Origin of the sequence: Helicobacter zhangjianzhongii (assembly GCF_030249855.1) — a bacterium.
In the GTDB taxonomy this organism is placed as follows: domain Bacteria; phylum Campylobacterota; class Campylobacteria; order Campylobacterales; family Helicobacteraceae; genus Helicobacter_B; species Helicobacter_B zhangjianzhongii.
This window is the reverse complement of sequence record NZ_JANURN010000005.1, coordinates 1-115343: the sequence shown is the minus strand read 5'-3', so window position 1 is coordinate 115343 and position 115343 is coordinate 1. Positions and strand designations below refer to the sequence as shown.

Sequence of the window (115343 nt, the reverse complement as noted above, 5' to 3'; positions counted from 1 at the left end):
GTTTAAGATTTTGCTTGCTCAAGTGCTATTCCCAAAGCCTGATATTTTGCTCCTAGATGAGCCCACAAACAACCTTGACTTACACTCTATCGCGTGGCTTGAAGATAATCTCAAACGCCATCAAGGCACACTTGTAGTCATTAGCCACGATAGACATTTTTTAAACAGCGTCTGCACGCATATTTTGGATATGGATTTTGGCTCTGTGCGGGAGTTTAGCGGGAATTATGATGATTGGTATATTGCCTCAACGCTTATTGCCAAGCAGCAAGAAATGGAGCGAAACAAAAAGCTTAAAGAAAAAGAGGAGCTAGAATCCTTTATCGCGCGTTTTTCTGCTAATGCGAGTAAAGCCCGTCAAGCCACAAGCCGCCAAAAGCAGCTTGAAAAGCTTAATATTGAATCTCTAGCCGTTAGCTCTAGGCGAGATCCTAGCATTGTGTTTAAGCCCAATCGCCCCATTGGCAACGAAGCCCTAGAGTGTGAGAATATCTCAAAAAGCTATGGGGATTTATGTGTGCTAAACAATGTGAGTTTGAAAATTTTGCCCGGGGATAAAATCGCTATCATCGGTGCAAATGGCGTGGGCAAAAGCACTTTATGTAAGATTCTAGTAGAAGAGTTAGCTGCGGATTCTGGGCTAGTCAAATGGGGGGCGACCACGCAAAGAGGCTACTTCCCACAAAATGTGAGCGAAGAGATAAGCGGAGAAGAGAGCCTGTATGAATGGCTAAGGGGCTTTGATAAGAAAAAAGAGAGTGGGGAAATACGCAATGCGCTTGGGCGAATGCTCTTTAGCGGTGAAGAGCAAGAAAAGCCCATAAACGCCCTAAGCGGTGGGGAAAAGCACAGAATGGTGCTTAGCAAACTTATGCTAGAAGGGGGGAATTTCTTGGTGCTTGATGAGCCTACAAACCACCTTGATTTAGAATCTATTATCGCACTAGGTGAGGCGTTGTATAAATTTAGCGGGAATGTGATTTGCGTCAGCCACGATAGGGAGCTCATTGATGCTTATGCAAATAGAATCATTGAGCTAAAAGTGGATTCTAGCGGGAATGGTGCAGAAATCATAGACTTCCGCGGCAGTTATGAGGAGTATTTAGAATCTAAAGGGGAATGATAGATGAGTGGGCATAAAGAAAAGATGAAAAAATTTTATGACAGGGTTTTAGGGATATACGATAGTGATAAGTATGAAAGCTACCGAGAGCAAGAAAAGGTGATTGAAAATATTTTTAGTGAAAATGGAGTTTTTGCTAAATTGGGGCGAGAAAATTTAGAGCAAATTGTGCTACTAAAGGTTTCTGTGCTAGATAGCTTTTATAGCACTAATCTTGCAAAATTTGGTATTTATGAAGTTGCTAAACACATTGCCGAACTTGAAGTAGAGAGTAAAATCCACCAAAAAATACGCAATGCTAACCCAAAAAATTATGATGAATTAAAGGGTATTATTGAGCAAATCGCAGAATGTGAAAGAAAAGATAGTAAGAAAAAAGTCTTTTACTCCTTTGCGACAAAATACTGCTTCCACCACAATCAAAACGCCTTTAGAATCTATGATAGCTTTGTGCGTGAAGTGTTGGTGTTGTTTAATAATGGCAAAAGTGATACAAGCAATAAGTTTGCGGATATACCTAGTGAGCTAGTAGGCACAAATTTTTTTGAAAAAAAGCTTATTGATACAAAGCTTAGAAAACTTGAAAACTACGATACTTTTCTCCAAGCCATTGATAGATTTGCTGAGTTCTATGGGCTTGAAAATGAAAAGACACGAGATTTAGATCATTTTTTATGGATTCTAGGGAAAGAAAATAGACAAAAGAAACAATAGGGTGAAAATGATTAGCAGAAAATAGCTTTTATAAAAGTGGATTCTAGCTCCAAATCTTTAGCCTTGCTATTTTCCTAGAATGCACTTTCACGCAAGATATGGTATCATCGGCACTTTCACAAGCCCAAAATTTAGGAAAAATATGACTACTCTACACAATATACACTCAAACAAAATAATCACAATTAGCTTACTAGCAATAATTCTTATAGGGGGGGGGGCTTATATATTATCGCCCAAGCGTGTCTTTCAATCTTGATGATGCGCTGATTTTTTTCAATATCATAGAATCTAAGCCCATTTATTGGGGGGTCGATCACTTTGACAAAGGTAGATTCTACCCACTAGCCTTTATGGATCTCAATCTCTTAATGTATTTATTTCCCACAAGCGATATTCTTGCAGCCCCTAGAATCTACTTTTTCGCAAATGTTATGCTATTTACCCTGCTTGCTTGCGTGATGTTTTACCTGCTTATACAAATCGTGCCGCTCTCATATAGTATGCTAGCGTTGCTTATATGCTTTATTAACCTTGGCTTTGTGATTGTGTTTATGGGGGTTTGCTTTCCAGAGAGAGTGCAAGTCGTGTGGCTTAGTGGGTATATTTTGGGGCTATTTTTCCTAGCTTACGAGCAAAAGCGTGTGGCATTGTGGGCGGTGGTATGTATCGTGTGTGGTGGGGTGAGTATGTTTTACAAAGAGCCAGATTGTGTGTTTATCTGTGGGAGTTTGGCTCTGCTTCTTGGGCTTAGATATTTCTATGGATATACAAGCGGTGTGCCAAAAAATCGCGCTGATATGCCTATTATCATCGTGGGGCTTGTGCTATTGCTTGTGGCGTGTGTATTTATGGGATTATACCTGTGGCTTGTGGTGCCACATATCCAAAAATCCTATGCTAACTTTGGGCTAAAAGATATGCAAGTAGCAAAAGATATGATAAATGCCCTGCTTTATCACCCGTTTTTGTTTCTCTTTGCTCCAGCGGTGCTGATCGTGCGTATCTACAAAGTATCCCAAGCCATAAAAAGTGATGACAAAACAGCTCTAAATTCTCACTATGCCTTTTATGACTCCTTGCTTATCGCTGCCCTAGCCTATGGGGCTAGCTATTTTGTGCTGATGATTTTCACGCCTTATTACTTTTTCCCTTGCTATGTTATGGCGTGTTTGCCTGTGGCATTTTATACAAAACTTTACTATAAGCATTTGCGCAAGCTCTTTGTAGTAGTGTGCCTAATACACGCTCTAATCAATATCCCAAGCGCGCTCTCGCACTACACAAGCATTAAGATTCTGCCACCACATTATCTGCAAGCCGCACAATTTCTAGCAAACTACACGCACACAAATCCTAGCACCAAAATCTTTATGCTAGGACAGAATCAAGATCCGCTTGGCAAAGTGTTTTACGGATACTTAGGGTGGTTTGTGCGATATTTTGGCGGCAGAGATTTTGACCTAGCGACCAATCTACCGCCCACTACCACGCCTCATATCGACCTCTCTTCTCCATACAGCATCTTTAACTCCCCTACTCTCCAAACGCCAAAAAGTGGCGACCTACTCTATTTAGACTCCTACACGCAAGCCCACATCACGCCGCAATATCTCGCCAAACTTCGCGCAGATTATGAGGAAATATTTGCTTCTAGCTATGCTGGATTCTATGATATTAGCCCAAAAACTCTTGCCAAATATGCCCTAATCACCCACGCACCACAATATGCCAAACATCTAGCAAACAATATCTTTCACGCACCACTTGGAGTATATATCTACCGCGTGCGCTAGAAAAACCCAAACACAATATGGATCCCGTGTGTCATCTCTGCCATAGCAAGGGGATTATTGACGGGATAGAAGCTAGCGCGATAGAGCAAGTCTGCATTCACAGGGAAAAACTTAAATAAAGCAACCCCCACTTCAATATACCCACCAAACACACTAGAATCCAGCCGATGAGCAGCAAGCATACCGCCCCCTAGAGCAAAAGAAAATAGCCCGGCATTAGGCTTATTCCAAGAATGCACATAGAGCATAGCCCCCAAAGAATGCGTAGAGACCGCTGTCTTAGCATAGAGATATTTCGCACGCACACCTATATCTAAATCATTGAGAAACACATAATTCTTCCCCGCGCTAGCACCGATATTTATCCCCATAGCACCGCCATTTGGCGTGTTGAAATCAATGCTTGAGCCTATGTGAAAGCTCGCAAGCTGCCACCAATTACCAAAATAATCATTCCGTGCTTGTGTTTGGGGATCTAGCCCGTAGAGCTTCACCCCACACAAACACGCAAAAACCACCACTCTAAAAGCTCTCATACCAAACCCCTTAGCTAAATGCGCACATTATAGCCTATATCTCTATATCAATGCCAGATTCTAGCCCTAGGAAGCTTGCTACCTATGCGCTTAGCCTTTGCTATAAACTCTAGCGGCGTGCGCGTGCGCTTCGCCACTCGCAAAAGCCTGTGTTTATGGCGCGGAGCTATGGCAAAGAGCAGCTCATACTCCTCCCCACTTTTATATGCTGGTATGCGCGATTTTGTGAGAGAGCTAAAGCGCAAGTGATTTAGCGCACTAAGCGTGTGCAGCTCTCTTAAAACCCCATCAGATACATCAAGCCCCACCCTAGCAAAAGGCGCGATAGCCGCGATAAATTGATCACGCAAACAAGGTGCGATAAACCGCGCAAACCGCTTAGAATGCGCGATCTTACCACCTCTAAGTAGCCACAAAAGCGCATAAAGACTCTGTCCAACCCTCCCTGTGCAATACACCAAATCCCCAGCTTTTAGCCCCTTGCGCCCTAAAATCTTGCCATTTGGCACGCCAAGCATCGTGATATGAAAGGCTAGACTCTCTCCTTTCATCGTATCTCCACCGATAAGCTTGACATTATAGCTCCTAGCGACATTGGCTAGGGCTTGGGCGATTTGGGTGATTTCTTTAGCTTGCAAATGTGGTAGCGCAACGGACAAAAGCGCGTATTTTGGCAGAGCATTCATCGCAAACATATCAGAAATATTGATAAGCATAGCCTTAGTAGCGATCTCTTCTAAGCTCAACCACTCGCGCTTAAAGTGTATATGCTCACAGAATCCATCAGCAGCGACAAGAAGCTCCTTATGCTTGCCTAGCACTCTAGCAAAACTACTGCTAGAAATTCCTTGTAAATGCCTATATTTTGGGCTTTTGATTCTAGGGGTAAAAAAGTGGATTCTAGGGCTTATACGGCTTACATCTTGCAGTAGCACGGCATCATCTCCCACCCCAAGCAATACTCCAGATTTATGTAAAGCAGAGATGAAAAGCCTCTCACAATCCATAGCGCGCGATCCTTTGCCCAAAGCGCACTGTCTGCTCTAGCGATGATTCTAGACTAATATCTTGCATAATAAGCACGATTGTAGAGCCCATTTGAAAATGCCCAAGCTCATCGCCCTTTTTCACTGATATGGGTGTATCATACACATAAATATCTCTAGCATTTGGCTTGGCATTAGTATCAATCCTAGAATCAAAGTGGAATATCATCTTGCCTACATTAAGCGCACCCACAGCCACGAAGTAGATTCTAGTGTTGTGTGGGGTGTTTGCCACAAGCACGACCCGCTCATTACGCACAAATAAATTGCTATTTTTGCGCAACGATGGAAAATTCACAGGCAAAAGCTCTCCGCCAAAATATCTAGCCTCCACGATCTCCATATCACAAGGCGCGTGATAGCGGTGATAATCGCGTGGGGAGAGATAGAGATTGACATAGCTAAAGCCATCTACCTCACCTTTTGGCGTGCCAAGAAACTCATCTACAGGATAGGACATTCCTTTAATCTGCAGGGCAAGATTCTCACAAACTATGCCTTGCTCTGTGATAAGGCTATCGCTTGGAGAGATGATAGACTCACTGCTAGAATCCACTTCTCTCGCACGCTCTAGCTTTCTTGTAAAAAGTGCATTAAGCGTAGGATAGAAATCAACCGGAGCAAAATCACTCAAATCAATACGGAAAATCCGCACATATACACGATTAACAATACGCTGAAACCACTTAGGAAACGCGCACGAAGCAAACTTACCAAAAAGCCTAGAGAGAGAGTTTGTATCCATACTTATCCTTTGCTAGATTCTAGATTAACGCTTATAAAAAGGCGATGATGGCTTCGATGGTTTTGGCTTAAGTGTATAGGTAGGATTTGGATTGATCTGTAAATCCTGCTTTAAGATACGATAATTATCGCAGCCTTGCTGCAATCCCGCATTGCAAGTATAGGCATAAAGATCAAGCGCGTAGCGTGTGTTTTGCGTAACACCAAGCCCCTTTTGGTATAGCACACCTAGATTATTACAGCTCTTCACATCAGCAGAATCACACGCCATTTTGAAGTATTTTGCCGCATAGGCATAGCTTAATGGCACGCCCTCAAGCCCATTAGCATACATATATCCAAGATTAGCGCAGCCTTTAATATCCCCAGCATTGCAGGCGACATAGTTTAGATCCGCTTTAGAAAGTGCATTTTTGTTTTTGCCATAAATATTTTTGGTATTACTCATAAGCCCTAGGTTATAGCAGCCTAGATTGCTACCGCCATTACACGCGAGCTTATAATAACGAATCGCTTTGAAAAAATCTTTAGCGACTCCATCGCCATTGGCATACATAAAGCCCAAATTATTACAAGCAATCGCATCGCCACCTTGACAAGCAGTCATATAAAATTGCACTGCTAATTCTTTATCATCTTTGCTTGCATTGGTTTTTTCATTATAGAGCATAGCAAGATTGGTGCAAGAAGTAGGATCACCAGCAGAGCAACCCATCTCATAATATCTCTGTGCTTTTTGGAGATTGACATCAACACCCTTGCCTGTGGCATACATTGTCCCAAGTCCAAAGCAGCCAGATGGATTTCCGCCATCACAAGATTTCTTAAACAGCGCAAAAGCCGTTGCTACATCATTTTTCTTCATCGCATCCATTGCGGCTTTTAGCTGGGCGGTTGGAATATCTGGTGAAGTAAGCCTATCGCTTAGGGGATATTGATGAGGCAAAAGATCGGCGTCTTTTGGTGTGAAATTGGCATTAAAGCTTGGGTCGCTTGGATCTAGTGGGATATTTTCATTGTTTAGAGCATTGTCAGCGAGATTTGGATTCTGTGAGGGTGGGGGGAGATTGCTATCGTTGTATTGCGCACCATCTTGGGCTATGGCATCTCTATCAAGTCCGTAGGTAAATCGCCCTTCTTCATCGGCTGCATATAGTGCCGATAATGAGAAAAACACGCAGCCAAGCACCATAAACACGCAACCTTTATATGCGTTAATAACACTAGTGAAACTCCATTTTTTTTCTACAATCCTTGTCATACTACACTCCATAAATCACTTTACTTCACAAAAACCTAGATATACTAAAGCAAAAGACATTCCCAAAACAACAACACAGACAGCAAACAAAAATGAACCAACATAAAAAAATCAATAAACAAAAAAGGATAAGAAGAATCTAGTAAGTGGTGTCCTCGGCGGGATTCGAACCCACGACCTTACGATTAGGAATCGTACGCTCTATCCTGCTGAGCTACGGGGACAAACCCCATAGAATGGGGGTAGTGAAAGTTATTTTTTCGCTACAAGATCTTTTAGGCTTTTGCCTGGTTTAAATTTTGGCACATATTTATCTTTTGTGCTATAAGTTTTATTAGTTCCTGGAACTTTACCAGACTTACCTTTTTGCATAACAGCTTCAAATTTACCAAAGCCGACAAGCTCAACGCTTTTTTTCTTACTCAACGCTTTCTCTACTGCTGCGATAAACGCATTTACAGCGATTTCTGCATCTTTTTTGCTTGGAAGTTTTCCTGCATCTTTTACAAGATCGACAAATTCTGCTTTATTCATTGTGTCTCCTTAAGGTTGAAATATAAAGCGGATTTATTGTAGCTACTTTATGCCTTAAAATCAAGTATCCTGCGCTATTTTCATCATTTATGCCAACAAAATGTCAAAAGTGGATTCTAGGGGGATGGTGGATTCTAGGACTTTGGGACTAGAATCCACTTGTGCGATTTGAGCATTGGCGGTGTTTTTTAAAAAGTGGATTCTAGGAAATATGCTTTGTTTTTGTGGATTGCCACGCAAGGCTCGCAATGATGATAATAAAGGTGTTTTTCACACAAAGCCTATTTACTTCAAAGTCGGTTTTACTGCAAAAGCCCATTTTACTTCAACACGATTCTAAGGATTGCGGTAGGGCTTTTGGAGTTTTTTGGGGATTTCTAAAGAAACTTCGCTTCGCTTGTTTTCAAGCCGCGCAAGGAGATAAGGCTCGAGTGTCTATCGCGTGAGCTAGGCGAAGAAATCCGCGATTCTAGCCCAAAAGACAATGCATAGCCGCATTGCCCACCCAAGACTAAATCGCTAGAGAAGTCGCCCACCACAAAGAAACTACAAATCTAATAGCCTTAAAACCTGCTGCTTATAGCACTCCAAATCCTTTTGCGAAGTAGCCTCAAAGCGCGTTACAAGCACAGGCGTGGTATTGCTCGCGCGCACCAAAGCCCAGCCATTGTCAAATATCACACGCACGCCATCAATAGTGATGATCTCTTGGGTATGTGGAAAGTCTGCGGGTGGATTCTCCAAAGCTTTCTGCAATGCCGCAATTTGTCCAAACTTTTTCTCTTCTGTGGTGGCAATTTTTTCTTCATCAGTAGAGTAGAGCTTAGGTAGCGCATTGATGAATGATTCCATTTGCGCTGGAGTCATCTCAAGGAACAGCTCCAATGCCCGAAGAGCCGCATATAAGGCATCATCATAGCCAAAATACCTATCATTAAAAAATATATGCCCGCTCATTTCAGCCGCTAGGTGGGCATTTAGCTCCTTAAGCTTTGTCTTTAGATTGCTATGCCCAGTTTTATACATCACAGCCTTGCCTATGCGGTTTATCTCATCATACATCACTTGCGAGCATTTCACCTCGCCTATCACAACAGGGCTAGCAATATGCTTTGCCATATCTTTGGCAAACAAAATCGCCATTTCATCGCCTTTATAGTTGTGATTCTCACTCATCAATGCCACCCTATCAGCATCGCCATCAAAGGCTATGCCTATGGGGACTTGGCGTGATTTCATCGCAGCTTTTACATCGCGGAGATTTTTTTCTTCACTTGGATCTGGGTGGTGATTGGGGAATGTGCCATCTGGCGTCTCAAAAAGGCTAATATGCTTGATATTTAGAGCTTTTAGCACCGGCTCCAAGCCAATTGCACCCACACCATTACCATAGTCAAACACCACTTCATAGGGAAAATCTTTGAGCCTACTAAAATGCTTGATAAAAAACGCTTGATACTGCCCTAGCATATCCACTTCTACGGCGGCTTTACTAGCTGGGACATAAGCGACATTACTACTAGCAATCTCCCTGCCTAGCTGCTGGATCTGCTCCCCATAGAAAGGCTTTTGAGAGATTGTGATTTTAAAGCCATTGTATTGCGGTGGGTTATGACTACCTGTAATCATTATTGAGCTTTTTAGATTCTGGTTTTGAAATGTCGCGAAATACGCCACAGGCGTGGGGATCATACCCATAAACACCACTTCTACCCCACTTAGCAAGATCCCATCTTTTAGCCACTCATACAAAATGGGCGAATGCGTGCGTGCATCATAGCCTATGGCGATACTTGTCTCACCAGCTTGTAGCACCCTTTTGCCAAGCCCAAAGCCAATGGCAAATACACTCTCTTTTGTGAGATTTTCTTCATAAATGCCACGGATGTCATACTCTCGAAATATACTCATATCCATACTACTCTCCTTTGTTGCTTATGTGCTTGTGATTATAAAAATATGTAGCAAACCAATAGCTACATTTAATTGCCTGAAGCATTAGAATCCACTTTAGCAGAATCTACCTGTATCGGCGGCTCCTTGCTTGATGATTTGGCTCGCTCTTGTAGCAGCTCTTTTGCCTGTGTGCAGAGTGTTTTCCACTCGTTTTGGTCCGCACTTTTAGCGCATTTGTCAAAATATTTCAACGCAGATGGCGCGTTATTTAACACATCATACAAGCTAGCGATACGATAGAGCAGCTGTGTAGAATCCACTTCCGTAAGCTTGGTGGATTCTAGCGGTAGCAAGAGTGCTAAGGCTTGATCATATCGCTTCAATTCTCGCAAGACATTAGCAAGTGCAAACTCTGCATAAGGGCTAAACTCATCGGTTTTAAATGCTTTTTGCAGCTCGATGATTTTGCTTGCATATACTTCTATGCTTGTTGGGTCTTTTTCATCGATTGCATAGCCCAAAAGTGTCGCATATACAGGGATTATGCGCTCATCTTTAGCAAAATGCTCCTGCAAAAATGGCAGAAGTTTTTTGGCTTCGTTTTTGGATTCTAGGGCTTGCAAAATCGCAAAAAGCGTGAAGGCAATATCATAATGACTCTTTTGGATTTTGGCGAGATTTAGCGCATCGCGCGCTGCAAGAGAGGCTTCTTTATATGCACCAAGCTTGTAGAGATTACTAGCGATGCGATAGAGCCAGAGCAAGCGCGTGCCTTGATCTTTGCTTGCTTCTGCCATACCGCTAGCAATCTGCTTAGCGATAGTATTTAGCCCTGCCTCATCGGCGCAATCAAACGCTACAAGCTTTTGAGCAGAGTCTAGATTATAAACAGAAGTTTGCATAATGTAGCCAATAGCCTCTTTGCAATTTTTTTGCGCGATGGCATCTTTAAGCAGTGCATCTAAAGCTTGCTGGCGATATGGGCTAGAATCTTCATCTTTATAGAGCGCGAAAACTTCTTGATATTTATGCTTTTGTAGCAGGATTTGGGCTGTAAGTTCCTTAGCCTTTGTGGCTTCTTGTGTGTTGGGGTATTTGCTGATGAGATACGCATAATGCTTAAGCTTCTCCTCATCGCCACCATCTATGGCAAACAAAATCGCATCATCTCTATCTTGCACGACTTTGGCTCTCTCTGGGTGGTCCTCGCCAAAGACTTGGATATATTGCTGATTTGCCTGATGGGCTTGCTCAAAATCTTGTGCCTGCTGATAATAATCCCCTAGCACAAACATCTTCTCTTCTTTGAAGTATATATCATCGCTATTGTCAGCTAAGTATTGTGTGAGAGTGGCAATCATTGGATAATCCTTAGCTTCAAGCAATGCGCTAGATAGCTCTTTGGTAATCTCGCCATTATCTAAGAAAAACTTTGGATAATTGGCTAGCACTTTATTGACAAGCTCTGTTGCATTTATGGAGTTTTGCTGCTCTAGCTCAAATATCGCCCACTCTATGGCAATCTCACTTGCACTTGGTATGTCTTTGGCATCGATATACGCTCTTTGGAAATAGATCCGCGCTTGCGTAGGGGCGTGAGTCTTGACAAGATTGGCAAGCTGCATTTGTGCCAATGGTGTAAATTTGGATTCTGGATATTCGCTACTAATGCGTTTATAGTAATGCTCCGCTTCTGTTGGGATATTATCCTTTCTATATGCAGCGGCAAGGATATATAAAATCTCTGGCACATCTGGATCAGCAGCAAATATCCGCACCCATTCTAAAGCGGATTCTATCAAGACATCTTGCTCTTCAAGATCAAGCTTAGAGCTTGCGATAATGCGATCATAAGTGAGATCGCGGCGGAAGACAGAATTTGGATTTTGCTGTAAGGCTTCATTGATCTCTGTGATTGCACCGATATAGTCTTTGCGCTCCATGGCAGTTTTGACCCGAGAGTAGATTTCAAAATCCTTATTTTTTGTCGCTTTTAGGGGTTTGTTGTCAGTATTTAGCTCGGGAATTGTTGGAGTCTGCTCGCCTAGGATTTTCACAGGGAAATGCAAGCCTTGCTTAAAATTCTCGTGAGAGAGAAAGGGTATAGTCTTTTTATACCCCACAATCTGCCATAGATGTGCGGTGGTGCTTGGATATTTATCGATACTAAAATCCTGCTTTGGGCTTTTAGGAATAGCAAAGAGCTTTTGCTGGTGTTTAGGATAAATATAGAGCCAAAAATCCCCATCTATCATCTTATAGGACACACGAAAAAAGCTATTTTCTAGCCCGGGGAATCCACGATCGGGTATGCGTGAAATCTTACACTCAATCGACACTGCCTTGCCATACGCATCTAGCACCTCACCACAAGTGAAAGCGGAGTCATTGCGCAAGGTCAGCACAGAAAAGTCCTCCCCTGCCTCCTTGCCAAAGGTTGTAGAAATCTCTAACGCACTTATCTGGATAGCACAAGCACACAGCAATAATCCCAAACGAGAGAAAAATAGCTTCACCAATCAATAAGCCCCGATCACATATTTTCCTATAAAATCAAGCAAAAACTGCACCATAAAAATACTAACACAACAAACAACCGCCATCAGCCAGACAACTAGCTTAGATACAGAAGTGGCATTATAGAAAAAGTCCGCTGCATTAGGAGCTTGCGTAGTTGGCAGAAACATCGCAATAACAGGGCGCAAATAATACACCACCGCGATGGCACTATTTATCATCATAATAAGCCCTAGATACACATAATCCGCACTAAAGGCACTCATCACCACCGCCACTTTTCCAAAAAACAGCCCAAATGGCGGAATCCCAGCAAGCGAGATGAAAAACACCCCAGCAAGCACCGCATAAGAAGGCAGCACGCGCACCAAGCCGCTAAAATGCCGATACTCATAAGTATCGCTTGATGTATTGCGCACAAACCACAATAGCCCAAATGCCCCGACATTGCTAAATACAAACAAAAACCAATACAAATACAGCGCACTAAGGCTCATTTGTGTATTGATAAGAATACAAGCAAGCACAAATCCAGAATGCGCAATAGAGCTAAAAGCAAGCATTCTTTTTATATCTTTTTGCACAAGGGCTGCGATATTTGGCAAAGTGATTGAAAGCACCACAAGCACATAGAGTGTATTATGCACCCACAAAGCACTACTTTGGATAAACATACTAAACACATTGATAGCCACAGCAAAGGCAGCGATCTTTGGGATAATAGACACGACTCCAGCGACAATGGCATTTGAGCCTTGATAAATATCAGGCATCCACGAGTGAAATGGCACGGCAGAAGTCTTAAACCCAAGCGCACCAATCATAAACACAACCCCAAGCAAAATAGCAGATACAGAAATATAGTTGCCAGATAGGATTGCAAATTCAAGCGCATTAAGATCAAAGTTCGCACTAGCAAAATACCAACACAACGCCCCCATAATAAAAAATACGCTAGCAAGCACACTAAAGACAAAATACTTTATCCCAGCCTCTATGGCTCTAGATGTGCCGCTTAAGGCGATGAGTGCCACTAAAGACAATGAACCAATCTCAAGCCCAAGCAAAATGATAAGCAAATGCCGACTTGATACCATAATGTCAAACCCAGCAATCATTAGCAAGTATAAAGGATAAAACTCCCCTACCCTAGTAGCATAATCAGCCTTTTCTTGCTTCGTGAAAAAAAGCACGATAAACACAAGCGCGGCAAACTCCATTGTTACTTGCGATAGGATTGTTATGCCGTTAATATGAATAAGTGAGAAAAACGAGCTACCCACATCAAGCTGCAAACTACAAAGCACGCTTAAAGCTAAAAACACAGCACATAGCGCGACATTTACTCCGCGAAACGCTCTGTCAAAAACTCGCACAAACACATTAGCAAGCAATAAGATCAATGCCCCTATAATAAGCACAAGACTTGGCAAAATCGCGCCTAATGACAACTCAGCAAATTCTAAAGGAGGTAAAAAGTTCATCGCGCTTCTCCAGAAAAAAGTAAATCAGCTTGAGTGGCAGAGCTAGATTCTATACTAGAATCCACTTTGGCAAAATCTAGTTCCCCTACGCTATCACCACTTACAATACTTGAAGATTTTATGCGCTCAAGTGTGCGCTCCTGCTTGGATTCAAGCGTAGTAAGCAATGTCTTTGTCGCGCTATTTTGCGCACGCATAGACATTGTCTCTAGCATTGGCTTAACCCCAGAATCTATAAGCGTTAGCAATGGCTTAGGATAGACTCCAAGCACGATAACACAAGCAGAAAATAGCCCTAGCACGAGCTTTTCTCGCACATCAACATCGCTAAACTTCGCTAGCTTTTGCTCTTCATCTGTTTTGCCAAAGAAAAGCCTTTTATACAAGCTAAGCATATATGCAGCCGATAAAATAATAGTTAGCCCCCCAAGAAGCGCAATAAGTGGATAAGTCGCAAATATGCCAAGCAAGCTTAAAAACTCCCCTACAAAGCCTATGGTCAAAGGGAGTCCAACATTTGCCATCGTGGCAAGCCCAAATATCGCGCAAAAAATCGGCGCAACCGCAGCCACACCTTTCACAGAATCTATCTGCATTGATCCTGTGCGCTTGGCAAATGCACCAACCAACATAAACAGCATAGCCCCCACAATGCCGTGCGCAAACATCATAAACACCGCACCAGAAATCCCAATAAGCGTGAAAGAAAATACCCCAAGCACCACAACACCCATATGCGAGATAGAGCTATAAGCGATCACTTGCTTCATATCTGTTTGCGCGTAAGCAAGCATTGCCCCATAGATAATCATAATAAGCCCAAGCACCAAAATCCACAAGCTAAGCTCAATGCTCGCATCTGGGAAGAGTGGGAGACAAAACCGCACAAGCGCATAAGTCCCCATTTTTAGCAGTAGCGCGGAGAGCACCACAGAGCCAAGTGTGGGGGCATTGCCATAGGCTTTAGGAAGCCACGCGTGGAATGGGATAATGGGGATCTTTACCGCAATGGCGATAAAAAACGCTAGAAAGAGCCAGAGCTGATAGCTCGGTGGCAATGGCATAGAGAGCCAATCAGCCAACTCAAAGCTAAAATGCTTGAAATGCAAGAAAAACAAAAATCCATAATACAAAATCCCCACAAGCATAATCAGTGAAGCAAAAAATGTATAAAGAAAAAATTGCAACGCAGCTTTGATCTTATCGCCGCTACCCCACACGCCAATCATATAGAGAATCGGCAGTAAAGATAGCTCCCAAAACACATAAAACAGCACGAGATTTTGCGCACTAAAAACCCCCATAAGAATGGATTCTAGCAATAGCAAGCACGCGACAAAATGGCTAGCAGGTGTTTTGCCGTGTAAAAACATCACACTAAGCAATATCACAATAGCATTAAGCAAAATCAATGTAAGCGAAACCCCATCAATCCCAATATGATAGCTAATCCCAAAAGCAGGAATTAAAGCAAACATATTTTCAAACTGCAAGCTAGGATTGCTACTATCAAAATACCCACACAGCACCGCCACTAGCACAAGCTCGATCATCGCACAACTTACACCAAAAAACTTCGCCCCCCTATCATCTAAGGCAAACACAACAAGCCCAGCTATAAATGGGAAGAAGATAACAATACTTAATAAATACTCCATAGCCTACCTCACAAAGACTAATTGACTTACTAGCAAACTAAGCAGCAAAAGCAAAATACCAAAGACCATAAGTCGTAGCACACTGCTTATATTGCCATTTTGCAAGTATGCACACATCGCAGAAAGCCACATCATCACCTTGCCCACTGCTTGCATACTTTTATCAAACACCAATATCTCAATCTTCTGCCACAGCACACGACATAGCACGCCAAAAGCTTTAGAAAATAGCAATTCATAAAGCTTTGGTATGTAGTATTGCTGCGACAAAAGCGTGTAGAAAAAGTTGCGACTTGGAGTATAGGTGAAGTTTTTGTATTTAAAAAACGCCACAATAATCCCCAAGCAAGAAGCCCCAAGCGCAATCCCAGCTAGAGACTCTGCACTCAAGTGTCCGTGGGGCATTTCAAACACTGCAATATACTTCAACGCCGATATAATAGGATCATAAAATACCCCAGCCACAATAGCAAGCACCGCTAAAGGGAGCATTGCATAGAACATAAGCGGGCGTGCTTCGTGTGGATGATCAATCGCGTATGCCTCGCTAGATTTTGGCGAGAAAAACACAAGCATAAATAAACGGAAGCTATAAAATGCTGTCAAAAACGCCCCGAACACAAGCAATCCCCATAAAACTTTATACTCTGTATTAAAGCTAAATTCTAGAATCAAATCTTTAGAAAAATACCCAGCAAATGGCGGTATCCCACACAAAGCAAGATTACCAATAAGCATAAAGATCATTGTATATTTCAATGGACGCACAAGCCTCCCCATACGCGTAATATCAAGCCCATCGTGCATAGCGTGCATTACATTCCCAGCCCCAAGGAATAAGAGTGATTTAAAAAACGCGTGGGTAAAAAGATGAAAAAGAGCGATCCAATATGCTCCAAGCCCAGCTGCTACAAACATATACCCAAGCTGTGAGAGCGTAGAGTAGGCGATAATGCGCTTTAAATCCCTATTGACAAGAGCCATAGAAGCAGCAAATAGCGCAACAAACGCGCCAAGATAAGCGATCGCTTCGCCAATATGTGGGATTTCCATATAGATGGGGTGAGCCCGCACAATGAGATAAACACCAGCTGTTACCATTGTGGCTGCGTGGATAAGTGCTGATACAGGTGTGGGTCCCTCCATCGCATTTGCCAGCCAAGTATGCAAAGGAAACTGCGCGGATTTCCCCATCGCACCGATAAAAAGCAAAATCCCAGCCCAGCTAAGAATGCTTGAAGAAAGCTGCATTTCATCACCGCGTATAGCAGAAAAAATCTCTTGAAAATTGAGTGTCCCAAAGCTCCAAAAAAGCAGAAAAATCCCAAGCAACATACCCAAATCCGCGATGCGATTGCTAATAAATGCCTCCATAGCAGCGAAATTCGCACTATGCTTGTGATACCAGAATCCAATAAGCAAATAAGAGCAGACTCCTACCCCCTCCCAGCCGACAAATAGTCCCAAGAAATTATCACTTAGCACTAAAAACATCATAGAAAACACAAACCCACTAAGGAAGCTAAAATAGCGGTTGAAGCCTTCATCATCGTGCATATAGCCAATGGAGTAAATATGCACAAGCAGCGATACAAGAGAGATGACAACAATCATCACCGCAGTAATCATATCTAGGCTAAAGCCAAAATCTACTGCAAAGCTCCCGCTTACAATCCAATCAAAAAGCGACACAGAAAAGCTAACCCCTTGCAATACGCTAAACCCAAGCACGACACTTGCAAGAAACGAAAGCAAAATACAAAAGCTATTAAACCAGCCGACACCCACGATCTTGCCTCTAGTGCCAAGCACGCCAGCTACAATCGTGCCGAGCAATGGCGCAAACAACACCACAAAAAGCAAACAGGCAAATGTGCCAATATCTATAGAATCCACCCAGCCCATTTTCTATCCTTTCATTGTGCAAAGCGTATCAATATCAAGACTCTTATGCTTGCGATACCACAATAGCACAAGCCCCAATCCCACTGCCACTTCGCTAGCTGCAAGCGCGATGATAAAAAGAGCAAACATCTGCCCACCCATATCATTAAACGCCACACCAACTGCCACAAGTGCGATATTTATGGCATTTAGCATAATCTCGCTTGAGAGAAAGAGCATTAAAATATTTTTTCTACGAAGCATTCCAAACAACCCAATAGCAAACAGCACAATAGAGAGCAGTAAAAAATCATACACACTGATATAGGGGCTTAATTGCATAGTAATCGTAGTAGTCATAGAGAACCCCCTTGCTTAAAAGATGGTTTAAAAGATGAGATGTCTGCTACTTCAGATGCTTCATCTTGTGCTTCATTGCGCCCTTTAATGCCAAGCGCGATCCCAGCAATAAGCGCGACTAAAAGTAGCACACCAGCTATCTCAAACGCAATGAGATAGTGCCCAAATAGCATTTTACCCACGGTAAAAGTATTAGGCTCACCTGTGATAATTTGCATATCTTTTTCTACGGCTACTTGCTGCGACTCATAAAGCATTGGCGAGACAAAAAGCGCGACCAAAAGCAGTGCCACACACACAATCATAACACTAAGCCACAGATCCCCTTTATGTCGCTCTCTAATCTCACTCATCGTATCCACAAACATCAGCCCAAAGGCATACATAACAATCACTGCTCCCGTATAAACAGCAATTTGCACCACGCCCAAAAACTCTGCCCCCAGAAGAAAAAAGAAGCTTGAGATAAAGATCATACCACTTACAAGAGCCGTGAGCGCGTAGAGTATATTTCTTGTGCTAACGACAACAAGAAAAGCCACGATACTCAACACCATAAAAAAATAAAATGCAATCGCTTCAAACATTACACATCTCCTTGCTTGGAGTTTTGCGACTTCTCCCCTGTTTCTGCACTAGAATCCACTTTTTCAAAAGTGGATTCTAGTGATATAGGCTTATCCCACGCAATAGGCGTAGGACGCAGGCTTTTATCAGCTTGGGCACTCACACTCCCAAAGCCAGCAAACTCTAGCTGTGTATGTGTTTTAGCCTCATCAATAGGGCGCAAAAGCTCGTGCTTCCCAGCATATTGCGCGCGCGCTAAACTTGCATTTTCAAAGCGATCTCCCATAACAATGGCAAGCTCAGGGCACACTTCAGCACACAATCCGCAGTAAATACACCGCCCAAGATTTATGGTATAGGAGTCGATTTTTTTGCGTTTATCATCGCCTTTATGTGTGATGATGCGGATACAATTACTCGTGCAAATTTTCTCACAAAGCCCACAGCCAATGCAGCGTTCATTTCCGGATTCTAGGAGTCTTTGCAGGCTATGCACAGCACGATACCTAGGCGATAGCGGGATATACTCTTTAGGATAATGTATAGTAACCTTTTTAGAAAAAAACTCCTTTAAAGTAAGAGCTAGTCCTTTAAACAAATCTAGCCCACAAGTCATCTTCACACTTTTGCAAAAATGCTCATAAGTAGTCTTTGGCTCTTTGCGCTTAGGGATAGGGGTATAATTTTTCATTGCATTCTCCTAGAGCAAAATCACAACGCTTGTGATAAGCAAATTGATAATCGCTAAAGGCATAAGCACCTTCCAGCACATACTCATCAACTGATCTGGGCGGATATGTGGGAAAGTCGCCCTAACCCACATCGCCAAGAAGACAAAAAAGCACACCTTTAGGATAATGGCAATCCCACCGGGGATAAACCACAGCGGCTGATACCCACCGCAAAAGATAAGAGCTATCACAAAGCCAAAGGCAAAGAGATGGGCGTATTCTGCTAGGAAAAACATCCCCCATTTTAGCCCGCTATACTCCGTGCAAAATCCAGCCACAATCTCCGCTTCGTGCTCAAGCAAGTCAAAAGGCGTGCGATTTAGCTCGGCATAGCTAGCCACAAGGAAGAGAATAAAGGCTAAGGGCTGCTTGAATAACAACCAATCAAACACCCCCCCTGCTTGATAATCATTCATAGCTACAAGCGATAGTGAGCCTACAAGCATAAGTGGAGGCAAAATACTAAGCGTGGAGACCACCTCAAAGCTTAAAAGCTGGATACACGCACGCACAGCCCCCAGCAAGGAGAATTTAGAATTTGAAGAAAGCCCAGCAAGCAGCGGCGCGTAAATCCCCACTGCCCCAACCGCTAGGAAAAAGAGTAGCCCTACATTGATGTCTGAAATGATAGGCTGTATGGTCCTACCAAATATCTCAAACTCGCCAAAAAATGGTATAGGTGCCATCGCGACAAATGCACTCATCATCGCAATCACTGGAGCTAGCATAAAAATAAGCTTATTAGCATTCTGGGGGCAGACATCTTCTTTGGTAAATAGCTTAATCGCATCGGCTAGAAACTGCAAAAGCCCAAATGGACCCACATAGCAAGGACCAAGCCTGCGCTGGAAATAGCCCAAAACTTTGCGCTCTAAATATGTCCCAAACCCCCCTAAAAACGAGAATACAAGCACAACAACCAAAATCTTTATACAAGTTTCGATGATAAACTCACTCATACTCTACTCCTTTGTGGCTTTAGCGCACTCAACAGATACATAGGTATTTGTATCCCAATTTTTTGCGATATTTGGACTAATGAGCCATATATCCTGACTCATCGCATAGTCAATATACACTGCGCCTGTAATGTCCTGCTGTGTATTTGGCTTGCGTAGCGTGATTTGCTCTCCTTCAGCAAGCCCTAGCCTATCCAAATGTGCCTTAGAAGTGTAGAATCCATCTTTTTGCTGCATATTGCTATCTAGCACATTTTGGATACTAAAGAGATTTTGCGGATAAGTGATGAAGGCATTAAAGTCTAGAGATTTTGACTGCTCTATTACAAAGGCTGGCGCAAGCTCACCGCTTAGCAATGGCATAAGCACATAGCCTCTTTTATCAATCCCACCTTGTGTGTAGTAGTTTGCTATGCTGGCAAGCTCTTTTGGCGCATAGCCCTTGCTTTGTGGCAGTGCCTTTGTATAGTCGCTTAGCTCTGTGTAGGTAGAAAAATAATCAAGCAATGCACTATCAAGCAACATATCTGCGCGATCTTGCGTGCGTGTCATAGATTGTAGCTCTTTTTTATGGTGCGCTACCTCTAGCCTAGATGTGTTATACCCATACAAAATACTTGCCAAATCATCGCCTTGATACTCGCGCACCTTTGCTAGAGGTAGCAAGCGATTTTCAAAATTCGTCATACTGCCTAGCATTTGCTGGTGGCTTGGTAGCACTACTTCAGGCTTTTTCACAAGCACTTCACCATCACTGCTCCACGCACAATCCCACACCACATCGCCTTGTGTGCGCACGCCGATCACAAATTCATCACCCAAACGAGATTCTAGGCTAGAGTCTCGCGCGACACTAGAATCCACTTCTAAAAGCTCGCCACAGATTCTAGCGATCCCAGCCGTATTGCTACCAAGCGGGATCACATACACCCTAGCCCCACATTTTTCTAAAATCTGCAGCCCCGCTACCATCGCGCTATTTTCACGCAAGGCACAAAGCATAGCCTCTTCACCGATGATTACACTCATCTGTGATAAATCCACGCCAGCTAGCTCGCTAAGCTTACTGCTCTCTATCCCTGCTTCTTGCAATGCCGCATAGACAGGTGTGCTAGGCTGCGCCTCGCTAGAATCCACTTTTTCACTAGAATCCACTTTGACTTCTGCCTGCTTGCTTGCTTCAATCACTCTAAGCAAGCCATCCAGCATTGCCCCTAACTCCTTAGCCTGCGGACTTTGGGCGATGATTGTCTCTAGCATATCTCGCATACTCAAAAGCAACGCCCCAAGTGCCATTTCATCAGCCCCGGGATTATAAGGCATATGCACCACAGAGCGAGAAAATGACGCTAAAAGTGTGTCGGCGATTGGGTGGAGATAGTAGAGCTTAACGCCCTTTTTGGTGCGGATTGTGTTGTTGATAGCATATTGCAAAAATGGGGCTTGCAAGCGCACAGGCGCACCTAGCGCGACTATCGTGCTAGAATCTTTCAAGTCTTGCAAAGTATGATCTAAGCGCAAATAAGGCAAAAACTTCTGGTATGCCCGCGCACTCTCGTTATAGAGCTTTATGCCAAAATGCGCACTAAAAATGTTTGCAATCATCGCTTCTTCATTGGTGATAGAGCTACCAAGCCGCATAGCACTAGCCTTGCCAAGATGAGTGAAAGGATTGCTTATAGGGTTATCAAAAGTGGATTCTAGACTAGAATCCACTTTTGGCACAGCCCCAGCAGATACGACAGAAAATCCAAACCGCCCTGCCCCACAGATTGGCGCGAAGTGGAAGTCATTACTCACGCGATAAATCTTCTTCTCCCCTAAGGCATTATGATGTCTTGTCTCATAAGTGATATGACAGCCCATAGAGCAGTAATGGCAAGTGCTATTTGTCTTTTTCAACTCCCACGCATTAGCAGTATAGCTAAAGTCCTTATAAGTAAGCGCACCCACAGGACACACAGCAATACACTCCCCACAATCCACACAAGGTGTATCGCTCACAAATTCTATCAAAGACTTTTGCTTCTTACTCCACACGCTATAAGGGTCTTTTAACATAGAGTCTTTATAGCTATCAGGGGCGTGTAAATCTGCTTTCCCAGCCTTAAGCTTGGCTTCACCGATATTGTCCTTACAAGTGGTTACACATCGCTCACACACAATGCAAAGATTAGGATCATAGAGTGCTTGCGCCCACGATTTTTCGTGCTTCTCATCATCAGCTAGGGCATAGTCTTGGTGGGCTACTTTGGTATAGAGCGTTAGATTTTGCAGCTCACATTCCCCACTTTTGTCGCACACGCCACATTCTAGCGGGTGATTGACATCATAAGTTTGCATAATCATCTGCCGCTCTTGTTGAAGCTGCTTAGTTTGCGTAAATATCTCTAGCCCATCTTTTGCCTTGGTATTGCAAGTATAAACACGCTTGCCATCGCCTGTCTCAGCCATACACATCTTGCAGGCAAGCGTAGGTGAGCAGCCACCTAGATAGCAAATCGTAGGGATAAAAATGTCATTTTTCCTAGCGACATCGACAATTGTTTCACCCTCTTCACAGATAATTGGACGCTTATCAATCATAATTGTAACTTTAGCCATTATAGCCCCCATTTCGCGCAAATCGCGCCTTGATAAAAGGATAAATCTTTGCTCCTCGCCAGCCTTTAAGCACAGCAGTAGCACCTTGCAGATAGCTCACTTGCTGAGCCACACACTCCACTTGAGTAGAATCCACAAGCAAGCGCACCTGCTCTTTATCCTGCAAATGCGCTAAACGCAAAAATGCCGGCGTGGCACATAACACCGGCTGCGCTAAATCTCGCTCATCAAGCAAGCTAAGATACACAAGCGCGCCATTGGATTCTGGCAGCTCTTCAAGGGCGTGCAAGATAAGTGCAAACGCCCTAGAATCCACATTTTTATCATAGGCTAGCATACGCAAGCCCACATCACTCGCACAGAGCATATCAATCGCACAATATGTGCCAATCATCGCAAGCAGCTTGTGGATAAGCGGAGCAAAAGTATGCCGCCTAAAGCTCTCCCCCACGATAATCATCGGCGATTTCGCCTGCTGCACACTGCACACTATCTCTGCTAGCTCCTCTTCAGCAAGAGCGGATTCTGCGGCGATATGCCCTAAATCTAGGCTATCAAAAAACTCCCGAACCTGAACAGGCAGCTTTGCCTGAGCGATGAGCGACTGACACAGCAGTGCTGCCACCCCAAGCTCCGCCCCCACCTCATAGCGATACTGCCGCATATCCCCCACCCTAGAATCCACAAAAGGATGCAGCCCTATCACAGCACAAACAATATCTAGCCCCCCCACTAGCTCCCCAAACTCAAACGCCCCCACCCCAAGCACCAGCACAACATCACTCTGTCTAAGGAGCTGAGACACACCCGTATCCTGCTCTATGATTGCAGGATTTCGCATAGCTTGTGTGCTAGGAGTGGCACCCAGCTTTGCTATCTCGCTTTTTGACACAGCGTGTGTAGCACTACTCATCGCCTGCCTTTGCGCTCTCTTGCGTAGGTGATTGTGGCTCCAAAGTGGATTCTAGTCTAGATTGCGGATGGCTTTTGCGCACTACAAGTGTCCAATCGCGATGATTAAATCGCACAGAATTCATCACTTCATAGCCCTTAGAGCTGACAAACTCAGCACTCTTAGCGACATTAGAAAAATCATCAACTTCAAAGAGAAATATCCCCACTTCTCCTTGAGTGAGTTGCGTATCGATCAGCTCTCCCATACGCGCGTAAAAATCATTATGCAAATGCCGCAAGTCAAATCGCTTCATTATCTATCTCCCCTTTGCTTTGTGTTTGTGCAAGAGATCGCAAGCTCATCGATCCACCTCTCCAAAAATCGCATTACACGAGCCTACAATCGTAACAATATCGGCGATATACGCGCCTGTAAGCATCTCTTGCAAAATCGCTGTATGCGCGAAGCTTGGGGTTTTGATTTTCATCCTCTGTGGGTATGCCTCCCCAAGTGAATGGATAAAAAATCCAAGCTCACCGCGCGGAGACTCTGTGGGGGCATAGACCTCACCCTTTGGCGGACGCATACCTTGCGTAACTAGCACAAAATGCTGCATAAGCGAGTAATTTTGTGTCATTATCTCTTCTTTTGGCGCGGAGATATACTCTGGCGCGCGCACCATAAGCTCATCTCCTGTGCTAGTAGCATTACTACTTGGATAGAGTGCGATAAGCTGGCGCAATAGCTTAATGGACTCCCTAATCTCAAGCATATAAAGCCTGTAGCGATCGTAACTATCCCCATAATGCCCAATAGGCACAGAGAAATCTAGCTCATTATAGAGCTCATAAGGCTCTTCTTTGCGAATATCATAGGCAATACCTGTGGCGCGCAGCATAATCCCGCTAAGCCCCCACGACTTCGCCATCTCTTGAGAGATCGCTCCAACGCCTTCAAGGCGCATTCTCCAAATGCGATTTTCATCAAGCAGGCCCTCAAACAAATCCACACTTTTGCTCGCTTCTTGTAAAAATTGCTCCAAACTCTCCAGCCAGCCACTTGGAAAATCTAGTGGGACACCGCCTATGCGAATGGCATTATGCGTAAGCCTAGCCCCGCAATAATCCTCTATCAAATCTAGTCCATACTCACGCGTCTTAAACGCGTATAAAAACATCGACAATGCGCCTACATCCATAGCATGCACAGCGATGAAAAAGATATGAGAGATGATGCGATTAAGCTCTAAGAGTGTCGTGCGTATCACTTGGGCTTTTCGTGGGGCTTGTATGCCAAGCAGTCGCTCCACACCAAGCGCGAAAGCATAGTTGTTCCCAATGGCAGAAATATAATCAAGCCTATCAGTTGTAGGCATAAACTCGTTATAGATCATATTTTCTGCAAGCTTTTCTATACCCCTATGCAAGTAGCCAATCTCTGGAGTAGCTCTTTTGACCCTCTCGCCATCTAGCTCAAGCACCAATCGTAGCTGCCCGTGCGTTGATGGGTGCTGCGGTCCAAAGTTTAGCACCATTGTATTGTCATCGCGCTCAAAATGTATGTTTTCAAACTGCGGTTTTAAACGCGTGTAGTTTTGTCCCATTATTTCCTTCTTTCAAGGCGAGTTTTCTTCGCCCTAGCAATGTCTTTGACAAAAAGAGCTTTAGAAGCGTCCATATATAGCCCATCGCCCTCCTCTCCAATTGCATCAAGCTTAGAGAAGCTGCGCCCATCATTAGGATCCACGCGCGCACTATCGCGCTGCTCTGCTCCCACCACTTCTCGATACTCCTTACCAAAGATTTTATCAATCTCATACCACGCGGCATATTCATCACCTTGTAAGGGATAAGAGCGGCGCAGAGGGTGTCCAACCCAGTCTTTTGGCATAAGCAGGCGAGTAAGATTGGGGTGATTGACAAACCTTATCCCAAGCATATCATACGCCTCTCGCTCACTCCACAAAGCAAGCGAAAAAATCGAGGAAACAGAGTCTATTTGCTCATTTTCACCAAGATAGCACTTCACGCGCACGCGCCGCTTATCGCTAAAGCCCTCTTGCACAGAATGCAGCTGGTAGAACATCTCAAAGCGATTGTCTTTAGCTAGCATATCTACCGCGCTCATTTCACTAAGCACTTCATAGCCTAAGCTTTTAAGCTTTGCTAGCACCCCTACAATATCATCTTTACGCACCCAGATCACTGCTATCCCAAGCTCGATATATGCCCTATCAATAGCAAATCCATAAGCAAGATGATTATAAATCACTTCCCACGCGCTCCCCTGTATAGGCAGCTTCAGCGTCTCTATAGGCTGGTAGAATCTAGGCGTATGCGTGGCTTTTCTTTGCACATCAATGTGTGCAAAGCCCGCAGCGCAATGGGTAGCAGATGGTAGGAGATAGTCATAATTCTGCTGGGCATTTTGGGTGTTTTCACTAGACATATTCTCTCCTTAATTCTCTAAAATCTAGCCTATATAATCCGCTTTGCCTTTGGTGGCAGTGCTTTGCTAGAGCGGATTTTACGCTGCAAGACTAAAAGCGCGTATTGCAAAGTCTCTGGGCGAGGTGCGCAACCGGGCAAATACACATCCACAGGGATAATCCTATCTACGCCCTGCACGGTAGAGTAGGTATTAAACATACCGCCCGTGTTTGCGCAACTCCCCATAGAAATCACCCATTTTGGCTCGGGCATTTGGTCATAGAGTCGGCGCGTGAATTCTGCGTGCTTTTTTGTGAGCGTGCCGGCGATAATCATCACATCACTCTGTCTAGGTGAAGCGCGGAAAATCGTCCCAAAGCGATCAAAATCAAAGCGACTTCCACCTGTCGCCATCATCTCTATCGCACAACACGCAAGCCCATAAGTCATAGGCCAGAGTGAATTACTCCGCCCCCAATTAAGCAGCTTATCAAGTGTCCCAAGTGCGACAGGCACGCCCATAGCTTGCAAATCTCTTACTCCATATTCTGCCATCGCAATGCCCCTTTCTTCCACGCATAAATTAGCCCTATCACAAGCAGTAGCACAAAGCTTAGCATTTCAATAAACACAAACAGCCCCGCCCCACTTGCGACAAAGCTCTTATACACCACAGCCCAAGGGATCATAAACACCACTTCAATATCAAATAGCACAAACAAAAGCGCGATGATGAAAAAATGGTGAGAAATCTTTGCTGGCTGCTTGATAGGCACAGGTCCGCACTCATAAGGAGCCATTTTGAGCTTTTCATTGCTTTTTTTGGCAAGCTTGCGTGAGATAAATCGCTGGATTTTAAGTGTGTAATTAAATGCAATAAAACTCAAGACAAATAAAACAAACACCCCAAAATACGCGTGATCAACAAATGCCGATGAAACTTGCACAGTGATAAGCTCTTGCGCTTGTGTGAGTGTCCCGGGATCTGCAGAATCTATGGTAGGCATATACAACTCCATACAATAAGTTCAAGAATGCTAATGCGCTAAGCTAGTAAGATAAATGCGATTGTAAAATGAAAAAGTTTAATAGAATCTTAACTTTTATAATTCTGTCTTTATGCTAGATTATTTCAAAAGTGGATTCTAGTTTTAGGATTTAGCTTTTCCTAGAATCCACTTTTGCGCATAACGCCATTTTCTTGTCATATTGATGGCGAAATATCTCTTGTCATTGCGAGAAAATCCGCAAGGATTCTTGTAGCAATCCACTCTCCCCACTAGAATCCACTTTTTCACAAAGCCCATTTTACTCCACAAAGTCTGTTTTACTTCAACACGATTCTAAGCATTGCGGTGGGGACCGTGGGTGTTTAGGCTTGTTTCATCACCGCTTTGGGATTCTAAGATTGCGCGGCTAGAATTGTGGCTTTCTAAAGAAACATCGCCTAGCGGCGAGCGGTATCCCTTGTTTTGCAAGGCGAGCAAGGAGATAAGACTAGAGGTCTATCGACGCAGTGAGATGAAGCAATCCACGATTCTAGCCCGCAAGCTGAATCCTTGTCAAAAGTGGATTCTAGGGGCGGTGCTACAATACCTCCGCACGCCCATTACGCACGACCACTAGATCTTCTATCCTAACGCCATAAAGATTTGGCAAGTAAATGCCCGGCTCAATAGAAAACACCATACCATCTTCAATAATCATCGAGCTTTTTGCAGAAATCCTAGGCAGCTCGTGTATATCAAGCCCTATGCCGTGTCCTGTGCTATGGGAAAAATACTTCCCAAACCCAGCCTTATCAATCACTTCTCGCGCTAGGGCGTCAATGTGCTTACCACTCATTCCTGCGCGTAGATTGGTGATGGCACTCTCTTGGGCTTTGCGCACGGTGTCATAGATTTTTTGCAGCTTTGTATCGCGAAATTTTTGCTTTTTACTAAAGTGGATTCTACCTTGTGTGAAGCAAGCAGTCCTTGTGCGATCCGAGCAGTAGCGTTTATACTTAATCCCCGCATCAAAAAGCAGCAAATCCCCATCGCTTAGGCGATCTTGGCAGGGCAGAGCGTGGGGCTTGGCGGCATTGGCGTTAATGCTAAGGATTGGATTAAAGCTTAGGGCATAGCTACCATCTTGCTCCAAAGCTTGGCGCGCTAGGGCGTGGAGATACAGCTCCGTGGGATTATCAAGCCTTTCTATCATTGTGGCAAAGTGTTTATATGCCTTTTTATTAAGCTTTTGGGATTTGGCGATTAGGGCGACTTGCTCATCGGTCTTAATGATTCTAAGCTGCTGGTGGAAGTTTGGCAGTGGCTCTAGGCGGCATTTTGGGAGCTTTGCAAGCAGAGTTTGATACTCCTGCACACACACTTGCAACGGATCAAAAGATAGTGTGCTTACGCGCTCTTTTTTCAAAGTAGCAATCATAGATTCTAGCAGATTAGCACTCTCTACCAGTGTCGTGCCGCGTGCTAGATACTCTTTAGCCTCAGTGGTGTAGCGAGAGTCTGTGAAAAAGATCTTCCTAGAATCTAGCACAAGTAAAATCGCGTGATCACAGCTATATCCACACTCAAAATACTGCGCACTCTCATCAGCGGTGAAAAACGCGTGCGGACGCGCTAGGGGTGTAAAATGCTTGCTTGAAGACATTATTTAGCTTGCGCGTTGGCGGCTTGGGGATTTTGGGCTTTAAAGGCTTGGACTTCGCTGATGATTTGGATAAGTGAGATAAGCCCGATGTGGTAGCCATACGCGCCAAAGCCCGTGATGACACCCGCACACACCGCGCCGGTATAGCTCTTTTGCCGGAAGTCTTCACGCGCAAAGATATTGCTAATATGCACTTCTACCACAGGCACACCACACGCCATAATCGCATCAGCAAGCGCGATAGAAGTGTGCGAGTAAGCAGCAGGATTGATAAGCACGCCATCATATTCTCCGCCGACACACTCTTGCAGCTTATCGATCATCTCGCCCTCAAAATTACTTTGGAAAAACTCTAAAGAAATGTTGCTTTGCTTGGCAAATGTGCGCATATTGTCGTGGATTTGCTCTAAGGTAAGTGGTCCATAGATCCTAGGGTCTCTATGTCCTAGTAGGTTTAGGTTTGGTCCTTGTATGACTAGAATCTTCATCATTTATCCTTTCTATTTCGCATTGCAAGCGTGCATTGTAGCAGATACACACAAATATACAAACACTATCCTATGCTATAATCCACCCCACACTACCCCACCACAAAGGATCACAATGCAATCACTAAAATCTCTCATAAAATCCATTCTCCCAAAGCCAGAATCCAGCTCTTTAGCGATGATTCTCTACAAAGGCTATGGCTTCATCTCACGCAAGAAAATGACCAAAGCCGAGCTAGAAAATGACCGCGCCAGCTACATCGCGCAAAATACTGATACGCGATTTGCTATAAGCAGAGAGTTTGACTACATCTGTCGCGCTGATAAATACGCCAACAATGGCGCAGGCATAGAATCTAATAGCGATTATTTTATCCAAGATATTTGGGGCGCACGCAAGGTTACAGCTACAAAGCCTGCACGCCACTATGATGTAGGCTCATCAGTCGCAGGCTTTATCGCCCACCTCCTAGGGGCTAATCAGCCCACCACTCTAATCGACATCCGCCCCTTGCCTAGCCTAAACACAAGCTTTCTAAATCTCAATGGGGGGGGGCTACAATATCTGCAAGCTGATGCCACAAATCTTGAGCAAATAGCCGACTCTAGCCTAGAATCCATCTCCGCGCTATGTAGTATCGAGCATTTTGGGCTTGGGCGATATGGCGATCCAATCGACCCTATGGGCTGGGAAAAGGCTCTGCTGTCCTTTGAGCGCGTGCTAAAAATCGGTGGCAAAATGTATATATCTGTCCCTGTTGGGCAGCGCGATAAAGTCTGCTTCAATGCCCATAGAGTCTATCGCCCACAAACGATTATTGATACACTAAAGCACTGCCAGATTAGAGAGATGAGCTATATCGTAGGGCTTGATACAAGGCTATGTATGGAGTATAAAGATGGCAAGCTACATATCGATGAAGATGGGCTAGGATCTATCCCAGATATGAAAAATTGGGGTGTTACAGGGCTATTTGAGTTTGAAAAAGTAGGGGATAAAAAAGTGGATCCTACAACTGCTGCAATGGATTCTAGGTTTTGGGCTTGATTTTTATCACCGCTCTGGGATTCTAGGATTGAAGTTAGTTTTAGAGTAAAACGATTCTAAGATTTGCGGTGTTGCTAGTGGGGCTTTTTAAGGATTTTAGGGGGGAGCTAGACTAGAGGTCTGCGGTTCCCCTAAAACAAGGGACACCGCTCGCCGCTAGGCGATGTTTCTTTAGAAAATCCTTAAAATCGCCGCTATGGATACCCAAAGCTGCATCGCCCCTTTGAAAAGTGGATTCTAGGCTTGTGCTGATATATCTAGCACAGGATTCTACATTTGTGCTAGCTAGTTGCCACGGACAATGGTCGTATAAGTGCTATAAATCCCAAGCACGCTAAAGACTTTAGAATCTACGCTTTTAATGGATTGGATATGCCCATTTTTCGCCGCTGCTTCTACTGAGCAATCCCCTGTGGCTACAAGGCTTAAAATACTCGTGCAAGTCGCTTGACCTTCCTTAGAAGCCCCACTAGCAGAAGTCGCCGTTATGGGCAAAGATGCATCAGTATAAAGCGCGCCAACAGGAGCAGTAGAAGCACATCCTGAAAACAACGCCAAAGCAGCCGCCATACTCAAACCTACAAAAATTCCTTTCATAAAACACTCCTAAAATTTTTATACCCTTTTGTAAAACAAAAGGCAAGCTGGGATTCTATCAAAAAAAAAAAAAAAAAAAACGCAAGTGGATTCTAGGAGAAGTTTATGCTGCAAGTGTGGGCTAGAATCCACTTTTGTGTTATGGATCGCCACACTTTGCTAGCGCAAAGCTCGCGATGACGATAAGGGCTGTCATTGCGAGCTTTGTCGTAAGGCAAGGCGTGGCAAAGCGCAGGCTTCTTTAGTGATCCACTCCACGCCATCTGTCATTGCGAGCGAGTGAAACGAGCGCGGCAATCCATAAGCAATAAAAACACTATAATCGCAAAAAGTGGATTCTAGTATGATTATCTGCTGGCGCAGAATATGGATTGCCACGCCGATTTCATCGACTCGCAATGACGATAAAAAGGGCGTTAGGACTAGAATCCACTTTTTCAAGCTGTTTTACTTCAACACGATTCTAAGAATTGCGGCGGGGCTGTGGGTGTTTTTTACAAATTTTGAGTGGGAGTTACCTTAGCGGTAATGACCGCTCAAAATTTGTAAAATCAACCGCATCGCTCGCCCAAGACTGAATCGCCTAAACGCAAAAAGTGGATTCTAGGGGGTCTAAGCTTGTTTCATCACCGCTTTGGGATTCTAGGATTTGCGATGAAAAAGCAGGGTTGCGCCGCCTTTTGCGCGGAGATAAGACTGATTGTCTATCGCACAAGCAAAAGGCAAGCTCCCTGCTTTATCGCGCAAAGCCGAATCCTTGTCAAAAGTGGATTCTAGGTTTTGGGCTTGATACTTAACAACATCGCCGGGATAATAAACACACTCACAATCGTAGAGAAAAATAGCCCGCCAATAAGCACTGCGCCAAGCCCTCGATAAATCTCGCTCCCCTCTCCTGCAAAGACCACCAAAGGCAGCAGTGCCAGCACGCTTGTAAGCATACTCATATAAATAGGCGAAAGGCGCGTTTTGGTAGAATCCAGCACGCTTTGCGTCCAAGGCATTTTATAGGTGTAGAAATTTATCCGTGCTTGATAGATGATCAAAATCGCATTATTCACCACACTTCCCACAAGGATAATAAAGCCTAGTATAGTCATAACATCAAGATTTTGCGAGGCGATGAAATGATTGGTAAAAAACAGCCCCATAAGCCCCCCACTCACCGCCAAAGGCACAGAGGCAATAATGAGCAATGGATAAAAAAAGCTCCCATACAAAGCGCATAAAATCAAATAAGTGATCGCCACCGCTAGCAAAAATCCGCCCAAAAGCTCATTTTTAAGCGTGCTAAGTTTATCGGCATTGCCATTTAGCGTGATATGTAGATCTGGGTAGGATTGGGCTATGGGCGCGATGACTTCTTTACGGATTGTTGTGATAAACTCCTCTAAGGGTGTGTTGCCACTTGGATTTAGGATAAGCAAGACATTGCGCTTTTGCTCAAAGTGGCGGATCGTAGAGACTCCTAGCGTGCTTTCTACCTCGCTTAACGCCCCTAGCATAACAACCTTGCCATTTGGCGCATAAATTGGCGCGTATAAAATATCTTCTGGGGAATTTTTTTTCTCTCTATTTTCTTGGGATTGCAGCATAAGATCGACATAGCCATCATCGATTTTCACACTGCCAAGCGACTTGCCGCCTAGAAGCACGCTTACAATATTGCCAAAACTCGCTACATCAAGCTTATTTTCTAGCAGAGCAAAATCATTAGGATAGAGGTTTATCTCGCGATTATTCGTGCCAATGCCCGGCACCACGCGGACATTGACATCGCTGAAGTGCTCCTTAAGCTGCGATTTGATGTGTGCTGAAGCGGCAAATATTTGCTCTAAATTATCCCCGCTGACATTGATGTCAATACTCGAGCTTGAAGCCCCGCTAAAGATTTGCTGGCGCAGCACCACTCCGCTGACACCCGGGACTTGCTCAATCGCCCGTTTGGCAAACTTAATAAGCTTGCCGCTTTGCTTAGGATCTTGGGCAATGAGATAGAAGGAAATCGAACTCCCAGCCCCGATATAGAAATTTTTAATCATTGGGACTTCTTCTTGCTCGCTAGCATCTAGGGATTTTATACAAGTGTCTCTAAGCTCCTGCCCAAGAGCATCGCGCTCATATCTGCAAACAAATGGCTCGATTTGCTGGCTGATTTGATCCACGATATAACGCTTTTCATTATAAGAGAGACCGGGTGCTGTTGATATATATGCGATGATGAAATTCTGCTCTCCGCGCGGGAGATAGTCTGTTTTAGGAAAAGTGAAGTAGCTAAACACAAGGCAAAAGCCCAAAAACCCAGCTATGGTGTAGAATCTAGCCCTGCCACTTTGGACGCATTTATGCACAAGGCGCATTATATAATCCCCGCACCTTAGCCCAAATGCGCCAAGTCTTTGGCTAAGTGGATTCTGGGGCTTGGAGCGGCGTAAAAAAAGCAGCAAAAACGCCGGCACGATAATCACACAAATCACAAATGCCAGCACAATCGCACTGCTAGCAGCTATCCCAATATCTGCAAAAAGCTGCCCAGCTTCATCTTTGAGATAGAAAATTGGCACAAAAATGGCAATTGTCGTAATGCTTGAGGCAAAAAGCGCGCCTATGACTTCTCTCACCCCTGTAAGAGTGGATTCTACGGGGGAGTTGGGCGTTTTAGCGCGATTGCGGATAATGGATTCTAGCACGACAATGGCAGAATCTATCACCATAGAAATAGCAAAGGATATGCCAGCAAGGGAGATGATATTTAGTGTCCTGCCAAAGATATGCAGCACGATAAATGTCCCAATAATGCTTAAAGGGATCACAAGGCTTAAAATGATGAGTGAAATCCCATTGCGTAAAAATAGCAGCAGCACTGCGATTGCTAGCACCATACCTAGCAGCACGCTTTGCTTAACTTGACTAATGGCATTTAGGATAAAGCCACTTTGATCACGCCCCCAAGTGATTTCTAGCTCTCTTGGCAGGACTTGGTCATTGAGCTTTTGGGTTAGGGCTTTAATGGATTCTGTCATTTCAAGGATATTGGCATCTGCGGTGGGGCGGATTTGGATTGATAGGACTTGCTCGTGATTGTGGCGGTTGTAGCTTGTTTTGCTCGAGTAGCCTTGCTGCACGCTGGCGATGTCTTTTAGCCGTGTGATTTTGCCATTTTGCACGCGGATAATGGTATTTAGCACTTCATCAAGCGAGCGATACTCACCGATGGTTTGCACGCGATAATTATGCTGATCAAAGTCAATGCTCCCAGCAGAGATATTGTGATTTTGCTTATTTATGGCATTGATGATGTCTTGGATAGTGATGTTATTAAAGGCGAGCTGGGCGGTGTTTAGCACGATTTGGACTTGCGGCTGCACCCCACCTGCGAGTATCACCTCTCCCACACCAGCAATGCGCTCATAGTGGGGTAGCACTTCGCTTTCTATAATGCCTTTATATGTATCAATCGCGCTATCAACGCCCCTACCTTGATCTATGGAAAAAATAGTCTCTTTAAGCGAGACAAACAAATACACGCTCACAGGGATTGTCTCCCCTGTGGTTTTGACAATGGGCTTTTGCACGCCTTCTGGATAGCCTGTGATCTCCTCAAGCTTGGCACTCACTTCTACAAACGCACTGCGCAAATCACTCTCAAGCCCAAATTCTAAATTGACAATCCCTATGCCATCGCGCATAGTGGCAGTGAAAGTTTGGAGATTTTTGAGATTCTTTAGCTTGGCTTCTTGCTTTTGGATAATCTCCTTTTCTATCTCATAGGGCGAGGCACCTGCATAGTAGGTATAGATACCAATCGTAGGGCGCGTGGTCTGGGGCAGAAGCTGGTAGGGGATCTTCACAAATGCGATACAGCCAAAAAGCGTGATAAATATCGCCACCACGCTGGCAAAAACCGGACGCGTTAGGAAAAATGCGACAATATTCATTTGCGTGCTTTATTTAAGCTCGATGATATGCACTTGCGTGCCATTTTGTAGATTTTCCTGCCCGCGCAGCACGAGAGAATCTGCCTCTGTAAGCTTGGCACGCACAAGCATTTGAAAATCCTGTGTGCCTAGAATCTCTACTGGGATTTGCTCTGCTTTTTGCGCGCGGATAGCAAAGACATAGGGTTTATTATCCTTATAGACAACACTGCCGCGCGGGATAATAAAGCCCTTTTGACCACCGCTAACATCAAGCAGCACGCGCGCCGCCATACCATCTAAAAAGCTTCCGTCATTACGCACAGCAATATACACAGGAAATGTCCTAGAGAGCGTATCAGCACGGGGGATAAGTGCTGAAATAAAGCCTTGATATTCTTTGCCACCGATATGGAGCTTGACCTTTTGCTTTGCTTTTAGCGTCCGCACCACAGAGCTTGGCACATCAATAATCACCTCTGTATCACGCGAGTTTAGGATCTGGCATATTACCGCCCCTGCTTGCACCCACTCGCCCTTATGCACGCGCCGCTCCACGACAATGCCATCAAAAGGCGCGTAGATGATCTTTTGATCTTTTTGGACTTTGGAGATAGCAAGCTCACCTAGCAAGGCTTCTATCCTAGCTTCTTGGGATTTGACTTCATATTCTAGATTTTCATACTGCTGGATAGAGATGGATTGGGACTGCAAGAGATTTTTGTAGCGTTCTAGCTCATTTTTCTGCCGCTCTAGTGTGTAGCGTGCATCGGCGATCTTTGCTTGCTTGATTTTAATATCTTCTAAAAGCAGGGCAGAATCTAGCGCGATAAGCTTCTGCCCCTTTTTGACATTATCACCGATAGAGAAATACACCCCCTCTACCATACCTTGCGCGGAAGTAGCCACAGAGCTAGTCTCCTTAAAGCGCACACTACCCACAAAGCTCTCTACCTTGCTTAAGACACCATACTTAATCTCAGCACTCTCCACAGGGACGCTCTTTGCCACTCCTAATTGCAAAAAAGCCGCACAAAACAAAATGCTGATTTTTTTCATTGTAATGCTACTTTCTCAATTTTTTCAAGCAAACTACGCAAAAGGACTTGGTCTTGCTCGCTTAATGCCGTATCAAAGAGCATATCCATTTTGTCTTTTAGCACTGAAGCTTCTTCTAGCTTTTGTAGCCCTGCTTGCGTGATATGCACATACGCTACACGCTTATCCCTTGGATCTCTATACTTGCTAATAAAGCCCTTCTTCTCAAGGGTGGAGAGTAGGCGTGATGTTGTTGTAATATCCTTTAGCAAGGCTTGTGCAAGATCACTTACACGCACCTTCTTGTCCATTGAATGCAGGATATGTAGCACCCAGAGCTGCTCTAGCCCGATACCAAAAGGACGCAGAAGGCTTATCATATAAGTCTCAAGCAAGCGTGCCGTATGCCCGAAAAACGCCCCTACACTCTTTTGCTGTAAGTCTTTTTTATTACAAAGTGCCATACCTTTCTCCACTGCTATGCTAGATCTTTTGGATATAAGCGACTACTTCTTGCACAATCCAATCCGGTGTAGAAGCCCCAGCAGTGATCCCACATATTTGCTTCCCTACAAACCAGCTAGAATCTATCTCGCTTGTATCTTCAACAAGATAGCTATCCTTGCAATGCTCAAGCGCAATGTTTAAGAGCTGCTTGGTGTTGGAAGAAGTTTTACCACCTACTACAATCATAATATCCACCTCCTTGCTAAGCTCCTTGCACGCGCGTTGATTGTCAAAAGTCGCATTGCAGATCGTATTAAACACGCGCACTTCTGCGCAGTTTTCTATAAGATAGCAGGCAATTTGGCTAAATTTTTCTATCTGTTTGGTTGTTTGAGAAATGAGCGCGACTTTTTTGCGCTTAAAGCTATGCTGCTGCAGCTCCTCTAGGCTTGCTATCACAAGCGCACCATTTTTCGCATAGCTTTTTACGCCCTTGATCTCTGGGTGATCTTCATCGCCAAAAATCACCACCTCATAGCCCTCTTCGCTCATTTTCTCCACGATTTGCTGCGGCTTTGTTACAAAAGGGCAAGTCGCATCAACTATACGCACAGGCTTTGTGGCGATTGATTCTAGCACTTGTTTGGGTATGCCGTGTGTGCGGATAATGAGTGTAGAGCCATCTTGTATATCATCATAAGTTTCTTTAAGCCCCACATTGAAGTCGTTTTTTAGGCGGTTGATTTCTTGGTAATTATGGATAAGTGGTCCTAGCGTGGAGCTGTTTTTGTTCTTTTCAGCGATTTTTATGGCTCTGCGCACCCCAAAGCAAAATCCCAGCTTTCTAGCAAGTTTCACTTCCACGCTATCTCCTTAATTCTAGTTAGTCAAGCAAGCGCACTTCTGTCATCTCGCGCAAAATTTCTAAAAAATTAGGAAACGACACACTTATGCACTCTTCATCATCAATCACCGCCCCTAGCCGCAGCCCCATAATCGCAAAGCTCATAGCGATGCGGTGATCTCCAAAGCTACGCAAGACTACACTAGAATCCACTTTTTCACAAAGGCTATTGTCTCTGTCATTGCGAGACACTGCGTGAGCAGTGGCGTGGCAATCCACATTTTTTGCGGTAGCAAAAATTGGTATATTGCTAGAATCCACTTTGGGCGATTTTTGTGCGGTTTTTTCCAAAAGGGTATCGCCTAAGCCCTCTATGATGAAGCCATCGTCTTTTTCTTCACAAGTGATCCCTAGGGCTTTGAGATTGCTTATTACCGCGTGGATTCTATCGCACTCTTTTACGCGAAGCTCCTTGGCATTGCTCACCTCACTACGCCCATTAGCAAAGCAAAATGCTATGGCAAGAGCTGGTAGCTCATCAATAAGCCACGAGATATTTTCACTAATAGCAACAGCCCTTAGCGGCGCGCTTTGCACATAAATATCGCCCACTTCTTCATAGGCACACTCTGTGTGGTGATACTCAACAATCGCGCCCATAGATTCTAGCACTTTAAAGGCTTCTATGCGCGTGGGGTTTAATAGGACATTTTTTAAAAGCACACTAGAATCTGGCGTGATCGCTGCAGCTAGCGCGAAAAAAAACGCACTTGAAGGATCCGCTGGGATCACTATATCAAGCGGCTTTAGCTTGCGCACTAGAGGTGTAATATGTATCGTGCTTAATGCCTGCGTGCTATCTCTTGTAATCTCTGCGCCCATACCACAAAGCATCCGCTCAGTATGATCTCTTGTGTGCTCTCTCTCACTATACACACTAGAATCCTTGGCAAAAAGCGCGGCAAGAATGAGTGCGGATTTTACCTGTGCGCTGGCTATCTCGCTAGTAAAGTTAAAGCCTAGTAGCTCTCTGCCTACCACACTAAGAGGCGCATAGCCGCCATTTCTACTATAAATCTGCGCACCTATGCTTTGCAGCGGCTTTATTACGCGATTCATCGGGCGAGCGTGTAGATACTTATCCCCACTTAGGACAAAGTAGCCATTTTGCGCACTCAAAAGCCCTGTATAAAGCCGCATAGCTGTCCCTGCATTCCCACAATCAAGCACAGAGTCTGGCTCTGTAATCTTGCTAGGTGGCGTGAAGATAAAGTCCCCTTTCTCTCCTAGCTCCGTTACCTTTAGCCCGAGCTTTTTAGCGATCTCAAGGGTGTGGAGCGTATCTTGGGCGAGCAAGTAATTACGCACAATGCTTGGAGAGTCAGCTAGCAGAGCAAACATCGCACAGCGATGAGAGATTGACTTATCTGGAGCGATAGAATCTATCTCTTTATGCAAGCCCTGCTTCACCGGAGCGATTGTGATCATAGCCTATCCCTTTAGCTTCGCACCAAATTGCTGCTCTAAGTGCGCTAGCACTAGCTGGATTCTACTTGCAAGCTCTTCTTCTGTAAGGCTTTTTTCCTGCGCTCTAAATACCAAGCGGATCGTAAGTGCAAACTGCGTATCCTCATAGACATCAAGCGGATAAATTGCCTCCAAATCTTCTACCTCCAACGCTTCAATGGCTTCTTGTATCGCGTGGAACGGCGTGCATTTATCGATGATAATTGTAATATCACGGATATTTGCGTGTAGCTTTGGATAGGGCTTGGGGTGCGCTCTAGTGCTAGCTTGCAAGGTGTGGATTTGCGCATAAAAGGCATCTTCTAGCTCTAAGGTTTTCTCAAAGCTTGGGTGAAGCTTGGCGATAATCCCCACAGCCTTGCCATTTTGCATAATATCTGCGCAAATGTGCGGGTGGGCGTTTTTGGGCGGAGTGGGCGTTTTCACCAATGTGAAATCCCCTACAATCGCGCTAACTTCTTTAGCAAAGCTATAAAAATCCCATTTTTCCCCTTTAGGATAGGGGTAGGCTTCTTTTGTCTTTAGCCCACTTACAATAATGCCTAGCTCCTTGCGCTCTTGTCGTTTGGCATCATACACACTGCCAATTTCAAACAGCCTAATGCTTTTAAAGCCTAAGTTGTGATTGCGGCTTGCGGATTCAAAGAGGGCTGGGATAAGGCTCGTGCGTAGCGTGTCTAGCTCGCTTGTGATTGGGTTTTGCAAATCAAGAGTGGATTCTAGCACTTGATAACCCCACTCAAGCAACTTAGAACGCTGATAAAACACATAGTGGATAGTCTCATAAAATCCAAGCGTAATCGCGCGTTTGGCGATGTCGCGCTTGTGCTGATACGCAAGTAGCGTGTCAGTAACATTGAGCTTTTGCTCACTTTTGTAAGGAAGTGATGGGATATTTTTGATCCCATAAATCCGCAAAAACTCTTCTGTAATATCCTGCACACTTGCAATATCGTGGCGATATGGTGGAGGCGTGATATGCAAAAACGCCCCATCACCGCTTGCTTCAATATGAAAATCAAGCTGTTTTAGCACGCGTGCGATCTCTTCTTTTTGCACATCTTTGCCAATTGCTTGAGAAATCGCGTGAAAATCCATAGTGATTAAGCACCGCTCACTCTCTTCAGCCATATCCAGCTCTTGGAAACCAGAGTAGATAGAACACTGCGTATAGGTATTAAGCAGCTCACACAAAAGGCTAATCCCCATTAGCAGCTCTGTATTGCTCCCACGCACAGAGCGATAAGTGGTGATAGGATCTTGCTCTATATGATGCTGGAACAATGCCTTTGCAAGCACTTCAGGTGGGACAAAGCTTGCTTGGATAATGGCAAGAGATGGGTAGGATTCTAGTGCGGGAGCGTAGTTTTTCACCCCAATGACACAAAGTTTATTGCCCTGTGTATCAAAGACACATTCAAAGCCCTGTTCATCTTGGCGCACTTTTAGGGCGGTCGGGGTCTGCGTATGCTCTGGGATAGGATAAATATCAAAAATCACACCACTCATATACATAGCAAATCGCTTGTGATTCTCTAGCGCATTATCACTCAAAAGCCCATTATACGAGAGCATAATCTGCTCTTGCAGGGCATTTTCCACGCTATCAATTTGCACGACTTTATACAAAAGCTTTGATTTTAGATGGCATTCTGCGGAGAGATTGATCGCGCGCCCTATCCCAAGAGCTATGCCGTATTCTCTCTCTTTTGGCGTTTTAAGCATAAGATTATGCACGCACGCTAGCTCCCTAGCGATCCCTAGCACACATAAACAATCCCCTCTATTTGGCGTCAATGATACTTCGATGAGATATTGATTGAAAAAGCTATAATCACTTAGCTCCTTACCCAAGACAAGCTCACCCATACTAGAATCCAGCACCATAATCCCTTCATTAACCACACTTAGCCCAAGCTCTGTGGCAGAGCAGATCATTCCACAGCTTTGCACGCCTCTTAGCGTGCTTTGCTTAATGGCAAAAAACGCTTCATTGTCGTTTTTTGATGGGAGTTTCGCGCCCTCTAGTGCTAGGGCTACAAACTGATCTTTAGCGACATTTTTCGCACCGCACACGATTTGCAGCGTTTTTTCTCCAATATCAACTTGACAGATATTGAGCTTATTGGCATTGGGGTGGGGGGTCTTCTCTACGACTTTGCCTACAACGACATTTTTAGGGATCTGCAGTCTATGGCAGCCCTCAACCTCTATGCCAATATCATTTAGCGTCTGGCAAATCTGGCTTATACTAAGCTGCTCTATATCTACAAAATACGACAAATAATAACTAGAAACTATCATCAAAACTGCTCCAACAATCGCAAATCTGTCTCAAAAAAGCTACGCAAATCCCCAATGCCAAGACTTAGCATACAAAGCCGCTCTACCCCCATACCAAAGGCATAGCCGCTGACATCTTCATAGCCCACTGCCCTAAAGACATTATCATCAACCATTCCGCACCCTAGCACCTCAAGCCAGCCAGTGTGTGAGCACACGCGACAGCCATTGCCCTGACAAAACACACAAGAAATATCCACCTCCGCACTAGGCTCTGTGAAAGGGAAAAATGATGAGCGAAATCGCACCTTCACATCGCCAAACATATAGCGCAAAAAGCTCTCTAAAATATACTTCAAATGCGCGAAATTCACCGCCCCTGCCCTATCGACCACAAGCCCCTCTACTTGATGAAACATAGGCGAATGTGTGAGATCATAATCCCTGCGGAATGTCTCTCCGAGGCAGATCATCTTAATAGGTGGCTTTTGGGCAAGCATTGTGCGGATTTGCACAGGGGAAGTGTGCGTGCGCAAAAGCTTATTATCGTGGAAATAGAAAGTATCGTGCATATCCCTTGCAGGGTGGTATTCTGGGAGATTGAGCGCGGTAAAGTTATGAAAATCATCTTCTACAAGCGGACCCTCACACAGCTCATAGCCCATACGCGTGAAATACTCGATAATTTTGTCTTTTGTATAATTGACCGGGTGTCCTATGCTTTGCTTACTGCGTAGATTAAACAAGCTTACATCTACTCTTTGCGCGCTTAAAGTGGATTCTAGCTCTTGTGCTTCTAGCTCTTTTTGCTTAGTAGAAAAATGCTCCTCAAAACTCTTGCGCAACGCGTTTAAAGACTTGGCAAATGTCTTCTTCTCTTCTTCTGGCAGGGATTTTAGCGTGCTGAAATACTCTGTCAAAATGCCCTTTTTGCCAACAGCCTTGATACGCACCTGCTCTAATGCCGCACTATCTTTAGCATAATCAATCATTGCTTCAAGCTCTGCCATTGTTTGTGTGAGACTCTCTAGCGAATTGTTATGCGACAAAGTGGTGGTATGTGCAGAATCTTTTGTGGAAGTTTTTTGCATTCTATCTCCTAAAGTAAAGCTCGCATTCTAGCGTATTTTTCTTAAGGTTCTCTATGATCTATGCCCCCAATACGGCTCCTTGCCCTTGAGATAGCGCAGGCGATCTACTTCAAGTAGCACCTGCACAATCGCCTCAAAAAACGCGCGCGGGATTTCTTTATCTAGCTCTGCATCTTTATATAAACTACGCGCTAGCTTTGGGTTTTCAATGATTTCTATGTCATTTTGTCTAGCAATATCTTTAATACGGATAGCAAGGTGATCAATACCCTTTGCCACGACCTTTGGCGCAGGATCACTCTTAAGATCAAAGGCGATTGCCACAGCATAGTGCGTAGGGTTTGTAACGACAACTTTCGCCTCTGGGACCGCGCTCATCATACGATTCATCGCATTTTTACGCATAATTTGCCGTATGCGTGCTTTTATCTCTGGATTCCCCTCGTGCTGGATAAATTCATCTTTGACTTCTTGCTTGCTCATTCGCAGTGTTTTGATGTATTGCCTACGCTTTAGCACATAATCAATCAACGCCATAAGCGCAAACACCCCTAGCATAGCCCCGATTAAAATCAAGCTTTTATCGCGCCACCACAGCACTTGCTTGATTAGCTCAAAATGCGCCACCCCAGCAATATCGTGCAAAAATAACGCCAAAATAATCCCCCCAACCACCAATGCCACGATAACCTTTAAAGTAATCATTCCTCCATCAATGAGCTTCTTGATAGAAAAAACATTTTTAAAGCCACTAATGGGATTAATCTTGCTAAATTTTGGCTTGATCGCCTTAAGTGTCAGCAAGAATCCAAACTGCATCACATTGCCTAGCACACTTGCTATCAAAAGCACCAAAAAAATGGGCAAAAGCATAATCCCAGCCGTGCTAACCAATGTCCAAAGGATCTCTGTAACATCGCCTTTAGTTAGGTCTTCTTTGGGGAATGCAAGGGCATAGACATAAAGGGCGCGGATCTTTTCTAGCCAGAATGGAAACAGCACAAACAGCACCGCAAGCCCCACAAACATCACCACAACCCCGCTAACTTCTGGGCTTTTGGCGACATTGCCCTCCTGCCTAGCTTTTTCTAACTTATGCGAGGAAGGGGCTTCGGTCTTTTCTTGCTCATCTGCCATCTAGCATACTCGTAGCTCATTATAGAGACTATCGCGCTCCACAGGGATAAATCCTGCATCTTTTATGGCGTGGATAAGTATCTCTTCACTCATACCCTTTTTAGATTTTGCCCCAGCGGCAGATTGTATGCTCTCAAGCTCAATCGTCCCATCCATATCATCTGCGCCAAATTCTTGGGCTAGCAGTGCAATATTTATGCCCAAAGTCGCCCAATACGCCTTAATATGCGGAATATTTGCTAGCACGATTCGAGCGATCGCTATGGTCTTGATGATCTCTTGCCCGCTGGGTGGGGTCGGGGCGTTGAGATAGTTATTATCGCGCTGATAAAGCAATGGGATAAAGGCACTAAATCCGCCGTTTTTGGATTCTACAATCTGCCTATCACACTGCGCATTTGCTAAACGCAGCATATGATCAAGCCTATGCTCGCGGCTTTCTATATGCCCAAAAAGCATAGTAGCATTGCTCATTTTGCCAATGGAGTGCCAATGCGTGTGGATCTCAAGCCACCGCTTAGAGCTAACCTTACCGGAGCAAATATGCTTACGCACTTTCTCATCAAAGATCTCTGCCCCACCACCTGGCATAGAATCCACTCCCGCTTTTGCCATATCTTCTAGCACTTTTTGATACCCTACCCCAAACTTCCTATCAAGATAATCCACCTCCGCAGCGGTCATCGCCTTTAGGTGGATTTGTGGCACTGCGCGTTTTACCTCGGCAAAGCAGCTCATATACCACTCATAGCTATAATTTGGACTATGAGCAGAGACAATATGCACCTCCTTGGCACCATTTTTGTGCGAAGCGATTGTTTGAGCGATGATTTCATCAATGGTCATTTCATAGGGGTTTGGATTCTTCCTGCTTGCTGAAAATGCGCAAAATTTACACACATCTGCGCAAATATTGGTGGGGTTGATATGGCGATTCATATTGAAAAACACCTTTTTGCCATATTTTTCTTCTCGCAAAGCATTTGCTGCTTGTCCTAGGGTGAAAATATCATACTCATACAGCTTGGCTAGCTCATTTGCGCTAAACTCTCTTCCTTGTAATACTTGATCTAATATATCCATATATACCCTTTACCAGATTTGCACTTCAGTTTTGGTGCTTTTATACAGGCTATCATCAGCCCCAGCCACATCATACTCTATAGCAAAGCCATATTTGATACTTGCCACGCCGCCCTTTTTGATCGATACGCTCTCATACGCTGCGCTTGTGATAGGCAGCGCACCTACTGCCACGCTTGATCTTGGGGGGATTTTTTTACTAAAGCTTTGATCAGAGACAAGATTGCCATCCATATATAATGCCCCATAAGTGATGGTTACAAACTCATCTGTGAGATTGGTTATGGTGAGATTCACGCTCCCCGATCCTACGCGAAATGCCGAGCTTACTAGGCGGATATGCTTATTTTCCATACTCATTGCTGGGACATTGACATTAGCTAGGATATATTGCGCTGGGGTCTCGCCTTTGTTATTTTCTATATCCATATTTGCACCATAGTTCATAAGCAATGCGATCATAGCACTATTGCGCGAAGCAGTGGCATAGTGCAAGGCGGTGTTACCGCGGATAGTATCTTGGATATTAGGATTTGCGCGGTGCTTTAACAAGGCTTGGGCAAATTTGAGATTATTAAACTGCACGACTTTATGTAGTGCGGTCTCGCCGTGAGAGATGGCATTGACATCTGCACCTCGGCGCAAAAGCAAGTAGAGGATCTCCATATTATTCTTCCTAGAAGCATCATAAAGTGGCGTGCTGCCACGAAGCCTAGCATCGACATCTGCACCTAGGTCTATGCCTTTTCTCACTTCTGCATAGGTATTTGCAAAAAGCAAGTAGTCATAGCGATTTGCCTGCCCAAAGCCCACAAAAACCACACAGAGCAAAAATAGGATTCTAGTAAGCTTGCTCCTACACTCTCTCATCATACACTCCTTATGCTAAATGCTTACCTGCTAGCTCTTTAATCCGCTGATACACGACCTTAAAATCCACGCCATAAGTGCGACACTCGCTAATGGTGGTGAAAAAGTTTGTATCCGCACTAAAGCGCGGCACAAAATGCCAATGCAAATGCTCTGGTATCCCAGCTCCAGCGATTTGCTTGATATTCATACCCATATTGATCCCTTGTGCGCCAAAGTCTTCTAATAGCGCGATACTTTTATGCGCAAGCTCGCTTAAGTGTAAAAACTCCTGCGTGCTTAGGGCAGTAGGCGAGTCGATATGCGCATAAGGGATCAGCAGAAAATGCCCGGGCGTGTAGGGGTAGCGATTCATCACGCCATAGCACACTTCATCGCGGTAGAAAACGAAGTTTTTCTCATCATCTTGGGCGTTTAGGGCGATCGCACAAAATGGACAGCCTGCTTCATCACTCTCAAAATACTCACTTCTCCACGGCGCGTAAATATGCTGCATAAACACTCCTTTAGTGAAATCAAATATAGCTTGGTGCATCATTGGCGAAATACACCAAATCGCCGTTATTTACCATACCCTTTAGGACATTTTCTAGCTGAGTTTTGTTCTTTAAAATGACGCGTTGTGTGCGCTGCAGTGCTTTGGCTATCACATCACTATTGCGCTCGCCTGTGATAATCGCTAGATCAAAGACTTCATCAATGGCGTGGGCGAGCTTTTGATTGGACTCTACATCGCTCTCAATAAGCCCGGGTGTAACGATGACTTTCCTGCCTTGATAGAGACTGCATAATCGCACACCCTCTAGCATACCATTGATATTGCCATTGAAGCCATCATCAATGATTGTTTTGCCATTAGAGATAGAGAGATTGAAGCGGTGGGGGATTGGGGAGAGCTTTTTGACAAGCTTTTGTATAGCAGAAATTTTCATACCCAAATAATGCGCCACCATCACTGCCACAGCGATATTATCGACATTAAACCGCCCTAGCACATAAGTCTCAAACGCCACCCACTCATCATCTAGCTTCATTTCAAAAAAGGTGGATTCTAGCGTTGTCTTGACATTACGCAAAGGCAGGGGGTAAGTTTGCATAAGTGCTAGCCTGCTAGGATCTATGCCTTCAGGCGGTGTATTTTTCTCATAAACAAAGACCTTTTGCAAGCGGTTAGACTCTAGCAGCTCAAATTTTGTTTTTGCGATGGATTCTAGGGATTTGAAATACTCAATATGGGCATTGCCAATTTCACCAATAATGCCAATTTGCGGGTGTAAGAGCGTGGCGATCTCTTTAATATCTCCTTGCATTCTAGCCCCTGCTTCAGCGATATACACATCTGTGCCAAAGGCTAGGTCATTGTTGATGTCTGCAACAATTCCTTTAAAAGTATTCACACTTCTAGGCGTGAAGTGGAGATTATACTGCCCTTCTAGAATCTGGGCTAAGAAGTTTTTGATACTTGTTTTGCCAAAGCTTGCGGTGATCATAATGATTTTTAGATTGTGCATCATAGCTAGCTTATCTTTGGCTAGAGTGATGAAATTGCGCAGTAAAATCGCTTCATAAATCTCACAAATACACACCCCAACGACAAAAGGCATAAGCCATAAATAATACAACGAAGTCGCGCTAAAGCCGATAAATAACACTTCATTGATAATCGCAAAAATCGCAATAATCCCAAAAAACCGCCACACCCTATGCGTGAAAACGACTCGTTTATCAAGCCTAAATGCCCACATAATCAGCATAGGCAAATACACAAGGTAAAGATACGCATAAAATACCACACCAAACCCAAGCGCAAAAAGTGTGAAAAACACCACAATAGGCAGCACGAAATACCACAAATGCCATCGCCACTTATGGTGCTTGGTGATCACGCGAATGGGATTGTAGTTATACCACTGCAAAAGCGTAATAGTGTAGTAAGAAATCCCAAGCAAGAAAAATAATCGAGAAAATAGCTCTAAAATATGAATCATCGCCTCTCCTAGTTATGTCAAAATCTCAAATGCACTGCGATCAAGCCACTCTTGCTTAGGCGCACAAGGCTGGCTTTGCACTTCTTGCACCTGCGCCCTGCTTGGTCCCACCCACAAAGCCTGCAAAAATCGCGCCGCCACACTCTCATCACCGCAGGCAAAAATCTCCACGCTCCCATCAAGGAGATTTTGCGCACTGCCTTGCAAGCCTAGCTCATCAGCCTTTGCCTTAGCAAACTTCCTATACCCCACGCCCTGCACCTTGCCAAACACCCTTATATGCCACGCTTTTGTGTGATACATAGATTCTATCCTTGCTGCTTGATTGATGAAAAAGTAGTGATCCCCCTCTAAGGCAAAAAGCCTACTGCTAGGGATAAGCGCGTGTATCTGCTGCCCAGATTCTAGCGGCGTAGCCTTATCATCTCTGCCCCAAAAAATACTGACATTATGCCGACACGCCGCAAATATAGGGGAGAAATCTTCATCAACCACGCGCTTAAATATCTCATACATCGTGGGATTTAGCGTCTTAGCGTCATTGGCTCGTAAAAATGGCAGGCGCAAATGCAAAGCCTTGGCGATTTTAGCACAAGCGATTTTGACACGGACTTTGAGGGGTTTTGGGTAGATGATGCCAGCGGAGCTAAGGAGGATAATATCGCCTATGATTGGGGGCGTTGGCTTTTGCGCGCTTTTGCGGGAGTCTGCGGCGAGAGCTTGCTCATTACCGCTTAGGTAAATCCCTTCGCCCGCGCCTTGACAACCCACAAAATCATCGCAAAATCCTTCCGCCTGCGGCGTTTTATCAAACACGCTTTTTGCGCTATCACTCTGCAACTCGCTTAATCTTTGGGCTTGTTTATCAAACACATTTTCTACCCCTGTGTTCTGCGGCGTTTTATCAAACACGACTTCTACTTTTTCATTTTGCGTTTTTTCTACATTTTCGGCATTACCCCTAGAATCCACTTTTTCACTAACGGCATTTTTTTCTGTCATTGCGAGACACTGCGTAGCAGTGGCGTGGCAATCCATTGCTTCATTCCTAGAATCCACTTTTTCAATAGCAGCACATAGCACCGCCACCTTCCCCCCAAAACTATGCCCCACGATAATATCCGCCCTAACCCTAAGCGCACGCAAAAAGGCTAGCACGATGTGTGCATAGTCGTTTGTGTCTAAAATCCTTAATTCCTGTGCGTGCAAGCTAGAATCCACTTTTTGCACTTTGGGCGATTCAGCTTTGCGCGATAAGCTAGAATCCATTTGTCCCCGCACAGCAGAAGTGTCAAAAGTGGATTCTAGCTCGCCATACGGGCTAGCACCAAAGCCGGGCAAATCAATATAGTAGTGCGTATAGTCCGCAAAGCTCCCCCCAAAAGCTTGGAGCATAAGCTCCTTATGACTCCCCCAGCCGTGCAGAAACACGATATTTGATGTGCTTGCGGCATTGGGCTTGTGCTTGATATAGGCTATCTCAAGCGATTGTCCTAGATATGTGATCCTGCGGCTTGCCACTACTTGCCTTTTGCTGCGCGGATTTTCTGCACATAATTATAAGTGATGTTAATGGGCTTGGATTTTGGCAGGGCTTGGGCTAGTGCTGTGATATGCTGCCCAAAATTCTCAAAGAGATAATGCGCTAGGCTGCCGGGGATTGGGTTAATTTCATTGAGATAAATCTCATCATCAATGACAAAAAAATCACATCGTATCAGTGCGCCTTCAAAGAGATCGCCATAAATGCGCTTAAAGGCATCTTGCAAGGCGGATTCTAGCTCTTGAGAGATTGTAGCTTGTGTGGCTTGTGTGGTGCGCGAGAAGTCTAAATACTTATCATCAAAGCTTAAAAGCTCTGTTTTCTTAGGCTCTTCTACCATAGAGAAGACTATCTCCCCTTGAGCGTTTTTGTAGCCGGCTAGATTATACTCCCTAACGCCCTTATAAAATGGCTCAATAAGTATCTCCCTATCATAGCCAAAGGCGCAGTCTAGGGCGTATTCCATATCATCTTGCTTTTCTACTACACTCACACCTATGGAGCTACCAAGCGTAGCGGGCTTTATAATAAACGGATACACAAAGCTAGGACACACTTCATCGCCATAGCGATAATGCTCATAGGGCAGTGTTTTTACCCCGATATGCGCGGCATAATTTTTGGTCAAAATCTTATTAAAGCTAAGGGCGCAAGCAGCCACCCTAGGCGCGATGAAAGGGATCTTATAAAATGCCAGCACACTTGAGATGATGCCATCTTCACCATCGCCCCCGTGGATAAGACTTAGCACCACCCCCACATCACTAAGCCTTTTACTCCCAAAAAGTCCGCGATAGCCCACGCCCCCTAGAATCCACTCTAGCTGCTTGCACTGCTTATACTCTCCCGTGGCAAAGGTCTTTGCCTGCATTTTATCCGCAGGGATCAGGTAGAGAGTATGCCCACCATCTAGGAAGAAAAAGTAGCCAATGCGCTCACCTAAGACCTTCTTCAAGCTAATGGCACTCACAATGCTAATCTCGTGCTCAAAGCTCGCTCCGCCAAACAACACACTAATCTTGCTCAATGTCTGCTCCTTACAATTAACTAAGTATATAAACTAGATTCTACTCACACGCCAACAAATGCAAAAGTATAGCTAAAAGTTACAATTCTCTAGCTAGTATTTAGCAAGTTTGCCACCTAGTCACTGCTAGCCCCACTCACTAAGCCCACTTGCTAACACTCACTTGCCCTTATGCTTGCTTGCAGGCTTTGGCTGCTTCCATAGCGTGTAAAGTAGCTTGATCGTGATACTAAACACCACACCTTCAATCATCGCCGCTAGGATAAAGGCATAATACACCTCTTGAGTAATAGCCTGCCAATCACTCGCGATTTTTGCCGTAGCGACTAGGAAAGTAAGCGGCATAGAATCACTAAGGGCAAAGAGTGTTACAGCTTTTGTGCTATTAAAATACTTCGCAAACGCCACATTTGCCGCGATAAGCCGTATCGCAATCATTCCGCACGCGATATACGCGCCATTGATGATATAGGTGGGATTAGAGATAAGTAGCCCAAGATCTAGCGTGCTACCCACATAGATGAAAAATAGCGGCACAAAAAACCCAAACCCCACATCATTAAGCTTATGCACCAGCTCGTGCTTATAGGAGAAAAATATCGCCACAATCATTCCAGCCAGAAACGCCCCCAGAGCCGCCTCCAAATCCAGCACCAGCACCAACGCCACCAGCACGATAAAAAGCATCATCACAAAGCGAATGTCTTGATTGCTTAGGTCATTATAGGGCATCACATAGAGCTTGAGATTAGGAAACCACCAAAACAAAATCCCAAACAACCAAAACAGCCCCACAATCGCTACGATAAACACACATAGCACCGCCAAGCTCTCATACAGCTGCCACGAATTCCCATAATGATAGAATCCACTTATAAGCGTAAGAGCCGCGATACTTACCACCTCTCCTACAACCCCCACGCGCAGCGCAAGCTCTAGCCACTGCTTATCCTTGCCATAGTCTTTGATAAGCGTCATAATCATACCAAGGCTCATTACAGGAAAAGCCGCGATGAAGATTTTATTAAGCCCAAGTGCTAGCACCAGCGCGATAGATAGCCCATACAGCACACAAAAATACACCACAACATTGCGCAAAAACTTCTTCCCAAGATTCTGGAAGCCGCGCAAATCCACCTCCATACCGCACAAAAACATCAAAAACAAAAACCCAACCTTAGCCATTAGCACTAGGCTTTCACTCGCTTGAAATATCCCAAAATACAGCCCCAAGCACCCTAGGCACATCTCCACGACTACGATAGGGATTTTGCTTGCCTTTGCCAAAATCGGCGCGATAGCAATGAGCAGCGCGATGATGGCAAAATTGACAAAAATATCGCTTAAGATATGCTCCATTATCGCTCCTGTCCGCTTGCTTTAGCCCCACTGCCAAAGGCTTGGATAATCGCTTCAATAATGGCTTTAGGATAGAGTTTGTGCTCTAAAAAGTGGATTCTACTCTCAAAGTCTTGCAGGCTCTCTCCTGCGATTTTAGGGAGCTTTTCTTGCACGATAATCGCCCCAGAATCCAGCTCCAAGCTCACCCAATGCACGCTCACACCGCCAAACTCCTCTGCCCCATTAAAGCTATCAGCAATCGCGTGCGCGCCTTTATGCAAGGGCAAAAATGATGGATGGATATTGATAGCCCGAAACTTCTCTACAAACCCCTCCCCCAGAATCCGCATAAACCCAGCCAATACCACAAGATCGATATGGTGGCTCTCTAGGCATCGCGCCAAAGCTTGATCAAACAACGCACGCGAGCCAAAGTCTCTATGGTCAATCACCTTACACTCTAGCCCTAGTCTTTTGCAACGCGCGATCCCATACGCGCTAGGATTATTACTCATAGCTAGGACGATATGCGGAGTGATATGATAGGGAGATAAAGCAGCGGCGATGTCTTTTTGCTGTGCCACGATATTTTCCAAATTACTCCCACTACCGCTAAAAAGTATCGCTATACGCACCTGTGTGTTTTCTCTCTCTTGCATTCTATCCCCAGCTTCAATATAAAAGTGCGCATTATAGCAGATCCTTCCGCACACCACAACGCCCAAGCACCCAAGGACTTGCAGCAAACCTCCCCTAGAATCCACTTTGGCATATCTTGCCCATTTCTACCACACCACTAGACTTAAATTATTAAACACATAGTTAATTGAATTTAAAATAAGTTTAATTATTTAAATATTATGATAACGCGTTTCATTATTTGAGACAATCACTTTTTATCACATTTCAAGGAGTTTTTATGAAGACATATTCCGCTATTTTGGCAGGTATCCTTACTGCGCCTTTGTCTATGCTCGGCGATCCACTGACTGCTGATCAAGACCTAACCCAAAGCACCAAAGACACCTATCAATCCCAGCAAGAGCAAAGCGACTCCAAACGCACTGCTAACGCCAACACAAAAGTAGAGACTAAAATGCTTAATGAGCAAGTCGTAACAGCAAGCGGATATAGCCAAAATATCAAAGAAGCTCCAGCTAGCATTAGCATAATTGGCAGAGAGGAGATTCTAACGCGCCCTATCCGCGATATTGGCGATGCGGTGCAAGATGTCCCGGGCGTATATGTAGAGCAGGACAAAACAGGGCAGAATTCTATCTCTATGCGTGGTCTTAGCTCAAGCTACACACTTATCCTAATCGATGGCAAGCGGCAGAACACCACGCGCGGCTTTGTGCAAAACGGCTTAGGGAATCAAACCTCCTTTATGCCGCCAGCTTCAATGATAGAAAAGATTGAAGTGATCCGCGGTCCTGCTTCTATCATCTATGGTAGCGATGCGATGGGCGGAGCCATCAACATCATCACCAAAAAGCATACCGACAAGCTTGCAAGCGGTATCTAGCTAGAATCTAAATTTTTCGAGCCAGATAGCGAGTGGGGGAACGCTTATGGCGCAAACGCCTATATCAACACCCCTTTGATCAAAGACAAGCTCTCGCTCAATCTAAGAGGATCAGGGCGATTTAATGATGCAAATAAATTTCTTAAGCCCTCGTGGGTAAGCCCAAGTAGTAATGGCAACCCCTATGCTGCGCACTCCTCCACAGGCTCTCGCAACTTTAGCGGTGGCTTTCGACTAAACTACACGCCCACAAGTCGCGACTACATCTACCTAGATTCTGAAATCTATAATGGACGGCTTGGCTCACTTAATACTTCTGGTAGAAGTATCACCTCTATACAAGAGCTTTTTAAGGTCAATTCTGTGCTAAGCCACGAGGGAAAGTATGAGTGGGGGAAGCTCTCTAGCTATGTGCAGCACTCTTTCAATCTCATCGCCCCTCACGCAAATGTCCCTATCGGTGCTACCCAAGGCGAGTATATCAACTGGGCAAGCGAGCGCATAAGCCAAAGCGCGATCGCTCAAAGCACTTATACAAACAACTTTGATTTGAAAAATTATGGTGTGATCACATTTAATGGTGGTGTTTTTTATCAATACGAAAATTTGCTTGGGACAATTTCTTCAAAGTGGAGAAATATGCACCAAAATCAAGCCGCTGTCTTTGCTGAAGCAAGCTATCTTATCAACCAATACATCAGCACCACTCTTGGCTTGCGCTACAACTATAGCGATCGCTTCTCTAGCGCGCTAAACCCACGCTTTTATGTCAATTACAACCCCACTAAATGGCTCACCTTTAAAACCGGTGTAGCAAGCGGTATGCTAGTCCCCACGCTTTTGCAAACAATCGATGGTGTCATCACCACAGAGACTAGCACTAGTAGCACGACCACCACTTATGGGAATCCAAACCTAAAGCCCGAACAAAGCTGGAACTATGAGCTAAGCGCGATTGTCGATACAAATCCAGCGATGTTTGTCCTAACAGGCTATTACACAGATTTTAACAACCAAATAGAAACCCTAAGCAACATCGGGCAAAATATGGCAATCCCCGGGCTAAACCAAACCTGCCAAAGCACTCTTTGCAGCACTTATCGCAATATCGAGCGATCGCTTGTAGCAGGACTAGAATTTGGTGCGAAAATTAAGCCTATCTATGGAATCTCTCTTGATGCAAACTATAGCTTCACCTATACAGAAGCCCTAAGCGGCTCAGGCAAGGGCGAGCCTATCAACGAGATCCCTCGCCATAGCTTCACGCTAACGCCTAAATACCAATGGCGCGATTTTAGCGTCTATGTGCGCTGGAGCGGGAAGTTTCAAACGCCAACAGCCTATGCCGGGGCAAATGCACGAACAAATGTGCGAGAAATCGTAGGAAAATACTACAAAGATTATCAGCTAGTAGATGTCGCTGCGACCTATACATTTGCCAAGCACTACACACTAACTTTTGCTGTGAATAATCTCTTTGATGTGCATTTTATGGATTATGCAAGCTACACAAGCGGCAACAACACAAACGCGCAAAATCGCTATCAAAGAATCCTGCCAAGCCGAAACTATTGGCTAAGCCTACGCGCAGACTTTTAAGCCCTAGAAGTAATCCACACTAGAATCCACTTTTTGAAAATGGATTGCCACGCGGTGCAGAAGCACCGCTCGCAATGACAGAGGGCGTGGAGTAGATCGCCACGCCAGCGCAGTGTCTTGCAATGACAAAAAACCACCGCAAGTGAAAAAGTGGATTCTATGGATTGCCGCGATTTTGCTAACGCAAAACAAGCGAAGCGAAGTTTTTTTAGAAAACAAAGGATACCGCTCGCCGCTAGGCGATGTTTCTTTAGAAAAAGCCGAACGCAAAAAATGGATTCTAGAGCAACGCCCTCTCTCCGTCATTGCGAAGCCCTTTAGGGCTGAAGCAATCCATAAATCAAAAAGTGGATTCTAGCCTTTAGGGCTAATCTAGCTAGATTCTGCTATGCGCTTAAGATAATTTTCTGTGCTGCTAGCGATGAAATCGCGCAAACTCTTAGGCTCTAGCACCACCACATTTGGTATCCACATAAGCACTAAAGGTGCGATCTCCATAGCACTTGTGATATAGAGCGTAATATCTAGGCTGCCATCGGCGTTTTCATCTAGGTGCTGATTGGGGGAGATTTTTTTGCGTTTAAAATACTTTGCGATTATAGGATCTATCCATAATCGCACCATAAATGGCTCTTTTTCTGGGGAAAACCACGCATTAAGCGCGTTTTCAAGCCGTGCTAAAATCTCTTGGCTCACGCGCTTGCCCTGCCCTAGCTCGCGTATATTAGTGATGTTGTTTAGATAAAACTTCTTTATCTCATTGGATTCTAGCCCTAGCAGATACCACTCGCCGCTAAAGTTTAGAATCTTTAGTGGCAGCACTTCGCGCTGTGTGTGGGCTGTGCTGTGGCTTAGGATATTTGGCTCTTTTAAAAACTCAAAGCCAATGACTTTATGCTCTTTAATGGCTTTTTGCAAGCGTGCGATAGACTCTGGCTCTAGGGCTATCTCCTCTAAATTTGAACGGGTGAAAAACGGCTCTGCATTGTGCGCGCTGGTGGATTCTAGGGAGTTTAGGAGGGAGAGCATTTGGGATTTGATCTCGCCATTCATACTATATGCAAAGCTTCTTAGCAGGGCTAGGGCGATAAATGAGTCTGCTTGGCTCGTGCTATTTGGGAGCTTGCTGCCTAGGAAGTAGATAGTATCTCGCTCATAGCTAAAATCCGCGCCCATCATCTCCACATCTCTGCGCAAAGTCCTAAGGCTTACGCCAAACTCTTGCGCTAGGGTCTTGGCACAGAGTGAGCCATCGCTTTTGGGGTGGTAGAGGAGGGTTAGGATTTTGGTCAGTCGTGCGAGCCGCTGGGTGTAGTCGTGTCTAGGCATAATGCTCCTTTTTAGAATCTAAATTTTTGCAATGGATTCTAGGATATTAAAAGGGGATATTGTAGGGCAAATTTCTAAATCTTTGACATAACGCTGTCAAACTGCGCGCTATAACTTCGCCCTAGATTCTAGCTTTGTAGTGGTCTGGTGCAGGGAGCTTGGGCTGCATTGTCCTTGCGTTTTTTTTTTTTTTGATTAGAATCCCTGCGCAAATCTAAAAGGAGCGAGAAATGGCACAAGAATCCGTGGAAAAAGTTTTTAGCAACAATAGGCGTTTTTCTATCCCAAAATATCAAAGAGACTATGCGTGGAAGAAGAAAAACTTAGATGAATTGTGGGAGGATTTAGAAGAAGCAAAAAATGCAAGCAGTGATAGTATGGGACATTTTCTAGGCACGATTGTTGTAGCAAAAGAGCCAAATAGTGATGCCTACTATATCATTGATGGGCAGCAAAGAAGCACGACAATCTTTATGCTCCGCTATGCGCTTAATGCTAAAACAAAAGATCCTGCTTGGAATATGAATATTTTTCGTGATGAAAATAAAGAGCTTAGATTGCAAGTTTCTCCTGCTAATCAGGAGTTTTTCAAGGCAGTTCTCACACAAGCAGATAACAATAAACGCGACACAAGCCTGAAAAATAGGATTGAGACAGATGGGCAGAAGCGATTGTATGAAGTCTTTGAAGCGATTTGGGATTATGTAGGTAAGCTAGAATCCACTGAAGCTAAAGAGTATCTCTCTGTGCTAGATAAAATGGTGCTTATGTGGCTAGAGGAAAAGGATTCTGGGCGCGCTATACGCACATTTCAAAGTGTCAATGATAGGGGCGTGCCACTTCTTTTGCTAGATAAGCTAAAAGCCTTGCTTATTTTGTATTCAAACAAATATAGCAATGATAATGGCACACTTGATAATGAGATCAATGAGCGATTTGGAGAGATTTTCAAAATCGCTACGAAAATACGGAAGCATAAGCTTAGCTCATCGCTTGGCGATAGGGAGTTTGCCAAGGAAGTGGAAACGCGTGTTTTTAACTACCACGCTTTGGGACAAGCTGACATTGGGCATTATCGCTATGGGGCAGCAGAATCGTTTAAAAAAATCAAAGAGCTATTAAAATCTAAAACAAAAAATCCACAAGAGTTATTAGAGTATATTGATACATACTCTAATGATTTGCTTGAGTTTTTTAAAGCATTTTATCGCGTTATGCAAAGGACAGAGACAAGCGCAGAAGCCTTTAAGCTTCTTTATATTTTAAGAATCAATCCTTTGTTTTACTCATCATTAGTAAGACTAGAGATGAATGGGGTTTTAGATGATGAGTGTTTAAGGCTTTTAGCACAGGCGGAAGTGTTTTTCTATGGCTGCTATTCAACCAATGATTCAAGGGCTTACAATCTTTATGAAGCCACCGATAGTAAAAACAGCTTTAGAGAGAGAATAATACAAGAGTGTAAAAAATGTGCTAAAGGCGACTACTCTAGTGTTGGTGATGTGCTTAGAGATATAGCAAGGGATAATTATAATTGGGGAAAATATTTTCGCTATTTATTTTTCGCTTATCGCTGCGATGATATGGACGCTAGGGCTTTTAATGACCTGCTTAGTAGTGATGATGAAGATGATAATGGGGATAGCAGTAAAACAATGCAACCATACGATATGGAGCATATTGTCCCGCTTAATGTAGTTGAAAATGAGGCACTTGAGCGGTATGGCTTTGACAATGCTAATGAATTTAATGCCATAAAAGATGACTTTGGGAATTTGCTTGTTTTAGAAAGCAAGCTTAATAGGAAAATACGAGATGGCGGGGCGCAAATTAAAAAAGAAGCCTATAAAGATTCTAAAATACCTTACAACAGAAACTTTGCAAATACACTTGAATCTTTTGGCAAAAAACGCATAATAGAAGAGAATGAAAAATTCACACAATGGGCTAGGGAATTTTTCAAAGATTTTTTATGCTAGATTCTAGGCTCTCTTAAAGCTTTTTAAGAGGGCATTTGCTGCTTATATATCCGCGCAGAATCCGCGCAAAATCTCTCCATAAATTTACACAAGTTTCTATCCTTTGACATAACGCTGTCAAGAGATTGTGCTAGTATCACAAAGTTTGTATGCGAAATCGCATTAAAGTTGCTCTTAGTTTCTACAAACAAATCTCTACAAAAGGATAGCTATGAATCTCTCAAAATCTCGCTTTATCAAAGGTATGCAGTGTCAAAAGCTGCTGTGGCTTCTAGCTCATAAAAAGGACGCTCTAAGTCCGCCAAGCAAGGAGCAGGTGCAGATTTTTAGCATAGGCAATGAAGTCGGGGAGCTTGCGTGTGCGCTCTTCCCCAATGGGACTAGAATCCACTTTAATGATGGCATAAGCCACAATGCCAAGCGCACAAAAGAGCTGCTAGATTCTGGCGTTGGCGTGATATATGAAGCGACTTTTATCTATCAGGGCATTGTTGTGATGGTCGATATTTTGCAAAGCACAGCACAAGGGCTTATCATCAATGAGGTGAAAAGCTCTACAAGTCTCAAGGAAGTGTATATCTATGATCTAAGCGTGCAGCACTATGTCATCACACATTGCGGATATAGTGTAAAGGGCGCGAATCTTATCCATTTAAACACAAGCTACAAAAGGGGCGAGTCGCTTGAGCTAACGGAGCTATTTACTATCGTGCCTTGCTTAGAATCTGTGCAAGAATTTGTCCCAAAGATTCCAGCAATTTTGCAAGAGTTTGCTAGCACTTTAGATGGGCAAGATGAGCCTAGCATTGATATAGGGCTGCATTGTGATGATCCCTACTCTTGTGAGGCAAAGGCTTATTGCTGGGAGGCTCAAAGGGGCATAAAGGGGGAGGATTCTGTATTCCACCTGACTCGGCTTAATGGCGATAAAAAGCTAGAGCTATATAGGCAGGGGGTGGTGCGATTTAGCGACATAAAAAATCTCGATACTCTTAGCCACAATCAAAGGCTACAAATAGAATGCTTTGCCAATAAATCTGTGCATACACAAAAGGATAAAATCACAGAGTTTTTACAAGGCTTGCGCTACCCCATTTATCACCTAGATTTTGAAACATTTCAGCTCGCTGTGCCGCAATTTGTAGGCACAAGTGCCTATGAGCAAATCCCTTTTCAATTCTCACTGCATATCCAGCATAAAGATGGCAAGCTAGAGCATAAAGAATTTTTAGCCAAAAGTGGCATTGACCCTAGAGCTGAACTCATCAAAACCCTGCTAGATTCTATCCCGCCAAATGCCTGTATTTTAGCTTATAATGCGAGCTTTGAAAGGGGCGTGATCGAGCGGCTTGCCGCAAGCTTTCCGCAGTATGAAAAGGAGCTTTTACATATCGCTTCACAGATTGAAGATCTAATGACTCCCTTTGCCGCTAGGCATTACTATCACTATAAGCAAAATGGTAGCCACTCTATCAAGCTCGTGCTTCCAGCCCTTGTGCCACAAATGGAATCTGCTTATAAAGAGCTAAATCTCGTGCATAATGGAGAAGAGGCGATGGAGTGCTTTGCCGCGCTAGAATCTATGCCCAAAAATGAGCAAGAGAAGTATCGCCAAGCCCTTTTAGCCTACTGCAAGCTTGATACGCGTGCTATGGTAGAGATTATCAAGGCGTTGGAAAAGTTAGTGGGCTAGGGGATTTATGGTATTATGTCTTCTAATTTTAAAATGAAAGGAACACTATGAGTAGTCAAATCTACAAACCACAAACCACAGAAGAGCTAAAAAAGCTTGTCAATGATGAGAGTATCCACTTGGGTGATATTGATACAAGTGCTATTGATTGTATGGCTTTTTTGTTTCAAGATTCTACACGCAGGGATTTTAGCGGAATAGAGTCGTGGAATGTGAGCAATGTAACTAATATGTCTTATATGTTTCAAAATACAAAGAGCTTCAATCAACCTTTAAACTCTTGGAATGTTAGTAATGTGGAAGATATGTCTTTTATGCTTGCAAATGCAGAGAGTTTTAATCAGCCTTTAAACTCTTGGAATGTCAGTCAAGTAACTAATATATCTTATATGTTTGCGGGTGCAAAGAGCTTTAACCAGCCACTAGATTCTTGGGATACAAGCAATGTAACTGATATGGCAGGAATGTTTTATAACGCAACAAGCTTCAATCAGCCACTAGAATCGTGGGATATTAGCAATGTAGAAGATATGGATTCTATGTTGAATGGTGCGGAGAGCTTCGATCAGTCGCTAGATTCTTGGAATTTGACTACTAAAGAGTGGAAAATATGTTTTGGTAATTAAATAAAGATGAGTGGCAAAGATTCTAAAACCTAGAATCTGCTCTTTCATATTTCGCTTTTGCCAAATTTGACACATTAACCCCCCTTCTTTTTTATGTGAAATCCCACAAGCCCACGCAAAATCTCTTAGCAATTCTGCATACATTTTAATCCCCTTTGTCATAACGCTGTCAAAGCTATGCGCTAGAATCCACTACATAGTAAAGATTAAGGAGCGACAATGAGCTATAAACATCGCATAGAATCTATGGTAAAAAGCTTAAGTCAAGGCGTGTATGAAAAAGATGAGGCTTTAAAGCTTATATTGCTTTCATTTCTAAGTGGTAAATCTGCCTTTTTGTATGGACCTCCGGGCACGGCAAAAAGCCTTGTGGCAAGGCGAGTGGCATTGGCATTTGATATGAGTGAAAAAGTGGATTCTAAAAAGGATTCAGCTTTGGGTAGTCATTCCGCAGATTTAGCACATTTTGAGGCAACCGCAGACTCTTGCTCTGCCCCAAAATGTGCTAAAAACTACGAAAGCACCACTACAAATCCTAGAATCCGTGATGAAGAAAAACAAACGCAAAAAGTGGATTCTAATACTTTCTTTGCCTACTTAATGAATCGCTTCAGCACCCCTGAAGAAATCTTTGGTCCAATCGACATAGCCGCACTGAAAAACAACAAGCTCACACGAAGCACGCAAGGCTATCTCCCCACAGCGCATTTCGCGTTTTTAGACGAGATATGGAAAAGCTCTCCTGCGATTCTCAACACACTTTTAACCATCATCAACGAAAAGATTTATCGCGATGGCAATATGGATATAAAAGTCCCATTAAAAGGGCTAGTGTGCGCGAGCAATGAGTTCCCCACGCCAAATCAAGGGCTAGAAGCCTTGTATGATAGGCTTATTGTGCGATTAAAGGTCTTGCCCGTGGAGAGAAAAACTAGTTTTGAAGCCCTGCTGAAAGGCACAGGTGAAGCACAGATTACTATCGCAAATCCTATCACACTAAAAGAGCTGCAAGACATAGCGCAAAAGGCTAAAAATGCCACATTTTCTCAGCAAGCCTTGCAAACACTCCACACCCTAAAAGCTTCTATAAAATCCCACAATAAATCCTTGCAAACAAATATAGATAAAAATAGCGAACCTAGCGAGCCAATTTACATCTCTGACAGGCGGTGGGTAGCTATGGCAGAGCTTTTGAGAGTAGCGGCAGTTTTAAGCGATAGAGATGAAGTGCTACTTGCAGATATTATGCTTTTAAAGCATTGTTTATGGAGCGATGAGACACAAACTCAAGTGATACAAAATCTTCTAGAAAAGTCGATACAAGCTACCTTGCGCAATGATCCGCGATATGACATATCAGCCTTGCAAACATCATATCAAAACCATTATGATAAAAGCATAGCGGAGCTTTATGACAATTATCAACCAAAGCAAATAGATGACAAGATAAAAGATCTTTATACTAAAGAGTGCGATAATATCGCCCAAAAAATTGCTACAAAGCAAAGCGCACTTCAAGAGGATCTTGATACCGCACAAAGCAAAATGGCAAACCCATTTTTAGCCGCTAGGGATTATCAGCCTATATTGCGCAATATTACGCAGCTGCAAGATGAGTTAAAGCAGCTTGACATCGCCCTAGAGCAGCTAAAAACCATTATACAAACCCAGCCTACGCCCATACCACTTCCAACTAGATTCACAAAACCAAAATATAAGCCAAAAAGCAAAAAAATGCTAAAAAAACTTGTAAAAGATAAGAGTGTTTATCTAGGTGATATTGATACAAGTGCTATTACAGATATGAGTGAGCTATTTAAAGGCTCAAATCGCACAGACTTTAGTGGGATAGAATATTGGAATGTGAGCAATGTAACTAATATGTCTCATATGTTTCAAAATGCAGAGAGTTTTAATCAACCATTAAACTCTTGGAATGTTAGTAAGGCAACTGATATGAGTGATATGTTTGCGTATGCAAAGAGCTTTAACCAGCCACTAGATTCTTGGAATGTTAGCAAAGTAACTACTATGAGAAGTATGTTTCAAAATGCAAGGCATTTTAATCAGCCAATAGGCGCGTGGAATGTAGAAAGCGTAACAGATATGGGTTTTATGTTTTATGGTGCAGAGAAGTTTTGCCAAGTGCTTGATAATTGGAATGTCTGTAATGTAACTAGTATGGGCTATATGTTTGAAGGCGCACTTGAAATGGCGCGACTGCCTAAATGGGCTAATGATCGAGTTAGATAGGATGGGGTAGGCTATGCAGAGCACACTACAAGATATAGAACATAACCCGCGCTACACAGCATTGCTACACAATGAAGTGGTGCGTGCGTATTTAGACAAAATCCACGCTAGCTATCTAGCACTCCAAGATAAGCTAGCTTCTAGCCACCCCTTTTGGCAAGAAGAGTCAGCACACTATAGGCGAGCACTCACGCCCACTATCAATCACCAAACCTTACAAGATGATAGGCAAAGCTTTTTGAGCTATAACCAAGATCATCAAAGCGAGCTAGACTCCCTTGCCTCTAATCATCAAGCAAGCCTAGATTCTAGCAGGGGGCATATTTTGCAGTATTGGGAAAAAGTCCTAGAATCTAAAAAATCAATGTGGCTAGAGCCTAAGAGAAAACAAGCAGAAAGAGAATATATCCAAGGTCTTATAGGAGCGTTAGAATCTATACTTGAGCTACAAGAGATGCTAGAGGGTTTAGGGCTAGAGTCATCTACTTTAATGCAAGAGATGCTAGGGGGAATGAAGTTTGATATAAATGGGGGTAGTGGGGGCGATGAGAGGGAAGGTGGGGTTGAAGGAGAGGGGCAAGAGCAAATTAGTCAGCAGGGATATGGCAGTGGGCTAGGGCAAAAAGGCTGTATTGACATCGCAAAAATCAAGCAGTATTTGAAAACTTTGCAAAGCAGTAAGCACTTGCGCACAATCGCAGATCTACTAGGCAGGGGCAGGCAAGATGGAGGTGCGCTGGGCTCAAGCACTATGGGGGATTCTAGTGTAAAGCTAACAAATACATATAAAGAAGAAATGTGTGGGATAACTTTAGGGCGAGATTTGGCAAATCTCTTGCCCCAAGAGCTAGCAATGCTAAATGACCCAGATTTAGAGCTGCTCTTTGATCTCAAATATATTCAAAACCGCCTTTTTTGCTTTGAGAAGCAGGGCTTTGATACGCCCAAAGAGCAGCAAGAGAAAACTAAAGGCGCGATGATAATCTGTGTAGATACAAGCTCTAGTATGCAAGGCACTCCAGAATATCTAGCAAAGGCTTTGACACTCTATCTTGCTACAAAGGCAGATATGCAAAGTCGCGCTTGCTATCTTATCAACTTTTCTAGCACCATAGAGACTATTGATCTAAGTGGCAAAGATGGCAGATCGAATCTTCTAGGCTTTTTGGCGATGAGCTTTAATGGCGGCACTGATGTAGAGCCAGCATTAGCAGAAGGGCTTAAAAAAATGCAAGAAGATGATTTTATACAATCAGATTTGATTGTCATTACAGATGGTTGGTTTGATGGTTTTTCAAGCAAATTAGAGAAGCAAACACAAGACCAAAGGCGCAATGGCAATAGATTCTATATTTTAGACATAGATGGCACTTATGGCACGCACACATCTTTTGATACACATTGGGTATATAATAGCCACACAGATAGTCTGCACACTCGGCACTCTCATCACTCTAGCATTAGCTAGATTTACTTAAGTCTTTATATCTTGGTTTAGCTTTGTCATAACGCTGTCAAATGTGCTTGCTAGAATCCACTTTTTACAACAAGCAGGAGACACTATGGATAGAAATACGCTTAATGAGATTCTAAAAATTTTGCCTGATGATTTTGGCTTTAAAGCAGTATTTGAAGAGCCAGAAAATGAAGCTTTAAAAGATTCTCAAGTGCTTATACTCGGCATTGGTAAGCATAAAATCGAATTCACAAATGGCAAATATCGCCCGAAAAATAATGATGAGCTTAAAGCATTATGCGATATTGATAGCATTGAGCTTGATGATATTGACCCAAGCAAAGTAACGGATATGAGCAGAATCTTTGAGGGCTCTACACGCAGGGACTTTAGCGGGATAGAGTCGTGGGAGGTAAGCCAAGTAAAAAGTATGCGAGCGATGTTTAAATATGTGCATATTGAGCGACATTGGAGCTGGAATATTAGCCGCTGGAATATAAGTAGCGTAGAGGATATGAGCTCTATGTTTGAAGGCTCTAGCTTTAATGGTGATATTAGCCGCTGGAATGTCGGCAAGGTAAAAAATATGAGTCGTATGTTTTGGAATAGTGATTTTAATCAAGATATTAGCGATTGGGATATTAGCAATGTGGAAGATATGAGCGGTATGTTTGCCTGCTCGCTAGCTTTCAATCAAGATTTAAGCAAATGGCGCGTAAATCCCAAAGCCGATATAGATAGAATGTTTTTTGGCACTGAGGCGTTATGCATACTGCCAAAGTGGAATATAGAGCTTTTTGCGTATTCTAACTATGTGTTTGCTGGCACGATATTTGATGCCTTTATCACAAGAAAAATCGATGATTTTTACAAGCAAACGCAGCGATTCTATCCGCTGACAAACAGGCAGCTATGCAATCTAACAGAACGAGAAGAAATACAACTCAGCCAAATTGATGTATCAAACATCACTGATATGAGTTGTGTTTTTAGTGATTTTTTCTCTAGTCGCAATGATTTTAGCGGGATAGAGTCGTGGAATGTGAGTAATGTGGTCAATATGTATGGTATGTTTTATTGTAATCGCTGGTTTAATGCTGATATTAGTGGCTGGAATGTAGAAAATGTGGAGGATATGGAAAATATGTTTTGTGGAACAGAGCAGTTTTGCCACAGCTTAAATGAGTGGAATATCAATAATAAAGTCAATATACAAGGCATATTTGCTGACACAAATTACCCTAAAAAATATATAAAATCGTGGCGTGAAAAAGTGGGTGAAGAGATGTTTGACAAGGCGTTTATCAAGAGAGTGTGGCAAAGAAAATAATCACAACCTACCCTAAGCGTTCAAGAGCTTTGGTAGAACTTCAGCAGGAAATGTATAAGCCACCTTGCTATAATGCCGCTATCTAAACAGGAGAAACTATGGAATATGGGAGATTTTTTGAACGCGTGAAGGGCTTTTTGGAACAAGCAGAGAAGCACAAAAGGCGTGGGAATAATGACTTCAATCCCTACTTGCAAATGTGGAGTAAAAACGATGAAGTCAGGCTGCATAGTAGGCTAATCTGCGGATTTTTAAACCCATTAGGCAAACACTATCAAGGCGATGTGTTTTTAGAAGAGTTTTTACAATGTGTGGGGCTTAGAGAATGGTTTGGCAATGCAAGCAATGCTAGGGTGTATAAAGAATATAAAAATATTGATGTGTATATCACGAATGGTGAGAAGCATATCATTATAGAGAATAAGATTTGGGCAGAAGATCAGCCGCGACAAATTGAGCGGTATATTGAGAGCATAGTAAAAGAGCAAAGCAAAGATTTTAATGAGATAGAAACTAGTGAGATAGATTCTAATGATAATGTGGAATATAGTGAGCTAGAATCTAGCGAAAATGTAACGCAACAAGAGCTAAGCGAAATGTATGAAAATATCGCTGTGCTTTACCTAGCCCCTTATAAACGAAATCCTTCAAAGTCTAGTCTAGGCAAATGGGAAATACAAGGGGAATATCTTGTAAATAATCAGGGTGATAAAGTGAGATTTAAAGCTATCTCGTATAAAAATGAGATTCTAAAATGGATAGAAAACTCACAGGCAAAGGTCGGCTGTATCACAAACCTAAACGCCGCATTACTCTTCTATAAAGATGTCGTGCAAATTATCACAAAAACAAAGGAGAACACAATGAGTGTGGCGAAATTTTTAACAGACAAGAAAGACAATACTATGCAGGAGAATATGGAGATAGTCTTTGAGATTATAAAGAATAAAGACAAAATTATAGAATCTTATTGTGAGGTGATTATAGAAAAGCATAGAGAGCAAATTGAAAGCAAAGGCTTTGAGATTGTTAAGACAAGTAAAAATAAAAAAATGGGCAGTTGGGGCAAGAATGATTTAAGCTACCCCTTTATGATTAAGCCTAAAGATTGTGGTAAATACTACTTTGCCTTTTGTGTGGAACATTATATTCAAAAAGAGAAATATAACTGCTATGGTGTGCGGATTTTTGAGCAAGACTTGAATGATAATTTAGATGATAATATATCGAGCAAAATCATAGATTATTTAAATGTCAAGTTTGTTTGGTGGCTTAATTATGATAAAAATTTTTGGTGGTATGCGTTTGATACTTCAATAGCAGAATTAGAGTTTAACTTGCAAGCATTTTTGGATTCTAGCGAGATTAAATCCTTGAATGAAAAGCTTAAATCCTATCAAGGATAGCAATATAGCTCCCACAACGCAAAGACTAGAATCTTGCTTTGTGGGCTACACAATCCTCAAAGATTCTTAAATATTTAACACATTTGCCATAATGCTGTCAAAGCTCTGTGATATAACTTTGTTTATTAAAGGTAAAAATAAGACATAGCAAGATTTTACCAACTCATCACAACAAATCTTAAAAAGGGGAGAAATGGATAAGCCTAATGTCAAGGAAATTTTAGCAAGTTTGTCTGGGGTTTGGAGTCAAAATAAAGATGAGAATCTTAACACACCAAATGAGATTCTAGATAGCTTGTCTGATGACTTTATTGAGACTAAATTCTGCATAGGTGATAGTTTCAAAGCCCTTGCAAAAACTCCCAACCAAGATGTAGCAGCCATAAAAAAACAGCATATACAATCAAAAAAGGTTGCACTTATGAAGTTTTTACAATACGCTGAAAAATATGAAGCTCTATCACAAGAGCTACGATTTGAAATGCCTCCTCACATAGAGATATATTTACGCTATGTGCGGAATTTTTCAATCAGCTACAATGATACACAATACTTCATACAAAAGATTTTAACATCAGCATTCTCTCCAAGCTTTTACATTGGTGATAGTTATAGTTACAATAGAGCCTTTGAAGGGACAATTTTGGATAGAAAGTATAGTTCCCCTAGTGCGGAGAAAATTACACAATATATCTTTTTTAAAGTTTTGCTTGATGTGCTAAATGAGCAGGGGCTAGATTACAATAATCTTTACACACATTTTGGTTATTGGAAAAGCAAGGGGAAAAATCAAGCGACATTTTGCCCATATATTACCCTTCATTCAAGCCACACTCACGCTAAAGCCCTAGATGACTATCTTTCACAGATTCCACAAAATAAAAAAGAAAAGAAGAGATTCTATTATGATATAGCAAGTGAGCCTAGTTTAGAGCATAACTACCCAAATATAAGCTATTTTCAAATCCATAAAATCATTTCGTTTTGTTATAACGCTATTGTAAGATTACAAAAGTGGCAAATAAAGCCTCTTGTAGAGCTTTTGGAATCTTATGATTCTTCTTATATTTATATAGAGCTAGAGCCAAATAGTTTTGAAGATATACTAACCCGCCTCCAAGCCATAACGCCAGAAATCACTGATTGTAAAGAGCTATTGTTTCATCATCTATCTTGTGTGGCAAATGTTTGTAACAGCACAAATCTTATAGACCATATAGAGCAAACATACAATGAAGTCAAAAGCTTTGCAACAAGCCATAGCAAAGCCCAAGTCAAAGCACTCTTTGAGATAAGCTACAATGCAAGTATGTTTTCTTTCTATAAGAAAGACTATCTTTACAAGGAAACTTACACGCACCATAATTTTCATTTTTATAGCGACAGAACAAAAGATGAGATAAATCAGTTTTTAAAAACTCTACATTATGCTATGCAATACTATAAACAACTTTTTAAAGCAAAAGGGCATAGGGCTATATTATTTGCAGATTCTATAACGAAAAGCCTTGCTGTGCGGGTGCTTTTAGAATCTTATAATGATGAAAGCATTCCACAAGAGAAAAATTTTGATAACGCAAAACGAGTTATATTTACCTATCTGTATATCTCTAGTGATGTTGATATAGAGTGGAATCCAAACGATAAGGAATTTGTTTTGTATAAAAACGATGTGTTTTTGTTTTTCTCTAATTTCGCAGAATATCAACGCTATGGACGGGGATTGTATGAATGGAATGGATTTGATTATACGATAAAAGAGTATCATTCTTATCTATGCCTAGACCACAAAGCCAAACACAAAAAGCAATTGCAAAAATCTCGCCAAAAACTTGCAAATACACAGGCAGACGGAGCAAGATTTGAGCTATTTTCTTATATTGATAGGGAGCAGATAGAACAAATAGAGCAAATCCAATTGCAACATAAAGCCTTTGATTTAGCCAACACAAATTGCCTTGCTCTTTTAGATATAGAGCAATCAAAGCTACTTTTACAAGCAATGCTAGATACGCTATGTGGCAAGCAGACTAAGCCAAATATTGAGTTGGCTACAAATTTTGAAGCTATAAGCATTAGTGGTGATGAGCTAAAAAATGTAGCATATATACATCTTGAATCTTTTTTGGGATTTATTTATGATAAGTGTATGATAAGGGTTGTGGGGCTAGAGCAAAGCGACTTTATAGAGTATTGCTTAAGTGCGATTTTACAAAGTGGGCAATGGGAGAGTGCGTTTGAAAATTTGCGACAGAATATATAAGATTCTACATATACACATACTACATTTAATAAGGAGTAATAATGAAAGATTTTGCAAAAGGGCTTAAGGCAGCAAATGAGAAGTTTCAGCAAGAAAAGAAAGAGGGGCGATGTGATTTTAATATCTTTGAAGCCTTGAAAGTAGAGATGAGCGAAAATCGCCATAGTGCCTTTTTGGCATATTTGCTTGATAGCAACAAAGGGCATTATCAAACTATCTTTTTAGAAAAGTTTTTAGAACGCATAACACTTAAAACAAAGCTAACGCATTTTAAAAGCAAAGATTATGAAAGCATTACAACTGAATCTGCCATACACCAAAACAGACGCATTGACATATTAATGAAGTTTAATAATGGCTACCATATCATCATAGAAAATAAGATTAATGCCTGTGACCAAGTAGCACAGATTAGAGACTATTCAGCCCGATAAGATTCTTATAAAAAATGAGCTTGAGCTATGCAAATGGATATATAGCCACGCACAAGACAAAGACACAAAAGAAGAAGTTTTAAACAAAGCGGTTGAAAAATTTATGCCACTTTTTATAGAGTTTGCAAATAAGCCTTTAATCAAAGAATATATCAATACATATTCTAAACTTTTTAACGACTAGCCAAAACGCTAGAAAAATAAAAGCAAGATTCTAATCTTGCTTTGTGAGCCACAAAATCCGCAAAAATCTATAACATTTTAGAATTGTGTCACAACGCTGTCAAAGCTCTTTGCTATAACTTCACTTGCCTTATTCTCACACGACAAACACACAACAAAGGGGAGCTATGACTTTAAGCACACATTACACCACAGACGCTTTAGAATCCATCTTTGCCACCGCGCAAAATGCCGAGTTTATGGGGATTATCTCTGCATATAGAGAGCATAAAATCATCAATGGAAAAACACAGCCCCTAAGCGAGCAAGAGAACTATCAGCATAATTTTTGGCGGCACAAATTTTTAGGGCTAATGCTCAATGAAAGGGACATTGCTTGCGCGAGCTTTTGCGCCCTATCACGCAAGGCTAGCAGCCACACTTCAGGGCAAAAGGTGGGTTCTGGGGCTGGGGTGGATTCTGGGGTGGAATCTAAGGCAGGGTCAAAAGTGGATTCTAGGGGTGAAAATCAAGCAGGGAGTGCGGAAGTGGATTCTAGCCTAAGCCCTAGCAGCAGCCCACAAAGCGACACAAAATATGAGTGGTATTTCTATCTTGTGTGGAGTGAAAACGCAAGCGATGGCATTGAAGTCGGTAAGCTTGGCAGAGCGTGTGGCAATGCCTACTACCTATCAAGCGGCGGGATAATGCACGGTTTTTCCCCACATAAACGAGGCATAGCACTTAAGCCCTACATCGGCAAGAGGCGCATAAGCCCGCAAAGGGTGATAAATATGCTTCATCGGTGGTTTTTAGACACAGATGGCACAGAGCTTATTGGAATCCGCTTTTATCAAACTATGCAAAATACATCATCGCGCCGACAAGCGCGCGGAAGCCTCGCACGATTTCATAATATTTCTTATTTGTATTATGCTCTTCCGCGATTTGATAAGCAAAATCCACGCATAGATGCAGAGGAATATCTGCGATCGGATTCTATGATTACAGAGAGTATAGAAAACAAAACCCTATCACCCTTTATGCTTAAACATATCTTTGAAGAAAGGGGGCTTATGTTTGTGGATAAAAGCAGCTCTTAAAGGGATTAGTAAAAGCGTGTTTGCATTGTGGCTTTTAGAGCAAGCTTCGCTCTAAAAGTCCTCCCAAGCTTCGCACCTAGCTTTGTGATGTTTTTTCGCAAATTCAAGATCCATAGAGTAAAAAACTGCGTTTAAAGATTTAGGGCGACCATTTTCATCTTCGTATTTTTCACACAATGCTTTGTAGATTTCATCATTTTCATCGCAATTCACAGCTATGCTGCCAAGATAAGGATACTCCAAATACCCGACAGACACGAGATCAAATACCGGTGTTAGCTTTGCTTGTGGAAAATGTGTATCCATAAATTGTAAAAACTCTTCTCGCGCTTCATTGTCGATGTGCTTTTCATCAAGTGCGGATTCGTCTTTCGTGCGTTCTTTATGGACATAAAAGCGGTTATAGACTTCATTAAAGCAGAGCCAAAAAGACATTTTGCCTATGGAGACAGTGTATTCCTCAATAGTTGGTAAAACGATAGGCATTCAAACTCCGTTATTTAAGATATTGCTCAACGCGGCATTATAACGACTAATATCTTAAAAGTATTGACTAAAAGATCAAGCAGAAATAGCAGAGAGTTAAGCCATTTGACATAACGCTGTCAAAGCTCTTTGCTATAACTCCACTTGCCTTATTCTAACGCGACAAACACCGCAAAATAGCGGCTAGTTTGGCACAATAAGCGCAATCACTTACAAGGAGATTAAATGACAGATGAGAATCTAAGGCTATTTTTACAGCGTTTTAGGGAGTTTAATGCCGAGATTGAAGCGCGAAAAAAGCGCGGGCAAAATGACTTTAATCCCCTGCTTTGCGTGCAAAAGCTAGATGATGAAGAGAATATGCACAGCGGCTTTTTATATGCCCTGCTAAATCCCTATGGGGAGCATTACCAAGATGATTTATTTCTAAAGCTCTTTGTGAAGTCCATTGGGCTACAAGAGTGGCTTGGCAGCACAAGTGGTGCAGAAGTGTATAAGGAGAAAAAACGCATTGACATTCATATCACCAATGGCAAGCGGCATATCATTGTAGAGAATAAGATTAACGCAGGAGATCAAAACGAGCAAATTGAGCGATATATAGAAGCGATTGCGAAAGTGGATTCTAGCGATAGGGGAGAATCTAGCGTAGAGTATGAAAATATCGCGGTAGTGTATCTAGCCCCATATATAAAAGAGCCTACCCAAGAGAGTCTAGGTAAATGGCATATACAAGGGGAGTTTCTTATAGATAGTGAAAATCATCAAGTGCGATTTAGGGCGATCTCGTATGAAAATGAGATTATAGATTGGCTAGATTCTGCCCTAAATGAAGCAGGTGGGATAAGCAATCTAAGAATGGCACTAGAGTGCTACACAGATGTAGCAAAGCGACTTACAGGACAAAAGGAGAACACAATGGATTTACAAGCATTTTTTAGTAAAGACGGCAATGAGCAGTTTTTAGACATAGCATTGGAGCTAGTGGCTAGGAAAAACGAAGTGCTAAAAGCACATTTTAATGCGATTGCAAGGGAGATTAAAGGCAAGTATAAAGAATACAGGACAGAAGTTTGGAGCTATGGAACAGGCATCTCTGTGCTACATAATAAGTTTGTTGAAATAAGAAACTTTTGTTTTTATATAGCAGCAGAAATTGCTAATAAAGAAGAGGTGTGGTTTGAAATTTATCTATCGGGTTACAATCCACAACAAACAACAAAACTTATCCCAAAACTTGGAGAAGTTCTTGGTGTAAGCAATGATAATTTTGATGATAGTATGCTCGAAGATGGGTGGTTGGCATTAAAAGAATTTGAGGAAATTGATTTAAAAGACTTCACGCAAGAAAGTTTTATGGAGTTTTTTGAAAGCGTGAAAGATAAGGTTTATCAATTTAATCAAAAAATCGCAGATGATTTAGCAAAGCCAGATTCAAAGCTCCGCGAGCTTGTGCCGCCTACCGAAATAACAGAGATATTTTTGCCTCAATATGACAATGTCAAAAGTGGATTCTAGGCACAACACTTTTTTCTGTCATTGCGAAGCTCTTTGGGGCTGAAGCAATCCATAAATCAAAAAGTGGATTCTAGCGATACTAAGAAAGACTATTTTGCTAGCGCAAAATTTGTGGATCGCCACGCCGCTAACACCGCTCGCGATGACAGAAACACGCTGCCACTTTTCTCAATCCCTCCATATTTTTTTTATCTTTTCCACTTTTTTTGACATAACGCTGTCAAAGCTCTTTGCTATAACTTCACTTGACAAAGCGATACTTCACTTTGCAATACACACAAGGAGTGATTATGCTAACACAAGCAAAAAGAGACAATAAAGTCCTAAGCAAATATAAAGCAAGAAAACAAAGGGCGTTGAAGAAGATAGAAGGCACACTGATAGATCCTAGCAAAGAAGCCCTGCAAAAGCTCCTGCCCTTTAAGCCCATAGCCAACGACAAAGACTATGACAAAAAGCTGCTGATAGCGCATTTTATAGTCCTTTTCCCACATATTGCTGACTTGGACTACTGCTTTAGGCTCTTTAGAAAGCATTTTAATGCTAGTTTAGATGATCTTGATGATGAAGCTATGGTCGCAGAGTTTATCACACCCCATCTTTTAGAGCATTTTCACGCGCTAAGACCCAAACCCTTTGTGCGTAAAAATCTAGCCCTTTTACAAGAGTGCTTTGGGCTAAGTGAGCTAGAGACAAAAATTTTGTATCTCATCGGCTTGTGTGATAATATCAGTAGATATTATGATTGTGATGATAGTCTTAATTATTTTGAATTTTGCCTGCTTGTAGCCCAAGTGCTAAAGACAAGCCCAAGAAAAGTCCAAAAGCTACTTATGGCAAATATGCCGCTTAGAAAGCTTGGCTTCATCGATGATAGGCACAGAAGCGGTGAGTTTGAATTAGAAAGCTTTACTGAAAGACTTATGCAAGAGCCTTTTAGCAAACAAGAGATGATGAAAAGAATCGCTAGAATCTACCCCAAAAGCACACTTGAAATAGCGGATTTTAGCTATATGAAAAGCGACTTAGATATGCTGCTAAACTATTGTAAAAATGCGAAAAATCCTAGTATTTTTCTCTATGGCAAGCCCGGCGTGGGTAAAAATGAGATAGCAGCCCTTATCGCAAAAGAGCTAGATAGAGAGCTATGGGAGATACACAATATTGATACACAAGGCATAATGAGAGAGGATAGACTTGAGCAGTTTATACGAGCTCAAGCTATGCTAAAGGCGGATAAATCTGTGATTTTGCTTGATGAGTGTGAAGAGTTTTTCCCCAGCTTGTCTCCCAAATACAACGAAGATAAACCCAGCAAAAACACACTCAATAAAATGCTAGAATCCGTGAAAATCCCAAGCATTTTTCTAAGCAATAGCGCAAATATTGACCCGGCGTTTTTGCGGCGATTTGACATCGTGCTAGAAATCCACGCCCCACCAAAAGAGAAAAAGCAAGCAATGATAGAAAAAGCCCTAAAGTCCCAAAGGATACGACTAGATTCTAGGATTATTAGCCAAATTTGCGAGTCTAGCCTCTCTCAAGGCGTGCTTTTGCAAGCGTGTAAAGTAGCAAAAACTTTGGCAAAACATAAGCTATATAGCTTGAAAAATTGCGAAAAAATTCCAAAAAGCACAGCCGCAAACAGCCGCATTATCACCCAAAGCCTTATCCAAGTGCTAAATGAGCATTTAAAGCTCCAAGGGCAGCCCACAATCGCCACCAAAGCCCCCCAAGCCCTGCCATACAATATGAGCTTGATTCACGCGAGTGTGGATATGCAAAGCTTGTGCGAGCGGATAAAAAGCGTGTGCGGGGCAAAAGATGCAAATGTGGATTCTAGCTCTAGCGGGCAAGATTCTACACAGGGCGTTAGGATTCTAGCGTATGGTATGGCTGGAAGTGGCAAGAGTGAGTTTGCCAAAGCCTTAGCCAAAGAGCTAGATAAGCCTATAATATTAAAAAAGGCAAGTGATTTACTCTCTATGTGGGTAGGAGGGAGTGAGAAAAATATCGCAAAAGCTTTTAGAGAGGCAGAGCAAAGGGGAGCGATCTTGGTGCTTGATGAAGTGGATAGCTTTTTGCAAGATAGAAGTGGGGCGAGTGTGAGCTGGGAGATTAGCCAAGTCAATGAAATGCTCACACAAATGGAGAGCTTTGCTGGCATATTTATCGCTACGACAAACTTTATGGATAATTTAGATAGAGCAAGTATCAGGCGATTTGATATGAAAGTGGAGTTTAAGCCGCTAGATTTTGCTAGACTGCAAAAAGCCTTTAGCCTGTATGCGCAGCATTTGGGGATTGGCGATTATGCTGCATTCCTAGAATCCACTTTTGGCAAAAGGGAGCTAGAAAAGCTAGAGAATATCTGCTTTGGGGATTTTGCTTTGATCGCTAGGGGGGCTAATTTCGCGCCGCTAGAGTCTGCGGAGCAATTGCTAGAAAAGCTGCAAGAAGAAGCGCGGATTAAGGGCTTGAGCGCGAGTAGCAGCAAGCGCGTGGGATTCTAAGGTGAGTGGCTATGGATAAGCACAAGCTAAGTGAGATTCTACAGGCTCTGCCAGATAGCTTTAGCTTTACAGCAGTGCTTGAAGAAGCGATAAAAGAGAAAGAGGGCGTAAGCGAGCAAAGTCAAGAGCAAATCCAAGCCCAAACCCTGCAAGATCAGATCGCGGAAGCCTACCTAGAATCCAAAGAGCAAGAGCTGTGGGAGGATATGCAAGATACAGAGCGGTGGTGGAGATGGGCAGTAAGCACTGGTGATCTTTTTTATGATTTAGTATCTAAGCAGTGGGTGGATAGTGATAGCTATTGGGGTGCTCGTATAAAAGAGCAGCTAGAATCTAGCGGGATTTTTATGAGTGAAGATGAGTTTGCTTCAGTGCTTGATTTCACGCATCCTGCGCTAGAGTCATACTCGCCTATTTGCGATTTGAAATCTTTTTACTATTATAATCTTGATGATTTTATAGCGTATTTGAAAACCACAAAAAAGGAGTAGTCATAGATAGATTCTTAAGTATATGCTAATGAAGCATATGTTACAAAAATAGACCTGCTTGATATATGGGAGAATACGATGGAGATTGCAAGAACATATTATGAAAATGGAAATATAAAGACAGAAGCACCACTCGAGGATGGTGAGATTATGGGTATTGTAAAGGGGTATGATGAGGATGGAAATCTAAGAAGTGAAATTCCGTATGAAAATGGTAAAATGCAGGGTATAGCAAGGTTTTACTATGAAAGTGGAGTGTTGGAAAGTGAAATACCATATGAAAATGATAAAGGACAGGGCATAGCAAAAGTCTATGATGAAGATGGGAATCTAAGAAGTGAAATTCCGTATGAAAATGATGAGAAAAATGGCATAACAAAAGACTATTATGAAGATGGATGCTTGGAGAGTGAGATTCCACTTAAAAACGGTAAAGAGCAGGGCGCAGCAAGGTTTTACTATAAAAGTGGAGGATTGCGGTATGATATTCCATATGAAAATGGTGAGCCAAATGGTATCGTAAGGCTCTATGATGAAGATGGGGAAATGAAGATGAGTCTTTCATATAAAAATGGTGAACTTCAATCGGTAAATTGTGTCAATGGCAAACAGCTTACCAATGCACATTTACACAGAATAGCAAAAGCGGAGAGTCCTATTAACGAAGCTATAAAAATCTATAATGAGTTATTATAGACTTGATACTAAACAATGAAATACAAGACATCAACAATGAAAGACCTTAAACGAGTGATGATTTTTAGCGGGGCGGGGCTTAGTGCAGAGAGTGGGCTAAGGACATTCCGCGATAATGATGGCTTATGGGAGGAGTTTGACATTATGGAAGTGTGCAGTGCTAGGGGCTTTGCAAAGGATAGGCAAAAGGTGCTAGATTTCTATGATCAAAGGCGTATCCAGCTAGGGCAAGTCGCCCCAAATGCCGCGCATACGATGATAGCAAAGCTTAAAGCAGCATATCCGCAAGAAGTCGTAGTGATAACGCAAAATGTCGATGACTTGCTAGAAAGAGCTGGGTGTGAAGAGGTCATTCACTTGCACGGATTTTTGCCTGAGGTGCGCTGCGAGTCTTGCGGGGAGATCACAAATATCGGCTATATCGCTATGCCAAGCTCTGTGTGTGGGGTGTGTGGGGCGCAGAGCTTGCGGCATAATATCGTGATGTTTCACGAGCCTGCGCCAAACTATGCCCTGCTAAACCAAGAGCTAGAGCGGCTAAAAGCGGCGGAAGATAGCTTGTTTGTCTGTATCGGCACAAGTGGCGAGGTGCTAAATGCGGCGCAATTTACTCTCTATGCCAAGCAAAGCATACTAAACAACCTAGAATCCAGCCACCTTGATCGCTATTTTGATGTGCGCTTCATCGAGCCGGCTGGCACGGCTGCGCCAAAGATCAAAGATCTTGTGGAAGGCTTTTTGCGCAAAGTGAGCTAATCTCCTAGCTTTGCCTTGTAGCACGCTTCTAGAATCCTTATTTGTCATTGCAAGTTTTGTAAAGCGTGCGGTGATCCACAATCCAAAAGTGGATTCTAGCTTTTACACTTCTTGTTTATCCTAGAATCCACTTTTTACACAACACAGATTTTTTAAAAACACTCATTTTTCTCATCATTGCGAGCCTTACACCGCGTGGCAAAGCGTAGCTTCTTTAGTGATCCACACTAGAATCCACTTTTGAAATGGATCGCCACGCCGATAACGCAGCTTGCGATGACGGAAAACTGCCATAAGTGAAAAAGTGGATTCTAGGATTATGAAGCGATTTGGTAGAATAAGGCACAATTTCACACACCTTATATCACCTAGGATTTTTATGACTACTGCTTGCTCTGTCCATATTGATCATACACCTATCCAAGAAATCATCTCCCCTGCGGTGTTTATCGCTGATGCACACTATATCCCAAGCCCTACCCACACTTGCACACAGGCATTTGAGCAAGCACTAGAGCCCAGCCCTGCTAAGCTAGATTCTAGCAAGTCCGCTAGCCCACTAGAATCTAGCTTTTCATTTTTGGATTCTAGCTTGCCCTATCCGCGCTACATCGGCGAAGATGGCTTAATGGGGCTTTTGCAAGCATTGATGGGCAATCCCCCCGCACAGATTTTTCTTATGGGGGATATTGCGCATTTGTTTATCCCGCATATCTCCCATAGCGCAGATAATCACCGCGATTTTATCGCCCTACTCAATGCCCTATCGCAGCACACAGAGATCTTCTACTTTGAAGGCAATCACGACTTTGGGATAGATTCTAGGCTTTTGCCACGAGTGAGAATCTACCCTAGGAGTCTCCAGCCAGCTATTTTTAGCTATCAAAATACGCCATTTTTACTCGCACACGGGGATCTTTTTATCAACAAAAGCTATGAATGCTATATCCGCGCACTAAGCGCACCGCTCACACTTAGTGCGCTAAAGCTGCTTGATACACTAAGCCTAGGCTATATCTATACCTATGCACAATCCCTAGTCAATGCCAAGCGCATTGCGCCACTTCACCTAGATGAAAGTGGATTCTACACATTTGCGCTTAAGAGACTAGCAGCATACACGCACTATATGCGTGCAAATAACCTAGCCCGCGCGTGCAATCTAGCCAAGCCCAGCGACACAGACCCCCAAGGCACCGCAAAGCAGGCTAAAGACTATGAGCTTAACGCGCAATATGGCGTGATAGAGGGGCATTTCCACATAGGCAGAAGATTGCAGAGCTTTTTTGCCCTGCCATCTTTTTATTGCGAAAAAAGGATTCTTGTTTTATAATCCTGCCGATATTACCCACACAAACTAAGACCATTGATTTAGATTTGGAGACAACTATGGCAGGCAATATTTTAGACTCTCAAATTGAAGGCTATAACGAGATAGCGTTGATTGACTTCCGTATTTTCGAGCTACGAGATGATGAAGTATATGAGGGGATTTATGGGGTCAATGTCGCAAAAGTGCAGAGTATCATCGAGCAGCCAGATGAGCTTTTTGACATACCGGCAAGTCCAGATTATGTGCTAGGGCTTTTTGACTTGCGTGGGACGATAATCCCGCTTGTCGATCTCTCCAAATGGCTGAATATCAAAGCAGACGACACCCCCCGCAAACACAAAATCATCGTATCTGAGTTTAATAATGTCCAAATAGGATTTGTAGTCGATGAAGTTAAGCGCATACGGCGCGTAAATTGGAAGCAAGTAGAATCCGCGCAATTTAGCTCATCTAGCACAATCGAGCGAGGCAAGATCACCGGCACAACGCGCATCGAAGAAGATGATCGAACTATGCTAATTTTGGATTTAGAGAGCATTATTGATGAGCTAAATTTCTATGAGAAAAAGGCTGATGATATTATCAGTATTGTAGAAGAGCAGGAGCGGTTTAATGGACTAGCACTTGTGCTAGAAGATAGCTCCATAGCCCGCAAACGCGTGGTGAAAAATCTCGTAGCTATGGGCTTTGAGGTTGTAGAGGCAATCGATGGAGAAGAGGGCAAAGAAAAGATAGAATCCCTTTATCAACAATATGGCGATAAACTATCTGAACATCTTAAAATCATCGTATCTGATGTAGAAATGCCAAAAATCGATGGCTTCCACTTTGCCAACGAAATCAAAAACGACCCAAGATTTTCTAAGATCCCGCTTGTATTTAACTCCTCTATCTGCGATCCAAATAGTATGGAAAAAGGCAAAAAAGCAGGAGGTGATGGCTATATTGTGAAATTTGACCCCAACATTTTCTACCAAGAAGTCAAAAAACTTCTAACTTCTGTGTGATTTTGGCATTTTTTTGGTAGAATAGCCCCCAAATTAACGAGATGAGGTATTGTAGATGGATGATATGCAAGAAATAATGGAAGACTTTTTGATCGAAGCCTTTGAGATGGTCGATCAGCTCGACCAAGACTTAGTCGAGCTAGAAAGCAACCCAGAAGATCTAGAGCTACTGAATCGTATTTTTAGAGTAGCCCACACTATTAAGGGTTCTAGCTCATTCTTGAATTTTGACATTCTTACAAGCTTGACACACAATATGGAAGATGTCCTAAACAAAGCTAGGCGAGATGAGCTTAAAATCACACCTGATGTGATGGATGTGGTCTTGCTCTCCATTGACCTTATGAAAGCACTCTTGCAAGCAATTAGAGACTCTGGGACAGATGCCAATAGCGGTATTGATATTAGCGATGCTGTTACTAAACTTCAAGCAATATCTCAAGGTAGTAGCCCTGTCGCAGAGGCTCCAGAGCCTTCAGCCAAACCAGCCAAACCGCAGGAGACTACACCACAGAGCGACCCTAGCAATCCACTTGCAGATGAGCCAGATAAGGACTATGCGCATATGAGTTCTGATGAAGTAGAAGCAGAAATTGAGCGACTGCTCCAAAAACGCCAAGAAGCGGATAAACAAATGCGTGCGCAAAAAAGAGCAAGCGGTCAAGCTAGCGATGTCCAAGCACCCAAAGCACCAGCAGAAGCTCCAGCACCCACTGCTACTACACCGGCTAAACCAAGTCCCAAAACTGAAGGCAAACCTGCAGCCGGAAAAGATGAAGGCAAGGTGGCAACAAGCGTAGAACAAACGGTCCGCGTTGATGTTAGGCGACTTGATAACCTTATGAATCTCATCGGCGAGCTTGTGTTAGGCAAAAACAGATTGATTAAAATCTATGGCGATGTGGAAGAGCGCTATGATGGTGAAAAATTCTTAGAAGAACTCAACCAAGTTGTATCATCTATCTCTAGCGTAACGACAGACTTGCAACTTGCGGTAATGAAGACAAGAATGCAACCTGTAGGCAAGGTGTTTAATAAATTCCCAAGAATGGTGCGAGATTTATCCAGAGAACTTAAAAAGAGTATTGATCTTGTCATCACCGGTGAAGAAACAGAGCTTGATAAGTCTATCGTGGAAGAAATAGGTGATCCGCTTATCCATATCATTAGAAATTCTTGTGATCACGGCGTGGAATCCCCAGAGGATAGAAAGGCTTTAGGCAAGCTAGAGATTAGGCGAGTGGATCTCAAAGCCTACAATGAAGGCAATCACATTGTTATTGAAATCACCGATGATGGAAAAGGGCTTGATGCAGAAATGCTTAAGCTAAAGGCTATTGAAAAGGGCTTAATCTCTGAAAAAGAAGCAGATTCTATGACAGATAAAGAGGCTTTTGGCATTATCTTTAAGCCCGGTTTCTCTACGGCAAAAACTATTTCCAATGTATCTGGACGCGGTGTCGGTATGGATGTTGTAAAGACCAATGTCGAAAAGCTTAATGGTATTATCGAGATAGATTCTGAAAAGGGAGTAGGCACAACATTTAAGCTAAAAATCCCACTTACGCTTGCCATTATCCAAGCATTGCTTGTGGGTGCGCAAGAAGAATACTATGCTATCCCCTTATCTTCTGTCATTGAGACAGTTAGAATTGGGCAAGATGAAATCTATAGTGTCGATGGCAAATCTGTCTTGCGCCTAAGAGATGAAGTGCTTTCCCTAGTGCGTTTGGCTGATATTTTTGGTGTGGATTCTGTGCTAGAAACAGCAAGCGAAGTGTATGTTGTTATCATTGCGCTTGCAGAGCAAAAGATTGGTGTAATTGTGGATTATCTCATTGGACAAGAAGAAGTTGTTATCAAATCGCTTGGCTACTATCTCAAAAGCACTAGAGGTATTGCAGGAGCGACAGTGCGAGGTGATGGTAAAATCACTTTGATTGTCGATGTAGCCGCAATGATGGAAATGGCTAAAGAGGTTAAAGTGAGTATAAATGCAGTAATGGAAGAAGCTCAAAGCTCCAAAGCCAAAACAGCCCCATCAGACTATATCGTGCTAGCAATCGATGATAGCAATACCGATAGAGCAATTATGAAAAAATGCCTAAAAACATTGGGAGTTACAGTGCTAGAAGCAAGCAATGGTTTGGAAGGCTTAGAAATTGTCAAAAATAGCGATAAGCCCCTTGATGCGGTTTTGGTAGATATAGAAATGCCTAAAATGGATGGATATACTTTTGCAGCAGAAGTTAGAAAGTATAATAAATTTAAAAATCTACCACTTATTGCCGTTACAAGTAGGACAAGCAAAACGGACAGAATGCGTGGGGTAGAATCTGGTATGACAGAATATATTACAAAACCCTACACGCCAGAATATCTTGTCAATGTCGTAAAACGCAATATTAATCTAGTAACCGGAGAATAAAATGGCTGATAAAATTAGAGATATTTTTGAACAGCAAAAGATGGATGCAAGTGGATTGGGTCGTGGTATTGGTGAGGCACAAGATGATCCAGAGGATATTTTGCAAGTTATTGGGTTCGTTGTGGGTAATGAGGAATTTGCTGTTCCTATTCTTAATGTCAAAGAAATTGTAAAACCCACAGAATTTACAAGGGTGCCCGGAACGCCACCTTATGTTCTAGGTGTATTTAATATGCGTGGAAATGTGTATCCACTCATCAATCTACGCTTGAAGTTTGGTCTCCCAGCTATCAAGCAAGATAAAGATACTCGCTATCTTATAGTGCATCAGAATGATGAAATAGCCGGATTTGTCATCGACAAACTAACAGCAGCCATCACTCTTCCTAGCTCTAGTATAGACCCTGTGCCAGAGACGCTTGCGAGCAATCAAGCTGGAATGATCGATGGCGTAGGAAAGCGTGAAGATCACCTAATCACCATCCTGAAAATTGATGTGCTACTCAAGAGAGATTTCTAGACTCCAAATACATATACATTGAAAGATTCTAGATTCCCATAGAATCTAGAATCCTAGCGATTTGAATTATCCATTACAAACTTCTTAAAAATATTCCAACAAAAATACTCCCCAAACAAACGCAAAAAATACCAAACTCAAAAGTTGCGCTGCACTACTCATATCTTTCGCCTTTTTGGCAAAAGGATGTGGCTCAATACTCGTGTGATCAATGGCGTTTTCTATCGCTGAGTTAAAGAGCTCTACAATCACACAAAGCATTCCAGGCAAGACCAAAAGCACTTTTTGCGCAAATCCATCACCAAGCCATAGCCCCAAACACAGCCCAATGCTTGCTACTACAACCACCTGACGAAACCCCTGCTCTTCTCTCCACGCAGCCAAAAGTCCATCTCTAGAATACAAAAATGCATTGCGCACGCGTGCCAATCCACCCCCGCCCTTTTGTGCATTGCGCTTACCCATATCAGTCCTTTTTAGACTCTATAGAATCTAGTGGAATTTCTTCAAAGCTAAATGTAACTCCAGATTTTCGCAAAGATACCGCAGGATCTTGTAACCACTCCCCAAGTGGAAAGGCATTATTAGCACTCTTATTTTTATATCCCAGCCCATAGACTACGCCATTATTCTCACCTAAAATCATACGCAATACACCATCAACCAATACTTCAAGATACTGAGCTTTCCCTCTATGATCGCCTAATAGTGCTATATACATCACAAACGCTTTCATAGACTGCAGAGATCGGGCTAGGTTTATTCGATATTGCTGGTAGGCTTGCGCATCTAGTTTTTGACCATTAGCAAGTTTTGTAATAATAGCTTGAGCCAATTCCTTAGGCTCTAAAGACAATGTAGCACTCTTAAACAACACTGGAGTATGTGATAATATCTTTTGACTATCATCTTGATAGGCTTTTAGCATTGATGACAGAGCATCGCTAAAATGCGTGGGGGCTTGAGCCAGCACATCACCAAGCCCAGCCTGCATATCCCACACAAGCTTATATGATAGATTCTTGCCTTTTGTGATACAAGCAATACTAGTATCCATCGTATCAAAATCTGGTGCCTGCTCACTCTTGTCTAGCACTCCACTGATTTTACAATCAAGAGATTGCGGAAGCAGCTCAGTAGAGAAATCCACATCTTGAGCCAGCACGCCAAAAAGTAGCGTTAAAATCTCATCACCAGCAAACGATATTTTCTGGCTTGTTATACGCACACTTCCCTGTGTTTGTGTGAATTGCCCAAGCTCCAAGCGCACATTCTCTAGCACCACACCATCAAGCCCAATACTAGATGACTCACAAGCGATACTCTTAACCCCACTACAAGTAAAAGGCTCATAAGAGATAGAAGGAATATATTCTTGTAAAACCTGCAGCTGCGCGTTGATGGAGTTTTGCATATTATCCTTAAGCCTATAGCTTATCACGATCAACGCGACAAGCAGCACAGCAATCAGCACTCCTCCAAGCCCTAAACCCCATATAAACAACCTTTTCATACCTCTCCTTTGCTAAACTCTAGATTAGCCGATGATCTCGCGCACACCTTTGGCATTGGGCGCGGACAAAAAGCCTTGCTTCTCTAGCTCTTCCACAAGCACTGCAGCTTTATTGTAGCCTATACCCAGCCTGCGCTGAAGATTGCTGATAGAAGTCTTGCCATCAAGCATCATAAGCTTTTTAGCTTCAGCGAGCAGATCACTGCTATCGCCTTGTGTCTCATCGCTCCTTGTAGCCACCCCGACAGAATCAGCCAAGAAGCTAGAATCATACTGCACCTCTCTTTGATCACGGATAAAGCCCACAATGGATTCTATCTCATCTTCACTCGCCCAAGGCGCGTGCAAGCGCAACACACTCCCGCCCCCACCAAGAGAAAACAGCATATCACCCTGCCCTAGTAGATTCTGCGCCCCTTCAGAATCCAAAATCACGCGAGAATCCATTCTTGAGCCGACTTTGTAGGCGATTTTTGCTGGGAGATTTGTCTTGATCAATCCTGTTACGACATCGACACTTGGTCGCTGGGTGGCTACGATTAAGTGCAATCCTGCCGCCCTACCCATCTGCGCTATGCGAATGATTGAGCCTTCCGCCTCCTTGCCCCCTGTCATCATAAGATCGGCAAGCTCATCAATGATGATAACAATAAAAGGCAAAATCTCACTTCCCTCACTAGCAGCTTTGGCATTATAGCCATCGATGGTTTTTGTCTTTAGGGCTTTCATCATCTCATACCTGCGCTCCATTTCTCTGGCGACATTATTGAGAGCGATTATCGCCTTTTTAGCATCAGTGATGATGGGTGTCAGCAAATGTGGGATTTCTTCATAAAGACTAAATTCTACCTTTTTAGGATCGACCATTATTAAGCGCAAATTATCGGGAGAATTACGATAAAGCAGGGATAAAATCATCGCATTAAGCCCGACACTCTTCCCGCTACCTGTGGTCCCAGCGATAAGCAAATGCGGAAGCTTTTGCAAATCTGTAACAAATGGATTCCCTACAATATCTTTCCCAAGCCCAAGCGCAAGTGGCGAAGAAGAACCCTGAAAGACTTCACTCTCTAAAATCTCGCGCAGATAAATCATCTCTTTTTGCGAGTTTGGCACCTCAATCCCTACAACATCTTTACCCGGTATGGGAGCTTGGATACGGATTGATCGCGCACTTAGTGCCATAGCAAGATCATCACTTAAGCTTTGGATTCTACTGACTTTGACATTAGGAGCTGGGCGAAATTCAAAGGTCGTAACAACCGGACCCGAGTAGATTCTAGCCACATCGCCATCAATTTTAAACACTTTGAGCTTGGTTAGGAGATTTTGGATCTTTTGATCAATCTCACCTTCTTCAAAGCTTATTTTTCCACTTTGTGCGGGCTGCAGAAGTGTCGTGGGTGGCAGGACATAATCCTTAGGTCGCGCAAGCTCACCTCTCTCTAGGCTCTCTAAATGCTGCTTGCTAGATTCTAAGTCTTTTACTATTGTGGGCTGCACTCGCCTAGAAAGCTCTGTACTCTGTGTTTTGTGCGCAAAAATCTTAGGACTAGAATCTTTGATTTGCTCTAGTGTATCTTGGGGGCTGGGATATTGTGCTTGAGTAAATTCCCCTGCATAAGGAGATTGTATGCTTGACTGTGCTAGAGACTGCATATCTGCTAGATGATCTTGGCTTTGTGGGTGTGATACTTGCTTGGAGTCTTTGTGCGTATCACCATCATCGTGCGCATCGTGCGCACTACTTGTGCCAATATTTGGAGAATGGGATTCTAGCATTTGAGAAGAATCTAGAGAGAGACGATCAATGGCTGGAGAATCCACCTCTATCATCTCTTGTGGTGTGCTAGATTCTAGCTTCTCTTGTGTGGGGTCAATGATTTTTGTGCGATAGGTTGCTTCATCTTTTAGCAGTGCTTCTTTCTCATAGGCTTTGGCACGAGAGATAGCCTGATCCACATCGATATGTAGCATCTCGGCATCTTTATTCATCTGGCTTGGATCAATAAGCCGGACCATCGCCCTATGCCGCTCTTCTTCCTGCTCTTTTATATATCTCTCGCGTTCCTCATCGCGGTAAAGCACTACGACCTTTTTCTCATCAAACTTTGGAGCTTCCCTTGGAGCTTCTTGCAAGGGCGATGAAAAGGACGACGAGAGATTTTGTAGCTGAGTGACATTAGGCATATCCGCGAGACTAGATTCTAGGCTAGGCATTTGATCAAAAGACTCTTGAGTAGAATGCGCCCTGTGCATTGTCATTTGCTCGGCATTGATCTTGCTGGATTCTAGTTGGATAGGATTTTTAGCACGCCCTTGATAGTCAAACTCCTTGATCGATGGAGAGGCAAACACTCTTTCAAGCCACGCAGTAGCAGCTTTGTATAAATATCGCGCATACGCTACACACCTAGGAGCAAGATACAAAAACGCTTCTTTTACATTGCGCACAAGATAGCGCGTGAGCGTAAGCGCGGCATTTTGCAGAGATTTTTGTGCAGTAATCACAGCGGTAGGACATAGCAAAAGCACCCCGGCATACACACACACTATCACTAGAATCCACACGCCAAATGCGCCAAAATTTGGCATAATCTTGGCGATAAGAAGCGCACCAAGCAAGCCCTTATCCAACCAAAGCGACTGCACCAAAAGCACACCTAAGCTTAGTAGCAAAACAGCGATGATAATTTTCACTCGCTTTGGGCTAAGTGTAGAATCTTTATAAAGCGCATACGCTGGATAGAGTAAAAAGAGCAAATACACATAGCCCAAATACCCAAACCAAGATAGATTAAGCATCGCAAATGCCCTGCCCATCTCGCCCATTTCACCGCTCTGTCCAAAAATAGTCGCCAAGGTTAGGATAATAAACAACGCGCACCAAGCACACAAAATGTAGATTTTTTTAATGCTAAACCCTTTTAAGCAAAAATTTTTTAAATATATTATAGCATACATAGAAAAATCTACTTTCATTTCACACAGGGGGCATAAATGCACGGAAGAATAAGCCGCTATTCTATGGCGACAGGATCTGGCGTTGTTACCAACTATTCAAAGAAAATCTTTGAACTACGCAAGGAACATTGGCACGATCGCAAACTTCTACCAGCAGCAGGAATGTATGTGGAGTTTCGCCTTGATGAAAGCGGACATATTGTCGATGCACACAGCTCTGCCTATCAAGAGTTTGGTGCAGATTCACTTATCAAAGAAATAGACTTTTGGAAGACAGATACCGATGAAGAGCTGCGCACAAAGGAAGCTGATTTACGCAACCAAATCGCAGAAAATATCTTCAAGCAGACAAACTACCTGGAGATGAAAGCTATTGAAGCATCTGTATCTGTGGAAGACTGCTTAAAAGAATACTTCACCCCAGAATCTAACTCTATCAAATTCTCGCTTGCAGACATCGAAGAAGTCGCCCCAGAAAATCAGCTCAATTATCTCATTGTCCGCCGATTTCTCTCAAAAGCTATGGATTATCTTGTGTATTGTGATAAAAACATTACCCCCGATGTCTTTGCTAGCGATCTACAAAAGGTCAATAACCTAGAATACTCCTACAAAGCCTTAGTCCAAAGTGCCAACCTAAAGCCAGCTTCCATCTACCAAGATATGTTTTTAGAAAAGCAGCTTCACTATCGCGGCGCGATCAAGGCGATCTTGGGTATCAAAGAAAAAACCATCCAACTACGCAATAAAGTAAAATTCTGTATGAATGAAGTCCGCAAACTTAGAAACCAAATGGAGCTCAATAAAAAAGATTCTTCGCTCCCAGCAAAGCTTGAGACGCAAAAGACCATTATGGCAAAAGCAGAAGAAGAAGTAAAAATCCTAACAGGCTGCCAAGAGCGGCTAGAAACTATCACAAAAAATTTTAGAGAAAGCTACTTAAATGAGTTTAGCGAGACTTTCCACAAAATGCACAATGATTTAGTCGATCAAACACGCGATGCGCTAAATCTTGTCGCCACCACCCTTGATAATAAAATGTGGAAAATCGGTATGTCATCTACTGCCATACACAACAACTTCTTCAAGCACGATATTAACAACCCCTATTGCACAATGACTTTCTATGGGCAGTATCTCAAGCGACTTGACAAAAACAAGCTTGCTGATAATGAAAAAACAGGCTACAACTACTTCCACAAATACAAAAAACAGCACGAAAAGCTTTTTTTAATCTACACCACAAACCAAAAGCTTGAGATGTATCTAAAGCTTCAAATAATGTCTGCTTCTAAAGAATATAGTGTCGTTATCGCCAAAACTGATGGAGAGTTTCTCTCACATATCAACTCCCAATCATTTGAGCTAGGCTATATCGATCCTTTTATCCGCGGGAATCCAAAGCAGCTTGTCGAAGATGCCAAGACTTCAAAACACAATAAAACCACGCGTTTTGTTGTCATATCACAAAAGCAAGCCCAAATTCTAGCAAATAAATAGTCCCTAACACACAAGAAATGATCCACATCTTGATCTGTGTAGGTCTCTTAAGGAACCCAAATGATTAAAAAGTTTTTTGCGCCATTTATCGCGATACTTGAATGTATTACTAAATACTTCAAAGCCTTTGTTTTTTTGCTCATTGTAGCAGTGCTAATTTTTAGCACAAGAGAGCCTAAGCAGCACCCAAATCTCGCTAGAATCCACCTTAAAGGCGCGATAGTGGATTCTGCTATGCTACGCACACAAATCGAGGATTTACGCAATTATCCTAGCTTGCAAGGCGTGCTACTTGTGATTGACTCTCCGGGTGGAGCGGTGGGGGCAAGCGTGGAAATGGCTGATCTCATCAAAGAGCTCGCTAGCACAATGCCTGTGGTCGTGCATACAGAAGGGATTATGGCAAGTGGATCGTATTATGCTGGTGTATATGCGAGCAAAATCTATGCCAATCGCGGTGCGCTAATCGGGAGCATTGGCGTGCTATTTAACGGCGCAAATCTGCAAGAACTCTTTAAAAAAATCGGCTATGAGCCACAGATAATCGCAGCTGGCGAGTATAAAGAAATAGACGCGTATTACCGCGACTGGACACAAAAAGAACGCGCCTATATACAAAACCTTATCCAAGAAGAATACCAAACTTTCATCACCGATGTCGCAAAAGCACGGAATCTAGAGCTAAAGGATTCTAGCAAGTTTGCTGAAGGTAGGGTGTTTAATGCCGCTAAAGCTAAGGAGTTGGGGCTGATTGATGATGTCATCTCCCGTAATCAAGCCATAGACAAACTAAAAGAACTCGCCCAAGTAGAAGAAGCACTATGGCTTGAAAAAAGCTCGTGGCAAGGCTATTTAGACTCTCTTGTAGAATCCACTTTAAGCAGAATGCTTGGCTCTATGCTTGGGGTAGGATTGCAATGAAGCATATATTGCTTATTAGCACTAAAGATAGAAGCGGACTTATCTATCAAGTTTCTAAGATTTTGCACGAAGCAGGGCTAAATATCGAGAAAAATGATGAATTTGTCGATAGAGATGCGATGATATTTTTTATGCGCACGCAAATTGCTGGCGCACTAGATGAAAAGTGGATTCTAGCAACTCTACAAAACGCTCTCGACAAAGATGCTCATATCACACTAAAACCTATGGCAAAAAAGTCCCTAATCATTCTCGCTACCAAAGAAAACCACTGCCTGGGTGATTTGCTACTGCGCTATGATAGTGGCGAGCTACACGCCCATATCCAAGCAGTCATCGCTAATCATAACGACCTAGAGGGGCTTGTGCGCCGTTTTGATATACCATTTTACTGCGTAGAATCCAGCGATGATAGGCAAGCACACGAACAAGCCCTTACAGATATTATTGATCGCTATTGCCCAGATGTAATTGCCCTTGCTAAATATATGCGGATTCTCTCTCCTATGTTTGTAGCACGCTATGCAGGCAAGATGATCAATATCCACCATAGCTTCCTCCCCGCATTTATTGGAGCTAATCCCTACAAGCAGGCGTATGAAAGAGGGGTGAAAATCATCGGTGCTACCGCGCATTTTGTTACCCAAGATCTTGATGAAGGACCTATTATTGCACAAGATATTATTAAAATCGATCACACCTTTAGCTGGCAAGATATGCAAAAAGCCGGACGCAATGTCGAAAAAAGTGTCTTTGCTCACGCGCTTGATCTGATCTTGCACGATCGTGTCTTTATCAATGGTAATAAGACCATTGTGTTTTGATCTGCTAAGGCTTTGCTAGGATATACTAGCTTACCCCACACCAATACAAAGGACTACTATGGACTATCTACGCATCACAGGAGGCTCAAAGCTACACGGACAAGTGCGAATCTCTGGGGCAAAAAACGCCGCCCTCCCACTACTCTCTGCCGCACTGCTATCAAATACACCTATGAAAATCGACAACCTCCCCAATGTCGCTGATGTCAAAACACTCGCTAAACTTTTGGAGCATTTGGGTGCGATAGTGAGCTGGGATAGCCCACATAGTGCGCAAATTGATGCAAGCCACATTATCCATACCAAAGCGATTTATGATATTGTGCGCAAAATGCGCGCTTCTATTTTGGTGCTTGGACCACTACTTGCACGCGTGGGGCATTGTGAGGTAAGCCTGCCGGGTGGCTGTGCTATTGGCGCACGCCCCGTAGATCTCCACATAGCTGCTATGGAAAAAATGGGCGCACAAATCACAATCCAAGGTGGCTATATCGTAGCTAGCGCACCAAATGGGCTACAAGGCACACAAATTGTCTTTGACAAAATCACCGTAACAGGCTGTGAAAATGTCATTATGGCAGCAGCCCTAGCCAAAGGGCGCACGCAAATCATTAACGCCGCTAGAGAGCCAGAAGTAGTCCAGCTCTGCGAAGTGCTTATGCAAGCAGGCGTGGAGATACAGGGCGTGGGGACTTCTGTGCTAGATATCCGCGGCACAGATAGGGAGCCACTTAGCTTCAAGCCTTTTTCTGTGATACCAGATAGAATTGAAGCAGGCACTTATCTATGCGCAGCAGCCATCACAAATAGCCCTATAAATCTTACAAACGCTAATCCAACCCACCTTGAAGCCGTGCTTGAAAAACTCCGCCAAATCGGCTTCACCCTAGAATCCACAAAGGATTCTATCAGTATTTTTCCAGCCACAAAGCGACAAGGCTTTGAGCTTATTACCACAGAACACCCCGGCTTCCCTACCGATATGCAGGCGCAATTTATGAGCCTAGCTACACAGTGTCAAGGCACAAGCGTGATACAAGAGCGGCTCTTTGAAAATCGCTTTATGCACGCAAGTGAGCTACAACGACTTGGAGCAAATATCACGCTAAAAGGCAACACTGCCACAATCATTGGCAACGATGAGCGCAATCCACTTGTAGGTGCAGATGTGATGGCGACAGATTTGCGCGCCTCATCGGCGTTGGTGCTTGCTGGGCTTGTGGCACAAGGCAGCACTAATGTGCATAGGATTTACCACCTTGATCGCGGCTATGAGAACTTAGAGCAAAAGCTTGAAGGGCTAGGCGCAAATATTGTGCGCAAAAAGTCGTAATCTCTAGCGATTCAGTCTTGGGCAAGCAATGCGCGTGATTGCGTGATTTTGGGGTAGGAGCTACCTTGTCGTGTGTCTTTGTGTGTTCATTTTTGCTGCGTGTAGTGGCACGATATTTTATCTCTATGTGCTACAAGCCTATCAAACACATCTCACCTATAACCCAGCTCGCATAGGCTCACACAAAGATATATTCCCCACTCTCTATGCCCTTAGCCTGTCAAATACCGCTCATAAGAGTTTAGGCGGGCGCAATATACTTGCTAAGATGGCTAAAAACTTCACCTATTCGCGTGATACAAGCTTCGCCCTACACGACAAAAAAGACTTTATGGAGCTTTATAATGAGCTTTTTATCTATGCTATCGCGTGGAGAATCCAAAACGCCAATACTACACACGACAGCCCATAAGCATCTCGCATAGCCAATCGCCCATAGACAATATTAGACTCTCCCTAATATACGCTATCTGGGCGTGTTTATTTAAAAATATTTAACCAAAAATTAAAGTAAAATTTAAGTGTTTAGCGTTACAATCGGTGTTTCAAAAAGCTAAAAAAGGAGAGAGTATGGCTGAAGTCAAGAGACGCGATTTCTTAGGGCTCACGCTCGGTGGTGTCGCTGCGGTTGGTGGTATCGCTTCACTAATTGCTATGAAAAAGACTTGGGATCCATTGCCGAGTGTTGTTTCTGCCGGATTCACGACAGTAGATATAGGCAATATGCAAGAAGGAGAGTTTTCTCAGGTCGAATGGCGTGGAAAGCCGGTATTTATCATAAGAAAGTCTAGCAATGATGCTTTTGATGATAAGCGCGACTTTAAAATCGGTGATAAAGTTTATACACTTGGCTTGCAAGTATGCACGCACCTAGGTTGTATCCCCCTATATAAATCAAACGAAAAAGAATTTCTCTGTCCGTGCCACGGCGGTAGATTCACAATCAGTGGCGTCAATATTGAGGGCACTCCACCGCCACGCCCATTTGACATTCCACCATTTAAAGTTGAAGGCACTGTTTTGACACTAGGCGAAGCAGGCGAAGAATACAACAAAATGATGGCACTTGCATAAGGAGAGAGTATGGCAGAGATAAAAAAAGCAGACGGACTTGTTGATTGGCTTGATCAACGGCTTGGGGTGAAAAAACTCCTCCAAGTAATGATGACAGAATATTGGGTGCCTAAAAATATCAATTTTCTTTGGGCTATGGGTGTGCTGCTCCTTACACTATTTACACTGCTTGTGGTGAGCGGGCTATTTTTGCTTATGTATTACAAGCCTGATGTCAATATGGCGTTTTATAGTGTGAATTACACTATTATGCAGGAAGTTGATTATGGTTGGCTATGGCGACATATCCACGCGGTAGCTGCAAGTATGGTATTTGTGATTATCTATATCCATATGTTTGTAGCTATCTACTATGGCTCTTACAAAAAAGGGCGCGAGATGGTGTGGATTGGTGGTATGCTACTCTTTGTCGTGTTTTCCGCTGAAGCCTTTAGTGGCTATATGCTTCCGTGGGGACAGATGAGCTATTGGGCAGCGACAGTTATCACCAATCTTTTTGGAGGCATTCCTTTTATCGGCAATGATGTTGTCGAGTGGATTCGTGGGAATTACATTGTGGCTGATGCGACATTAACGCGATTTTTTATGCTACATGTTGTCTTGCTACCTGTTGTGATTATGCTGCTTATTGCATTTCACTTCTATTCTCTCCGCTTTCCACATGTTAATAATCAAGATGGCGAAGAAATAGACTTTGAAGCAGAAGCACAAAAATACCAAGAAGGCAAGAAAAAAGACGCTAAAGTGATCCCATTCTGGCCAGTATTTATGTCGAAAGACATTTTTGTCGTATGTGCGTTTATGGCACTATTTTTTTACCTTGTATGCTACCACTTTGATTTTGCTATGGATCCAGTGAATTTCGATCCAGCAGATTCTCTTAAAACTCCGCCACATATTTATCCAGAGTGGTATTTCCTATGGAGCTATGAGGTGCTACGCGGCTTTTTCTTTGATGTTGGACCAATTAAGGCTGCTGATATTGGTCTTATAGCATTTGGTGTGGCGCAAGTGGTGTTTTTGTTTCTCCCTTGGCTTGATAGAAGCCCTGTTGTGCGCCCAGCCCATCAACGCAAAGGATACTTTGTATGGTTCTGGTCGCTTATAGTTGTGCTAATCGTGCTTACTGTGTATGGCAAGCTACCGCCAGAGGGTATTAACACTTACATTGGCTTTGTTGCTTCTATTGCATTTTTGCTTCTTATCTTTGTCGCGCTTCCGCTTATTACAATCAACGAGCGCAAAAATTCAAGCTGCCGTGGTGGCTGCAATAATGCAGGAGGTGCAAAATGAGAGAGCTAAAAATTCTAGCAATCTTAGTTGTTGTCGTAGGTGTAATATATTGGGGTGTAGAGCCTTTGGCACATAGTATTATGCACCCAAAAGTAGCCGATGCACAGTATGACTATATCAAAGCAAATGCCGATGATGTAGCCCAGCTAAAAAATACAATAGCAAAGATTGAAGCTGAATTGCAAAATGCACGCAGCGCAAATAACGCCGCTGATATTGAGCGTTTAGAAAAAGAGCTTGGCAAGAATCAGTCCTATCTTGCTTCGATTGAAAATTTCTGGAATGTGATAGACCTAAGCAAAGGCAATGCGCAAGCCGGACGCGCTCTTGTAGAGCAGTGTCTCGCCTGCCATACGATTGATTCTCAAAAGCTTTCACGCTCTAGCGGACAAAGTAATGCAGAGGTCTCTGCTGCTTATGGTGTAACCCCACCTGATTTATCTAATATCGCCGCCGTATTTGACCACACTTACTTGGCGCATTTCTTAAAAGATCCTGTGTTAGCTTCAAAACTATGGCACAAAGAAGGGCTTGCCTATCCTATGCCACCCTACTCATATCTTAGCGATCAAGAAATTGCTGATATTATCGCTTACTTCACATCTATCGCACCAAAATCGCTAAACGATAAACAGGTGTTTGAGCAAGCGTGTGCGCGTTGCCATAGTGTGAGCTATGATAATCTTGCAAGCACAAGCAACCCACAAGATCTCGCGCGATACCTTGGGACAAAAGTGCCAGATCTATCAATGATGATTCGCTCTCGCGGAGAACATTATCTTGGCAATTTCATCAACGATCCACAACGATTACTACCCAATACTGCTATGCCTAGGGTTGGCGTTACAGAGCAAGCCGAGAAGCAGATTGTGGCGTATTTGGATTCTGTGGGTGATAGCAAGAAACACGAACGCAATGCGCTTGGATTTAAAATCATTGTATTCTTCCTTGTTATGACAATTCTTGCATACCTATGGAAGCGCAAAATATGGAGCGATCTCCACTAGTATAACTCGCTGCATCCGCAGCGAGTCTTCTCGCACAATCCACATTCCAAGACAAAGCTTTCTCACCATCAAATTGCGATGCGTCTAAATATCCACACTAGAATCTAGTAAGCCCAAAAACATAAAGGCTTCTTATGCAGTTATCAAACATATCTTTTCATCGCTCACGCCTAGCTTTTTGATTAGAAACTATATTTTTGGTATTTGTCTTTGGGCAGCTTGTGTATTTATTTTGCCAGATATTCAAATACCACTTATTATCATCTTGACAATCAATCTCTTATTCTTTCCATTTGCCACACTTATTTGGGGCGAAATGCGCGATACGCTTATGGGTAACACTGCGGTATTTTTGCCACTTTGGACTATGCTTTTTATTAAAATTTTTATCAAATGTATGATATTTGCTTTTGCAATTCCTGTTGAAGTGCTTGGGATTCTCTATATCTGGTTCCGCACCAAAAATGCTTCTTGAGAGATACTCCACAATCAAGCAGAAAAGATTGTTGCTGTTTATAATCTTTGCTTCAAAATCTCCCGTGCCTGTTTAATATCACACTCTATTTGAGCCTTAAGCTCTTGGAGCGAGTCAAAGCGGCGGTTTTCGCGGATTTTTTTATACATCTGTATCGTTAGCTGCTCTGGCACCTGCGTAATCTCACTATCGATAATATGACTCTCTATCGCGTATGCCCCATCTGTGCTGACCCTATGCCCAAAAAAGCTTATCGCCATTTTCTCACACACACGCGCAGCATAGACACCATTTGCTGGAAGCACATAGCCTTGAGTGCGGATATTTATCGTGGGGAAAAGCTCCTTGCTTGCTATCCCCTGCCCGCGTATCACATCGCCTGTTATCGTATAGTGCCAGCCTAGCATTGCATTTGCCACAGCAATATCCCCGTGCTGCACAAAGCTTTTGATCACGCTTGCGTGCAGTGGGATCTCACCATAGCAGACTTTAGGGACAATGACTACTTGCACTGCCTGTCTCCATCTTCTTTGCCTAAGCCCGCACAAATGCCGTAAATCATCTGCCCCATAAAGCCTATCCTTGCCAAAACGAAAGTCATAGCCTACAATGATTGTCTCTAAACTTGGCAAGGATTCTAGCAGTGTAGCGACAAACTCTTCTCCACTCATCTGCGCCACACTCGCAAACTCCACGACATAAGCATTTGGCAAGCGATCTAGCCGATCTTGCAATGAAGTAAGGAAACCTTGATGTGGCGGATTTTGATCACTCTGTATATGTGGATTTTGCTCATTGTTTATGCCATTGTGATTGTCGCATTTGATGGCTTTGTCAATGATTAGCACAGCACCGCGATCGCCCAGCAAATCAAGCAATTTCTTATGCCCCAAATGCAGCCCATCAAATTTCCCAATCGCCAGACTTGTGATCTGCTTAGATGCTAGATTCTCTGCAAGCATAGATGAAAAACTCTGCATTTCCTTCCTTTCCTTTCACGCTAGATTCTGCCACTAAGCTCACAGCAAATCCACGCGCACAAATAGTAGCGATACACTCTTGCAATGCTCTTTGGACCGCTTCTTGATCTTGCACGACACCCCTTCTACTCCGCTTAATCCCTCTGCCCACTTCAAACTGCGGCTTAAAAAGCACGATCACCTCATCGCCTAATCCACATAAATCATCAACAATACACCCAATGCCAATAAAGCTCACATCACACACCACCACATCAAAACGCCTACCATATTTACGCGTAAAATCTCGTATATCACACTGCTCAAACACCTCTACGCGAGAATCTTGAGCGATTTTTGGGTGTAGCTGATTGCTCCCCACATCGACACAGCAAACACGCTGCACACCATAGCGCAGCAGCACTTGAGTAAAGCCACCCCTAGCAGCCCCCACATCAATAGCACTGCCCCACGCCTTAAAAATCCCCTGCCCTTTGCATTCTTCTAAAAATCCTTGCAGCTTCTTTCCGGCGCGAGAGACATACTCATCCCCACACACCGCGATCCTAGAATCCACTTTTTTATCACTTACCCCAGAATCCACTTCCCTAGAATCCACTTTTTTACCCATCTCCCCGAAATCCACCTGAAATGCCGCTTTCCGCACCACCTTGCCACTAATTATCACCCTACCTTCTTTAATCGCCTCTTGCGCCTTTTGCCTAGAATCAAACCTCCCTATATCAACCAAATACTGATCCAATCGCATAATGCCCCTAAAATGCTTGAAATGGTATGACTTTAAACCCATAATCAAGTATGCTTACTTGCTCATCTACCATAATGCGCAAAAGCATATTATCTGTATCAATGAGAGGTGATTTTACAAATGCCACTAGATAGCAATTTGACCATTTATTGATAGGGTGCAACACTGCATCATACTCATCTTTGCCAAGCAGGCGCATATATTGTGGATCTAGCCAAGTTTTGCCATCACGAGTGGCGATTTGTATATGCAACCGCTGTAAAATAATAGGCTCTTGGCTTGGAGCATAAATCTCTATGAAAAAATACTCCAAATTCTTATAATATGTCCGCTCGATGTCATTCAAATAAGTCGCGAATATAACAAGATCGATTTTATCATTGCGTATGGTTTGGAGTTTTCTTGTGGCTTGGATTTTTTTTTCTTCTAGCATTTGCGGGTGGTAGCCTTTTTCAAAATAATTTGTGCAAGACACAAGCACCAAAGCAGCTATCATCACTAGGCATATTCTCCAAATCCCCAAAATAATCCTTTAGATTTTTCTTGTGAAAAAAACGCTATGATTATATCCATTTTTACCAAACGCACCCCCAAACACAAGGAAGCCTATGCGCCACCTTATAGAGACAAGCGACCTATCTACCGATGAGATTGAACACATCTTACACAAAGCCACGCAATTTCTCCCTATGCTAGAATCCACAACTTTAGATTCTACTCATCGCCCCTCACAAAGCCTAGCCCACACCAATATCATTACCATATTTTTTGAGAACTCCACCCGCACGCTAAGCAGCTTTGAATGCGCGGTAAAAAACTTGGGCGGCTCTATCACTAGACTTGATGTCTCGCGCTCCTCCACTTCAAAAGGCGAGACAATCAGCGATACCGCCGCAAATCTCAACGCTATGAGCCCACACGCCATCATTATCCGCCATCAAAGCTCAGGCGCACCTGTGCATCTTACCAAATCTGTCTCCTGCCCCATCATCAATGGCGGCGATGGTGCGCACGCTCACCCTACGCAAGCCTTGCTTGATTTACTCACGCTAAAGCAATGCCTAGGACAAAATCTCGCGGGCAAAAAGGTAGGTATTATCGGTGATATTAAAACTTCGCGCGTAGCCAATAGTAATATCGAGCTACTCTGTCGCTATGGTGTAGATCTCACACTCATAGCCCCACCCCACTTTCTCCCACTACATAGCAAGCTGCCTTGTGTGCATAATATTGCAGAAGTCATTGACTCCCTTGATGCTATTATTTCTCTACGCACACAAACTGAAAGGCACAGCAAGCAAAACTACGGCTCTTTACGCGACTATGCCAATCAATTCTGCCTAACAAAGCAACTCATAGGCAACAGAGATATTGTCATTATGCATCCGGGTCCTGTGCATCACAATATCGACATCGAAGATGAGCTATTAAAAGATCCTCGCTGCAAGGTTTTGCAACAAGTGCGAAATGGCGTGGCAGTGCGTATGGCAGTGTTGGAATTTTTTATCCTAGAGACAAAGGCATAAGATGCAAAATCCACAGATGACAAAACAGCTCAAAGTGGGGATTATAGGCATTGGTGTGGTGGGCAGCAGTGTCGTATCTATCCTAGAACAAAACAAGCATATCATCACTGCACGCACAGGCGTAGAAATTGTCGTTACAAAAGGCGTGGTGCGCGATATGCACAAAGCCAGAAACTGCTCTATTGCCCTTACAACCAATATTGATGAAGTGCTGTATGATGATGAAATTGATGTGATAATAGAACTTATGGGGGGCAAAGACCTACCTTACTACATCGCCAAAACCGCCATATCACAAGGCAAAGCTTTTATCACTGCTAATAAAGCTATGCTTGCTTACCACCGCTATGAGCTAGCGAGTCTTGCACGCACACCGATAGGATTTGAAGCGAGCGTATGCGGGGGTATCCCCATTATCAATGCGCTAAAAGTGGGCTTAAGTGCTAATGAGATTTTAGCAATAAGGGGGATCTTAAATGGCACCAGCAACTATATCTTAACCAAAATGGCACAAGATGGCTGGGACTTTGCCCAAGCATTGAAAAAAGCGCAAGAGCTAGGCTATGCTGAAGCAGATCCAAGCCTTGATATAAATGGACTTGATGCAGCCCATAAACTCTCAATCCTTGCTAGCATTGCCTATGGGATTGATGTGCGTCCAGAAGATGTTCTCATAGAGGGGATAGAGCATATAGCGTGCGAGGATATTGAGTTTGCCAAGGAGTTTGGCTACTGCATAAAGCTCCTTGGCATTGCCAAAAAGCACGATAATGCCATAGAGCTACGCGTGCATCCCACAATGATCGATGAAGAAAAGCTCCTAGCAAAGGTTGATGGCGTGATGAATGCTGTGAGTGTCGTGGGGGATTGCGCTGGGGAGAGTGTGTATTATGGAGCTGGGGCTGGGGGATATGCCACTGCTAGCTCTGTCATAAGCGATCTTATCACGATCGCGCGAAGCCTAGGGAAGCAAGCCCATACCGAACCAATGCTAGGCTTTATAAATGAGCAAAAACACACAATAATCCCCAAGCAAGACATCACAAGCAAATACTATCTACGAATCCTAGCCGATGACAAACACGGCGTTTTAGAAAAAATCGCCGCAATCCTTAGCCACAATCAAATCTCCATTAGCACATTTTTGCAAAAGCCAAGCGCGCAGGATTCTAGTAGTGCGCAAACTTATGCCAAAATCCTGCTTGCCACACACACAACCTCTGAATTTGCCATACAAAATGCCATTGCAGGCTTGCAATCCTTAGAAGTCGTGCGCGAAAAACCCATCATCATACGCATAGAAGAATAGCACCCCCCAAAGCCAATGCCCACACACACCCCACGCAACCAAAGTCGATCTAAGGGAGTGGCGGGAGAAGAGAAAGCGTGCAAATGGCTAGAATCTAAAGGCTTTAAGATTCTAGCGCGTAATTATTGCACACAATTTGGCGAGATCGACATCATCGCCTTGCGTGATAATCTTTTGCACTTTATTGAAGTAAAGACTTTTGCAGCAGATTCACTCTCTCCGCGCTATGCTATCACGACTAAAAAGCTAGAAAAAATCTATGCCAGCATTGATGTGCTGCTTTTTACTTGTCGTGATCTCTGGCTAGCCACAGAATCCACTATCCCTAAATGCAAGCACGATACTTATGCAATTATACGCACCCTCCAAGCCCTGCATATTGATCCGCAAAATTGCCAATATTGTGTCGATGCGCTACTGATTTGGGGTGATAATATTGAATTACTAGAAAATATAAGTCTTGAGTAATCTCTACAAGAATCTCACAAAGTCTGTGGCTACTTGGCGACAAATAAAGCAATAAGGAAGTTGTGCAACAATGAACAATTAGCAACTAGAATCTACAATATCACTTCAATAATCATCGCTGTAATTTTTGTGGAAATAAAACAAGTGGCCGGGAGAGAGGGATTCGAACCCCCGGAGGTGTTACCCTCAACGGTTTTCAAGACCGCCGCTTTCAACCACTCAGCCATCTCCCGATATACATATGAAAGACTTATGAAATTTGGAGGCGACACCCAGATTCGAACTGGGGAATCAGAGCTTTGCAGGCTCCTGCCTTACCACTTGGCTATGTCGCCCTTATCCCAGGTGGTGCCCGGAGCCGGACTTGAACCGGCACGGACGCAATGTCCGAGGGATTTTAAGTCCCTTGTGTCTACCATTCCACCACCCGGGCGATATATCAAATGCAAAAAACTTTAAGAATATGGATATATAAAAGTGGAGCGGGAAACGGGGATCGAACCCGCGACCCCAACCTTGGCAAGGTTGTGCTCTACCACTGAGCTATTCCCGCGTTGTAAAGCCGTAATTCTAGCAATGCTTGAGAAAAAAATCAAGATATAAAACTATTTTTTAGTATTTTTTGCCTACAATACGCCATATACTAGCACCTACACAGCTAGACTCTCAAAGGAATTTTATGCATTTTGAACCTTACCCATTTGAACGACTACAAACACTCCTAGCTGACATCACCCCAAATGCTCCTATCCGCAAACTCACCATAGGCGAGCCACAGCTACCCACACCACTATCTATCATCACTGCTCTGCAAGATTATGCCAAGGAGCTACGCTACTATCCCCCATCAGCTGGGATGCCCTATCTCAAAGATGCTATGCTAGGCTTTATCAAATCTCGCTATGGCATTACACTTAGTCACGATCAAATTATCCCCACCTTTGGCACAAGAGAAGTGCTATTTAATCTCCCGCAATTCTATCTAGCACATATCAAAAGTCCTGTTATCGCCCACCCAAATCCTTTCTATCAAATCTATGAGGGTGCGGCGATTGCGAGCTCGGCTACAACAATCTATATGCCACTCACACAAGACAATAGCTTTAAACCGCACTTAAGCGATGAGCAATGCAAGCGTGTCAATCTTGTGATCCTAAACTCCCCCAATAATCCCACAGGCTCTACCCTAAGCCTAGAAGAGCTGGCAGAATGGGTGCAAAAAGCCCTTAAATACGACTTTTTACTTGTGTGCGATGAGTGTTATAGCGAGATTTATGAGCTACCAGATAGCCTAGAATCCACTTTTTTACATAGCAATGCTCCAGCGGGGATTTTGCAAGCAAGCCTTGCAGTTGGTAATGCAAACTTTAAAAACATCTTAGCACTCAATTCCATCTCTAAGCGCAGTAGCGCGCCGGGCTTGCGAAGCGGCTTTGTCGCTGGAGATAGAGAGATCCTCCAAGGCTATATGACTTATCGCACTTATGCCGGGCTAGCCCAGCCTATGCCACTAGCGCGTGCTAGTGCGGTAGCGTGGAGCGATGAGGAAAGCGCACTAGAAATACGCAAAATCTACAGCCAAAATCTAAAGCTCGCACGACAATTATTCCCACATATCCCCATAGAGCCATATAGCTTTTATATCTGGCTACCTGTGGGCGATGACCTAGCTTTCACACAAGAGCTCTACAAGCACACAGGCATTGCAGTGCTACCGGGGCGATTCCTAGGTCGAGACAATGCTGGGCAAGGCTTCGTGCGCATAGCTCTGGTGTATCCAACAGAGCAAATGCAAGAAATCCTAGAAGATTTAGCGAAGTTTTATTATGCGTCATCTAGGGATTCGGCTTGTGGGCTAAAATCCACCAACGAGCAGCCAACGCTAAAAACACCGACAGAAAGCGTGTTTGATAGCCAAGCCGCAGGCGGCAGGATTTTTAATGAAAAAGCGGGGTTGTGCAGCCTTTTGCGCGGAGATAAGACTGATGGTCTATCGCACAAGCAAAAGGCAAACTCCTCGCTTTTTCGCAAAAAGCCAACGCCAAAAACTAGAATCCACTTTATCGGCATTGGGGGTATTGGGATCTCTGGGCTTGCCAAATACCTCCGTGCGCAAGGTGCGATCATTAGCGGTAGCGACATCGCTCACTCTCCTACAACCCACTATCTCCGCTCTCTTGGCGTGCAAATCCATATCCCTCACGACAAAGACGCGATACAAGATCAAGATCTAGTAATCCACTCCGCCATAATCAAGCACGATAATCCAGAGATTATTCAAGCAAAAGCTAGCAATATCCCCGTCCTATCGCGCGAGCAAGCCTTGAAGCTCATTTTAGATTCTAAGCGTGTCTTTAGCGTGTGTGGGGCGCACGGCAAATCAAGCATTAGTGCTATGCTCAGCAGCATACTGCCGGATTTTGGCGCGATTATTGGGGCAGAGAGCAAGGAGTTTCACTCTAATGTCCGCGAAGCCCAAAGCGAGTGCATTATCTTTGAAGCTGATGAATCAGACAAAAGCTTCTTAAACTCCAACCCCTACCTAGCCATAATCCCAAACGCCGAGCCAGAGCATATGGAGACCTACAACCACAATATACAAGAGCTCCACACCGCATATACACAATTCTTAAGCAAAGCCTCTCTGCGCTGTATCAACGATAGCGATGAGTTTTTGCGTAGCACTCCGGTGCCCAGTCTGCACCTAAACCCAGCCAAAGACATCACAGATATTGACTACTTTTTAGAAGATTCTATGCCTTATACGCGATTTTTCTTGAGAAATGTAGGGGAGTTTGCTGTATGGGGGCTAGGCGAGCATACAGCTCAAAATGCAGCCCTAGCAATACTTGCTGCCCTAGAGTTTAAAAAAGCGGATTCTAGAGCTATGCAAGAGGCAAAGACACTAGATGATATTTGCTACTCTGCTAGTCATATCCAGCAAGTGCGCGAGAATCTCAAACATTTTGCCGGGATCAAAAAGCGTTTTGATATTCTCTGCACTTCTCCTCTTACAATCATCGATGACTACGCCCACCACCCCACAGAAATCAAAGTCACTATCCAAGCCTTGCGCATCTATGCCAAGCTACGAGGTATTACAAGCATTACAGCAATATGGCAGCCGCATAAGTATTCACGGCTTTTTGACAACCTAAGCGCATTTCAAGAATGCTTTAATGATCTTCTATCAATGGGCGGAAAACTTGTGATTTTGCCTGTGTGGCGTGCTGGAGAAGAGAAAAGAGAGCTAGATTTAGGGCAGCTTTTTGCACATTGCAACCCCCTGCTTGCCACGCGAACCCAGCGCAATGCCAACACTCTAGAAATATATCATAATGACACTTTGCTTGCCACACTCGCGCAAGGTATCGCCATAGGCTTTGGCGCAGGGGATATTACTTATCAATTGCGAGGTGCAAAGTGATGGGACCGCTCTCTGTGATTGGGATTTTTTGCCTACTTGGTGCGCTTGCTGCTGTGCTACTCTATCAATCAAGCCTTGCTATATCTAGAAAACTTCTGCTAGGCTCTGTGCTACTAGTGCTACTCATATCACTTGGTGGATACAACTATATACAATCAAAGCGCACAAGTATCACCACGCTTTTGGAAGAAGCGTTTGGCTCCGGAGAAACGCTTGATTGCGAAGGGTTTTTGGTGCATAAAAACGACTTTAATCTCATTAGCCAGACCTACACACTCATAGGCAAGAGAGACACGCCAACAAGCAATATCATCATATCGCTAGAAAAGTGTAAAATCACCACACCTTCAAAAGAAGATGCCGAATTGCTCAATGGACACACTATTGAAGAAATAGGTCGAGAATAGTAGCTATGCCACCACTCAATGACACACAAAAAGTCCAGATTCTAGTCCAGAGCAAGACAATCATCATCATTGGGCTTTCACCTGATCCCACAAAGCCTAGCCACAAAGTTGCAGCATATTTGCAAGCACAAGGCTACACAATTATCCCCATCTATCCAAAGGGTGGTGAGATCCTAGGGCAAAAAGCCTTTAGCACGCTGCAAGAGTGTATCCACGCCATATATGCGCAAGGCATACATATAGACATTATCAACATCTTTCGCAAAAGCCAAGCCCTACCCCAAATCGCACAAGACATCATCGATCTAGGGATCAAGCCACAATGTGTATGGGTGCAGCTAGGGCTACACAATGCGCAGGCAAAAGATATGCTCACACGCGCCGGGATTGCTTATGAAGAAAATAGCTGCATTAAGCTAGAGCACCAAAGACTCTGCTAATTTATACCACCACACACTAGAATCTAAAACTTGGCATTATTTTTGCTAGTAGTTGCATAAGACTTTTCAACCACTACAAGGAATGGCGATGAAGCTAAGGAAGCTAGTGTTTGTTTGCTTGAGTGTTGGGCTTCTGCAAGGCGCGGATATTAAGCTAAACGATGCTCCGGCAAACTCCTTTCAAGATGCCTTTGAACGCGGGCTGATTTATGGGCACGCGGGATTGCTTTTTCAGCAGTCCATTGACAAAGCCCCAACTTATGGCGACATCAATCTAAGCCTTGGCTATGAGTCTAGGCGATTTATGGGCTATAAATTTGGCGCAGAACTATGGCTAATCCCTAAGCTTTACGAAGGATCTCCTAATGACTTTAGAAAAAGCCAAACCTACTTTGAAATGTCGCAAATCTATGCAGACTACTATAATCAATACGAGCGATTTGGTGGGACGATAGGGAGATTCCGCGCTAATGAAGAGTGGATCACGCATTTTAACGAAGGCTTAGCTTTAAGCTACGATCAAATCCCCAATCTCTCTCTAGCATTTATGTGGTCTTTGAGAAACGCCTACATCACTCCACACTTCTCACAAAACTACAAGGTATTTGGCGAGTATCAAAGCGGTAAAGTCGGGAAATGGACAGGAGGGGCATTTTATCTACGCGCGACACTCTCTATCCCTCAAGCTCCAATCAAACTCACGCCCTATATCTATCTTGTGCCAGACTTCTTTGTAGCACCGGGGCTTAAAGGAGAGCTTGATCTCCCTATCACGCAAAAGGTTCTTTTTAAAGGTATGGTGCATTTGACCTCTTATGTAGAGCTAAACGACCAGCGTAAAGTCCTAAATAGTGGTGGTGGTGGGATCATCTGGGCAGAAGGCGGGGTTGATATGTCGTGGATACGCATAGGTGCTGGTATCATCAACACCCCAAAAGGTGGGGCAATCTACATCGATGGCTTTGGGCAAAACACGCCCTTTGAGCGAGCCGATGGGATATTTTACTACAATGCCACGACTCCTTATGTATTTGTCTCTTCGGATTTATGGAAGTATGTGAGTGTATATGGAGCATTTAGGACAAGTATCATAAATGCCCAAAGTGTCTTAAACTGGGAGGCAAGAATGGATATAACCCCTATCCAAAATGTGCGTATGGGGATTAGCGCACTTGGCGTAAGCAACCCCACGCAAGCTCCATCAAAATTTGGGCAAAATCTTGGGAGCTATATGATCTTCCGCGGCTATGTGGAGTATCATTTCTAGGCACTCTCTAAGTCTCTTGGGCTTAAGGCTAGAATCCACTTTTTGCAGTTTTTGTGTGTTGGCAGCGTTATGTGAAAAAGTGGATTCTAGGATTTTTCACAACACCGCTATACTCCCACAAACACTATGGATTGCCACGCCGATTTCATCGGCTCGCAATGACAAAAAAGGGTGTTATGTGAAAAAGTGGATTCTAGGATTGAAGTTAGTTTTAGAGTAAAACGATTCTAAGGATTGCGGTGGGGCTGTGGTAGCTTTGCGGATTTTCTAAAGAAACCTGCTTCGGCTTCGCCTTGCACCGCTTCGCTTGTTTTCTAAAGAAACATCGGCTTGCGCCGAGCGGTATCCCTTGTTTTCTAAAGAAACATCGCCTAGCGGCGAGCGTTTTACTTGTTTTCTAAAGAAACTTCGCAACACTGCCGCATCGCTCGCCCAACACTGCCGCATCGCTTGCCCAAGACTGAATCGCTAATCGATAGCAACCCCTGCGACCCTCTCGCGCAAGAAGCTAAATGGCGGCAAAGGCAAAGGGAGCTTAAAGGCATTGGTATTGCCACTATGGATAGAATCTAGCTCTTTATTATCCTGCAAGCAGATTTTATCAAAACGCATATACCACACGCCATTTTCTGTAAAAATCTCACCTAGCTCACTTTTGCCACACGCCACTTTACACCCAAAAGGTGCGACAATCTCCTTTGCCTCACCTACTCTTATGGTGTGCTTACACACCGCCCATTGCCCACTTTCATCAACTTCAGCATTGACTTGGTAGCTACCTTCACTTATGGCAGTTTGGTGATTTTGGGTATTTGTCTTTTCATAAGGGCGATGGATAATATAGCCATCAGTAAAGCCGCGATTTTTCAGCGTTTGCAGCTCATTTGCAGCAAAGCTAGAATCCACTTTTACATCGCTACTATAATACCCATCAATACCCGCACGATACGCCCTAGCAGTAATCCCAGCATAGTAATTTGACTTTGTCCTGCCCTCAATCTTTAGCGCATCAATCGCCCCAGAATCCAAAATCTCCTTAATATGCCCGCTAAGATTCAAATCTTTAGAGTTAAAAATATGCGTCCCTAAGCCATCTTCCTCTTCTAGCCTCATCATCACGCCATTATCGGGATTTTTGACATACAATTCTTTGCCATTAAACTTCACAAGCTCGTCATTCTCCACATTTCGCACAAAATATTCATAATCAAATCGGCAGTCATTCGCACAGCTTCCGCGGTTTGGCACGCGCCCACTTTGCAACGCAGAGATAAGACATCGCCCAGAAAAGGCAAAGCACATACTCCCATGCACAAAAATTTCAATCTCCAAATCCGGCAAATGCTTTTTAATCTCCATTGCATCTTTTAGGCTAATCTCTCTTGCAGCGACAATGCGTTTAACGCCCATTTCATAAAAAACTTCGGCATCAAGCACATTTAAGACATTAGCTTGAGTGGATAGGTGGATAGGGATTTGTGGGGCAATCCTTTTACTCAAACGCACAACTCCCGGAGCTGCCATAATAAACGCATCAGGGGATAAATCAGCCATTTTGGCGATGTGAGATTCTAGGAGCTTGAGTTGGGAGTTAAAAGGAAAGCCATTGATGGCAACAAACACCTTTTTGCCTAGTCTATGGGCGTATTCCACGCCTTTAGCAAAATCTTCATAGCTAAATTCCTTGCCTGCTCTTGTGCGTAGGGAGAAGTGGCTCACCCCTCCATACACCGCATCCGCACCATACGCAAGGGCGATTTTTAGCTTATGCAAATTCCCCGCAGGAGAGAGAAGCTGCACCTTTTTAGATTCTACTTTAGATTCTATGGGCTTAGAGGCACTAGAATCTAGCGCGTGATTTGCTGGACTTGGTGGATACATTGTTGTGTCAGTCATCGCTAAGGCTTGTAGGTCTATTTCTTTTGCCCAAATGATGCGATTAGATTCTCAATATCTTGCGCATCGGCGATATTGGGATTATCATCGCCTGTGATATACACTGCTGAAGCGACTCTTTTAGTATCATCAATCTTGCTCTCAAAGAGTGAGTTCATATACTGCGCTAAAGCACGCATCACATTGATCACACGCTCAATGCGCTGGCGGTTGATGTCTTGAAACTGCATAATATCCATAGCCTGCAAAATCGCATCAGAGCAGTTGTTTGCACTTTCGCTGACTAAAGCTACTTCATCAAGTATAGATCGAGTGGATTCTAACGCACTCTTAAAGCTCTCCACATTAGGAAAATGCTCCACAAGCTTACTAAAGAGCTCTTCTTGGGCTGTGAGATAGGACTTAATCTTCTTAGAGGATTTGATAATTTCTTCCGCATTTGAGCTAATAATATCAAGCTGGTCAAATACCTCCCCAGCTTTTACCTCTGTATCACGCGTAACATCATCAAGCTGATGGACAACCTTGTGATCTTTGTCTGGCGGTGGAGGGGGCCAATGCTTTGAGGCATGGACACGGAAGTTATTAGGATCAAAGCCTTCATTTGCGACAACATCTTCACTTGTAGCCTGCTCTTGAGTGGATTCTACCCCATCAATACCCTGCAAGCCAGAATCCCCTTCATTCATCAATGCATCTAGCTCTTCTTGCGTCATCACACACCCTTACGCCAATCAAAATAAGATCGATTATACACCACAAAAGTTTAATATTATATGAGCTTAACCCCATTGCGCCCCTAGATAACTACCATATGCAAGGAAATGCAAGCATCTATTTGCGATAGCTCTTGTAGCACTGCGTTAGAGACTGCATTATCCACCAAAATCACCGCAAGTGCTTCATTTTTGGCATTGCGCGCAAGCCTAAAATCCGCGATATTGATTTGGTGCTTGCCTAGGATTTGACCAACACTCCCTATAACACCCGGGACATCAGTATTTTTAAACAAAATCATTCGCCCCTTTGGCTCAATCAATGCTTCAAACTCATTGATCGCACTTAAGCGGATAATATTGTCATCAAACACTGTTCCAGATACACTTAGGCTACCATTGTTTGTATAAGCAGTTAAAGTAATGAGATTTTTATAAGAAGTAGAACTCTCGCTTGCTTTTTTCTTAATCTCTATACCACGCTCTTTGGCAAGAAATGGCGCATTGACATAATTGATCTTATCGCCAAGAGAAGGCTTCAATGCGCCGACTATCGCATAAATTTCAAGAGAATCAATATATTGACTAATCTCACCTTGAGTTGCAATCTCAAGTGAAGTTAGCACGCTTTTATCAAGCTGCGAGCAAAGGAAGCCTAGCTTTTGCGCAAGCTCGGTGTAATGCCCCACAAAATCAGGGAGCTGCGTGGCATTTGATGGAAGATTGAGCGCATTTGGATAGGCGATACCACGAGCTGCCTCCATCGCGGCTTGTGCTGCTTGCTTGGCGATTTCTTCTTGGGATTCTAGTGTGTTTGCACCAATATGCGGAGTAACATAGACATTTGGCAAATCCAAAAGCTTGCAGCTAGTCCCTGGCTCTTTGTCAAAAACATCAATCCCAGCCCAGCGCACCTTGCCACTTTGCAGGCTTTGGTATAAATCCTCTTCATTATATAGCCCACCACGAGCGCAGTTGATCAAAATCACACCATCTTTCATCTTAGCAATTTCTTTGGCGGTGATCATATTTTTTGTTTCAGTATTTTTAGGAGTGTGGATCGTGATAATATCGCACGATAAAATCTCATCAAAATCCTTTACATACGATACGCCAGCATTGATTGCCTTAGATGGCAAGATATATGGATCGTATGTCAAAACTTCTGCCTCAAAAGCTTTGCAGCGGATACCAACCCTAGAGCCGATATTTCCAAAGCCAATCACTCCTACTCTCTTGCCTTTAAGCTCTGTGCCATACCAGTCCTCTCTTTTCCATTTGCGCTCATCTTTGAGCTGGGCATTAGCCCCCGGAAAATTCCGTATCGCGCTCAAAATATGCGTCATCGTAAGTTCTACTGCAGCAATGGTATTTGCTGTTGGGACATTCATCACCACAATCCCTTGCTTAGAACAAGCATCAATATCGACATTATCCACACCCACGCCAGCACGCACGATCGCCTTAAGAGCAGGGACATTGGCAAGAAACTTATCCCCAATCGCCGTGGAGCTACGAGTGATTGCCACATCAACCTCTTGCAATGACTGCAGTAATTCATCTTTAGGCAAGCTAGCTAGATTGAGTAAAGTTATGTCGCTTTGGGAAGCAAGCATATCTAAACCTTTTTGGTGGATATGATCACATACGGCTATTTTATACATTGCATCTCCTTACTGATAGGTGTATGGAACTTCATAATACTGCAACTCCTTTATAAGCTGCTGTGCCTTGATATATTCCTTTGGAATATATACAACCAAATCTATAGAGTTCGTATTTTTGCTATAAGCAAACTCTATATTCCTTTGCTTAAACAACTCATTTAAACAAAAAAATAAATACTGATCCACAGCAGAAATAAAAATCTTTTGCGGTATAGCTTTAATCTCTGGATCCACAAAATCCACGAAAATCTCAAACTCCTGCGCTGGATATGAATAGGCTTTGTTGAAATGTTTAAGGTTATCAAGCCAATTGTCTTTTGTGGGATTTGGCATTGTAGCGACGGGGGCTTCTGTGGCAAACTCAAACCCAATATGTGTAGCTTTTACTTTTGATTCATAGTAGAAAAGCCATCCAATACTCCCCCCTATAAGCACACAAGCAAACAAGACAAGTATAATAGCCTTTGTTTTCATATAGCCCCAATTTATGAGTGCTGAATTTTATTTTTTAGCTTATCTCCAAGCGTCATTTTATCGGTATTGTTGATAGCGCGAATTTCTTCTTTTTGCTTTTGTCGCTCTAGTCGCTTTACAGATACGCGCACGCGGTTATTTTGCTTATCAATGGAAGCGACCACACCCTCAATCTCACTCCCAACTTCTATCGCTTCTTTTTCTAGTGGATACAAGTCTTCATTGCGTATAAGAGCATCCATACCATCAATTTCTACAAACACGCCGAAATCCTTGATGTCTATCACCTTGCCTTTGACAATATCATCGACTTTATATGTCTTGCTAAACACTTCTGCTGGGGACTCTTTTAAAGCCTTTCTGCTAAGGGAGATTCTTTGGTTTGTGCCATCTATCTTGACAATCCTTACTTCAACTTCTTCTCCAACCTTGAACGCATCTTTACATTTATTGCCCTTCTCCCAAAACGCATCTTCATTGTGCAGTAGTCCATCTACTTGCCCCAAATTGATAAACGCCCCAAAATCTGTCAAAGTAGCAACCTTGCCTTTCACTACATCATTAAGTTTATATGCTTTCATAAAGCTATCAAAAGGCTTTTCTAAAAGATTTTTCAACGATACGCGTAGTCTGCGACTAGTTGGATCAATTTCTATCACTTCCACATCAATCTCATCACCTACTTTCAACACATCGCTTGGGTGTTTAATATCCTTATCCCAAGAAATTTCAGAAATATGCAAGAAGCCCTCCACATCATTGCCAATATCCACAAAAGCCCCATACGCCTCAATATTGCTTACAACCACCTTGATCGTATAGCCCTTTTGCAGCTCTTTTTGCACCTCCTGCCAAGGATCTTGCGTAACAGCCTTGATAGAGAATGACAATCGCTTTTTCTCTTCATCATAGCCCACAACTTTAAGCGATACGACATCACCCTCTTTGTAGAGTTTAGCGGTATTCACAGGACCCTTATGGCTAATCTCTGTGTAATGCACAAGCCCCTTGATACCATCAACTTCCACAAACATTCCAAAGCTTGTGATACTCTTTACAACCCCTTCAAACACCCTGCCATCTTCTTCTAAGAGTTTTTTAACTCCCTCTGCCTGTCTCACATCATCAATCTCAAAAAATCTCTTGCGAGAAACGATGATCGATCGCTCATCTGGACGCACATCGATAATGCACGCTTTCACCCTTTGTCCAATATTCTTCGCAGAATCCTTGAGTGCAGCCGCTGCACGAGGCATAAAGTAATCCACACCATCAGCTTCTAGCACATAGCCGCCCTTGTTCTTGCGGATAATTTTTCCCTCAACAACCTTGTCTTTAAAATCACTGCCAAGCTCTTTGATCTTTTGCTCCACATTGGCAAGCTTGATAGCCTTTTTATGTGAAACACTAGGTCGCTCACCTCTCCCAGCAGAGACAAACACCACAATCTCATCGCCCACATTAAAGGGGATCTTGCCATCTTTATCTGCAACTTCTGCCAGCCCCAAAAACCCTTCTAGCTTCTCACCCACATCAACAAGCAAGCCGTTATCTTGGATAGCGATCACCTTGCCTGTCTTCACCTGTCCTAGCTCTTCTTGTCGCTCTCGCTCCGCAAGCATTCTTGCAAATTCGCCATTATCCTCTGTATCATCCAAAACTTTCAACATTCTATCGCCTTTATGAAAAATGTCGCGATTCTAGCGGATTTTTGCTTTTAGTAAGCTTTATTAGCGGGATAGATTCTTAAAGCTTTTACCCTTTATTCTGCACGACTTCCACAGACAGCGCAGAATCCTTTACATCAAACACCACCCTATCGCCCTCTTGCACCTTTGCTTCTAAAATCAGCTCCGCTAGCCTGTCTTCTACCTCTTCATACATCGCCCTTTTTAGCGGTCGTGCGCCAAAGACAGGGTCAAAGCCCACTTCCGCGATAAAGGCTTTGGCAGCTTGTGTCAGCTCAATACCAATCCCTCTATCACCAAGCTTTGTAGCGATATTAGCAAGTAGATTCTCAACAATTTTTGTGATATTCTCAAGTGAGAGCGGATTGAATATTACAATATCATCAAGCCGATTGATAAACTCCGGCTTGAAGTAAGCCTTCAGCTCATCTCGCACCGCTGCTTCGCGCTCTTTTGTATCAGCTATATCCATAATCTTTTGGCTGCCAATATTGCTTGTCAAAATGATAATGGTATTTTTGCAGTCAATCGTTACGCCCTTGTTATCCGTGATCCGCCCATCATCAAGCACTTGTAAAAGCAGATTAAACACATCTGGGTGCGCTTTCTCAATCTCATCAAACAGCACCACGCTATAAGGCTTCCTGCGCAGAGCTTCTGTGAGCTGCCCGCCCTCTTCATAGCCCACATAGCCCGGAGCCGCGCCCACTAGCCGACTCACCTCGTGCTTTTGCATATACTCGCTCATATCAAAGCGGATAAGGTTTTTCTCACTATCAAACAAAAAGCGCGCCAACGCTTTAGCAGATTCTGTCTTGCCCACGCCCGTGGGTCCTAGGAACAAAAAGCTGCCAATGGGGCGATTGCTATCACTTAGCCCCGCTTTATTGCGCTTTATCGCGCGCGCTATGGCTTTTAACGCTTCATCTTGCCCCACCACACTTTGGGCTAGCTCTTGCTCTATGCCTAGAATCCTATCTTTCTCACTTTGAAGCATTTTGCGCACAGGGATTTGTGTCCAGCGGCTCACGATCTCTGCGATACTCTCTTGTGTTACAGCATTCTTTAGCAATGTCCCGCCTTCTTGCATACTCGCCCATTTTTGCTCTAATGCCTGCAAGGCTTCTTTCTCCGCTGGCAAAAGCCCGTATTCGATCTCTGCTGCCCTTTGCAAGTTCCCCTCTCGCTTGGCGATCTCACCCTCGCTTCGCAACGCATCGATTTTATCCTTGCTTTGGGCGATTTCTTGGAAGACTTGCTTTTCATTCTCAAAGCGCGCTTCAAGCCGGCGTTGCTCCTCTTTGGCATTGCCTAGCTCTTGCTCTATCTCTGCAAGCCTATCGGCATTCGCGCCCTTTTTGGCACCCTTTTCCGCGCTATTTGCCTCCATTTTGATCGCTTCTTGCTCGATGGTGAGATTCTCAATTATCCGCTTGATAGAAGCAAGTGCGTTTGGCTGGGATTCTATCTGCATTTTTAGCTCCGCGGCGGCTTCATCGATGAGATCAATCGCCTTATCAGGCAAAAATCGATCTGTGATATAGCGAGCTGAAAGCTTCGCCGCTGCCACTAGCGCAGAGTCTGTAATGCTCACTTTATGGTGAGCTTCAAGCCGCTCTTTTATCCCGCGCAAAATATGCAGCGACTCACTCACGCTTGGCTCATCAAGCGCGATAGGCTGAAATCTACGCGTAAGCGCGGCATCTTTTTCAAAATATTTGCGATATTCCTTAAGCGTAGTTGCGCCAATGGTATGTAGCTCACCTCGCGCTAGGGCTGGCTTTAAGATATTTGCCGCATCCATACTGCCTTCAGCTGCCCCAGCCCCCACGATCGTGTGGATCTCATCGATAAACAAAATCACATTCCCAGCCTTTTTGACTTCATCGACCACTGCCTTTAGCCGCTCCTCAAACTCCCCGCGATACTTCGCCCCCGCCACAAGCGCGCTCATATCAAGCGCGATGACGCGTTTGTGCTGCAAGCTTAGGGGGACTTCTTTACGCACGATCCTTTGGGCTAGCCCCTCTACCACGGCTGTTTTGCCCACACCCGGCTCGCCTAGCAAGATGGGATTATTTTTGCTCTTGCGGATAAGGATTTGCATCATTCGCATAATTTCTTCATCTCTGCCGATGACTGGATCAAGGCTGTTTTCCAACGCCTTTGCCGTTAGATCGATCCCAAATTTCGCCAAAGATTGCAAGGTGCTATCATCATTTTGATTGCTGATTTTCGCTCCTTTACGCATAGATTCTAGGGTTTTTATCAGCTCGTGCATATCGATATGCTTGCCTAGAATCTTTACAAACATCTCGCTTTTGCTATTTGCGATGATAATGCTATCAAGAGCGATATAGCTATCGCCATTTTGCGTGGCGTGTCCTTGTGCGTTGTGCAGGGCGGTAGCAAGCTCTTGGGATAATCGCAAGCTATCTTTGTTTATGTGGGAAGTTTTGGGGAGATTTTCTACCACACTTTTTGCCTCTAGGGTGATAGCGGCTTTATCGGCGTTCATCATCGTTAGGGCTTGGTTTAGGATACTTTGGGTATCAGTAAGCATTGCCCAAAGCAAGTGGGCTGAAGTGATTTCTTGATTATTGGCGTGTAATGCCAAAGATGCCGCAGAATCTAGGGCTTCTCTGCTTTGATTGGTTAATTTCTCAAACATTTCTTACTCCTTGAAATAGCACTTATATAATCCAAAGCAATGTAATATCGCTAAGTTTTATACACTAGGCATTATATAAATTTAGTCATTTACTATCAAGTTTATTTATATATAAACACATAGATTTTCTAGATTCTAGCAGACCAGATTCTAGAGTAGTGGATCCTATCCACAAGCACACGCTTATCCAGCGACTACTTCCCCTAGCAAACAAGGATTCTAGGAGTTGTGTTTGTGTTTTTTGTGGATTGCTAAAGAATTGCGCTTTATTTTTTATGGATTGCCACGAAAATCCTTGCGGATTTTCTCGCAATGACGAAAAAAGGCTGAAAATTAAAAAACCTGAAAAACTAAAGAGAGTCGCGGGCGGTAGGATTACAAAAAGTGGATTCTAGGGCTAAACGCCAAAAATGTAAAAAGTGGATTCTAGGATTGAAGTTAGTTTGAGGGCAAAACGATTCTAAGAATTGCGGTGTTGCTAGTGGGGCTTTTTAAGGATTTTAGGGGGGAGCTAGACTAGAGGTCTGCGGTTCCCCTAAAATCCTTAAAAAGCCCCACTATGGATACCCAAAGCTGAATCGCTATGGGCTAAAAAAAGTAATGCCAGCGCATAGAGGCATTATGCGTAATGCCTAGCAATCCCCCTACTGCCACATACCCAGCAGAGAAGTTCCCAGCTTTGTCTGTGTGGTAGTTCACCATAAAGGTGCCTTGGTAGAAAAATGGAGCTAAATGCACTGCTGCTGCTCTGCCTGTGGTCTCCTCTATGGTATAAGCCTTGCCATTCAGCGTAGGGGTAATGCCTACATCTGCATTCATTAGATACCTAAAGCCCCCACCTAGTGTGGTAGAAATCCTCTTGCCATACTCTTGGTAGTAGTTTAAGTTGGCTTGGGCATAGGTAACTGCATAGCCTTGGCTTAGTCCGCCATAGCGTAGCTCACCAGAGCGATTTGTCCTCATCTCAAAGTCTCCTAGATAGCCGCCCTCTACTCCTACTCCAATTGATGGGAAGAGGATAGACTTAGCCCCATACATATACACAGATGAGCCTAGTCTCAATGATGAGCCAAAGTTGATATTCCCTACATTGGCACTAAATCGCATACCATTCATATCTTGTCCTACAGATATATCACTATAGCCACCATTGACATCAGCCATATAGTAGAATCCTGCTAGCTTCGTCT

Annotated in this window: 106 protein-coding genes, 5 tRNA genes and 4 pseudogenes (1 of these 115 running past the window's edge); 47 read left to right on the top strand and 68 right to left on the bottom strand. The window is 43.4% G+C overall.

The window, feature by feature from the left end; genetic code table 11:
- The 3 genes from NYG90_RS06510 to NYG90_RS06500 all read left to right on the top strand — a co-directional run.
- A protein-coding gene (locus tag NYG90_RS06510; RefSeq protein WP_285264850.1) for an ABC-F family ATP-binding cassette domain-containing protein crosses the window boundary here: on the top strand, positions 1 to 1123 show its 3' portion. 488 nt of this gene lie to the left of the window's left edge; 1123 of the gene's 1611 nt are visible here — the last part of the coding sequence; its start codon lies off the left edge, out of view; it ends in the stop codon at positions 1121 to 1123.
- A 3-nt stretch (positions 1124 to 1126) separates the two neighbouring features.
- Positions 1127 to 1837 (top strand): HI_0787 family protein, encoded by a 711-nt coding sequence (locus tag NYG90_RS06505; RefSeq protein ID WP_285257169.1) that lies wholly within the window; start codon positions 1127 to 1129, stop codon positions 1835 to 1837.
- A gap of 242 nt (positions 1838 to 2079) precedes the next feature.
- Positions 2080 to 3633, top strand: coding sequence for a hypothetical protein (locus NYG90_RS06500; RefSeq protein ID WP_285257168.1), 1554 nt, complete (start codon positions 2080 to 2082; stop codon positions 3631 to 3633).
- Here the strand turns inward: NYG90_RS06500 and NYG90_RS06495 are convergent.
- The 7 genes from NYG90_RS06495 to NYG90_RS06465 form a co-directional block, all read right to left on the bottom strand.
- On the bottom strand, positions 3630 to 4169 hold the full coding sequence (locus NYG90_RS06495) for a hypothetical protein (protein WP_115011956.1): 540 nt from the start codon (positions 4167 to 4169) through the stop codon (positions 3630 to 3632). The genes NYG90_RS06500 and NYG90_RS06495 overlap by 4 nt on opposite strands.
- Before the next feature lie 47 nt (positions 4170 to 4216).
- The gene (locus NYG90_RS06490) at positions 4217 to 5176 is read right to left on the bottom strand and encodes a thiamine-phosphate kinase (protein WP_285257167.1); all 960 of its coding nucleotides are present in this window, start codon (positions 5174 to 5176) and stop codon (positions 4217 to 4219) included.
- Positions 5166 to 5960, bottom strand: coding sequence for a phosphatidylserine decarboxylase (locus NYG90_RS06485; RefSeq protein ID WP_434062731.1), 795 nt, complete (start codon positions 5958 to 5960; stop codon positions 5166 to 5168). Before NYG90_RS06485 ends, NYG90_RS06490 begins: the two co-directional genes overlap by 11 nt.
- 24 nt (positions 5961 to 5984) lie before the next feature.
- The gene (locus tag NYG90_RS06480) at positions 5985 to 7220 is read right to left on the bottom strand and encodes a tetratricopeptide repeat protein (protein ID WP_285257166.1); all 1236 of its coding nucleotides are present in this window, start codon (positions 7218 to 7220) and stop codon (positions 5985 to 5987) included.
- A gap of 147 nt (positions 7221 to 7367) precedes the next feature.
- A tRNA-Arg gene (locus NYG90_RS06475) sits at positions 7368 to 7444 on the bottom strand.
- Between the two features lie 28 nt (positions 7445 to 7472).
- Entirely contained in the window at positions 7473 to 7754 is a 282-nt protein-coding gene (locus NYG90_RS06470) for an HU family DNA-binding protein (RefSeq protein WP_115011959.1), read from the bottom strand.
- A gap of 87 nt (positions 7755 to 7841) precedes the next feature.
- A complete protein-coding gene (locus tag NYG90_RS06465; protein WP_285257165.1) occupies positions 7842 to 8003 on the bottom strand; it encodes a hypothetical protein in 162 nt (53 codons plus the stop codon).
- On the opposite strand from NYG90_RS06465, the gene NYG90_RS06460 reads away from it, so the two are divergent.
- On the top strand, positions 8003 to 8200 hold the full coding sequence (locus NYG90_RS06460; RefSeq protein ID WP_285257164.1) for a hypothetical protein: 198 nt from the start codon (positions 8003 to 8005) through the stop codon (positions 8198 to 8200). The two genes, NYG90_RS06465 and NYG90_RS06460, sit on opposite strands and share 1 nt — an antisense overlap.
- 100 nt (positions 8201 to 8300) lie before the next feature.
- Here the strand turns inward: NYG90_RS06460 and NYG90_RS06455 are convergent, their stop codons facing one another.
- From NYG90_RS06455 to NYG90_RS06375, 17 genes and pseudogenes are all read right to left on the bottom strand, one after another.
- Complete coding sequence (locus tag NYG90_RS06455) at positions 8301 to 9665, bottom strand: phosphomannomutase/phosphoglucomutase (RefSeq protein ID WP_285264870.1); 1365 nt, start codon at positions 9663 to 9665, stop codon at positions 8301 to 8303.
- Between the two features lie 71 nt (positions 9666 to 9736).
- Positions 9737 to 12166, bottom strand: a complete 2430-nt coding sequence (locus tag NYG90_RS06450) for a DUF7494 domain-containing protein (protein WP_285257222.1) — start codon at positions 12164 to 12166, stop codon at positions 9737 to 9739.
- A 3-nt stretch (positions 12167 to 12169) separates the two neighbouring features.
- A complete protein-coding gene (locus NYG90_RS06445) occupies positions 12170 to 13651 on the bottom strand; it encodes an NADH-quinone oxidoreductase subunit N (RefSeq protein ID WP_285257163.1) in 1482 nt (493 codons plus the stop codon).
- A gap of 188 nt (positions 13652 to 13839) precedes the next feature.
- Positions 13840 to 15309, bottom strand: a pseudogene (locus tag NYG90_RS06440) (NADH-quinone oxidoreductase subunit M); the annotation flags it as partial.
- Between the two features lie 3 nt (positions 15310 to 15312).
- A complete protein-coding gene (gene nuoL / locus NYG90_RS06435) occupies positions 15313 to 17214 on the bottom strand; it encodes an NADH-quinone oxidoreductase subunit L (protein ID WP_285257161.1) in 1902 nt (633 codons plus the stop codon).
- A gap of 3 nt (positions 17215 to 17217) precedes the next feature.
- The gene (gene nuoK / locus NYG90_RS06430) at positions 17218 to 17535 is read right to left on the bottom strand and encodes an NADH-quinone oxidoreductase subunit NuoK (RefSeq protein ID WP_285257221.1); all 318 of its coding nucleotides are present in this window, start codon (positions 17533 to 17535) and stop codon (positions 17218 to 17220) included.
- A gap of 14 nt (positions 17536 to 17549) precedes the next feature.
- Positions 17550 to 18140 carry an NADH-quinone oxidoreductase subunit J gene (locus NYG90_RS06425; RefSeq protein WP_285257160.1) on the bottom strand — a complete coding sequence of 197 codons (591 nt, stop codon included), beginning with the start codon at positions 18138 to 18140 and terminating at the stop codon, positions 17550 to 17552.
- On the bottom strand, positions 18140 to 18811 hold the full coding sequence (nuoI, locus tag NYG90_RS06420) for an NADH-quinone oxidoreductase subunit NuoI (protein WP_285257159.1): 672 nt from the start codon (positions 18809 to 18811) through the stop codon (positions 18140 to 18142). The genes NYG90_RS06425 and nuoI overlap by 1 nt, the downstream gene beginning before the upstream one ends.
- Positions 18812 to 18820: 9 nt before the next feature.
- Positions 18821 to 19810: an NADH-quinone oxidoreductase subunit NuoH gene (gene nuoH / locus NYG90_RS06415; protein WP_115011967.1), complete on the bottom strand. Its 990-nt coding sequence runs from the start codon at positions 19808 to 19810 to the stop codon at positions 18821 to 18823.
- Positions 19811 to 19813: 3 nt separating this feature from the next.
- Positions 19814 to 22414 carry an NADH-quinone oxidoreductase subunit G gene (locus NYG90_RS06410; RefSeq protein ID WP_285257158.1) on the bottom strand — a complete coding sequence of 867 codons (2601 nt, stop codon included), beginning with the start codon at positions 22412 to 22414 and terminating at the stop codon, positions 19814 to 19816.
- Complete coding sequence (locus tag NYG90_RS06405) at positions 22407 to 23327, bottom strand: hypothetical protein (RefSeq protein ID WP_285257157.1); 921 nt, start codon at positions 23325 to 23327, stop codon at positions 22407 to 22409. The genes NYG90_RS06410 and NYG90_RS06405 overlap by 8 nt, the downstream gene beginning before the upstream one ends.
- Positions 23320 to 23622, bottom strand: coding sequence for an NADH-ubiquinone oxidoreductase subunit E family protein (locus tag NYG90_RS06400; RefSeq protein ID WP_115011970.1), 303 nt, complete (start codon positions 23620 to 23622; stop codon positions 23320 to 23322). The genes NYG90_RS06405 and NYG90_RS06400 overlap by 8 nt, the downstream gene beginning before the upstream one ends.
- Positions 23623 to 23667: 45 nt before the next feature.
- Positions 23668 to 24912, bottom strand: a complete 1245-nt coding sequence (gene nuoD / locus NYG90_RS06395) for an NADH dehydrogenase (quinone) subunit D (RefSeq protein WP_285257156.1) — start codon at positions 24910 to 24912, stop codon at positions 23668 to 23670.
- Complete coding sequence (locus NYG90_RS06390; protein ID WP_150337878.1) at positions 24912 to 25757, bottom strand: NADH-quinone oxidoreductase subunit C; 846 nt, start codon at positions 25755 to 25757, stop codon at positions 24912 to 24914. Before NYG90_RS06390 ends, nuoD begins: the two co-directional genes overlap by 1 nt.
- A 29-nt stretch (positions 25758 to 25786) precedes the next feature.
- A complete protein-coding gene (locus NYG90_RS06385) occupies positions 25787 to 26293 on the bottom strand; it encodes a NuoB/complex I 20 kDa subunit family protein (RefSeq protein ID WP_285257155.1) in 507 nt (168 codons plus the stop codon).
- Positions 26275 to 26745 (bottom strand): NAD(P)H-quinone oxidoreductase subunit 3, encoded by a 471-nt coding sequence (locus NYG90_RS06380; RefSeq protein WP_434062730.1) that lies wholly within the window; start codon positions 26743 to 26745, stop codon positions 26275 to 26277. The genes NYG90_RS06385 and NYG90_RS06380 overlap by 19 nt, the downstream gene beginning before the upstream one ends.
- 144 nt (positions 26746 to 26889) lie before the next feature.
- Positions 26890 to 27045, bottom strand: coding sequence for a hypothetical protein (locus NYG90_RS06375; RefSeq protein WP_285257154.1), 156 nt, complete (start codon positions 27043 to 27045; stop codon positions 26890 to 26892).
- Positions 27046 to 27088: 43 nt separating this feature from the next.
- Here NYG90_RS06375 and NYG90_RS06370 point away from each other — a divergent pair, with 43 nt between their 5' ends.
- The gene (locus tag NYG90_RS06370; RefSeq protein ID WP_285257153.1) at positions 27089 to 27364 is read left to right on the top strand and encodes a hypothetical protein; all 276 of its coding nucleotides are present in this window, start codon (positions 27089 to 27091) and stop codon (positions 27362 to 27364) included.
- Here NYG90_RS06370 and NYG90_RS06365 read toward each other — a convergent pair.
- Positions 27326 to 28390: a M24 family metallopeptidase gene (locus NYG90_RS06365; RefSeq protein ID WP_285257152.1), complete on the bottom strand. Its 1065-nt coding sequence runs from the start codon at positions 28388 to 28390 to the stop codon at positions 27326 to 27328. The genes NYG90_RS06370 and NYG90_RS06365 overlap by 39 nt on opposite strands.
- Positions 28390 to 28878 carry a type II 3-dehydroquinate dehydratase gene (aroQ, locus tag NYG90_RS06360; protein WP_115011976.1) on the bottom strand — a complete coding sequence of 163 codons (489 nt, stop codon included), beginning with the start codon at positions 28876 to 28878 and terminating at the stop codon, positions 28390 to 28392. Before aroQ ends, NYG90_RS06365 begins: the two co-directional genes overlap by 1 nt.
- A 115-nt stretch (positions 28879 to 28993) precedes the next feature.
- On the opposite strand from aroQ, the gene NYG90_RS06355 reads away from it, so the two are divergent.
- A complete protein-coding gene (locus NYG90_RS06355) occupies positions 28994 to 29926 on the top strand; it encodes a DUF268 domain-containing protein (RefSeq protein ID WP_285257151.1) in 933 nt (310 codons plus the stop codon).
- A 285-nt stretch (positions 29927 to 30211) separates the two neighbouring features.
- Here NYG90_RS06355 and NYG90_RS06350 read toward each other — a convergent pair whose 3' ends face one another.
- Together NYG90_RS06350 and NYG90_RS06345 are read right to left on the bottom strand one after the other, a co-directional pair.
- On the bottom strand, positions 30212 to 30523 hold the full coding sequence (locus NYG90_RS06350; protein WP_115011977.1) for a TRL-like family protein: 312 nt from the start codon (positions 30521 to 30523) through the stop codon (positions 30212 to 30214).
- Between the two features lie 192 nt (positions 30524 to 30715).
- Positions 30716 to 30964: a hypothetical protein gene (locus tag NYG90_RS06345; RefSeq protein ID WP_285257150.1), complete on the bottom strand. Its 249-nt coding sequence runs from the start codon at positions 30962 to 30964 to the stop codon at positions 30716 to 30718.
- Between the two features lie 155 nt (positions 30965 to 31119).
- Here NYG90_RS06345 and NYG90_RS06340 point away from each other — a divergent pair, with 155 nt between their 5' ends.
- A complete protein-coding gene (locus NYG90_RS06340; RefSeq protein ID WP_285257149.1) occupies positions 31120 to 31320 on the top strand; it encodes a hypothetical protein in 201 nt (66 codons plus the stop codon).
- Here the strand turns inward: NYG90_RS06340 and NYG90_RS06335 are convergent.
- The 18 genes and pseudogenes from NYG90_RS06335 to purN form a co-directional block, all read right to left on the bottom strand.
- Entirely contained in the window at positions 31297 to 34461 is a 3165-nt protein-coding gene (locus NYG90_RS06335; protein WP_285257148.1) for an efflux RND transporter permease subunit, read from the bottom strand. The genes NYG90_RS06340 and NYG90_RS06335 overlap by 24 nt on opposite strands.
- Positions 34462 to 34470: 9 nt before the next feature.
- The gene (locus NYG90_RS06330; RefSeq protein WP_285257147.1) at positions 34471 to 35499 is read right to left on the bottom strand and encodes an efflux RND transporter periplasmic adaptor subunit; all 1029 of its coding nucleotides are present in this window, start codon (positions 35497 to 35499) and stop codon (positions 34471 to 34473) included.
- Positions 35496 to 35942, bottom strand: a complete 447-nt coding sequence (locus tag NYG90_RS06325) for a MarR family winged helix-turn-helix transcriptional regulator (RefSeq protein ID WP_285257146.1) — start codon at positions 35940 to 35942, stop codon at positions 35496 to 35498. Before NYG90_RS06325 ends, NYG90_RS06330 begins: the two co-directional genes overlap by 4 nt.
- Before the next feature lie 19 nt (positions 35943 to 35961).
- Positions 35962 to 36789: a 4-hydroxy-3-methylbut-2-enyl diphosphate reductase gene (locus NYG90_RS06320; protein ID WP_285257145.1), complete on the bottom strand. Its 828-nt coding sequence runs from the start codon at positions 36787 to 36789 to the stop codon at positions 35962 to 35964.
- 19 nt (positions 36790 to 36808) lie between these two features.
- A complete protein-coding gene (gene aroA / locus NYG90_RS06315) occupies positions 36809 to 38254 on the bottom strand; it encodes a 3-phosphoshikimate 1-carboxyvinyltransferase (RefSeq protein WP_434062733.1) in 1446 nt (481 codons plus the stop codon).
- 6 nt (positions 38255 to 38260) lie between these two features.
- Positions 38261 to 40600 carry a phenylalanine--tRNA ligase subunit beta gene (gene pheT / locus NYG90_RS06310; RefSeq protein ID WP_285264869.1) on the bottom strand — a complete coding sequence of 780 codons (2340 nt, stop codon included), beginning with the start codon at positions 40598 to 40600 and terminating at the stop codon, positions 38261 to 38263.
- Positions 40600 to 41589, bottom strand: coding sequence for a phenylalanine--tRNA ligase subunit alpha (pheS, locus tag NYG90_RS06305; RefSeq protein WP_285257218.1), 990 nt, complete (start codon positions 41587 to 41589; stop codon positions 40600 to 40602). The genes pheT and pheS overlap by 1 nt, the downstream gene beginning before the upstream one ends.
- Positions 41590 to 41721: 132 nt before the next feature.
- Entirely contained in the window at positions 41722 to 42807 is a 1086-nt protein-coding gene (gene flhB / locus NYG90_RS06300) for a flagellar biosynthesis protein FlhB (protein WP_285257143.1), read from the bottom strand.
- On the bottom strand, positions 42808 to 43890 hold the full coding sequence (gene mqnE / locus NYG90_RS06295) for an aminofutalosine synthase MqnE (protein WP_285264849.1): 1083 nt from the start codon (positions 43888 to 43890) through the stop codon (positions 42808 to 42810).
- Between the two features lie 9 nt (positions 43891 to 43899).
- Positions 43900 to 44760 carry an ankyrin repeat domain-containing protein gene (locus NYG90_RS06290; RefSeq protein ID WP_285257141.1) on the bottom strand — a complete coding sequence of 287 codons (861 nt, stop codon included), beginning with the start codon at positions 44758 to 44760 and terminating at the stop codon, positions 43900 to 43902.
- Positions 44761 to 44770: 10 nt separating this feature from the next.
- Positions 44771 to 45256, bottom strand: a complete 486-nt coding sequence (locus NYG90_RS06285) for an HIT family protein (protein ID WP_115011987.1) — start codon at positions 45254 to 45256, stop codon at positions 44771 to 44773.
- 19 nt (positions 45257 to 45275) lie between these two features.
- Complete coding sequence (locus tag NYG90_RS06280) at positions 45276 to 46748, bottom strand: Mur ligase family protein (protein ID WP_285257140.1); 1473 nt, start codon at positions 46746 to 46748, stop codon at positions 45276 to 45278.
- 12 nt (positions 46749 to 46760) lie between these two features.
- Positions 46761 to 47051 carry an acylphosphatase gene (locus tag NYG90_RS06275; RefSeq protein WP_285257217.1) on the bottom strand — a complete coding sequence of 97 codons (291 nt, stop codon included), beginning with the start codon at positions 47049 to 47051 and terminating at the stop codon, positions 46761 to 46763.
- Positions 47043 to 47408 (bottom strand): annotated as a pseudogene (locus tag NYG90_RS06270) (alpha/beta fold hydrolase); the annotation flags it as partial. The pseudogene NYG90_RS06270 and the gene NYG90_RS06275, both read right to left, overlap by 9 nt.
- A gap of 414 nt (positions 47409 to 47822) precedes the next feature.
- Positions 47823 to 48179: pseudogene (locus NYG90_RS06265) on the bottom strand (alpha/beta fold hydrolase); the annotation flags it as partial.
- Between the two features lie 89 nt (positions 48180 to 48268).
- On the bottom strand, positions 48269 to 49318 hold the full coding sequence (locus NYG90_RS06260; protein WP_285257139.1) for a D-alanine--D-alanine ligase: 1050 nt from the start codon (positions 49316 to 49318) through the stop codon (positions 48269 to 48271).
- A 159-nt stretch (positions 49319 to 49477) separates the two neighbouring features.
- Positions 49478 to 50677 carry a cation:proton antiporter gene (locus tag NYG90_RS06255; protein ID WP_285257138.1) on the bottom strand — a complete coding sequence of 400 codons (1200 nt, stop codon included), beginning with the start codon at positions 50675 to 50677 and terminating at the stop codon, positions 49478 to 49480.
- Positions 50677 to 51405: a phosphoribosylglycinamide formyltransferase gene (gene purN / locus NYG90_RS06250; protein ID WP_285257137.1), complete on the bottom strand. Its 729-nt coding sequence runs from the start codon at positions 51403 to 51405 to the stop codon at positions 50677 to 50679. The genes NYG90_RS06255 and purN overlap by 1 nt, the downstream gene beginning before the upstream one ends.
- A 173-nt stretch (positions 51406 to 51578) precedes the next feature.
- Here purN and NYG90_RS06245 point away from each other — a divergent pair, with 173 nt between their 5' ends.
- Both NYG90_RS06245 and NYG90_RS06240 read left to right on the top strand, forming a co-directional pair.
- Complete coding sequence (locus NYG90_RS06245; RefSeq protein WP_285257136.1) at positions 51579 to 52184, top strand: TonB-dependent receptor plug domain-containing protein; 606 nt, start codon at positions 51579 to 51581, stop codon at positions 52182 to 52184.
- 75 nt (positions 52185 to 52259) lie between these two features.
- A complete protein-coding gene (locus NYG90_RS06240; RefSeq protein ID WP_285264848.1) occupies positions 52260 to 53783 on the top strand; it encodes a TonB-dependent receptor domain-containing protein in 1524 nt (507 codons plus the stop codon).
- Positions 53784 to 53786: 3 nt separating this feature from the next.
- On the opposite strand, the gene NYG90_RS06235 is transcribed toward NYG90_RS06240, so the two are convergent.
- Together NYG90_RS06235 and NYG90_RS06230 are read right to left on the bottom strand one after the other, a co-directional pair.
- Positions 53787 to 54089: a hypothetical protein gene (locus tag NYG90_RS06235; RefSeq protein ID WP_285257134.1), complete on the bottom strand. Its 303-nt coding sequence runs from the start codon at positions 54087 to 54089 to the stop codon at positions 53787 to 53789.
- Between the two features lie 66 nt (positions 54090 to 54155).
- Entirely contained in the window at positions 54156 to 55112 is a 957-nt protein-coding gene (locus NYG90_RS06230) for a helix-turn-helix transcriptional regulator (RefSeq protein WP_285257133.1), read from the bottom strand.
- Between the two features lie 230 nt (positions 55113 to 55342).
- Between NYG90_RS06230 and NYG90_RS06225 the strand changes: the two genes are divergently transcribed.
- The 10 genes from NYG90_RS06225 (at position 55343) to NYG90_RS06180 (ending at position 69817) form a co-directional block, all read left to right on the top strand.
- A complete protein-coding gene (locus tag NYG90_RS06225) occupies positions 55343 to 57091 on the top strand; it encodes a DUF262 domain-containing protein (protein ID WP_285257132.1) in 1749 nt (582 codons plus the stop codon).
- A gap of 211 nt (positions 57092 to 57302) precedes the next feature.
- Positions 57303 to 58784 (top strand): DUF2779 domain-containing protein, encoded by a 1482-nt coding sequence (locus tag NYG90_RS06220; protein WP_285257131.1) that lies wholly within the window; start codon positions 57303 to 57305, stop codon positions 58782 to 58784.
- A gap of 47 nt (positions 58785 to 58831) precedes the next feature.
- Entirely contained in the window at positions 58832 to 59410 is a 579-nt protein-coding gene (locus NYG90_RS06215; protein WP_285264847.1) for a BspA family leucine-rich repeat surface protein, read from the top strand.
- A 219-nt stretch (positions 59411 to 59629) separates the two neighbouring features.
- Complete coding sequence (locus NYG90_RS06210; protein ID WP_285264846.1) at positions 59630 to 61663, top strand: BspA family leucine-rich repeat surface protein; 2034 nt, start codon at positions 59630 to 59632, stop codon at positions 61661 to 61663.
- Between the two features lie 13 nt (positions 61664 to 61676).
- Entirely contained in the window at positions 61677 to 63131 is a 1455-nt protein-coding gene (locus tag NYG90_RS06205; RefSeq protein WP_285257128.1) for a VWA domain-containing protein, read from the top strand.
- Positions 63132 to 63225: 94 nt separating this feature from the next.
- Positions 63226 to 64449: a BspA family leucine-rich repeat surface protein gene (locus NYG90_RS06200; protein WP_285257127.1), complete on the top strand. Its 1224-nt coding sequence runs from the start codon at positions 63226 to 63228 to the stop codon at positions 64447 to 64449.
- Positions 64450 to 64547: 98 nt separating this feature from the next.
- Positions 64548 to 65855, top strand: a complete 1308-nt coding sequence (locus tag NYG90_RS06195; RefSeq protein ID WP_285257126.1) for a PDDEXK-like family protein — start codon at positions 64548 to 64550, stop codon at positions 65853 to 65855.
- A gap of 193 nt (positions 65856 to 66048) precedes the next feature.
- Positions 66049 to 68118 (top strand): hypothetical protein, encoded by a 2070-nt coding sequence (locus NYG90_RS06190; protein WP_285257125.1) that lies wholly within the window; start codon positions 66049 to 66051, stop codon positions 68116 to 68118.
- 41 nt (positions 68119 to 68159) lie between these two features.
- Positions 68160 to 68552, top strand: coding sequence for a PDDEXK-like family protein (locus tag NYG90_RS06185; RefSeq protein ID WP_285264845.1), 393 nt, complete (start codon positions 68160 to 68162; stop codon positions 68550 to 68552).
- A 350-nt stretch (positions 68553 to 68902) separates the two neighbouring features.
- Positions 68903 to 69817: a hypothetical protein gene (locus NYG90_RS06180; protein ID WP_285257123.1), complete on the top strand. Its 915-nt coding sequence runs from the start codon at positions 68903 to 68905 to the stop codon at positions 69815 to 69817.
- Between the two features lie 51 nt (positions 69818 to 69868).
- Here the strand turns inward: NYG90_RS06180 and NYG90_RS06175 are convergent, their stop codons facing one another.
- Positions 69869 to 70303 carry a hypothetical protein gene (locus NYG90_RS06175; RefSeq protein ID WP_285257122.1) on the bottom strand — a complete coding sequence of 145 codons (435 nt, stop codon included), beginning with the start codon at positions 70301 to 70303 and terminating at the stop codon, positions 69869 to 69871.
- 225 nt (positions 70304 to 70528) lie between these two features.
- Between NYG90_RS06175 and NYG90_RS06170 the strand changes: the two genes are divergently transcribed.
- From NYG90_RS06170 to NYG90_RS06145, 6 genes are all read left to right on the top strand, one after another.
- Positions 70529 to 71821, top strand: coding sequence for a PDDEXK-like family protein (locus tag NYG90_RS06170; protein WP_285264844.1), 1293 nt, complete (start codon positions 70529 to 70531; stop codon positions 71819 to 71821).
- Positions 71822 to 71854: 33 nt separating this feature from the next.
- A complete protein-coding gene (locus NYG90_RS06165; RefSeq protein ID WP_285257120.1) occupies positions 71855 to 72031 on the top strand; it encodes a hypothetical protein in 177 nt (58 codons plus the stop codon).
- A gap of 80 nt (positions 72032 to 72111) precedes the next feature.
- Entirely contained in the window at positions 72112 to 74334 is a 2223-nt protein-coding gene (locus tag NYG90_RS06160) for an ATP-binding protein (protein ID WP_285257119.1), read from the top strand.
- 11 nt (positions 74335 to 74345) lie between these two features.
- Positions 74346 to 74825: a hypothetical protein gene (locus NYG90_RS06155; RefSeq protein ID WP_285264843.1), complete on the top strand. Its 480-nt coding sequence runs from the start codon at positions 74346 to 74348 to the stop codon at positions 74823 to 74825.
- 78 nt (positions 74826 to 74903) lie between these two features.
- Entirely contained in the window at positions 74904 to 75521 is a 618-nt protein-coding gene (locus NYG90_RS06150) for a toxin-antitoxin system YwqK family antitoxin (RefSeq protein WP_285257117.1), read from the top strand.
- Positions 75522 to 75557: 36 nt separating this feature from the next.
- Positions 75558 to 76277 (top strand): SIR2 family NAD-dependent protein deacylase, encoded by a 720-nt coding sequence (locus NYG90_RS06145; protein WP_285257116.1) that lies wholly within the window; start codon positions 75558 to 75560, stop codon positions 76275 to 76277.
- A 186-nt stretch (positions 76278 to 76463) separates the two neighbouring features.
- Here NYG90_RS06145 and NYG90_RS06140 read toward each other — a convergent pair whose 3' ends face one another.
- A complete protein-coding gene (locus NYG90_RS06140) occupies positions 76464 to 76631 on the bottom strand; it encodes a hypothetical protein (protein ID WP_285257115.1) in 168 nt (55 codons plus the stop codon).
- 25 nt (positions 76632 to 76656) lie between these two features.
- Between NYG90_RS06140 and NYG90_RS06135 the strand changes: the two genes are divergently transcribed.
- The 4 genes from NYG90_RS06135 to NYG90_RS06120 are packed head-to-tail and all read left to right on the top strand — an operon-like array spanning position 76657 to position 81565.
- Entirely contained in the window at positions 76657 to 77610 is a 954-nt protein-coding gene (locus NYG90_RS06135; RefSeq protein ID WP_285264842.1) for a metallophosphoesterase family protein, read from the top strand.
- 56 nt (positions 77611 to 77666) lie between these two features.
- Complete coding sequence (locus tag NYG90_RS06130; protein WP_115012010.1) at positions 77667 to 78617, top strand: chemotaxis protein CheV; 951 nt, start codon at positions 77667 to 77669, stop codon at positions 78615 to 78617.
- Between the two features lie 55 nt (positions 78618 to 78672).
- Positions 78673 to 81045: a hybrid sensor histidine kinase/response regulator gene (locus NYG90_RS06125; protein ID WP_285264841.1), complete on the top strand. Its 2373-nt coding sequence runs from the start codon at positions 78673 to 78675 to the stop codon at positions 81043 to 81045.
- A gap of 1 nt (position 81046) precedes the next feature.
- The gene (locus NYG90_RS06120; protein WP_115012012.1) at positions 81047 to 81565 is read left to right on the top strand and encodes a chemotaxis protein CheW; all 519 of its coding nucleotides are present in this window, start codon (positions 81047 to 81049) and stop codon (positions 81563 to 81565) included.
- An 84-nt stretch (positions 81566 to 81649) separates the two neighbouring features.
- Here the strand turns inward: NYG90_RS06120 and NYG90_RS06115 are convergent, their stop codons facing one another.
- The 3 genes from NYG90_RS06115 to NYG90_RS06105 are packed head-to-tail and all read right to left on the bottom strand — an operon-like array spanning position 81650 to position 85958.
- Positions 81650 to 82030 carry a diacylglycerol kinase gene (locus tag NYG90_RS06115; protein WP_285257111.1) on the bottom strand — a complete coding sequence of 127 codons (381 nt, stop codon included), beginning with the start codon at positions 82028 to 82030 and terminating at the stop codon, positions 81650 to 81652.
- Position 82031: 1 nt separating this feature from the next.
- Positions 82032 to 83078: a hypothetical protein gene (locus tag NYG90_RS06110; RefSeq protein WP_115012014.1), complete on the bottom strand. Its 1047-nt coding sequence runs from the start codon at positions 83076 to 83078 to the stop codon at positions 82032 to 82034.
- A 24-nt stretch (positions 83079 to 83102) separates the two neighbouring features.
- Positions 83103 to 85958 (bottom strand): DNA translocase FtsK, encoded by a 2856-nt coding sequence (locus tag NYG90_RS06105; protein WP_285264840.1) that lies wholly within the window; start codon positions 85956 to 85958, stop codon positions 83103 to 83105.
- A gap of 120 nt (positions 85959 to 86078) precedes the next feature.
- Here NYG90_RS06105 and NYG90_RS06100 point away from each other — a divergent pair, with 120 nt between their 5' ends.
- The 9 genes from NYG90_RS06100 to NYG90_RS06055 all read left to right on the top strand — a co-directional run bounded on the left by NYG90_RS06100 (position 86079) and on the right by NYG90_RS06055 (position 94469).
- Entirely contained in the window at positions 86079 to 87542 is a 1464-nt protein-coding gene (locus NYG90_RS06100; RefSeq protein ID WP_147278809.1) for a hypothetical protein, read from the top strand.
- Positions 87543 to 87602: 60 nt separating this feature from the next.
- Positions 87603 to 88463, top strand: coding sequence for a signal peptide peptidase SppA (gene sppA, locus NYG90_RS06095; RefSeq protein WP_285257109.1), 861 nt, complete (start codon positions 87603 to 87605; stop codon positions 88461 to 88463).
- Positions 88460 to 89287 carry a formyltetrahydrofolate deformylase gene (gene purU / locus NYG90_RS06090; RefSeq protein ID WP_285257108.1) on the top strand — a complete coding sequence of 276 codons (828 nt, stop codon included), beginning with the start codon at positions 88460 to 88462 and terminating at the stop codon, positions 89285 to 89287. The genes sppA and purU overlap by 4 nt, the downstream gene beginning before the upstream one ends.
- A 58-nt stretch (positions 89288 to 89345) precedes the next feature.
- Positions 89346 to 90620 carry a UDP-N-acetylglucosamine 1-carboxyvinyltransferase gene (gene murA, locus NYG90_RS06085; protein WP_285257107.1) on the top strand — a complete coding sequence of 425 codons (1275 nt, stop codon included), beginning with the start codon at positions 89346 to 89348 and terminating at the stop codon, positions 90618 to 90620.
- Positions 90621 to 90690: 70 nt separating this feature from the next.
- Positions 90691 to 91032 (top strand): hypothetical protein, encoded by a 342-nt coding sequence (locus NYG90_RS06080; protein WP_285257106.1) that lies wholly within the window; start codon positions 90691 to 90693, stop codon positions 91030 to 91032.
- Between the two features lie 158 nt (positions 91033 to 91190).
- Positions 91191 to 91694, top strand: coding sequence for a ubiquinol-cytochrome c reductase iron-sulfur subunit (petA, locus tag NYG90_RS06075; RefSeq protein ID WP_285257105.1), 504 nt, complete (start codon positions 91191 to 91193; stop codon positions 91692 to 91694).
- A gap of 9 nt (positions 91695 to 91703) precedes the next feature.
- Positions 91704 to 92987 carry a cytochrome b gene (locus NYG90_RS06070; RefSeq protein ID WP_285257104.1) on the top strand — a complete coding sequence of 428 codons (1284 nt, stop codon included), beginning with the start codon at positions 91704 to 91706 and terminating at the stop codon, positions 92985 to 92987.
- Positions 92984 to 93994, top strand: a complete 1011-nt coding sequence (locus NYG90_RS06060; RefSeq protein WP_350338549.1) for a c-type cytochrome — start codon at positions 92984 to 92986, stop codon at positions 93992 to 93994. The genes NYG90_RS06070 and NYG90_RS06060 overlap by 4 nt, the downstream gene beginning before the upstream one ends.
- Positions 93995 to 94226: 232 nt before the next feature.
- Positions 94227 to 94469 carry a hypothetical protein gene (locus NYG90_RS06055; RefSeq protein WP_285257103.1) on the top strand — a complete coding sequence of 81 codons (243 nt, stop codon included), beginning with the start codon at positions 94227 to 94229 and terminating at the stop codon, positions 94467 to 94469.
- 38 nt (positions 94470 to 94507) lie between these two features.
- Here the strand turns inward: NYG90_RS06055 and NYG90_RS06050 are convergent, their stop codons facing one another.
- The 3 genes from NYG90_RS06050 to NYG90_RS06040 are packed head-to-tail and all read right to left on the bottom strand — an operon-like array spanning position 94508 to position 96720.
- Positions 94508 to 95449 (bottom strand): bifunctional riboflavin kinase/FAD synthetase, encoded by a 942-nt coding sequence (locus NYG90_RS06050; RefSeq protein ID WP_285257102.1) that lies wholly within the window; start codon positions 95447 to 95449, stop codon positions 94508 to 94510.
- Positions 95406 to 96197 (bottom strand): TlyA family RNA methyltransferase, encoded by a 792-nt coding sequence (locus NYG90_RS06045; protein ID WP_285257101.1) that lies wholly within the window; start codon positions 96195 to 96197, stop codon positions 95406 to 95408. Before NYG90_RS06045 ends, NYG90_RS06050 begins: the two co-directional genes overlap by 44 nt.
- Positions 96198 to 96204: 7 nt before the next feature.
- Complete coding sequence (locus NYG90_RS06040; RefSeq protein ID WP_147278812.1) at positions 96205 to 96720, bottom strand: hypothetical protein; 516 nt, start codon at positions 96718 to 96720, stop codon at positions 96205 to 96207.
- An 85-nt stretch (positions 96721 to 96805) separates the two neighbouring features.
- On the opposite strand from NYG90_RS06040, the gene NYG90_RS06035 reads away from it, so the two are divergent.
- The 3 genes from NYG90_RS06035 to NYG90_RS06025 are packed head-to-tail and all read left to right on the top strand — an operon-like array spanning position 96806 to position 99500.
- Entirely contained in the window at positions 96806 to 97723 is a 918-nt protein-coding gene (locus tag NYG90_RS06035) for an aspartate carbamoyltransferase catalytic subunit (RefSeq protein ID WP_285257100.1), read from the top strand.
- Between the two features lie 16 nt (positions 97724 to 97739).
- Complete coding sequence (locus NYG90_RS06030) at positions 97740 to 99032, top strand: homoserine dehydrogenase (RefSeq protein ID WP_285257215.1); 1293 nt, start codon at positions 97740 to 97742, stop codon at positions 99030 to 99032.
- A gap of 57 nt (positions 99033 to 99089) precedes the next feature.
- Positions 99090 to 99500, top strand: coding sequence for a YraN family protein (locus NYG90_RS06025; RefSeq protein WP_181814255.1), 411 nt, complete (start codon positions 99090 to 99092; stop codon positions 99498 to 99500).
- Between the two features lie 145 nt (positions 99501 to 99645).
- Here the strand turns inward: NYG90_RS06025 and NYG90_RS06020 are convergent.
- The 4 genes from NYG90_RS06020 to NYG90_RS06005 form a co-directional block, all read right to left on the bottom strand.
- Positions 99646 to 99733 (bottom strand) — tRNA-Ser (locus tag NYG90_RS06020).
- Positions 99734 to 99760: 27 nt separating this feature from the next.
- Positions 99761 to 99835, bottom strand: a tRNA-Cys gene (locus NYG90_RS06015).
- Positions 99836 to 99846: 11 nt separating this feature from the next.
- Positions 99847 to 99933: transfer RNA gene (locus tag NYG90_RS06010), tRNA-Leu, on the bottom strand.
- A 45-nt stretch (positions 99934 to 99978) separates the two neighbouring features.
- Positions 99979 to 100053: transfer RNA gene (locus tag NYG90_RS06005), tRNA-Gly, on the bottom strand.
- A 126-nt stretch (positions 100054 to 100179) separates the two neighbouring features.
- On the opposite strand from NYG90_RS06005, the pseudogene NYG90_RS06000 reads away from it, so the two are divergent.
- From NYG90_RS06000 to NYG90_RS05975, 6 genes and pseudogenes are all read left to right on the top strand, one after another.
- A pseudogene (locus tag NYG90_RS06000) lies at positions 100180 to 101310 on the top strand (succinyldiaminopimelate transaminase); the annotation flags it as partial.
- A 243-nt stretch (positions 101311 to 101553) separates the two neighbouring features.
- Positions 101554 to 102927, top strand: coding sequence for a UDP-N-acetylmuramate--L-alanine ligase (murC, locus tag NYG90_RS05995; RefSeq protein WP_285257214.1), 1374 nt, complete (start codon positions 101554 to 101556; stop codon positions 102925 to 102927).
- A complete protein-coding gene (locus tag NYG90_RS05990; RefSeq protein ID WP_115012029.1) occupies positions 102927 to 103334 on the top strand; it encodes a hypothetical protein in 408 nt (135 codons plus the stop codon). Before murC ends, NYG90_RS05990 begins: the two co-directional genes overlap by 1 nt.
- Positions 103335 to 103339: 5 nt before the next feature.
- Entirely contained in the window at positions 103340 to 103774 is a 435-nt protein-coding gene (locus NYG90_RS05985) for a CoA-binding protein (protein ID WP_285257099.1), read from the top strand.
- An 88-nt stretch (positions 103775 to 103862) separates the two neighbouring features.
- Entirely contained in the window at positions 103863 to 105041 is a 1179-nt protein-coding gene (locus NYG90_RS05980) for an outer membrane family protein (protein ID WP_285257098.1), read from the top strand.
- Positions 105022 to 105261 carry a hypothetical protein gene (locus tag NYG90_RS05975; protein WP_285264839.1) on the top strand — a complete coding sequence of 80 codons (240 nt, stop codon included), beginning with the start codon at positions 105022 to 105024 and terminating at the stop codon, positions 105259 to 105261. The genes NYG90_RS05980 and NYG90_RS05975 overlap by 20 nt, the downstream gene beginning before the upstream one ends.
- A gap of 47 nt (positions 105262 to 105308) precedes the next feature.
- On the opposite strand, the gene NYG90_RS05970 is transcribed toward NYG90_RS05975, so the two are convergent.
- From NYG90_RS05970 to NYG90_RS05935, 8 genes are all read right to left on the bottom strand, one after another.
- Complete coding sequence (locus NYG90_RS05970; protein ID WP_285264838.1) at positions 105309 to 105488, bottom strand: hypothetical protein; 180 nt, start codon at positions 105486 to 105488, stop codon at positions 105309 to 105311.
- A 21-nt stretch (positions 105489 to 105509) separates the two neighbouring features.
- The gene (locus NYG90_RS05965; RefSeq protein WP_285257097.1) at positions 105510 to 106937 is read right to left on the bottom strand and encodes a peptidase U32 family protein; all 1428 of its coding nucleotides are present in this window, start codon (positions 106935 to 106937) and stop codon (positions 105510 to 105512) included.
- Positions 106938 to 106954: 17 nt separating this feature from the next.
- The gene (locus tag NYG90_RS05960) at positions 106955 to 107653 is read right to left on the bottom strand and encodes a chemotaxis protein (protein ID WP_115012032.1); all 699 of its coding nucleotides are present in this window, start codon (positions 107651 to 107653) and stop codon (positions 106955 to 106957) included.
- Between the two features lie 83 nt (positions 107654 to 107736).
- Entirely contained in the window at positions 107737 to 109317 is a 1581-nt protein-coding gene (gene serA, locus NYG90_RS05955; protein WP_285257096.1) for a phosphoglycerate dehydrogenase, read from the bottom strand.
- A 9-nt stretch (positions 109318 to 109326) separates the two neighbouring features.
- Entirely contained in the window at positions 109327 to 109794 is a 468-nt protein-coding gene (locus tag NYG90_RS05950; RefSeq protein ID WP_115012034.1) for a hypothetical protein, read from the bottom strand.
- Positions 109795 to 109805: 11 nt separating this feature from the next.
- Positions 109806 to 111464 (bottom strand): 30S ribosomal protein S1, encoded by a 1659-nt coding sequence (locus tag NYG90_RS05945; protein ID WP_285257095.1) that lies wholly within the window; start codon positions 111462 to 111464, stop codon positions 109806 to 109808.
- 85 nt (positions 111465 to 111549) lie between these two features.
- Entirely contained in the window at positions 111550 to 114153 is a 2604-nt protein-coding gene (locus tag NYG90_RS05940; protein ID WP_285257094.1) for an ATP-dependent Clp protease ATP-binding subunit, read from the bottom strand.
- 588 nt (positions 114154 to 114741) lie between these two features.
- The coding region (locus tag NYG90_RS05935; protein WP_285264837.1) for a hypothetical protein at positions 114742 to 115343 on the bottom strand (602 nt) is incomplete at its 5' end.

What these genes read in the sequence shown, in the direction of transcription:
- NYG90_RS06505 (WP_285257169.1), top strand. Translation starts at nt 1,127, where the DNA reads ATGAGTGGGCATAAAGAAAAGATGAAAAAATTTTATGACAGGGTTTTA.
- NYG90_RS06495 (WP_115011956.1), bottom strand. Translation starts at nt 4,169, where the DNA reads ATGAGAGCTTTTAGAGTGGTGGTTTTTGCGTGTTTGTGTGGGGTGAAG.
- NYG90_RS06490 (WP_285257167.1), bottom strand. Translation starts at nt 5,176, where the DNA reads ATGGATTGTGAGAGGCTTTTCATCTCTGCTTTACATAAATCTGGAGTA.
- NYG90_RS06485 (WP_434062731.1), bottom strand. Translation starts at nt 5,960, where the DNA reads ATGGATACAAACTCTCTCTCTAGGCTTTTTGGTAAGTTTGCTTCGTGC.
- NYG90_RS06480 (WP_285257166.1), bottom strand. Translation starts at nt 7,220, where the DNA reads ATGACAAGGATTGTAGAAAAAAAATGGAGTTTCACTAGTGTTATTAAC.
- NYG90_RS06470 (WP_115011959.1), bottom strand. Translation starts at nt 7,754, where the DNA reads ATGAATAAAGCAGAATTTGTCGATCTTGTAAAAGATGCAGGAAAACTT.
- NYG90_RS06460 (WP_285257164.1), top strand. Translation starts at nt 8,003, where the DNA reads ATGATGATAATAAAGGTGTTTTTCACACAAAGCCTATTTACTTCAAAG.
- NYG90_RS06455 (WP_285264870.1), bottom strand. Translation starts at nt 9,665, where the DNA reads ATGAGTATATTTCGAGAGTATGACATCCGTGGCATTTATGAAGAAAAT.
- NYG90_RS06445 (WP_285257163.1), bottom strand. Translation starts at nt 13,651, where the DNA reads ATGAACTTTTTACCTCCTTTAGAATTTGCTGAGTTGTCATTAGGCGCG.
- nuoL (WP_285257161.1), bottom strand. Translation starts at nt 17,214, where the DNA reads ATGGGCTGGGTGGATTCTATAGATATTGGCACATTTGCCTGTTTGCTT.
- nuoK (WP_285257221.1), bottom strand. Translation starts at nt 17,535, where the DNA reads ATGCAATTAAGCCCCTATATCAGTGTGTATGATTTTTTACTGCTCTCT.
- NYG90_RS06425 (WP_285257160.1), bottom strand. Translation starts at nt 18,140, where the DNA reads ATGTTTGAAGCGATTGCATTTTATTTTTTTATGGTGTTGAGTATCGTG.
- nuoI (WP_285257159.1), bottom strand. Translation starts at nt 18,811, where the DNA reads ATGAAAAATTATACCCCTATCCCTAAGCGCAAAGAGCCAAAGACTACT.
- nuoH (WP_115011967.1), bottom strand. Translation starts at nt 19,810, where the DNA reads ATGAGTGAGTTTATCATCGAAACTTGTATAAAGATTTTGGTTGTTGTG.
- NYG90_RS06410 (WP_285257158.1), bottom strand. Translation starts at nt 22,414, where the DNA reads ATGGCTAAAGTTACAATTATGATTGATAAGCGTCCAATTATCTGTGAA.
- NYG90_RS06405 (WP_285257157.1), bottom strand. Translation starts at nt 23,327, where the DNA reads ATGAGTAGTGCTACACACGCTGTGTCAAAAAGCGAGATAGCAAAGCTG.
- NYG90_RS06400 (WP_115011970.1), bottom strand. Translation starts at nt 23,622, where the DNA reads ATGAAGCGATTTGACTTGCGGCATTTGCATAATGATTTTTACGCGCGT.
- nuoD (WP_285257156.1), bottom strand. Translation starts at nt 24,912, where the DNA reads ATGGGACAAAACTACACGCGTTTAAAACCGCAGTTTGAAAACATACAT.
- NYG90_RS06390 (WP_150337878.1), bottom strand. Translation starts at nt 25,757, where the DNA reads ATGTCTAGTGAAAACACCCAAAATGCCCAGCAGAATTATGACTATCTC.
- NYG90_RS06385 (WP_285257155.1), bottom strand. Translation starts at nt 26,293, where the DNA reads ATGGCAGAATATGGAGTAAGAGATTTGCAAGCTATGGGCGTGCCTGTC.
- NYG90_RS06380 (WP_434062730.1), bottom strand. Translation starts at nt 26,745, where the DNA reads ATGCCTACCATAGATTCTGCAGATCCCGGGACACTCACACAAGCGCAA.
- NYG90_RS06375 (WP_285257154.1), bottom strand. Translation starts at nt 27,045, where the DNA reads ATGGGCTTTGTGAAAAAGTGGATTCTAGTGGGGAGAGTGGATTGCTAC.
- NYG90_RS06365 (WP_285257152.1), bottom strand. Translation starts at nt 28,390, where the DNA reads ATGTCTTCAAGCAAGCATTTTACACCCCTAGCGCGTCCGCACGCGTTT.
- aroQ (WP_115011976.1), bottom strand. Translation starts at nt 28,878, where the DNA reads ATGAAGATTCTAGTCATACAAGGACCAAACCTAAACCTACTAGGACAT.
- NYG90_RS06355 (WP_285257151.1), top strand. Translation starts at nt 28,994, where the DNA reads ATGCAATCACTAAAATCTCTCATAAAATCCATTCTCCCAAAGCCAGAA.
- NYG90_RS06350 (WP_115011977.1), bottom strand. Translation starts at nt 30,523, where the DNA reads ATGAAAGGAATTTTTGTAGGTTTGAGTATGGCGGCTGCTTTGGCGTTG.
- NYG90_RS06335 (WP_285257148.1), bottom strand. Translation starts at nt 34,461, where the DNA reads ATGAATATTGTCGCATTTTTCCTAACGCGTCCGGTTTTTGCCAGCGTG.
- NYG90_RS06330 (WP_285257147.1), bottom strand. Translation starts at nt 35,499, where the DNA reads ATGAAAAAAATCAGCATTTTGTTTTGTGCGGCTTTTTTGCAATTAGGA.
- NYG90_RS06325 (WP_285257146.1), bottom strand. Translation starts at nt 35,942, where the DNA reads ATGGCACTTTGTAATAAAAAAGACTTACAGCAAAAGAGTGTAGGGGCG.
- pheT (WP_285264869.1), bottom strand. Translation starts at nt 40,600, where the DNA reads ATGATAGTTTCTAGTTATTATTTGTCGTATTTTGTAGATATAGAGCAG.
- pheS (WP_285257218.1), bottom strand. Translation starts at nt 41,589, where the DNA reads ATGGCAGAGCTTGAAGCAATGATTGATTATGCTAAAGATAGTGCGGCA.
- flhB (WP_285257143.1), bottom strand. Translation starts at nt 42,807, where the DNA reads ATGGCAGATGAGCAAGAAAAGACCGAAGCCCCTTCCTCGCATAAGTTA.
- mqnE (WP_285264849.1), bottom strand. Translation starts at nt 43,890, where the DNA reads ATGGATATATTAGATCAAGTATTACAAGGAAGAGAGTTTAGCGCAAAT.
- NYG90_RS06290 (WP_285257141.1), bottom strand. Translation starts at nt 44,760, where the DNA reads ATGAGAGAGTGTAGGAGCAAGCTTACTAGAATCCTATTTTTGCTCTGT.
- NYG90_RS06285 (WP_115011987.1), bottom strand. Translation starts at nt 45,256, where the DNA reads ATGCAGCATATTTACGCGCCGTGGAGAAGTGAGTATTTTGAGAGTGAT.
- NYG90_RS06280 (WP_285257140.1), bottom strand. Translation starts at nt 46,748, where the DNA reads ATGATTCATATTTTAGAGCTATTTTCTCGATTATTTTTCTTGCTTGGG.
- NYG90_RS06275 (WP_285257217.1), bottom strand. Translation starts at nt 47,051, where the DNA reads ATGTATCACACAAAAGCGTGGCATATAAGGGTGTTTGGCAAGGTGCAG.
- NYG90_RS06255 (WP_285257138.1), bottom strand. Translation starts at nt 50,677, where the DNA reads ATGGAGCATATCTTAAGCGATATTTTTGTCAATTTTGCCATCATCGCG.
- NYG90_RS06245 (WP_285257136.1), top strand. Translation starts at nt 51,579, where the DNA reads ATGAAGACATATTCCGCTATTTTGGCAGGTATCCTTACTGCGCCTTTG.
- NYG90_RS06235 (WP_285257134.1), bottom strand. Translation starts at nt 54,089, where the DNA reads ATGACGGAGAGAGGGCGTTGCTCTAGAATCCATTTTTTGCGTTCGGCT.
- NYG90_RS06230 (WP_285257133.1), bottom strand. Translation starts at nt 55,112, where the DNA reads ATGCCTAGACACGACTACACCCAGCGGCTCGCACGACTGACCAAAATC.
- NYG90_RS06225 (WP_285257132.1), top strand. Translation starts at nt 55,343, where the DNA reads ATGGCACAAGAATCCGTGGAAAAAGTTTTTAGCAACAATAGGCGTTTT.
- NYG90_RS06220 (WP_285257131.1), top strand. Translation starts at nt 57,303, where the DNA reads ATGAATCTCTCAAAATCTCGCTTTATCAAAGGTATGCAGTGTCAAAAG.
- NYG90_RS06215 (WP_285264847.1), top strand. Translation starts at nt 58,832, where the DNA reads ATGAGTAGTCAAATCTACAAACCACAAACCACAGAAGAGCTAAAAAAG.
- NYG90_RS06210 (WP_285264846.1), top strand. Translation starts at nt 59,630, where the DNA reads ATGAGCTATAAACATCGCATAGAATCTATGGTAAAAAGCTTAAGTCAA.
- NYG90_RS06205 (WP_285257128.1), top strand. Translation starts at nt 61,677, where the DNA reads ATGCAGAGCACACTACAAGATATAGAACATAACCCGCGCTACACAGCA.
- NYG90_RS06200 (WP_285257127.1), top strand. Translation starts at nt 63,226, where the DNA reads ATGGATAGAAATACGCTTAATGAGATTCTAAAAATTTTGCCTGATGAT.
- NYG90_RS06195 (WP_285257126.1), top strand. Translation starts at nt 64,548, where the DNA reads ATGGAATATGGGAGATTTTTTGAACGCGTGAAGGGCTTTTTGGAACAA.
- NYG90_RS06190 (WP_285257125.1), top strand. Translation starts at nt 66,049, where the DNA reads ATGGATAAGCCTAATGTCAAGGAAATTTTAGCAAGTTTGTCTGGGGTT.
- NYG90_RS06185 (WP_285264845.1), top strand. Translation starts at nt 68,160, where the DNA reads ATGAAAGATTTTGCAAAAGGGCTTAAGGCAGCAAATGAGAAGTTTCAG.
- NYG90_RS06180 (WP_285257123.1), top strand. Translation starts at nt 68,903, where the DNA reads ATGACTTTAAGCACACATTACACCACAGACGCTTTAGAATCCATCTTT.
- NYG90_RS06175 (WP_285257122.1), bottom strand. Translation starts at nt 70,303, where the DNA reads ATGCCTATCGTTTTACCAACTATTGAGGAATACACTGTCTCCATAGGC.
- NYG90_RS06170 (WP_285264844.1), top strand. Translation starts at nt 70,529, where the DNA reads ATGACAGATGAGAATCTAAGGCTATTTTTACAGCGTTTTAGGGAGTTT.
- NYG90_RS06160 (WP_285257119.1), top strand. Translation starts at nt 72,112, where the DNA reads ATGCTAACACAAGCAAAAAGAGACAATAAAGTCCTAAGCAAATATAAA.
- NYG90_RS06155 (WP_285264843.1), top strand. Translation starts at nt 74,346, where the DNA reads ATGGATAAGCACAAGCTAAGTGAGATTCTACAGGCTCTGCCAGATAGC.
- NYG90_RS06150 (WP_285257117.1), top strand. Translation starts at nt 74,904, where the DNA reads ATGGAGATTGCAAGAACATATTATGAAAATGGAAATATAAAGACAGAA.
- NYG90_RS06145 (WP_285257116.1), top strand. Translation starts at nt 75,558, where the DNA reads ATGAAAGACCTTAAACGAGTGATGATTTTTAGCGGGGCGGGGCTTAGT.
- NYG90_RS06135 (WP_285264842.1), top strand. Translation starts at nt 76,657, where the DNA reads ATGACTACTGCTTGCTCTGTCCATATTGATCATACACCTATCCAAGAA.
- NYG90_RS06130 (WP_115012010.1), top strand. Translation starts at nt 77,667, where the DNA reads ATGGCAGGCAATATTTTAGACTCTCAAATTGAAGGCTATAACGAGATA.
- NYG90_RS06125 (WP_285264841.1), top strand. Translation starts at nt 78,673, where the DNA reads ATGGATGATATGCAAGAAATAATGGAAGACTTTTTGATCGAAGCCTTT.
- NYG90_RS06120 (WP_115012012.1), top strand. Translation starts at nt 81,047, where the DNA reads ATGGCTGATAAAATTAGAGATATTTTTGAACAGCAAAAGATGGATGCA.
- NYG90_RS06115 (WP_285257111.1), bottom strand. Translation starts at nt 82,030, where the DNA reads ATGGGTAAGCGCAATGCACAAAAGGGCGGGGGTGGATTGGCACGCGTG.
- NYG90_RS06110 (WP_115012014.1), bottom strand. Translation starts at nt 83,078, where the DNA reads ATGAAAAGGTTGTTTATATGGGGTTTAGGGCTTGGAGGAGTGCTGATT.
- NYG90_RS06100 (WP_147278809.1), top strand. Translation starts at nt 86,079, where the DNA reads ATGCACGGAAGAATAAGCCGCTATTCTATGGCGACAGGATCTGGCGTT.
- sppA (WP_285257109.1), top strand. Translation starts at nt 87,603, where the DNA reads ATGATTAAAAAGTTTTTTGCGCCATTTATCGCGATACTTGAATGTATT.
- purU (WP_285257108.1), top strand. Translation starts at nt 88,460, where the DNA reads ATGAAGCATATATTGCTTATTAGCACTAAAGATAGAAGCGGACTTATC.
- murA (WP_285257107.1), top strand. Translation starts at nt 89,346, where the DNA reads ATGGACTATCTACGCATCACAGGAGGCTCAAAGCTACACGGACAAGTG.
- petA (WP_285257105.1), top strand. Translation starts at nt 91,191, where the DNA reads ATGGCTGAAGTCAAGAGACGCGATTTCTTAGGGCTCACGCTCGGTGGT.
- NYG90_RS06070 (WP_285257104.1), top strand. Translation starts at nt 91,704, where the DNA reads ATGGCAGAGATAAAAAAAGCAGACGGACTTGTTGATTGGCTTGATCAA.
- NYG90_RS06060 (WP_350338549.1), top strand. Translation starts at nt 92,984, where the DNA reads ATGAGAGAGCTAAAAATTCTAGCAATCTTAGTTGTTGTCGTAGGTGTA.
- NYG90_RS06050 (WP_285257102.1), bottom strand. Translation starts at nt 95,449, where the DNA reads ATGCAGAGTTTTTCATCTATGCTTGCAGAGAATCTAGCATCTAAGCAG.
- NYG90_RS06045 (WP_285257101.1), bottom strand. Translation starts at nt 96,197, where the DNA reads ATGCGATTGGATCAGTATTTGGTTGATATAGGGAGGTTTGATTCTAGG.
- NYG90_RS06035 (WP_285257100.1), top strand. Translation starts at nt 96,806, where the DNA reads ATGCGCCACCTTATAGAGACAAGCGACCTATCTACCGATGAGATTGAA.
- NYG90_RS06030 (WP_285257215.1), top strand. Translation starts at nt 97,740, where the DNA reads ATGACAAAACAGCTCAAAGTGGGGATTATAGGCATTGGTGTGGTGGGC.
- NYG90_RS05990 (WP_115012029.1), top strand. Translation starts at nt 102,927, where the DNA reads ATGGGACCGCTCTCTGTGATTGGGATTTTTTGCCTACTTGGTGCGCTT.
- NYG90_RS05985 (WP_285257099.1), top strand. Translation starts at nt 103,340, where the DNA reads ATGCCACCACTCAATGACACACAAAAAGTCCAGATTCTAGTCCAGAGC.
- NYG90_RS05980 (WP_285257098.1), top strand. Translation starts at nt 103,863, where the DNA reads ATGAAGCTAAGGAAGCTAGTGTTTGTTTGCTTGAGTGTTGGGCTTCTG.
- NYG90_RS05975 (WP_285264839.1), top strand. Translation starts at nt 105,022, where the DNA reads ATGTGGAGTATCATTTCTAGGCACTCTCTAAGTCTCTTGGGCTTAAGG.
- NYG90_RS05970 (WP_285264838.1), bottom strand. Translation starts at nt 105,488, where the DNA reads ATGCGGCAGTGTTGGGCGAGCGATGCGGCAGTGTTGCGAAGTTTCTTT.
- NYG90_RS05965 (WP_285257097.1), bottom strand. Translation starts at nt 106,937, where the DNA reads ATGACTGACACAACAATGTATCCACCAAGTCCAGCAAATCACGCGCTA.
- NYG90_RS05960 (WP_115012032.1), bottom strand. Translation starts at nt 107,653, where the DNA reads ATGACGCAAGAAGAGCTAGATGCATTGATGAATGAAGGGGATTCTGGC.
- serA (WP_285257096.1), bottom strand. Translation starts at nt 109,317, where the DNA reads ATGTATAAAATAGCCGTATGTGATCATATCCACCAAAAAGGTTTAGAT.
- NYG90_RS05950 (WP_115012034.1), bottom strand. Translation starts at nt 109,794, where the DNA reads ATGAAAACAAAGGCTATTATACTTGTCTTGTTTGCTTGTGTGCTTATA.
- NYG90_RS05945 (WP_285257095.1), bottom strand. Translation starts at nt 111,464, where the DNA reads ATGTTGAAAGTTTTGGATGATACAGAGGATAATGGCGAATTTGCAAGA.
- NYG90_RS05940 (WP_285257094.1), bottom strand. Translation starts at nt 114,153, where the DNA reads ATGTTTGAGAAATTAACCAATCAAAGCAGAGAAGCCCTAGATTCTGCG.